This is a genomic window from Acinetobacter sp. YH12151, assembly GCF_013418355.1.
In the GTDB taxonomy this organism is placed as follows: Bacteria; Pseudomonadota; Gammaproteobacteria; order Pseudomonadales; family Moraxellaceae; genus Acinetobacter; species Acinetobacter pseudolwoffii.
The window spans coordinates 1-109,350 of sequence record NZ_VPCG01000007.1; the positions used below are offsets into that span (position 1 = coordinate 1).

The 109,350-nt window shown below is 44.7% G+C and carries 100 protein-coding genes, 1 rRNA gene and 6 pseudogenes; 32 read left to right on the forward strand and 75 right to left on the reverse strand.

Annotation, left to right across the window (positions count from 1 at the left end):
• A pseudogene (locus FTU82_RS03905) lies at positions 1 to 111 on the forward strand (IS701 family transposase); the annotation flags it as partial.
• An 81-nt stretch (positions 112 to 192) separates the two neighbouring features.
• Here FTU82_RS03905 and FTU82_RS03910 read toward each other — a convergent pair.
• The 6 genes from FTU82_RS03910 to FTU82_RS03935 all read right to left on the reverse strand — a co-directional run bounded on the left by FTU82_RS03910 (position 193) and on the right by FTU82_RS03935 (position 7,222).
• Positions 193 to 1,041 (reverse strand): class II glutamine amidotransferase, encoded by an 849-nt coding sequence (locus FTU82_RS03910; protein ID WP_005096047.1) that lies wholly within the window; start codon positions 1,039 to 1,041, stop codon positions 193 to 195.
• Between the two features lie 132 nt (positions 1,042 to 1,173).
• Positions 1,174 to 2,082, reverse strand: a complete 909-nt coding sequence (gene argB / locus FTU82_RS03915) for an acetylglutamate kinase (protein WP_005096046.1) — start codon at positions 2,080 to 2,082, stop codon at positions 1,174 to 1,176.
• 10 nt (positions 2,083 to 2,092) lie between these two features.
• Positions 2,093 to 3,511 (reverse strand): phosphomannomutase/phosphoglucomutase, encoded by a 1,419-nt coding sequence (locus FTU82_RS03920; RefSeq protein ID WP_074384136.1) that lies wholly within the window; start codon positions 3,509 to 3,511, stop codon positions 2,093 to 2,095.
• Between the two features lie 380 nt (positions 3,512 to 3,891).
• The gene (dut, locus tag FTU82_RS03925; protein ID WP_005172331.1) at positions 3,892 to 4,344 is read right to left on the reverse strand and encodes a dUTP diphosphatase; all 453 of its coding nucleotides are present in this window, start codon (positions 4,342 to 4,344) and stop codon (positions 3,892 to 3,894) included.
• A gap of 47 nt (positions 4,345 to 4,391) precedes the next feature.
• The gene (locus tag FTU82_RS03930) at positions 4,392 to 6,431 is read right to left on the reverse strand and encodes a UvrD-helicase domain-containing protein (protein ID WP_005096042.1); all 2,040 of its coding nucleotides are present in this window, start codon (positions 6,429 to 6,431) and stop codon (positions 4,392 to 4,394) included.
• 137 nt (positions 6,432 to 6,568) lie between these two features.
• Complete coding sequence (locus FTU82_RS03935) at positions 6,569 to 7,222, reverse strand: OmpA family protein (protein ID WP_005096041.1); 654 nt, start codon at positions 7,220 to 7,222, stop codon at positions 6,569 to 6,571.
• A gap of 253 nt (positions 7,223 to 7,475) precedes the next feature.
• On the opposite strand from FTU82_RS03935, the gene FTU82_RS03940 reads away from it, so the two are divergent.
• From FTU82_RS03940 to FTU82_RS03965, 6 genes are all read left to right on the forward strand, one after another.
• A complete protein-coding gene (locus tag FTU82_RS03940; RefSeq protein ID WP_005172334.1) occupies positions 7,476 to 8,402 on the forward strand; it encodes an acyltransferase in 927 nt (308 codons plus the stop codon).
• 18 nt (positions 8,403 to 8,420) lie between these two features.
• Positions 8,421 to 9,485 (forward strand): preprotein translocase subunit SecA, encoded by a 1,065-nt coding sequence (locus tag FTU82_RS03945; RefSeq protein ID WP_180001728.1) that lies wholly within the window; start codon positions 8,421 to 8,423, stop codon positions 9,483 to 9,485.
• Between the two features lie 159 nt (positions 9,486 to 9,644).
• A complete protein-coding gene (gene minC / locus FTU82_RS03950) occupies positions 9,645 to 10,355 on the forward strand; it encodes a septum site-determining protein MinC (protein WP_005096035.1) in 711 nt (236 codons plus the stop codon).
• Positions 10,356 to 10,421: 66 nt separating this feature from the next.
• Positions 10,422 to 11,234 carry a septum site-determining protein MinD gene (gene minD, locus FTU82_RS03955; protein WP_005096033.1) on the forward strand — a complete coding sequence of 271 codons (813 nt, stop codon included), beginning with the start codon at positions 10,422 to 10,424 and terminating at the stop codon, positions 11,232 to 11,234.
• A 2-nt stretch (positions 11,235 to 11,236) separates the two neighbouring features.
• Positions 11,237 to 11,509, forward strand: coding sequence for a cell division topological specificity factor MinE (minE, locus tag FTU82_RS03960; RefSeq protein ID WP_005096032.1), 273 nt, complete (start codon positions 11,237 to 11,239; stop codon positions 11,507 to 11,509).
• A gap of 443 nt (positions 11,510 to 11,952) precedes the next feature.
• Positions 11,953 to 12,240, forward strand: a complete 288-nt coding sequence (locus FTU82_RS03965) for a PA4642 family protein (protein WP_005096030.1) — start codon at positions 11,953 to 11,955, stop codon at positions 12,238 to 12,240.
• 64 nt (positions 12,241 to 12,304) lie between these two features.
• Here FTU82_RS03965 and FTU82_RS03970 read toward each other — a convergent pair whose 3' ends face one another.
• Positions 12,305 to 15,364, reverse strand: coding sequence for a DNA translocase FtsK (locus tag FTU82_RS03970; protein WP_180086349.1), 3,060 nt, complete (start codon positions 15,362 to 15,364; stop codon positions 12,305 to 12,307).
• A gap of 250 nt (positions 15,365 to 15,614) precedes the next feature.
• Between FTU82_RS03970 and trxB the strand changes: the two genes are divergently transcribed.
• The 3 genes from trxB (at position 15,615) to FTU82_RS03985 (ending at position 18,238) form a co-directional block, all read left to right on the forward strand.
• Positions 15,615 to 16,577 carry a thioredoxin-disulfide reductase gene (gene trxB, locus FTU82_RS03975; RefSeq protein ID WP_180086347.1) on the forward strand — a complete coding sequence of 321 codons (963 nt, stop codon included), beginning with the start codon at positions 15,615 to 15,617 and terminating at the stop codon, positions 16,575 to 16,577.
• 92 nt (positions 16,578 to 16,669) lie between these two features.
• Positions 16,670 to 17,401 carry a leucyl/phenylalanyl-tRNA--protein transferase gene (aat, locus tag FTU82_RS03980; RefSeq protein WP_180000118.1) on the forward strand — a complete coding sequence of 244 codons (732 nt, stop codon included), beginning with the start codon at positions 16,670 to 16,672 and terminating at the stop codon, positions 17,399 to 17,401.
• 21 nt (positions 17,402 to 17,422) lie between these two features.
• A complete protein-coding gene (locus FTU82_RS03985) occupies positions 17,423 to 18,238 on the forward strand; it encodes an arginyltransferase (RefSeq protein WP_005096022.1) in 816 nt (271 codons plus the stop codon).
• Positions 18,239 to 18,250: 12 nt separating this feature from the next.
• Here the strand turns inward: FTU82_RS03985 and rimI are convergent, their stop codons facing one another.
• From rimI to FTU82_RS04020, 7 genes are all read right to left on the reverse strand, one after another.
• Entirely contained in the window at positions 18,251 to 18,709 is a 459-nt protein-coding gene (rimI, locus tag FTU82_RS03990) for a ribosomal protein S18-alanine N-acetyltransferase (RefSeq protein WP_005096020.1), read from the reverse strand.
• A gap of 102 nt (positions 18,710 to 18,811) precedes the next feature.
• On the reverse strand, positions 18,812 to 19,696 hold the full coding sequence (locus tag FTU82_RS03995; protein ID WP_005096018.1) for a metal-dependent hydrolase: 885 nt from the start codon (positions 19,694 to 19,696) through the stop codon (positions 18,812 to 18,814).
• 196 nt (positions 19,697 to 19,892) lie between these two features.
• Complete coding sequence (gene tuf, locus FTU82_RS04000; protein WP_005095265.1) at positions 19,893 to 21,083, reverse strand: elongation factor Tu; 1,191 nt, start codon at positions 21,081 to 21,083, stop codon at positions 19,893 to 19,895.
• 92 nt (positions 21,084 to 21,175) lie between these two features.
• On the reverse strand, positions 21,176 to 23,311 hold the full coding sequence (gene fusA, locus FTU82_RS04005; RefSeq protein ID WP_005096016.1) for an elongation factor G: 2,136 nt from the start codon (positions 23,309 to 23,311) through the stop codon (positions 21,176 to 21,178).
• Between the two features lie 128 nt (positions 23,312 to 23,439).
• Complete coding sequence (rpsG, locus tag FTU82_RS04010; RefSeq protein ID WP_004279240.1) at positions 23,440 to 23,910, reverse strand: 30S ribosomal protein S7; 471 nt, start codon at positions 23,908 to 23,910, stop codon at positions 23,440 to 23,442.
• A gap of 178 nt (positions 23,911 to 24,088) precedes the next feature.
• Positions 24,089 to 24,463: a 30S ribosomal protein S12 gene (gene rpsL / locus FTU82_RS04015; protein ID WP_002050319.1), complete on the reverse strand. Its 375-nt coding sequence runs from the start codon at positions 24,461 to 24,463 to the stop codon at positions 24,089 to 24,091.
• Between the two features lie 154 nt (positions 24,464 to 24,617).
• Positions 24,618 to 26,120, reverse strand: coding sequence for an EcsC family protein (locus FTU82_RS04020; protein ID WP_180101039.1), 1,503 nt, complete (start codon positions 26,118 to 26,120; stop codon positions 24,618 to 24,620).
• A gap of 275 nt (positions 26,121 to 26,395) precedes the next feature.
• Between FTU82_RS04020 and FTU82_RS04025 the strand changes: the two genes are divergently transcribed.
• Positions 26,396 to 27,625, forward strand: a complete 1,230-nt coding sequence (locus FTU82_RS04025; protein ID WP_005096011.1) for a beta-ketoacyl synthase N-terminal-like domain-containing protein — start codon at positions 26,396 to 26,398, stop codon at positions 27,623 to 27,625.
• A 23-nt stretch (positions 27,626 to 27,648) separates the two neighbouring features.
• On the forward strand, positions 27,649 to 28,101 hold the full coding sequence (gene hemJ / locus FTU82_RS04030; RefSeq protein ID WP_100328923.1) for a protoporphyrinogen oxidase HemJ: 453 nt from the start codon (positions 27,649 to 27,651) through the stop codon (positions 28,099 to 28,101).
• Between the two features lie 57 nt (positions 28,102 to 28,158).
• Here the strand turns inward: hemJ and FTU82_RS04035 are convergent, their stop codons facing one another.
• The 5 genes from FTU82_RS04035 to FTU82_RS04055 all read right to left on the reverse strand — a co-directional run bounded on the left by FTU82_RS04035 (position 28,159) and on the right by FTU82_RS04055 (position 33,963).
• Positions 28,159 to 29,397 carry a hypothetical protein gene (locus FTU82_RS04035; RefSeq protein ID WP_263576574.1) on the reverse strand — a complete coding sequence of 413 codons (1,239 nt, stop codon included), beginning with the start codon at positions 29,395 to 29,397 and terminating at the stop codon, positions 28,159 to 28,161.
• A gap of 171 nt (positions 29,398 to 29,568) precedes the next feature.
• Positions 29,569 to 31,008, reverse strand: coding sequence for an amino acid permease (locus tag FTU82_RS04040; RefSeq protein WP_074384173.1), 1,440 nt, complete (start codon positions 31,006 to 31,008; stop codon positions 29,569 to 29,571).
• 151 nt (positions 31,009 to 31,159) lie between these two features.
• Positions 31,160 to 31,522, reverse strand: coding sequence for a RidA family protein (locus tag FTU82_RS04045; RefSeq protein ID WP_159138579.1), 363 nt, complete (start codon positions 31,520 to 31,522; stop codon positions 31,160 to 31,162).
• 45 nt (positions 31,523 to 31,567) lie between these two features.
• Complete coding sequence (gene alr / locus FTU82_RS04050) at positions 31,568 to 32,680, reverse strand: alanine racemase (protein ID WP_180101041.1); 1,113 nt, start codon at positions 32,678 to 32,680, stop codon at positions 31,568 to 31,570.
• Between the two features lie 23 nt (positions 32,681 to 32,703).
• Positions 32,704 to 33,963, reverse strand: a complete 1,260-nt coding sequence (locus FTU82_RS04055) for a D-amino acid dehydrogenase (protein ID WP_005095996.1) — start codon at positions 33,961 to 33,963, stop codon at positions 32,704 to 32,706.
• Between the two features lie 138 nt (positions 33,964 to 34,101).
• On the opposite strand from FTU82_RS04055, the gene FTU82_RS04060 reads away from it, so the two are divergent.
• A complete protein-coding gene (locus FTU82_RS04060; protein WP_005095994.1) occupies positions 34,102 to 34,569 on the forward strand; it encodes an Lrp/AsnC ligand binding domain-containing protein in 468 nt (155 codons plus the stop codon).
• 110 nt (positions 34,570 to 34,679) lie between these two features.
• Here FTU82_RS04060 and lysM read toward each other — a convergent pair whose 3' ends face one another.
• From lysM to FTU82_RS04090, 6 genes are all read right to left on the reverse strand, one after another.
• Entirely contained in the window at positions 34,680 to 35,177 is a 498-nt protein-coding gene (lysM, locus tag FTU82_RS04065) for a peptidoglycan-binding protein LysM (protein ID WP_005095992.1), read from the reverse strand.
• 185 nt (positions 35,178 to 35,362) lie between these two features.
• Positions 35,363 to 35,599 carry an acyl carrier protein gene (gene acpP, locus FTU82_RS04070; protein WP_004646101.1) on the reverse strand — a complete coding sequence of 79 codons (237 nt, stop codon included), beginning with the start codon at positions 35,597 to 35,599 and terminating at the stop codon, positions 35,363 to 35,365.
• 83 nt (positions 35,600 to 35,682) lie between these two features.
• Positions 35,683 to 36,417 carry a 3-oxoacyl-ACP reductase FabG gene (fabG, locus tag FTU82_RS04075; protein ID WP_005095990.1) on the reverse strand — a complete coding sequence of 245 codons (735 nt, stop codon included), beginning with the start codon at positions 36,415 to 36,417 and terminating at the stop codon, positions 35,683 to 35,685.
• Positions 36,414 to 37,400 carry an ACP S-malonyltransferase gene (gene fabD, locus FTU82_RS04080; RefSeq protein ID WP_005095987.1) on the reverse strand — a complete coding sequence of 329 codons (987 nt, stop codon included), beginning with the start codon at positions 37,398 to 37,400 and terminating at the stop codon, positions 36,414 to 36,416. Before fabD ends, fabG begins: the two co-directional genes overlap by 4 nt.
• A 222-nt stretch (positions 37,401 to 37,622) precedes the next feature.
• Entirely contained in the window at positions 37,623 to 37,805 is a 183-nt protein-coding gene (gene rpmF / locus FTU82_RS04085) for a 50S ribosomal protein L32 (RefSeq protein ID WP_004279227.1), read from the reverse strand.
• Between the two features lie 77 nt (positions 37,806 to 37,882).
• Complete coding sequence (locus FTU82_RS04090) at positions 37,883 to 38,440, reverse strand: DUF177 domain-containing protein (RefSeq protein WP_074384127.1); 558 nt, start codon at positions 38,438 to 38,440, stop codon at positions 37,883 to 37,885.
• A 97-nt stretch (positions 38,441 to 38,537) separates the two neighbouring features.
• Between FTU82_RS04090 and FTU82_RS04095 the strand changes: the two genes are divergently transcribed.
• The 6 genes from FTU82_RS04095 (at position 38,538) to rluB (ending at position 43,068) form a co-directional block, all read left to right on the forward strand.
• On the forward strand, positions 38,538 to 39,200 hold the full coding sequence (locus FTU82_RS04095) for an elongation factor P hydroxylase (RefSeq protein ID WP_005095983.1): 663 nt from the start codon (positions 38,538 to 38,540) through the stop codon (positions 39,198 to 39,200).
• A gap of 87 nt (positions 39,201 to 39,287) precedes the next feature.
• Complete coding sequence (locus tag FTU82_RS04100; protein ID WP_005095982.1) at positions 39,288 to 39,905, forward strand: L-threonylcarbamoyladenylate synthase; 618 nt, start codon at positions 39,288 to 39,290, stop codon at positions 39,903 to 39,905.
• Between the two features lie 41 nt (positions 39,906 to 39,946).
• The gene (locus FTU82_RS04105; RefSeq protein WP_005095980.1) at positions 39,947 to 40,231 is read left to right on the forward strand and encodes a hypothetical protein; all 285 of its coding nucleotides are present in this window, start codon (positions 39,947 to 39,949) and stop codon (positions 40,229 to 40,231) included.
• Between the two features lie 322 nt (positions 40,232 to 40,553).
• Positions 40,554 to 41,348, forward strand: a complete 795-nt coding sequence (locus FTU82_RS04110; protein WP_005172392.1) for a ScpA family protein — start codon at positions 40,554 to 40,556, stop codon at positions 41,346 to 41,348.
• Positions 41,345 to 41,935 carry an SMC-Scp complex subunit ScpB gene (scpB, locus tag FTU82_RS04115; RefSeq protein ID WP_180001052.1) on the forward strand — a complete coding sequence of 197 codons (591 nt, stop codon included), beginning with the start codon at positions 41,345 to 41,347 and terminating at the stop codon, positions 41,933 to 41,935. The genes FTU82_RS04110 and scpB overlap by 4 nt, the downstream gene beginning before the upstream one ends.
• A 41-nt stretch (positions 41,936 to 41,976) precedes the next feature.
• Positions 41,977 to 43,068: a 23S rRNA pseudouridine(2605) synthase RluB gene (gene rluB, locus FTU82_RS04120; RefSeq protein WP_074384125.1), complete on the forward strand. Its 1,092-nt coding sequence runs from the start codon at positions 41,977 to 41,979 to the stop codon at positions 43,066 to 43,068.
• A 54-nt stretch (positions 43,069 to 43,122) separates the two neighbouring features.
• On the opposite strand, the gene FTU82_RS04125 is transcribed toward rluB, so the two are convergent.
• From FTU82_RS04125 to bfr, 7 genes are all read right to left on the reverse strand, one after another.
• Positions 43,123 to 44,859 carry an ABC transporter ATP-binding protein gene (locus FTU82_RS04125; protein WP_100328930.1) on the reverse strand — a complete coding sequence of 579 codons (1,737 nt, stop codon included), beginning with the start codon at positions 44,857 to 44,859 and terminating at the stop codon, positions 43,123 to 43,125.
• A 10-nt stretch (positions 44,860 to 44,869) separates the two neighbouring features.
• Positions 44,870 to 46,021 carry an ABC transporter permease gene (locus tag FTU82_RS04130; protein WP_159138574.1) on the reverse strand — a complete coding sequence of 384 codons (1,152 nt, stop codon included), beginning with the start codon at positions 46,019 to 46,021 and terminating at the stop codon, positions 44,870 to 44,872.
• Between the two features lie 7 nt (positions 46,022 to 46,028).
• A complete protein-coding gene (locus FTU82_RS04135; RefSeq protein ID WP_005172401.1) occupies positions 46,029 to 46,967 on the reverse strand; it encodes an ABC transporter permease in 939 nt (312 codons plus the stop codon).
• 12 nt (positions 46,968 to 46,979) lie between these two features.
• On the reverse strand, positions 46,980 to 48,986 hold the full coding sequence (locus FTU82_RS04140; protein ID WP_180101042.1) for a M3 family metallopeptidase: 2,007 nt from the start codon (positions 48,984 to 48,986) through the stop codon (positions 46,980 to 46,982).
• A 19-nt stretch (positions 48,987 to 49,005) separates the two neighbouring features.
• Entirely contained in the window at positions 49,006 to 50,811 is a 1,806-nt protein-coding gene (locus FTU82_RS04145; RefSeq protein WP_180101056.1) for an ABC transporter substrate-binding protein, read from the reverse strand.
• Positions 50,812 to 50,833: 22 nt separating this feature from the next.
• Complete coding sequence (locus FTU82_RS04150) at positions 50,834 to 52,591, reverse strand: ABC transporter substrate-binding protein (RefSeq protein ID WP_180101043.1); 1,758 nt, start codon at positions 52,589 to 52,591, stop codon at positions 50,834 to 50,836.
• Between the two features lie 519 nt (positions 52,592 to 53,110).
• A complete protein-coding gene (bfr, locus tag FTU82_RS04155) occupies positions 53,111 to 53,575 on the reverse strand; it encodes a bacterioferritin (protein ID WP_005095949.1) in 465 nt (154 codons plus the stop codon).
• Positions 53,576 to 53,916: 341 nt separating this feature from the next.
• On the opposite strand from bfr, the gene FTU82_RS04160 reads away from it, so the two are divergent.
• Positions 53,917 to 54,984, forward strand: a complete 1,068-nt coding sequence (locus tag FTU82_RS04160) for an aldehyde reductase (RefSeq protein ID WP_005172411.1) — start codon at positions 53,917 to 53,919, stop codon at positions 54,982 to 54,984.
• A gap of 122 nt (positions 54,985 to 55,106) precedes the next feature.
• Here FTU82_RS04160 and rlmF read toward each other — a convergent pair whose 3' ends face one another.
• The 6 genes from rlmF to FTU82_RS04190 form a co-directional block, all read right to left on the reverse strand.
• A complete protein-coding gene (gene rlmF / locus FTU82_RS04165) occupies positions 55,107 to 56,081 on the reverse strand; it encodes a 23S rRNA (adenine(1618)-N(6))-methyltransferase RlmF (RefSeq protein WP_100357348.1) in 975 nt (324 codons plus the stop codon).
• Positions 56,082 to 56,307: 226 nt separating this feature from the next.
• On the reverse strand, positions 56,308 to 58,347 hold the full coding sequence (gene ligA / locus FTU82_RS04170; RefSeq protein WP_180101044.1) for an NAD-dependent DNA ligase LigA: 2,040 nt from the start codon (positions 58,345 to 58,347) through the stop codon (positions 56,308 to 56,310).
• 108 nt (positions 58,348 to 58,455) lie between these two features.
• Positions 58,456 to 59,448, reverse strand: coding sequence for a cell division protein ZipA C-terminal FtsZ-binding domain-containing protein (locus FTU82_RS04175; protein WP_180101045.1), 993 nt, complete (start codon positions 59,446 to 59,448; stop codon positions 58,456 to 58,458).
• Position 59,449: 1 nt separating this feature from the next.
• The gene (gene smc, locus FTU82_RS04180; protein ID WP_180101057.1) at positions 59,450 to 62,902 is read right to left on the reverse strand and encodes a chromosome segregation protein SMC; all 3,453 of its coding nucleotides are present in this window, start codon (positions 62,900 to 62,902) and stop codon (positions 59,450 to 59,452) included.
• Positions 62,903 to 62,913: 11 nt separating this feature from the next.
• Entirely contained in the window at positions 62,914 to 63,609 is a 696-nt protein-coding gene (locus FTU82_RS04185) for a GntR family transcriptional regulator (RefSeq protein WP_005095938.1), read from the reverse strand.
• A gap of 199 nt (positions 63,610 to 63,808) precedes the next feature.
• Positions 63,809 to 64,612, reverse strand: coding sequence for a sulfite exporter TauE/SafE family protein (locus FTU82_RS04190; RefSeq protein WP_100357359.1), 804 nt, complete (start codon positions 64,610 to 64,612; stop codon positions 63,809 to 63,811).
• A gap of 27 nt (positions 64,613 to 64,639) precedes the next feature.
• Here FTU82_RS04190 and FTU82_RS04195 point away from each other — a divergent pair, with 27 nt between their 5' ends.
• Both FTU82_RS04195 and FTU82_RS04200 read left to right on the forward strand, forming a co-directional pair.
• Positions 64,640 to 65,395, forward strand: a complete 756-nt coding sequence (locus FTU82_RS04195) for a biotin--[acetyl-CoA-carboxylase] ligase (RefSeq protein WP_074384114.1) — start codon at positions 64,640 to 64,642, stop codon at positions 65,393 to 65,395.
• A gap of 13 nt (positions 65,396 to 65,408) precedes the next feature.
• A complete protein-coding gene (locus FTU82_RS04200) occupies positions 65,409 to 66,152 on the forward strand; it encodes a type III pantothenate kinase (RefSeq protein WP_100355527.1) in 744 nt (247 codons plus the stop codon).
• Here the strand turns inward: FTU82_RS04200 and FTU82_RS04205 are convergent.
• The 3 genes from FTU82_RS04205 to ffh all read right to left on the reverse strand — a co-directional run bounded on the left by FTU82_RS04205 (position 66,103) and on the right by ffh (position 68,975).
• Positions 66,103 to 66,708 (reverse strand): alpha/beta hydrolase, encoded by a 606-nt coding sequence (locus tag FTU82_RS04205; RefSeq protein WP_005172434.1) that lies wholly within the window; start codon positions 66,706 to 66,708, stop codon positions 66,103 to 66,105. The genes FTU82_RS04200 and FTU82_RS04205 overlap by 50 nt on opposite strands.
• Before the next feature lie 137 nt (positions 66,709 to 66,845).
• Positions 66,846 to 67,418, reverse strand: a complete 573-nt coding sequence (locus FTU82_RS04210; RefSeq protein WP_005095930.1) for an alpha/beta hydrolase — start codon at positions 67,416 to 67,418, stop codon at positions 66,846 to 66,848.
• Between the two features lie 150 nt (positions 67,419 to 67,568).
• Positions 67,569 to 68,975: a signal recognition particle protein gene (gene ffh, locus FTU82_RS04215; protein ID WP_100355530.1), complete on the reverse strand. Its 1,407-nt coding sequence runs from the start codon at positions 68,973 to 68,975 to the stop codon at positions 67,569 to 67,571.
• A 138-nt stretch (positions 68,976 to 69,113) separates the two neighbouring features.
• On the opposite strand from ffh, the gene FTU82_RS04220 reads away from it, so the two are divergent.
• Positions 69,114 to 69,923 (forward strand): inner membrane protein YpjD, encoded by an 810-nt coding sequence (locus FTU82_RS04220; RefSeq protein ID WP_180085839.1) that lies wholly within the window; start codon positions 69,114 to 69,116, stop codon positions 69,921 to 69,923.
• A gap of 60 nt (positions 69,924 to 69,983) precedes the next feature.
• Here the strand turns inward: FTU82_RS04220 and FTU82_RS04225 are convergent.
• Positions 69,984 to 70,250: pseudogene (locus FTU82_RS04225) on the reverse strand (class I SAM-dependent methyltransferase); the annotation flags it as partial.
• On the opposite strand from FTU82_RS04225, the pseudogene FTU82_RS04230 reads away from it, so the two are divergent.
• Both FTU82_RS04230 and FTU82_RS04235 read left to right on the forward strand, forming a co-directional pair.
• Positions 70,239 to 70,631 (forward strand): annotated as a pseudogene (locus tag FTU82_RS04230) (inner membrane protein YpjD); the annotation flags it as partial. The pseudogenes FTU82_RS04225 and FTU82_RS04230 overlap by 12 nt on opposite strands.
• 102 nt (positions 70,632 to 70,733) lie before the next feature.
• Positions 70,734 to 71,210 carry a hypothetical protein gene (locus FTU82_RS04235; RefSeq protein ID WP_005095921.1) on the forward strand — a complete coding sequence of 159 codons (477 nt, stop codon included), beginning with the start codon at positions 70,734 to 70,736 and terminating at the stop codon, positions 71,208 to 71,210.
• A 55-nt stretch (positions 71,211 to 71,265) separates the two neighbouring features.
• Here FTU82_RS04235 and FTU82_RS04240 read toward each other — a convergent pair whose 3' ends face one another.
• From FTU82_RS04240 to paaA, 12 genes are all read right to left on the reverse strand, one after another.
• On the reverse strand, positions 71,266 to 71,865 hold the full coding sequence (locus FTU82_RS04240; RefSeq protein WP_180076402.1) for a DapH/DapD/GlmU-related protein: 600 nt from the start codon (positions 71,863 to 71,865) through the stop codon (positions 71,266 to 71,268).
• Between the two features lie 31 nt (positions 71,866 to 71,896).
• Positions 71,897 to 72,835, reverse strand: coding sequence for a PaaX family transcriptional regulator C-terminal domain-containing protein (locus tag FTU82_RS04245; protein ID WP_180101046.1), 939 nt, complete (start codon positions 72,833 to 72,835; stop codon positions 71,897 to 71,899).
• A 63-nt stretch (positions 72,836 to 72,898) separates the two neighbouring features.
• The gene (gene paaK, locus FTU82_RS04250) at positions 72,899 to 74,191 is read right to left on the reverse strand and encodes a phenylacetate--CoA ligase PaaK (RefSeq protein ID WP_180101047.1); all 1,293 of its coding nucleotides are present in this window, start codon (positions 74,189 to 74,191) and stop codon (positions 72,899 to 72,901) included.
• A 60-nt stretch (positions 74,192 to 74,251) separates the two neighbouring features.
• The gene (pcaF, locus tag FTU82_RS04255; RefSeq protein ID WP_100534719.1) at positions 74,252 to 75,463 is read right to left on the reverse strand and encodes a 3-oxoadipyl-CoA thiolase; all 1,212 of its coding nucleotides are present in this window, start codon (positions 75,461 to 75,463) and stop codon (positions 74,252 to 74,254) included.
• An 11-nt stretch (positions 75,464 to 75,474) separates the two neighbouring features.
• Positions 75,475 to 77,028 carry a 3-hydroxyacyl-CoA dehydrogenase gene (locus tag FTU82_RS04260; protein ID WP_180101048.1) on the reverse strand — a complete coding sequence of 518 codons (1,554 nt, stop codon included), beginning with the start codon at positions 77,026 to 77,028 and terminating at the stop codon, positions 75,475 to 75,477.
• A gap of 3 nt (positions 77,029 to 77,031) precedes the next feature.
• The gene (paaG, locus tag FTU82_RS04265) at positions 77,032 to 77,823 is read right to left on the reverse strand and encodes a 2-(1,2-epoxy-1,2-dihydrophenyl)acetyl-CoA isomerase PaaG (RefSeq protein ID WP_005247159.1); all 792 of its coding nucleotides are present in this window, start codon (positions 77,821 to 77,823) and stop codon (positions 77,032 to 77,034) included.
• The gene (locus FTU82_RS04270; RefSeq protein WP_180101049.1) at positions 77,823 to 78,593 is read right to left on the reverse strand and encodes an enoyl-CoA hydratase-related protein; all 771 of its coding nucleotides are present in this window, start codon (positions 78,591 to 78,593) and stop codon (positions 77,823 to 77,825) included. Before FTU82_RS04270 ends, paaG begins: the two co-directional genes overlap by 1 nt.
• Positions 78,594 to 78,633: 40 nt before the next feature.
• Entirely contained in the window at positions 78,634 to 79,692 is a 1,059-nt protein-coding gene (locus tag FTU82_RS04275; protein ID WP_180101050.1) for a 2Fe-2S iron-sulfur cluster-binding protein, read from the reverse strand.
• 75 nt (positions 79,693 to 79,767) lie between these two features.
• Positions 79,768 to 80,268, reverse strand: coding sequence for a 1,2-phenylacetyl-CoA epoxidase subunit PaaD (gene paaD / locus FTU82_RS04280; protein WP_004646058.1), 501 nt, complete (start codon positions 80,266 to 80,268; stop codon positions 79,768 to 79,770).
• A gap of 28 nt (positions 80,269 to 80,296) precedes the next feature.
• A complete protein-coding gene (gene paaC, locus FTU82_RS04285) occupies positions 80,297 to 81,052 on the reverse strand; it encodes a 1,2-phenylacetyl-CoA epoxidase subunit PaaC (RefSeq protein WP_180101051.1) in 756 nt (251 codons plus the stop codon).
• A 17-nt stretch (positions 81,053 to 81,069) separates the two neighbouring features.
• Positions 81,070 to 81,360 carry a 1,2-phenylacetyl-CoA epoxidase subunit PaaB gene (gene paaB / locus FTU82_RS04290; protein ID WP_004279183.1) on the reverse strand — a complete coding sequence of 97 codons (291 nt, stop codon included), beginning with the start codon at positions 81,358 to 81,360 and terminating at the stop codon, positions 81,070 to 81,072.
• A gap of 31 nt (positions 81,361 to 81,391) precedes the next feature.
• Positions 81,392 to 82,336 carry a 1,2-phenylacetyl-CoA epoxidase subunit PaaA gene (gene paaA / locus FTU82_RS04295; RefSeq protein ID WP_100328957.1) on the reverse strand — a complete coding sequence of 315 codons (945 nt, stop codon included), beginning with the start codon at positions 82,334 to 82,336 and terminating at the stop codon, positions 81,392 to 81,394.
• Between the two features lie 262 nt (positions 82,337 to 82,598).
• Here paaA and paaZ point away from each other — a divergent pair, with 262 nt between their 5' ends.
• From paaZ to FTU82_RS04310, 3 genes are all read left to right on the forward strand, one after another.
• Positions 82,599 to 84,710 carry a phenylacetic acid degradation bifunctional protein PaaZ gene (gene paaZ / locus FTU82_RS04300; RefSeq protein WP_180101052.1) on the forward strand — a complete coding sequence of 704 codons (2,112 nt, stop codon included), beginning with the start codon at positions 82,599 to 82,601 and terminating at the stop codon, positions 84,708 to 84,710.
• Positions 84,711 to 84,904: 194 nt separating this feature from the next.
• Complete coding sequence (locus FTU82_RS04305; RefSeq protein WP_180101053.1) at positions 84,905 to 86,344, forward strand: MFS transporter; 1,440 nt, start codon at positions 84,905 to 84,907, stop codon at positions 86,342 to 86,344.
• A gap of 187 nt (positions 86,345 to 86,531) precedes the next feature.
• Entirely contained in the window at positions 86,532 to 87,467 is a 936-nt protein-coding gene (locus tag FTU82_RS04310; protein WP_180001081.1) for a tRNA-dihydrouridine synthase, read from the forward strand.
• Between the two features lie 52 nt (positions 87,468 to 87,519).
• On the opposite strand, the gene FTU82_RS04315 is transcribed toward FTU82_RS04310, so the two are convergent.
• The 4 genes from FTU82_RS04315 to rpe all read right to left on the reverse strand — a co-directional run bounded on the left by FTU82_RS04315 (position 87,520) and on the right by rpe (position 90,406).
• Positions 87,520 to 88,182 (reverse strand): nuclease-related domain-containing protein, encoded by a 663-nt coding sequence (locus FTU82_RS04315; RefSeq protein ID WP_180001092.1) that lies wholly within the window; start codon positions 88,180 to 88,182, stop codon positions 87,520 to 87,522.
• Positions 88,183 to 88,215: 33 nt separating this feature from the next.
• Positions 88,216 to 88,698 (reverse strand): methylated-DNA--[protein]-cysteine S-methyltransferase, encoded by a 483-nt coding sequence (locus FTU82_RS04320; protein ID WP_005095887.1) that lies wholly within the window; start codon positions 88,696 to 88,698, stop codon positions 88,216 to 88,218.
• 74 nt (positions 88,699 to 88,772) lie between these two features.
• Positions 88,773 to 89,090 carry a quaternary ammonium compound efflux SMR transporter SugE gene (gene sugE, locus FTU82_RS04325; RefSeq protein ID WP_005095886.1) on the reverse strand — a complete coding sequence of 106 codons (318 nt, stop codon included), beginning with the start codon at positions 89,088 to 89,090 and terminating at the stop codon, positions 88,773 to 88,775.
• A 629-nt stretch (positions 89,091 to 89,719) separates the two neighbouring features.
• Complete coding sequence (rpe, locus tag FTU82_RS04330; protein ID WP_180101054.1) at positions 89,720 to 90,406, reverse strand: ribulose-phosphate 3-epimerase; 687 nt, start codon at positions 90,404 to 90,406, stop codon at positions 89,720 to 89,722.
• 171 nt (positions 90,407 to 90,577) lie between these two features.
• Here rpe and FTU82_RS04335 point away from each other — a divergent pair, with 171 nt between their 5' ends.
• Positions 90,578 to 90,856, forward strand: coding sequence for a DUF2218 domain-containing protein (locus tag FTU82_RS04335; protein WP_005095882.1), 279 nt, complete (start codon positions 90,578 to 90,580; stop codon positions 90,854 to 90,856).
• A 62-nt stretch (positions 90,857 to 90,918) separates the two neighbouring features.
• Here the strand turns inward: FTU82_RS04335 and fghA are convergent, their stop codons facing one another.
• The 7 genes from fghA to FTU82_RS04370 all read right to left on the reverse strand — a co-directional run bounded on the left by fghA (position 90,919) and on the right by FTU82_RS04370 (position 96,922).
• On the reverse strand, positions 90,919 to 91,755 hold the full coding sequence (fghA, locus tag FTU82_RS04340; protein WP_180101055.1) for an S-formylglutathione hydrolase: 837 nt from the start codon (positions 91,753 to 91,755) through the stop codon (positions 90,919 to 90,921).
• Positions 91,756 to 91,799: 44 nt separating this feature from the next.
• Positions 91,800 to 93,182, reverse strand: coding sequence for a C13 family peptidase (locus FTU82_RS04345; RefSeq protein ID WP_180001083.1), 1,383 nt, complete (start codon positions 93,180 to 93,182; stop codon positions 91,800 to 91,802).
• Between the two features lie 121 nt (positions 93,183 to 93,303).
• Complete coding sequence (locus FTU82_RS04350; RefSeq protein WP_074384092.1) at positions 93,304 to 94,125, reverse strand: class I SAM-dependent methyltransferase; 822 nt, start codon at positions 94,123 to 94,125, stop codon at positions 93,304 to 93,306.
• Positions 94,119 to 94,943, reverse strand: a complete 825-nt coding sequence (locus tag FTU82_RS04355; protein WP_005095875.1) for an undecaprenyl-diphosphate phosphatase — start codon at positions 94,941 to 94,943, stop codon at positions 94,119 to 94,121. The genes FTU82_RS04350 and FTU82_RS04355 overlap by 7 nt, the downstream gene beginning before the upstream one ends.
• A gap of 16 nt (positions 94,944 to 94,959) precedes the next feature.
• Complete coding sequence (gene tsaB, locus FTU82_RS04360; RefSeq protein ID WP_074384091.1) at positions 94,960 to 95,625, reverse strand: tRNA (adenosine(37)-N6)-threonylcarbamoyltransferase complex dimerization subunit type 1 TsaB; 666 nt, start codon at positions 95,623 to 95,625, stop codon at positions 94,960 to 94,962.
• Between the two features lie 136 nt (positions 95,626 to 95,761).
• Positions 95,762 to 96,289 carry a gamma carbonic anhydrase family protein gene (locus tag FTU82_RS04365; RefSeq protein ID WP_373683702.1) on the reverse strand — a complete coding sequence of 176 codons (528 nt, stop codon included), beginning with the start codon at positions 96,287 to 96,289 and terminating at the stop codon, positions 95,762 to 95,764.
• Positions 96,290 to 96,313: 24 nt separating this feature from the next.
• The gene (locus tag FTU82_RS04370; protein WP_005095870.1) at positions 96,314 to 96,922 is read right to left on the reverse strand and encodes a CoA pyrophosphatase; all 609 of its coding nucleotides are present in this window, start codon (positions 96,920 to 96,922) and stop codon (positions 96,314 to 96,316) included.
• 123 nt (positions 96,923 to 97,045) lie between these two features.
• Here FTU82_RS04370 and FTU82_RS04375 point away from each other — a divergent pair, with 123 nt between their 5' ends.
• On the forward strand, positions 97,046 to 97,594 hold the full coding sequence (locus tag FTU82_RS04375) for an NUDIX hydrolase (RefSeq protein WP_167381261.1): 549 nt from the start codon (positions 97,046 to 97,048) through the stop codon (positions 97,592 to 97,594).
• Positions 97,595 to 97,660: 66 nt separating this feature from the next.
• Here FTU82_RS04375 and FTU82_RS04380 read toward each other — a convergent pair.
• A pseudogene (locus FTU82_RS04380) lies at positions 97,661 to 98,353 on the reverse strand (hypothetical protein); the annotation flags it as partial.
• A gap of 58 nt (positions 98,354 to 98,411) precedes the next feature.
• On the opposite strand from FTU82_RS04380, the pseudogene FTU82_RS04385 reads away from it, so the two are divergent.
• Positions 98,412 to 99,352, forward strand: a pseudogene (locus FTU82_RS04385) (IS5 family transposase).
• 55 nt (positions 99,353 to 99,407) lie between these two features.
• On the opposite strand, the pseudogene FTU82_RS04390 reads toward FTU82_RS04385, so the two are convergent.
• Positions 99,408 to 100,183: pseudogene (locus tag FTU82_RS04390) on the reverse strand (DUF6160 family protein); the annotation flags it as partial.
• Positions 100,184 to 100,443: 260 nt separating this feature from the next.
• On the opposite strand from FTU82_RS04390, the gene FTU82_RS04395 reads away from it, so the two are divergent.
• The gene (locus FTU82_RS04395) at positions 100,444 to 101,775 is read left to right on the forward strand and encodes an anthranilate synthase component I family protein (protein ID WP_005095856.1); all 1,332 of its coding nucleotides are present in this window, start codon (positions 100,444 to 100,446) and stop codon (positions 101,773 to 101,775) included.
• Between the two features lie 119 nt (positions 101,776 to 101,894).
• On the opposite strand, the gene hisC is transcribed toward FTU82_RS04395, so the two are convergent.
• From hisC to rrf, 8 genes are all read right to left on the reverse strand, one after another.
• Positions 101,895 to 102,986, reverse strand: coding sequence for a histidinol-phosphate transaminase (hisC, locus tag FTU82_RS04400; protein WP_100357378.1), 1,092 nt, complete (start codon positions 102,984 to 102,986; stop codon positions 101,895 to 101,897).
• A gap of 151 nt (positions 102,987 to 103,137) precedes the next feature.
• On the reverse strand, positions 103,138 to 104,439 hold the full coding sequence (hisD, locus tag FTU82_RS04405) for a histidinol dehydrogenase (protein ID WP_081273097.1): 1,302 nt from the start codon (positions 104,437 to 104,439) through the stop codon (positions 103,138 to 103,140).
• A gap of 186 nt (positions 104,440 to 104,625) precedes the next feature.
• A complete protein-coding gene (gene hisG, locus FTU82_RS04410; RefSeq protein ID WP_004646025.1) occupies positions 104,626 to 105,327 on the reverse strand; it encodes an ATP phosphoribosyltransferase in 702 nt (233 codons plus the stop codon).
• The gene (gene murA, locus FTU82_RS04415) at positions 105,327 to 106,583 is read right to left on the reverse strand and encodes a UDP-N-acetylglucosamine 1-carboxyvinyltransferase (RefSeq protein WP_180001086.1); all 1,257 of its coding nucleotides are present in this window, start codon (positions 106,581 to 106,583) and stop codon (positions 105,327 to 105,329) included. Before murA ends, hisG begins: the two co-directional genes overlap by 1 nt.
• Before the next feature lie 7 nt (positions 106,584 to 106,590).
• Positions 106,591 to 106,842, reverse strand: a complete 252-nt coding sequence (gene ibaG / locus FTU82_RS04420; RefSeq protein ID WP_004730742.1) for a BolA family iron metabolism protein IbaG — start codon at positions 106,840 to 106,842, stop codon at positions 106,591 to 106,593.
• Positions 106,843 to 106,975: 133 nt separating this feature from the next.
• The gene (hpf, locus tag FTU82_RS04425; protein WP_180001087.1) at positions 106,976 to 107,308 is read right to left on the reverse strand and encodes a ribosome hibernation-promoting factor, HPF/YfiA family; all 333 of its coding nucleotides are present in this window, start codon (positions 107,306 to 107,308) and stop codon (positions 106,976 to 106,978) included.
• Between the two features lie 183 nt (positions 107,309 to 107,491).
• On the reverse strand, positions 107,492 to 108,943 hold the full coding sequence (locus FTU82_RS04430) for an RNA polymerase factor sigma-54 (RefSeq protein WP_180001088.1): 1,452 nt from the start codon (positions 108,941 to 108,943) through the stop codon (positions 107,492 to 107,494).
• A 288-nt stretch (positions 108,944 to 109,231) separates the two neighbouring features.
• A 5S ribosomal RNA gene (rrf, locus tag FTU82_RS04435) occupies positions 109,232 to 109,346 on the reverse strand.
• Positions 109,347 to 109,350 lie beyond the last annotated feature (4 nt).

Sequence of the window (109,350 nt, forward strand, 5' to 3'; positions counted from 1 at the left end):
GAAAATGTATATCGTTGGCAGAAGAAATTATTTAGACCAGTTATCAAAAACTTCATTGATGACTTTATTCTCGATAAAAATCATCTGCTACCACAGAGAATCTATAAATAATAGTGCGTAAGTCCTATTTAAATAAAAAAGATATTAAAAAATAGGAATTAAATCCCATCTTTAAAATAAAAAAATCTATTTTTAATATAAATCTGCTTTGGTCACACGTTTTAAGGACGGATCTAGACGTTCCCGTTCCAACCGATCTACCCGAGTCAGTTGCGAACGGAACTTGGCACCCTCTTTAAACAGAATCATTTCACCCGGCTGAAAAGCGGTCCATTCCTCATTTTGTGTCAATGGCTCGGTGGTAATAACCGCAACCCTGTCCTTAGGCGTAGTGACCTGACTAAAGTCCACCTCGACATCAATATCAATCAGCTGTGCCGGTCTAAACGGGTATTCACGCACCAGCCAGTGCAATTTGGTAATGGCATAGCTAAACAGCGCCTGCCCATTGGAAAGACAGAAATTAAAAGTGCCGTGTTCTGCAATCGCAGGTGAAACCTCAGCAAGTAGTTCAAAGACCTGATCCAGACTCGGTTCATCATAACCAAAGCGTTTGACCAGCTGATCGAGCAAATAGCAAAAAGCGCGCTCACTATCAGTATTGCCGACTGGGGTAAAACGGCCACTCAGCACCGGAAAATACTCATGCAAATCGCCATTATGGGCAAAAATCCACTGCCGGCCCCACAGTTCGCGGCTAAATGGATGCGAATTTTCCAGATTGATTTTGCCTTGGGTGGCTTTACGGATGTGCGCAATCACATTACGGGATTTGATCGGATAGTTACGCACCAGCTCGGCAATCGGAGATTCAACCGCAGACTGGTTATCGACAAATAGGCGACAGGCTTTATCCTCAAAAAAAGCAATTCCAAAACCGTCGGCATGATCCGAGGTAATTCCGGCCCGCTGGGAAAACCCACGAAATGAAAAGGTAATATCCGTCGGGGTGGCACAATTCATTCCGAGCAGTTGGCACATGGTCTGGTTTCAGCTTTCTATTTTCTTAGATGCTTATTGTGCATGACTACCCGAGTCATTTCAAATAGCTATCAGTTATAAATAGAGATAAAAAAGAGCCTCAATTGAGGCTCTTTTCCGCAAAAAAACAACTTATGGACGAGGTGGATGGGCACGGTTGGTAATCAGTGTACCAACGCCATGATCGGTAAAAATTTCCAATAAGCTGGCATGTGGCACACGACCATCTACAATATGCGCGCTCACTACGCCGCCTTTGACCGCATCCAGTGCACAGCCGACTTTAGGAATCATGCCACCATAGATCACGCCTGTTTCAATCAGACGGTCAACTTCCTGAGTGCTTAAACCCGTCAGCAGGTTTTTATTTTCATCCAGAACACCTGTAATATTGGTCAGCAGAATCAGCTTCTCTGCACCTAGGGCTTCTGCGACTTTACCTGCCACCAAGTCTGCATTGATGTTATAGGTATTGCCTTCTTCATCCACGCCCAGCGGTGCAATCACGGGAATGAAATCGCTGTTGGTGAACATTTCCAGCACATCGGTTTTTACGCCAACGACTTCACCGACCAGACCCAAATCAATTTGCTGAACCGAACCATCTTCAGCCACTTTTTCCATCAGCAGTTTTTGTGCACGAATCAGGTTGCCGTCTTTACCGGTCAAGCCAATGGCACGACCACCATGCTGGTTGATCAGGTTCACAATCGATTTATTGACACTACCGCCAAGTACCATTTCCACGACTTCCATCGTGGCAGGATCAGTCACGCGCATCCCGTCGATACGGTCTGATTCACGGCCCAACTGTTTCAGCATGGAATCGACTTGTGGCCCCCCACCATGCACCACAATCGGATTAATACCAACCGTTTTTAATAATACGATATCACGTGCAAATGAACTTTCCAGCTCAGGATCGGTCATCGCATTACCGCCGTATTTTACTACCAGGGTTTTACCCGCAAAGCGTTGAATATACGGCAAAGCTTCTGTCAAAATCTGTGCTTTGTCGATGCCTGTTTGTTGATTTGGCATTCGCCTCTCCTTATTGAGCATCTAAAATATCTTGAGCGATCTGTGGATAACGGTCACGCAACATGGCTACAAACAGCTGACGAATTTCATTCAGGCCCTGAGCATCATTGGCATCAAAGCGCACTGTGAAATACTCACCTGTATTGGATGCTCGAATGATGCCAAAACCATCCTCAAAATCAAGACGTATCCCATCAATTTTACTGATTTGCGCACGAATTCTTTCAGATTGCTGTTCAACAAAGTCTAAAAGTTCAACCGGATGCACATGATGCGTTGCAATATAAAGATCTTCGGTCCCATGCCGTTTCGGATAAGCCGCTAAAGCTTGTGCAAGACTTTGACCAGTTTGATCCAGATATTCCATGACTCTGAGCGCTGCATAGAGTCCATCATCATAGCCCCAGCCACGGCCATCATTAAAGACATAATGCCCGGCATATTCTCCACCAAAAATCGCCTGCTGCTGAGATTGTGCCAGATAAGTTCTCAGAAATGAGCTTCCGGTACGAATCATCACCGGCTCACCGCCCAAACGTTGCACGGTGTCTCGCACCAGGGTTGAACATTTGACATCATAAACAAACTTGCGTGGTGCTGAGTCAGTGAGGCAAATTTCGGCAAACAGGCACAGTAACTGATCCGCCGTGATAATCTGGCCCTGTGCATCAATCAAGACCACGCGATCGCCATCGCCATCCAGGGCAATGCCCAGATCAGCCTGCTGTTGCATGATGCTTTGGCGTAAAGTCTCCAGATGTTTGTCTTGCGAAGGATCTGGTGCATGGTCTGGAAAATGCCCATTGGCATCACAACGCAAAGCCATCACCGCACAACCCATTTTTTGAAGCACCAGATTGGCACAGCGCCCGGCTGAACCATTCAGACCATCCAGAACCACTTTAAATGAGCGCTTCAACTGGATATCTTTTAATATACCATGCTGATATTTTAGACAAAATTCTGGAATAACTTGATGAGTCTGTTCGTCTAGGCAAAGCTGCTGATTGCTATAATGTGGTTTGGCCAGATGAGCCACCTGCTGGATCATCTCTGGGCAAGGCGGCTCACCAGAGACAATCCATTTAATACCATTATCTTCTTTGGGATTGTGACTGGCCGTGACCATGATGCCATTGCCATCAAATTGCCGTGCGGTGAAATACAGCATCGGACTGGAACAACAACCGACAATGGTGGCTTCAATCGAATAAGCTTGAAAAATACGGCGAATGGTTTCTGCAAAAGCCGGACTGCTAAGCCGTGCATCATAGCCAATTGCGACACGTGTCTGTCGCGCAGCCTGATATTGCTGTGCTAAACCGTGAGCAATTGCATCGATAATCCCAGCACCCAGTACACTGACTTTACCGCGTATGTCATAGGCTCGAAAAATGTGCATAGGGAATAGATGATTCATAGATCCCATAAAACTGTTCTTTTCACTAAATATAAGGAGATATAAAATGACTTATTTCATCATCATGACTTTAAACATTTGTTTTTGTTTTAAGACCCGCTACTTTTAAACCATTTCAATGTAACAATCAATTATAAAAATATTACCGTTAACTGAATAATCAGAAAATTTCTGTGATGAAATAGTCCTTATTTAATTATATTTATTTTTAATTTCCCCGGCTAAAATTAAAATAAAGATATAAATTTCAATTTTGAATAACTCTATTTATATAGAAAATAAATTTTTATTTTTAACTCCATTTTAAGCGTCACATTATGTTTAGGATTTACTTTGTTGTATTTAAGAAATGACCTACATCCATTCATTGTTTGCAGGTCATCTTCTCTTTAGTTTTTACCGGTATGGCCAAAGCCACCAGCACCACGCTCAGTGGCTTCAAATTCACTGACCAGATCAAATTCAGCTTGTACTACCGGCACCAGCACATATTGCGCCAAACGTTCACCCGGCTCCAGACTGAAAGCAGTCTGACTCCGGTTCCAGACCGATACCATCAATTCACCCTGATAATCTGAATCGATAAGACCTACCAGATTACCCAGCACAATCCCGTGCTTATGACCTAAACCTGAACGTGGCAAGATCAGACCTGCAAAAGCAGGATCTTCGATATAAATCGCCAAGCCTGTTTTCACTAAAACGGTTTGACCCGGTTCAATCACTGTCGTTTCATGGACGCAGGCACGCAAGTCCAATCCTGCTGAACCTGTGGTGGCATAAGTCGGTAATGGCCATTCCTGACCGAGACGCGAGTCAAGGACTTTCACCTGAACTTTCATGTGTTCATTCCTGTTGTTGCATTTAAAATATGTATAAGCGTTGAAGTTTATCGTTTGATAAGATTGCGCAAATTATCCAGATAATGCTGCGCCTGTAATTTCGGATCGATATTACCCGCCAGCTTTTTCTTGCGACCTAACCATTCCAGTTCATCTTCCGGTAATTCATCCAGAAAACGGCTTGGAGTCATTTGCTTCATCTGTCCGCCAGCCTTGCGCTGTTCGGCCAAGGTAATGGTCAGACCCTGACGTGCACGGGTAATCCCGACATACATCAGGCGACGTTCCTCTTCAACCGTCTCCGCAGCAATCGAGTTCTTATGCGGCAGAATTTCTTCTTCCAGCCCGATCAGATAGACATAAGGGAACTCAAGCCCCTTAGAAGCATGTAAGGTTAACAAGTTGACTTTGTCAGTATCTTCTTCTTCCTGTTGCTGCTCCAGCATATCCAGCAGCACCATTTTACGAATCACGCTTTCAATATTTTTTTCATCGACATCTTCAGCGCGGTTAATCAGGCTTTGGATGCTGCTGTAAAGCACTTCAATATTGTCGAGCTTGGTTTTTTCCTGTGCCGGCGTGGCTGCAGTTTCCTTGATGTAATCGATATAACCGGCTTCAATCATCATCTGACGGATGATCGGTACCGGTTCATCATCATCAAGTAAATTGCGGGTAAAGCCCTCAATGAAGTCGGCAAACTCTGCCAACTGTGTGGTGGCCTTTTTCGGAATCGCCATGGTCAAACGCTGATCCGCTGCCGCAGCCAGCAGTGACAGGTTATTTTCCTGAGCAAAGAGACCCAGTTTTTCCAGTGTCACCGGCCCAATGGCACGTTTTGGCGTATTGATAATCCGTAGGAAAGCGCTGTCATCTTCAGGGTTAATGATCAGGCGTAAATAACTCATCATGTCCTTGATTTCGGCACGCGCGAAAAAAGATTGACCGCCAGACAATTTATACGGAATCTGCATCTGACGGAGATGGGTTTCTAAAATACGCGCCTGAAAATTGCCGCGATATAATACCGCATAATCTTTCCAGCTTTTCCCATTCATCAATTTATGCGTGATCAGGTCTTTGACCACGCGTTCTGCTTCATCATCATCATTACGGCAAGTAATCACCCGGATCACTTCACCATGGCCTTTGTCTGACCAGAGTTTTTTATCAAAAATATGCGGGTTATTGCCAATCACGGTGTTGGCTGCTTTAAGAATACGACTGGTCGAACGATAGTTCTGTTCCAGTTTAATCACTTTTAAATTCGGGAAATCTTGTTGCAGCAAGGCCATATTTTCCGGTTTGGCGCCACGCCAAGCATAGATGGACTGGTCATCGTCGCCTACGGCGGTGAACTGCCCCATTACGCCAACCAGCAATTTCACCAGAATATACTGTGCAGTGTTGGTGTCCTGATATTCATCGACCAGCAAATAACGCACCCGGTTTTGCCATTTATCCCGTACTTCGGCATTTTCCTGTAGCAGACGTGTCGGCATCACGATCAGGTCATCAAAATCTACGGCATTATAGGCACGCAGATTACGTTCATAAAGCTGATATAAATGCGCAAACTGGACATCTTCGGCAGTTTCACAAGTGGTATGCGCCTGCTCGGGTGGAATCAGATCATTTTTCCAGTCCGAGATCATTTTCATGGCTTTGGCAATCAGTTCTTTGCTTTCTGCACCGGATAAATTGTCACGATGCATCAAATCCATCAGAATACGTTTGCAGTCGTCAGCATCCAGAATCGAAAAATTATTTTTAAGGGGGGTATGTTTCAGCTCCAGACGCAGCATATTCAGGCCAAAGGTATGGAAAGTCGAAACTGAAACGCCTTTACTTTCTTCACGGGTTAACAATTTGCTGACACGCTCTTTCATCTCACGTGCCGCTTTGTTGGTAAAGGTCATTGCAGTAATACGATGCGCAGGAATCCCGCAATGCTTGACAAGATATGCGATTTTTCGCGTGATCACTGAAGTCTTGCCTGAACCCGCTCCTGCAAGTACTAACAAGGGTCCTTGAGTGTATTTCATGGCTTCAAGTTGCTTGTCATTTAACTGACTGGCGAGTGACATATGGCTTCCTCTTCTAGATTCGGCTCCGATTATAGTCATCTCTGCCTCAGTTGCCTAATTTAAAATACGATTAATCAGGTCAATGTTCAGATATAAAAAAACCACCCGAAGGTGGTTTTTTTATATGCGTTTAAAGATTATTGAACAGCATATACCGCGATTTCTACACGACGGTTTTGTTCTTTACCCGCCGCAGTTGTATTGTCTGCGATCGGGTTGGCTGAACCTAAACCTTGAGCATTAATACGTGTACGTGAAACACCTTGACCTGATAAATAAGTTGCTACAGAGTTAGCACGTGCTTGAGACAACGGGATGTTGATTGAGTCATTACCGGTACTGTCTGTATAGCCAGTGACCAAAATACCGCTGTTGTTATCTTCGGTTAATACTTGAGCCACTTTATTCAAAGTGCCATAGAAGTTTGGTTTGATGTTCGATTTGTTGGTATCAAATGTAATGCTACCTGGCATTACAAGGTTAATCGAACCATCTGCATTACGGTTAACATCTACGCCAGTTCCGGCTGTTGCTTGACGTAATTTTTTCTCTTTGTTATCAAGATAAACACCTGCTGCACCACCAACAACAGCACCAATCGCTGCTGCACGGTTGTTTTGACGGCTGGTATTCGCATTACTCTTAGAAACACCGTAACCTGCTGCAGCACCAATTAAAGTACCTAAAGCAGCTTTATCATATTCCACACCACCGAGGTTATTACCAGTTGATTGACAACCTGTAAGTGCTACGGCCCCTGCTACAGCTGCTGAAATTACTAGTGCACGCATCGCATGACTCCTTATTGTATGCTTTGTTGTATAAGCGAAATAATGATTTAAATTGAACGGGATAACCATTGAATTTTTGTTAATAATAAATCGTTTCGCAATATTTTGTAATGTTTATATGTAACTAAAACAATGGACTTCATCACAATATCTTCATAGTTAGGCCTTTAGGCTTTTTTATTTGCCTCACTCTCATTATATTATTCAAAATATGAAAAAATTTAAGCGACTAATCTCTGGGGACTGTTTTGATATGTCATCGAATAGCAATAAACAAGCAACTTTAAAAAAACTTACACGTGGCTTGGCTGTCACCTCAGTGATGACAGGCAGTACTTTTTTTCATGGCCCTCCGGTTCTGGCGCTGGGTTTTACCAAGTTTTTTAAAAAATCTGCAAAAGTTGATGAAACCAATATCAAGATTACCAACAGCTGGTTAGGCGTCAATAACTGGCTGATTGACAATGTGCTCAACAATACCGAATGGCAAATAACAGTAGATGAATCACTTGATTTAAATATGCAGGGCCGTTATTTGATGACCTGTAATCATCAAAGCTGGGTCGATACCACCGTCAATCAGTACTTCGGCTTGACCCGTATGCCGCTGACGCGTTTTTTTACAAAATGGGAACTTATTTTTATTCCTTTTGTCGGTCAAGCCTTTAAAATCTTAGGTTTTCCGATGATGAAACGGCATAGCAAGGAACAGATTGCTAAAAATCCTGCGCTAAAATACCGCGATATGGAAGAAGCACGTAAATCCTGTGAGCAGCTGATCAGTCAGCCCTTTACCCTGTTAAATTATCTGGAAGGCACGCGTTTTACCCAAGACAAACATGATCAGCAGCAGTCTCCTTACAAATACTTACTTAAACCTAAGGCCGGTGGTCTGGCTTTGGCGCTGAGTATTCTCGGCGATAAAATTGATGCGCTGGTCGATATGACCATCGTTTATCCGGACGGTATTCCGGGTTATGGTGAATTTTGGTTAGGTGAAGTGCCACGAATTGCGGTAAATTTAAGAAAAATTGAGATTCCTGACTGGGTACTCGGCGGCAATTATGAAGATGATGCTGAATACCGTGCACGTTTCCAGAAATGGATTGATCAAATCTGGACTGAAAAAGATCAACTAATAGCGCAAATGCAGCAGAACTTTGACCAAAGCGCTGTCTGATTTTTTGCCTGAGTAACTATGAAGAACGACAACCCCGACATCACCTCTAGCTCATTTAAGTTTATTCGTAAAGGCACCTGGGGCTGGAAAGTTGCGCTGATTTACGACATTTTTATGATGGTCTTAATCATCATTAATCTATTTTGTCTCAGTGCCAACGCCATTTTAATGAGCGATTTTGGTCAATGGTTGTTTGACTTCATTCGTTTACCGGAAATCTTGCAGTTTTATAAAAGTGATTTACGCCCTTGGGTGGTCATTACTGAGGGCTGGTTTACCACCTTCCTGATCTGTGAATTACTGGCACGTTGGGGCATTGCCATTGTTCAGCGCCATCATCGGCGCTGGTGGTTTTTTCCATTCGTACATTGGTATGAAATTCTCTCCATTATTCCACAACTGCGCTTTCTGCGTCTGTTACGTGCGGTCGCGATTGGCTATAACTTGCATAGTCACGGTTATAAAGTCATTCCCGAGCGCTGGTATCGTCAAGGCAATTTTTATTACAACATGCTCATGGAGGAGCTTTCCAGCCGTGTGGTGCTGACTGTACTGGACGGTATTAAGCGTGAACTCAGCACCAGTACATCACATAAAAAATTGATTGATGATTTGGTAGAACATCATCGTAAATTACTGGCAGTTGCCTTGGCAGACATCTTGCAGGAATCTTTGGGTAAAGAGTTGCAGGCACAACGTTCCATGATTGCTAAAAATGTCGGGCAAGTAGTCAATCAAGCCATTGAAGACACCCCGGAACTGACCCAGTTATTGCGATTAATTCCACTTGTCGGTAGCCGGATTGAACAACAAATTCAAAGTATTGGCCAACGTCTAGGGGAAAATATCACCCAAGGTCTGATTGATCCCTTTACTCATACCGGCCAAAAAGAAAATCCGACTTTTACCCTAATTTCAGATAAAATCAGCCAGATTCAGATTGAACATAATCCACATATTGATAAGTTGGTCGAATCGGCTGTTTTTGAAACACTTGAAGCGATCCAAAAACAGGTGAAAGTCAAACAGTGGCAACAGATTTTAGAAGAACATGAGCAAAATCAGCGCTTAATAGATAGATAACATTTAAAGTGCAGAACCAGATAAAATCATCCGGTTCTGTTGGCATAAAAAAATAACTGAGATCGCTAGAGAATTACGCCAATTTGTTCTAGGATTTGCACTATTTACAACATTGCTTCGACATAAAACCAGCAAGTCAGAAGTATTTAAGGAAGAATTATGGCTGATATACGGATAAAAGGCAGAATGGTCAATGCAATACGCATTAGCTTAGATACCAATGATCATGATGCCATCCGCCAGCAACTTAGCCCAAAATTACAAGCTGCATTCCCATCTGGCACTTTGGCCGTCATTGAGAGTTCAGTTGAACAGGAACTGATTGCCCTGATTCAGCTGTTAATCGACTTAGATGTACAGCCAATGGCCGTGACTGAGGGTTTACTGGGTGATCAGGCGCGTTCCATTCAGTTCCCGGTTCTGCCACCCGATCGCCAGTTAGAAGAAGTGAAAGCCACGAAAGAACAGGTGGTAGAAGTTAAGCCAGAAGCAGCGACAAGTGATGATCAGGCAGCTGCTGCCCCGATCGTTGCGCATGTGACCTCATATCATGATGAAATTCTGCGGACGGGCCAATGTATTGTGCAGCATAATGGCGACATTATTATCAATGCCGGCATCAACAGTGGTTCAGAACTGATTGCTTCAGGCAATATCCATGTGTATGGCAGCGCACGTGGTCGTGTCATTGCAGGTGTCGGGGGGAATACGGCAGCTCGTATTTTCTGTCACAGCCTTGAAGCAGAACTGATCTCGATTGCGGGAACCTATTGCGTAGCGGATGATATTCCCCCGCATGTCGTTAAGAAATCAGTGCATATTTACTTGAATGATCAACAAGAGCTTGTATTTGAAGCTCTACAATTTTAATGTATAAATAAATACCAAAAACCCCATTTTAAACAGGGGATTTGAACCATAACAGGAGTGGATTCGGTGGCGAAAATTGTTGTCGTAACGTCAGGCAAAGGTGGTGTAGGTAAAACTACAACAAGTGCATCTTTTGCAACAGGTTTAGCCCTACGCGGTCACAAAACTGTTGTGATCGATTTCGATGTAGGTTTACGTAACCTTGATTTGATTATGGGCTGTGAACGCCGTGTAGTTTATGATTTTGTGAATGTTTTAAATAACGAAGCACGATTACAGCAAGCACTGATTCGCGATAAAGATATTGAAAATTTATATATTTTACCTGCATCACAAACACGTGATAAAGATGCCTTAACAGATGAAGGTGTTGCTCGTGTAATGGATGAACTTTCGCAGGAATTTGATTACATTATCTGTGATTCACCTGCCGGTATTGAACGTGGTGCTATTTTGGCCATGTACCATGCTGATGAAGCCATCATTGTCACCAATCCTGAGATTTCATCAGTACGTGACTCTGACCGTATCATTGGCATGCTTGACAGTAAAACTAAAAAAGTAGAACAAAACGAAGGTCGCATTCGTAAGCATCTGTGTATTACCCGTTTCAACCCGGAACGTGCCGATAAACAGGAAATGCTGACGATTGACGATATTTCTAAAGATATTTTACGTGTACCGACCTTGGGCGTTATTCCTGAGTGTCCAAGTGTTTTACAGGCATCGAACGAAGGTAAGCCGGTGATTCTTTTTACTGAGGCTGCAGCAGGTCAGGCTTATGATGACCTCGTGGCACGTTTCCTTGGCGAAGAACGTCCTTACCGTCATATCGAGGTAAAACCTAAGGGCTGGTTAGCACGACTATTTGGAGCGTAGACATGGCAGGATTCTGGAGTAAACTTTTTAGTGGCGAGGATAAACCATCAAGCGCACGGACTGCTAAAGACCGTTTGAAGGTTATCGTTGCTTCCGAACAAGGCTTGGGTCGTCGCTTGAGCCAGGACAAAATTGATCAGATGAAGACAGAAATCATGCAAGTGGTCAATCGCTATGTACGTGGTGTCGATGAGCAGCATATTCAAATGTCGGTACGTTCTGAAGCCAATATTGAAATGCTTGAGATGAATATCAATTTACCTGAAGAACGATAATCTGATTTTTGATTGGTCAAGCAAATTGATTCAAGGCAAAATATGAGGCCGGATTAGTAAAGCACGGCTTTACCCGGCCGCAAGACGAGAAGCTAGGCTTCGAGTGGGCTGGTCGTAAATACTGCTTTACCCAGCCGCAAGACGAGAAGCTAAGCTTCGAGTGGGCTGGTCGTAAATACTGCTTTACCCGGCCGCAAGTCGAGAAGCTATGCTTCGAGTGGGCTGGTCGTAAATACTGCTTTACCCGGCCGCAAGTCGAGAAGCTAGGCTTTGAGTGGACTGGATCAGTAAATTAAAGCACGGCTTTTAAGGATTTACTCAATCCCAAGACTAGAAACAATGTTTCTAGTCGACAGAGTCAGCTCAAAAGACACTGTCTCTTGCTCATACAAATTTTGCCTTTTTTCATGCCGAAAAAACTACATTAGATTAAGGAAATTGCGATGGCATTATCTCAACCAGCGACCTTTAACGAAGAATGGTCAGATGAGCGTGTATTTGCCTACCTGAATCAGCTTCCTCCTGCAGGTGTAAATGCTGACTTTCATGTGCTTTATCATGCTTTCAAGCATATGCGTCCATTTGATTATGAACGCCTGTTGACGAAATTTGTCGCTGATGGCCGTGATGTCAATGCAACCAATCCTGAAGGGCAACGCATTCATGACGTGATTGCCACCTTCCCGCGTCAAAGTGCCGAGTTCTTGGCGGTATTGGCGAAGTTTGCCTGATTTTAGCTACCGTATTAAAAAAGCCTGCAATTGCAGGCTTTTTTATGGTTCAGCATAGAGAAACTTAAACCAGAATCTCGCGTTTACCATTGGCACCCATGCCACTGACAATACCGTTCTCTTCCATCTGGTCAATGATCCGCGCAGCACGGTTATACCCCAGACTAAATTTACGCTGTAGCGAAGACGTTGAAGCCTTACGGGTTTCGAGTACAAATGCTACGCACTGATCATACAGTGCATCTCGATCTGGGCCACCCTCTCCACCCTCTTCAAAACCGCGACTTGATGGTTCCTCATCATACGGCGTCAGGATTTCATCGACATAATTGGGCGCACCACGTTCACGCCATGCATCACAAATCCGGTTCACTTCATCATCGGCAATAAAGGCGCCATGCACACGCTCAGGCTCAATTTTACCAGGCCCCAGGAAGAGCATATCACCATGACCGAGCAAGTCTTCTGCACCGCCTGCATCCAGAATAGTACGTGAGTCAATTTTTGAGTTGACACGCAGTGCCACACGGGTCGGAATATTGGCTTTGATTAAACCGGTGATCACATCCACCGATGGACGCTGAGTGGCAAGCAGCAAGTGAATACCGGCCGCACGGGATTTTTGTGCCAGACGCGTAATCATTTCTTCAGCTTTTTTACCGACCTGCATGATCATGTCAGCAAATTCATCCGCGACAATCACAATCGAAGGCAACGGCGTTAAACGCGGTGCACGCTCACCCACCACTGAATCACTGGCCTTCCAGGTTGGATCGATCAGGTCTTCACCATTGGCAATCGCTTCTTCGACCTTGCGGTTATAGTCACTGAGTTTACGAATTTTCAGGAAAGACATCAGTTTATAGCGACGTTCCATTTCATTGACACACCAATTTAATGCGTTGACTGCATCTTTCATATCGGTGACGACAGGCGTCAATAAATGTGGAATATCATTATAGTTAGCCAGTTCCAGTTGCTTTGGATCGATCAGAATCAAACGCAACTGTTCAGGGCTGTATTTGAGCAACATCGATAGAATCATCGAGTTGACTGCCACCGATTTACCTGAACCCGTGGTACCCGCCACCAGCATATGCGGTGCCTTGCCCAAGTCAGCAATTACCGGATTACCGGAAATATCCTTACCCATTGCCATGGAAAGAATACTGTTCGGATCAGTGAAGGCTGGAATGGTCAGAAGCTCGATCAAACGTACCATTTCACGGCTGCTGTTCGGCACTTCAATCCCGATATACGGTTTACCAGGAATCACTTCAACCACACGTACCGATGCCATCGACATCGAGCGTGCCAAATCTCGGGAAATATTAGTGACTTTAGAGGCCTTCACACCCGGCGCCAGATCCAGTTCAAAACGTGTCACCACTGGGCCCGGCTGTGCTTCAACCACCTTGGCTTTGACATTGAATTCCTGCAGTTTGATTTCAAGCAGTTCAGATAAACGCGACAATTGTTCTTCAGTGAAATTCACTTTTTTATTCGGATCGACTTCATCCAGCAGGTCCAGACCCGGAAGAGGCGATAGATCTTTACGGCGCTCAGCCACCTGCATCGCACGTGACATCGGACGGCCTGAAGCATCAGTTAAAGGTGCATCAAAATCAAACTCGTCTTCATCTTGTGGTTTGCCAGCCGTTTCTTGCCAGGCTTCTACAAATTCTTCTTTAGATAAAGCCTCGCGTACTGCGGCATGAGTTGCAGAAGAATCAGATACCGGTTGTGCTATAACTTGATGCTGAATCGGGGCCTGTACAAAAGCAGAAGATTGCGCATAGCTAGAGCTGCGTACCGGTTGGCTTGGTCTTGGCTCATCTTCTTCAATCAGCAAATCACCCAGGTCATCCAGATCGGCTTGCAATGCACTATTTTTGACTACATGTGCTGTTGCGACAGATGCCAGAACCGGCGCCGCGCTTGTAACTTCTTCGGAAAAGCTCTGGGGGTTTGCAGCAGGCGCAGCATTAAATGGACTATGCACATCTGTCGCCGTTTTCCCTTGTGGAACGGCAGCCAGAAGTTCATCAAAGATTTCATCATCATCCCAGTCCAGCCCAGTATGCGTAGCAGGCGCTGTTCTGGCTTGAACATGTTGAGACGGCACAGCTTGAGAAACCGCCAAGTGTGAGGCTGGAGCACTATGCTGCTCTTCTTCCGCAGCTTTAAGTAATGCATCAATATCCTGTTTATGGCGCTGATCTTCACTGGAATGTAAGGCACGCCATACTTCGCCTGTTGCCACGACGCGGTCTGGCTGTTGCGGCACTTGCGGTGCTTGCTTCAATGTCTCGACTGGCTCAGGAGCCTGCTGTACAGCCTCAGGAATATCGTCATGTAACTGTGGCTGCTGCGATTCTTTATCAGCAAAATCATCAAATAAGCGTTCAGCAACCTGATCACGCACTACCGGATCGATGTCTACCAGTTCATGCTCAGGTGCAGGGGTTACTGCGACCATTTTCTTCGCAGCATTCACTGGCTCTTTTTTAACCACAGGCGCAGTCCGGTCAAAATCGGACATACCTTCAGGGATATTGCGATAGAACAGATCCTGTAAATAAGCCGGTGTTGCTTTGAGACTGCTCCAGGTCTTGTTCCACTTCACCCCAAAGGCCAGTGTAAATAACATCACCCAAAATACCAACAGGAAGAATGCAGCACCATATACCGTCAGCAACTGTTCTAAACTCTGGCCTAATTCATAGCCAATAATACCGCCGGAAGAGTTATCCAGCGTATCGGCAGGCACTTGCCAGAATAAAAACAGCAGTGCTGACGTGGTCAATAACAGGAAGAATTGCGCAGCATAGCGGAATGGCCGGTTCAGGAAGCTACGTGGCCACCAGACCTGAACCGCTTCCATAAACAGATAGACAGGAATCAGCAGGCTTGCCCAACCGAGAAAGCCAAACAAAAGGTCTGCAATCCAGGCACCCGCAACCCCACTGGCATTCGAAACGGTCTGCGTATCACTAGAGATATGCATCCATCCCGGATCAAATGGCGTATAGGTCACTGTTGCAAGAAACAGATAAATCCCAAATGAGACTAAAAATAATGTCATTACTAAGCGCTGTGCATAGGCACTCGACACCGCTGTCATATACTGTCCTGTAACCAATTCTTCATGAATATTCTTTTGCTTCAATGCTTGAAAAAAGCGACGCAATAAAAGGCATATTATGCACCTGTTCTGTGAAAAAAGATGCACTATTGTGCAAGCACACTGTGTACTTATTATATATAGCCCAAATCGATTTCAATGATCAATAATATCGACTTTAATCTCACCCCACTGTTATACAGTTTCACGTATAATTCAATAAATTTCTAAATAAAAAAGGATACAGCTGATGAGCGCACGTCACTCACGACTGATTATTTTAGGTTCTGGCCCCGCAGGCTACAGCGCAGCAGTCTATGCAGCGCGTGCAAACCTAAAACCAACCCTCATTGCCGGTTTGCAACTGGGCGGCCAATTGACCACGACCACGGACGTGGATAACTGGCCTGGTGATCCTGAAGGCTTAACCGGTCCAGCATTGATGGAGCGTATGCAGGCGCATGCAGAGCGCTTTGGCACTGAAATCGTGTATGACCATATCAATGAAGTAGATCTAAACCAGCGCCCTTTCGTATTGAAAGGCGATATGGACGAATTTACCTGTGATGCTTTAATCATCTGTACCGGTGCAACAGCTCAATATTTAGGTCTTGAATCTGAAGCTGCCTTTATGGGTCAAGGCGTCAGCGCTTGCGCCACTTGTGATGGTTTCTTCTACAAAAACCAGAAAGTCATGGTTGTGGGTGGTGGTAACACCGCTGTTGAAGAAGCCTTATACTTATCCAATATCGCTTCGCATGTGACTCTGGTTCATCGCCGTGATTCATTACGTTCTGAAAAAATCTTGCAAGATCATTTATTTGCTAAAGAAAAAGAAGGCAAGATCAGCATTATCTGGAACCATCAGGTCGATGAAGTTTTAGGGGATGCACAATCTGGTGTGACCTCAGTACGTATCAAGTCGACCCAGGATGACTCTACTCAAAACGTCGATGTAACGGGTATGTTTGTTGCCATTGGCCATAAGCCAAACAGTTCAATGTTTGACGGTCAGTTGCAGCTGCGCGACGGTTATATTCAGGTGCAAAGTGGTACTGCGGGTAATGCAACCCAAACTTCGGTACCGGGCGTATTTGCTGCGGGCGATATTGCTGACAGCATTTACCGTCAGGCCATTACTTCTGCGGGTTCAGGCTGTATGGCTGCACTCGATGCAGAAAAATATCTTGATGCGATAGGCAAACTAGACTAAGCAGCAAGAATAAAAATGCCGTCCATTATGGGCGGCTTTTTTATTGCTAGAATTAGCTTATGATTCATCTATAGTTTTATTTCAGGTTTGCCATGCATCTACTTTCTCCCTCACAATTTATCTTCCCTGACCCGATGCAGGTTGACCCTGAAGGCGAAGGACTGATTTGTATTGGTGCTGACCTCTCCCCTTCCACACTTTTTGAAGCCTATACCCATGGCTTATTTCCCTGGTTTTCTGAGGGAGAACCTATTTGCTGGTGGAGTCCGGAACCGCGCTGCATTATTCGGCCCCATGATTATCATCCAAGTAAATCCCTGATCCGCAATATGAAAAAATGGGATTATCAAATCACGGTCAATCATGCTTTTGAAAGGGTGATTCGTTCCTGCTCATTGCCGCGTGCTTATGCAGAAGATACCTGGATCAGTGAAGATATTATCGCAGGATACTGCGACATGTTCGATGCCGGATATGGCTATAGTATTGAGATCTGGGATGAAAATCGCATTGTAGGTGGGCTTTATGGTGTAACGATTGGACAGGGTTGTTTTGGTGAGTCCATGTTTAGTACGCAGACCGATGTTTCTAAAATGGCTTTTTATACTTTAATGCTGATTGGGCAGGAAAATAAGCTGCCCTGGATTGACTGCCAGTTGGTCAATGACCATCTTTTAAGCCTCGGCGCCTGTACACTTTCTCGCCAAGACTATCTTAATTCGTTACAAGATGTTGTAAAACAGCCTGCTATCGATTGGAAAAAGTATCAAGAGGGTGTATTTTCAAGTAAAACAATAGCGCAAAACGCGCGACTCAGTGAATGAAAATAACAGAGGGTACTTGTTATGAACTCTTATCAGCCAAAGTCCCTACTGAACGATTTACAGTATTATATTACGCCGCCGCACGATTGCAGCTACTTGCCCAATAAGTCGGCACGTATGGTTTTTCTGGATCCTGCGCATCGCATTGATGTACTGACCCTGTCAGAACTGTCGCGCACCGGTTTCCGGCGCAGTGGCGATTTTGTTTATCGTCCGGAATGTCATCTGTGTCGTCAATGCTTATCTTCACGCGTGCCAGTGGCTGAATTTTCCATGAACAGTTCACAAAAAAAAGCCTGGAAACGCAATCAGGATCTTCGGGTGAAAATTACCAGTCCAGAGCAGGCCGGTGATACGCATTATGCGCTGTATGAACGCTATATCAATGAACGCCACGCAGATGGGGACATGTTCCCCCCGAGTCGCGATCAGTTCGAAAAGTTTTTATTGCAAAGTTGTACGGATAGCTTCTTTTTAGAATTATGGCTGGATGATCGCTTGATCAGTGTTTCCACCTGCGACTTGCTAGATGATGGCATCTCGGCTGTATATACCTTCTTCGATCCGGATGAAAATCGCCGCTCTCTCGGTGCATTTGCAATCTTGAAGCAGATTGAACATGCGCAAAAACTTGGCTTGCAATTCATCTACCTCGGTTATTGGGTGCCACACTCCAACAAGATGAATTATAAATCTCAGTATCTGCCTCTAGAACTCTTGATTGATGGCCAATGGCGACGTTTAAACCGTGCGCTGAGTGAGCTGGAGATTCAGCACCTGGGAAACTCATTGATGACGACCTTACCCAGCGGATGGAATCACCAGATTATTAAATAAGGTCGTCAGTTTCTATTTGAACAGGCTAGCAAAGTCATCCGTACATGCCTTGACCATAATGATGGCATGTTCGCGTGTTCCGTTTGAACCCGGATAATAATTTTTGCGTAAATCAATCTGATGAAAGCCTGACTTCTCATAAAGCTTGATGGCAGCAATATTAGTTTCGCGCACTTCCAGGAAAATCTGCACCGGATTATTTTTCAGCATGGCGACTGAGGCATCCAATAATTGATAACCCAAGCCCTGACCTTGCTGGGCCGGATCAATTGCCATAAGCAGTAAATTGGCTTCATCCAGCACCGGTTGTAAAATACAAAATCCCAGCACCTGCCCTTGCTGCTCGATCACGGTACTTTGATAAGCAGTCACCGCATCTTCAAACTGTTTTAAAGTCCAGGGATGTGATTGAACAGATTTTTCAATCTTTGCAACGGCTGCTACATCCGCTGCTTGCATTAAACGAATCATCTTCGTTCATCTTATATAGAATTAACTTCCGCATTATAGAAACTTCATCCAAAAAATCGAGTAAAAAAAAGAGCAATTTCAATCGCTCTTTAATTTTCAGTCCTATTCAAGTCCGAGTTTGGCTTTCCAGACTGTTAACAGGCCATGTGTATCATGAGCATTTGGATGAAAGCCAGGTTTAAAGTACATTAACATTTCACGACCCATGCCCGTAATTACCCCTTTTGATGGGCTATACGCGTAGGTATATATCGATTTCAGCGATTCCAAATTCAATTGATTGTCCTGCTTGAGTAAACGTGCCAGAAAATAGCTTTGTACAACAGCTAAGGTTGCCATCGAAATGACCAAAGATGAGGTCCGTAGCGCATAGGCTTTTAAACCGTTACCAAAGACAGCTTCAAACACATCATAGGCCACCGCTTTATGTTCATTTTCTTCAATCGCATGCCACATCCACATATTTTTCATGGTTTTATCAGTCATCAGTTCCTGGATATGAGCGTTACTTAACAACTGCGTTGCGATGGTCGCGGTAAAATGTTCCAGTGCTGTGGTTGCAGTCAAATCCACCATTTCTTGGCTAATGCCAACTGGCTTCAGCAGTTTGGCCATGACTTTACGCGTGGTCTGAATCACCTGATCGGTATAATGATCCAGTGTCTCGACATCATGTCCATAGCGCTGTGCGGAGGCATTAAAACCGACATGTTCATGCGTGTGCATAGCTTCTTGACCAATAAAGGCAGAAATTTCTTTTTGCAATTCTGCATTATCTTTGATCGCTGGATGCTGACGCACGGCCCGAACGCTATCGATAAAGAACTTTTCACCTGCCGGAAACAGTGCAGATAAGGCGGTCATAAAATGCGTTAAACCGGCTGATCCATGCATCCAGTATTCCGGGACATGATCAAAATCAAAATTCATACGACGAACAGGAAAGCTTGCACCAGCACGCTCTGAAATTTTTACTTTTACGTTCATTGTAGGCTCCTTTCAAGCACAGCTGCCTGAATCTATTATTTGTTTTATTGAGCCTAGTTTTATTGATTTTTATCGTATAAATAAGTGCAGTTTAGGTCATCACACTATCAGTTAAGGACACTCATGAGTGATTGTCTGACAAAAATCCAGACAAAAAAAACGCCTCAAAGAGGCGCTTTTTTTACACAATCAGCGATTATGCAGTTACTTTAGCAACTACACCAGCACCCACTGTACGACCACCTTCACGGATCGCAAAACGTAGACCTGGGTCCATTGCGATTGGGTGGATTAGCTCTACTGACATCTCAACGTTGTCACCAGGCATAACCATTTCCACGCCTTCTTTAAGCGCGATCGCACCAGTTACGTCCGTAGTACGGAAGTAGAACTGTGGACGGTAACCGTTAAGGAATGGAGTGTGACGACCACCTTCTTCTTTAGAAAGTACGTATACTTCCGCATCGAATTTAGTGTGTGGCTTGATCGCACCTGGTTTAGTCAATACTTGACCACGTTGTACGTCTTCACGCTTAGTACCACGTAGAAGAACACCACAGTTCTCGCCTGCACGACCTTCGTCAAGCAATTTACGGAACATTTCAACACCAGTAACTGTAGTTACTTGAGTATCACGGATACCAACGATTTCAACTGATTCGCCTACTTTAACAATACCAGTCTCTACACGGCCAGTTACTACTGTACCACGACCAGAGATTGAGAATACGTCTTCAATTGGCATAAGGAATGGAAGGTCGATAGCACGTTCTGGCTCTGGAATGTAAGAGTCAAGTGCTTCAACCAGTGCAACAACAGCGTCTTCGCCATACTGACCAGCTTCACCGTTAAGTGCAGCAAGTGCAGAACCGCGGATCACTGGAGTGTCATCGCCCGGGAAGTCATAAGTAGAAAGAAGTTCACGAACTTCCATTTCAACCAGTTCAAGAAGCTCTTCGTCATCTACAAGGTCGCATTTGTTCAAGAATACAACGATGTAAGGTACACCTACCTGACGAGAAAGCAGGATGTGTTCACGAGTCTGTGGCATAGGACCATCAGTCGCAGCACATACAAGGATCGCGCCGTCCATCTGAGCAGCACCAGTAATCATGTTTTTAACATAATCGGCGTGGCCCGGGCAGTCTACGTGAGCGTAGTGACGAGTTGGAGAATCGTATTCTACGTGTGAAGTATTAATTGTAATACCACGTGCTTTTTCTTCTGGTGCAGAGTCGATTGCAGCGTAATCACGCGCTTCGCCACCGAATTTCTTCGCACATACAGTTGCAATCGCAGCTGTTAAAGTTGTTTTACCATGGTCGACGTGACCAATTGTGCCCACGTTAACGTGTGGCTTATTACGTTCAAACTTAGCCTTAGCCATGAGATCTTCCTTTTTAAACTACTCATGCAGGATCACTGCATGAGCACTTGGGTTTAACTATGAATTAGTTTGGGCTTATAGTAATCGAAAGATTACTCGTCGTCACCTTTTTTACCGCCAGACTGGAACTTAGAAATGATGCCTTCAGCCACGTTACGTGGAGTTTCAGCATATTTAGCAAATTCCATAGAGTAAGTCGCACGACCTTGAGACATAGAACGCATATGAGTTGCGTAACCAAACATCTCAGCCAATGGAACTTCAGCACGAATGGCTTTAGTACCACCAGGAAGATCGTCCATACCTTGAACCATACCACGACGACGGTTTAAGTCACCCATGATATCGCCCATGTAGTCTTCTGGAGTTTCTACTTCAACTTTCATGATTGGTTCAAGCAAAATTGGATCTGCTTTCATGAAACCATCACGGAATGCGTAAGAACCTGCCATTTTGAACGATAATTCGTCAGAATCGACATCATGGTAAGAACCGTCGAACAATGTCGCTTTGATGCCCACTACTGGATAACCAGCAAGTACACCATTCTTCATACGTTCTTGTATACCCTTGTCAACCGCGCCGAAGAATTCTTTAGGTACTACACCACCTACAACTTCTTCAACGAATTCGTAGTCTTTACCAGCGTCTTCAGCAAGCGGTTCTAGACGTACGTATACGTGACCGAACTTACCTTTACCACCAGTTTGACGTACGAATTTACCTTCTTGTTCAACTGACTTTTTGATCGTTTCACGGTAAGAAACCATTGGTTTACCAATGTTGGCTTCAACACCGAATTCACGCTTCATACGGTCAACAATGATGTCAAGGTGAAGTTCACCCATACCAGCAATAATGGTTTGACCTGATTCTTCATCAGTACGTACGCGGAATGATGGATCTTCTTTCGCCAAACGACCTAAAGCAACTGACATTTTTTCTTGGTCAGCTTTAGTTTTAGGCTCAACTGCAAGTGCAATTACTGGCTCAGGGAATTCCATACGCTCTAGTGTAATTACGTGGTTTTCATCACATAATGTATCACCAGTCGTTGTGTCTTTAAGACCTACACATGCCGCGATGTCGCCCGCACGAATTTCTTCGATATCTTTACGGTCATTCGCATGCATCTGTACGATACGGCCAACACGCTCACGCTTCATTTTTACTGGGTTATAACACGGGCTACCCGCTTTAAGAACACCTGAGTAAACACGAACGAAAGTCAAGTTACCTACGAATTTGTCATTCATAATTTTGAATGCAAGTGCAGAGAACGGAGCTTCGTCAGACGCTTCACGAGAACCTTCAGATTCGTCTTTGTCGTCAAGGATACCCTTGATCGCTTCAACGTCAGTCGGTGCTGGCAAGAATTCAATTACAGCATCCAACATACGTTGAACACCTTTGTTTTTGAATGCCGAACCACAAAGCATCGGTTGAATTTCGTTTGCCAATGTACGCTTACGGATACCAGCAACGATTTCTTCTTTAGTCAGCTCTTCGCCTTCTAGGTACTTGTCCATGAGTTCTTCTGATGCTTCCGCAGCAGCTTCAACCATATTAGTACGCCATTCTTCAGCAGTAGCAACTAAGTCAGCAGGGATGTCGCCATATTCGAATTGCATACCTTGAGATGCTTCATCCCAAATGATTGCTTTCATTTCGATTAGGTCAACAACACCCTGGAAGTTTTCTTCTGCACCGATTGGAACAACGATTGGTACTGGATTACCGCCAAGACGTGTTTTAACTTGTTCAACTGCACGGAAGAAGTTCGCGCCAGTACGGTCCATTTTGTTAACGAACGCAATACGTGGAACTTTATATTTATTTGCTTGACGCCATACCGTTTCTGACTGAGGCTGAACACCACCTACAGCACAGTAAACCATGCACGCACCGTCAAGAACACGCATAGAACGCTCAACTTCAATCGTGAAGTCAACGTGTCCCGGGGTGTCAATTACGTTAATACGGTGTTGTTCGAACTGGTTCGCCATACCTTTCCAGAAGCATGTTACAGCTGCTGAGGTAATGGTAATACCGCGTTCTTGCTCTTGTTCCATCCAGTCCGTAGTTGCCGAACCTTCGTGAGTTTCACCAAGTTTATGGCTCTCACCTGTGTAGAACAAAATACGTTCAGAAGTGGTTGTCTTACCTGCGTCAATGTGCGCAGAAATACCAATGTTACGGTAACGAGAAATTGGGGTTTGACGTGCCATGATTTCTAGCATTCCTAAATTTTGTTGTTTAAAACAGGACGCTTTAAGCTGCATAGCAACTTAAAGCGCTTTGGTGACAAAACCATGACGGTTTTAGCACTTTCCTGAATAGGGCCTGTTTTATCTGCTTAGAAACGGTAGTGAGAGAATGCTTTGTTGGCTTCAGCCATACGGTGCACATCTTCACGTTTCTTAACCGCAGCGCCTTTGCCTTCAGATGCATCAAGCAACTCGCCAGCAAGACGTAAAGCCATAGTTTTTTCAGAACGCTTAGCAGCAGCGTCTACTAACCAACGCATAGCTAGGGCAGTACGACGGGATGGGCGTACTTCCATAGGTACTTGGTATGTAGCACCACCAACACGGCGTGCTTTTACTTCGACCATAGGACGAACTTTTTCAAGAGTAGTCTCGAAAAATTCAACTGGGTCTACTTTAGATTTTTCTTGAACGCGGTCTAAAGCACCGTAAACGATACTTTCAGCAATAGATTTTTTACCATCCTGCATTACGTGGTTCATGAATTTAGCGATTGTTTGGCTGCTGAACTTAGGATCCGGAAGGATTTCACGAGCAGCGACTACGCGACGTCTTGGCATTTTAAACTACCTATAAAGATGACACTTCAGGTTTATCCAGCATGAGCACAAAGTGTCATGTGCATTCGCTGGCCTTACTACACGTCGCTTGAATTTCACAAAATTAAATGCAGAAATCAGACAAGCGAGACGATAAAGGATTGCGGTTCTACGTTCTTAAAATTTAATTCTCGACGAATTATTTCTTAGGACGTTTAGTACCGTATTTAGAACGAGACTGGTTACGATCTTTAACACCAGCACAGTCTAAAGAACCACGAACGGTATGGTAACGTACACCTGGTAAGTCTTTAACACGACCACCACGGATAAGAACAACACTGTGCTCTTGCAGGTTATGGCCTTCACCACCGATGTAGCTAGAAACTTCAAAACCTGAAGTTAAGCGAACACGGCAAACTTTACGCATTGCTGAGTTAGGTTTTTTAGGTGTAGTTGTGTAAACACGTGTACAAACACCACGGCGCTGTGGACAAGCCTTCAACGCAGGAACTTTAGATTTTTCAACTAAAGTCGTACGACCCTTACGGATCAACTGATTTGTTGTTGCCATTTGGCAATTCTCCCGTTAATAAAAAGCCCCAAAAACATACTGCTTTTTGAGGGCATGCAATTGTAATTCAAGATGTAAAATTGGTCAACCTGCTCAGGTCGACCAAATATAATAACAACTATACGCTATGCTGCTATTTTCTCTCAGAATTCATTTACTTTTTCGGATTCTTCGCAGTTTTTTTTGTAACATCTTGAACTTTAGATGTTGTTGAGGCTGTTTCAGATGCAGAATCAGCAGCATCCTGCCCCTCTAGCCCCTCATTTTCCACGGTCTCCGATTCATTTTCAGCAGTATTATCTGCTTGTATCTCTGCTTCCACGTCAGGATCAAAAGAAGTTTTGGTTAAAGCAGGCTGTTGCGATTGTTTATCTGCCACAGGTTCAACCAATTCATCACTGAGGGCATCTAGACCTTCACTGACTTTTTCATCTTTTTTCACTTCAGCTTCTTCAGAACTGAGATCATTCTTTTCTTTCTTAACCAGTTTGACCTGAGTAATTGTATCATTGCCTTCAATTGCAATATCCTGATCCAGAATTGGCTCGTCTTTTGGCGCCTCGATCGACTGAGATGAACTGTCTAATAATTTAGGTGCAGCCTGTTGCAATAAATTGACTGCTTTTTCATAGGCCGCATAGGGAGACAATTGCGAATCTTGATGCTGAATCAGATATTGTCGAGCATGTGAGAAAGCTTCTTGAGCTTTCTGATTTACATCATCAACAAAACGGTGACTATAAACTGCTCCGATTCCAGCACTTGCCAATGGTGTCAATTTCGTTAATTTTTCTAAAATAGAAATTTTTGGCAGATTGTTCACCCATTCCCATTTTGCCTCGCCCTCATGGTTGTTTAACCATTGCTTGATGGCATTCATATCATTATCAGAACCCAGCATGGCCTGAAGCTGGGAAATATCGTGGGTTTTAATTGTATTACTCAGCGCTTTTAAGCCCAATAATAAGGTTTGCTTTTCAGCAATCAGGCCGAGGTCCAGCTGTCTAAAGATATGTTGTACGATTTCCTGATCATCATCTTTGCTCAGGTCAAAACCATAAGAACGACCGACCTGATAAATGGTACGTAGCGCCATTAACAAAGAAGCCGGAATATCAATCGCTGTACCAAGCACCCCAGAAGCACCGCTGATTGCACCCTGTACCGTTGCAATCCATTTGTTTTGCTCACCCAAAGCCTGTGAAATTCGCTTGGAACGATCGACATCCTGAGTCAATTCTTCCAAGTCTTTTGCCCCTGCTTCATTCAGAATGGCATCGACCGAACTGCTCTGGTTACTAAACTGGTTAAGGCGGTCATAAAAATAGTCTGATACTTTCTCCGTCAGTTCAGGAGAAACAAAATGCGCCACGTTATTGACGGTATTAAAACGGTGTCCTAGAAGTTGGCGAGATACATTTGGCAGATGTTCACGAAGCATTTGCTGTGGATTATCATATTTTTTAGCCGAAAAAACGCTTTTTGTCTTCGCCGAACCGTCAATCACCTGACCGGAATTTGACGGCTTAAGTGCTTTCGTCACCGAGTCTGGTGCAACATGATTCAATAAATCCAATCCGGTTGAACTGAACTTTTTCGCCACTCCAAAGGCATTCGAAATCAGACCATTAGATTGTTTATTATTAGCATTTACCATTTTTTACCTCAGCATTCACGTGCTTGTATTTGATATAAATACTAGGTGTAGTCAGCATTTATCTCAACTTTATTCTGTGTCATTTAGTAAAATTCCTACATGCCGACTCACAAACCCAACCGACTGTCACACGGCATAACATTTGCCATAAGATTTCAAAAGTCTTTCTGCTATCATGTTCTCCATCATGAAATAAGGCTAGAGGCCGGATTTGGCGATTTTATATAGCCCATTTTCTGCCACTGGACGTAAAGCTAAACTATAAGGATCTGTAGATGAAACGTGTTGTCATCACTGGCATGGGTATTAACTCGTGTATTGGTAATACATTAGAGGATGTAAACCATTCTTTACAAAATGGGATTTCAGGAACACGTTTTAATCCGACTTATGCTGAACTCAATTTCAAAAGCCATGTGAGTGCTGCGGCCGAACAGGATTTCGACGGTATTGACCGTAAACTCAAACGCTTTATGGGCGTATGCGCAATGTATGCCTACAATTCGGCACTTGCTGCAGTTGAACATGCCGGTTTAAAACAAGAAGATCTGGCAAATAATCCACGCTATGGTATTGCCGGTGGTTCAGGTGGTGGTTCAACTGCCTCAGTGGTTGAAATGAAAGAACTTCTAGATACCAAAGGTGCGCGTAAAATTGGTCCTTTCTTTGTACCACGCAATATGACCAACACCATTACTGCAAACGTCGGTGTCGCTTTTAAACTACAAGGCGTAGCACATACCATTACCAGTGCATGTGCAACCTCTGCCGATGCCATTGGTTATGCTTATAACCTGATCCAACTGGGCAAACAAGATTTGATGCTGGCTGGTGGCGGTGAAGAGGATCACTGGTCACAAAGCTTATTGTTTGATGCGATGGGTGCGCTTTGCTCTAAATACAACGACACGCCTGAAACTGCATCTCGTCCGTACTCTGCTGACCGTGACGGCTTCGTGATTGCCGGTGGTGGCGGTTTTGTGGTGCTTGAGTCACTTGAGCATGCACAAGCACGTGGTGCAAACATCTTGGCTGAAGTGGTGGGCTATGCGGCCAACTCGGATGGTGCAGATATGGTTGCACCAAGTGGCGAAGGGGCTACACGCTGTATCCTGATGGCACTTGAAGAAGCCAAACAACATGGTGTTGAATCGATTGATTATGTGAATACTCATGGTACATCTACACCTGCTGGTGACGTGACCGAGCTTCAAGCAATGGCACGTGCATTTGGTGAAGATAAAGTTCCACCACTGAGCTCAACCAAGTCTATGACTGGTCACAGCCTGGGTGCTGCTGGCGTCCAGGAAGCAATTTACTCGATCCTGATGATGCAAAATGACTTTATTGCTCCAAACATTAACGTGACCGAGCTGGATGAAGGCGCAAAACCATTTGATATCGTGCTTGAAAAACGTGACGCAAAATTGAATACTGTGATGAGTAACAGTTTCGGTTTCGGCGGCGTAAATGCTTGTCTCATCTTTAAAAAATGGGAAGGCTAAGCCGCCCATTTTAGGGTGACTTGATGGATGCTCCTTCTGATGCTTTCCTTTGGGTAAAAGCATTACATATTATTGCTGTGGTGTGCTGGTTTGCTGCGTTGTTCTACTTGCCACGGCTGTATGTTTACCATGCCATGAGCGAAGATGCCGTAAGCCACGCGCGTTTTCAGGTGATGGAACGCAAGCTGTATCGTGGCATCATGTGGCCTGCCATGCTGGCCACCCTCATTACAGCGCACTTTCTGGTCGATTGGGGTGATGCAACACGTCACTATCATGAAGCTTTATGGTTTTACCTGAAAGTGGGTCTGGTGGGTTTATTGGTGATTTATCATCTGGTATGTGGCCATTACCGCAAAAAACTGATGGAAAATGCCCATTACAAGTCACACAAGTTCTGGCGTTATTTTAATGAAATGCCAACCCTGATCTTATTTGCTGTGGTAATTTTGGTCGTGGTAAAACCGACCTTCTAACGCATAGAGCAAAAATAAAAAATCCCTGATTCGTCGGGGATTTTTTATTTTGGCCTTCTAGATTTTTACACAGCTATCCTGCTTCAGATTCAGTTCAGACAATTTCTGTTGAGAAAATGGCAGTGCTATACATAACTTTCCATCTTGCTGAAAATAACGTCGCCCTGCTGCATTTTGATTCAATAGCTCTATCTCTATACTGCCTGAATTGACTGCATTAAAAGTCATAATTTTATTGCTTAAGACATGATTCATCACAATATATTTTTCAAAGTTGGGCTTACTGATCTGCGCTAGAACATGTCCAATCGCATTTTTTAGTCGCCATTTAGACAGTGAAGAAGGCTCACTTGTCGTAAACCGCTCTTGCAGTTCAACATACGGTGTTTCCGAAAGCATCCAGTACACCTCATATTGTGCTGCAATTGCATTAAAGGTGGTATTGGGTAAATACAGCCATTTTAGCTGTACAGGACTGATTTCAGAAGCATGCGCCAGATATTGGGTCAGCAAATAATGTCGCATTAATTCATTTTGCAGACTTGCTTTTAAACCCAATTGATCTGAATCCAGATTGTTAAGCATGACTGGATTGCTTTCATTTTTTTGCTCGATCCGAATCAGATCAATCATTTGACTGAGCCAATTCTGCAGCAGCATTTTTTCAACCAAAGACAAGCGGTTCCGGCTAAAGTCTAAAACCTGATGAAATTGCTGTGCATAATCCTGCACTTTAGAGCCTGAATTAAGCTGGATGTGAACCAGTTTCAGCAACTGTAAGTTTTGAATATAGCGATAATCAGGCCCGCCTGCCTGCGGCGGAATCACCAATGAAATATAATCCTGGTGTTCCAATAAATCTGAAAACCGTTGTAAAGGAATACGCTCACGCCCCAGTAAAGCGTATAGCAATTTTTTATGTTCTACCACCAATGCAGAAAACTGCTCAGCTGAATTAGCCAAACGCATTTGCAGATTTTCAAGAAGTTCTTTTTCCTGTTCAGAAAAACCAGCTCGGCTCAGCTGGCGGTTTAATCCTGAGTCAATCTGCAAATTTTCAGCAGCATTCTGATCTTGAATATAGTTTGCCCATTCCCGATGGTAACGATAACGACCCAGTGCCTGAGGGTGAACCTCATCTTTGGCAGCAATTCCCAATAAGTAAAAATATGAGTGTTGCTGAACATTCGCCCTATAGATTAAATCTGGCTGAATAAACTTTTTTGCCGTATCCGTTAAAGGCTGATCTGTACGCAGCCATTTTGCAGTGAATACCAACAGAATGGCTATTCCCACAAGAATGCCAAGCGACCATAACCCCAGCCTGTTTTTACTCCATCCCCTCATATAGATCCTTATTTTTAATTGTAAATTTTTCTTCAATTCTAAGGGCACAGGACGAAGTTCACAAATGATTCATCACACCATAAAAAAATCCCCGATCAGGCGGGGATTTTTTGAGCTATTTCATTGTGTTTCTAATGCAGCTTTTCTCGCGGCTGCGACACGCGGCCGATACAGTACATAATAAGTCACCGCCAAAATAATCAACCATAATGGACTGATTTTTAATGCATTGAATGTATCTGGCTCCAAACTTAAAATGACCAGAGCGAAAGCCAGAAAAGTTAGTACGATATAGCTCATCCATACCCCGCCCGGCATTTTAAAGGTGGAGTTGGCATGCTGTTCAGGGCGTAATTTACGGTAGCGTAAATAACACACCATAATTAAGCTCCAAATACTAATAAACAAAATCACGCACAGCGACGTCGCTAAAGTAAAAGCTTCCAAGGTATTGGGCACGAAGTACTGCAAAGCTGCACCAGCCATAATAAAGGCACATGAGAACATTAAACCTTTGGCTGGTACAGAACGTTTCGATAGATGCGCCAAAGCGGCAGGTGCCTGTTGGCCACGCGCCAATCCGAAAAGCATACGACTGGTGGAGAATACGCCACTATTCATGGAAGACATGACGGATGACAGGACCACCAGATTCATGATGATCGCCGCCGCACCAATACCGGCATGCATAAACAAGCTGACAAAAGGACTTTGATCCGCAGGAATTTTAGCCCATGGGGTCACTGACATCACTACAAACAATGACAACACATAGAACAAGATAATACGCGTCGGAATCGCATTGACGGCTTTGGGTAAATTTTTCTCAGGATCTTTGGTTTCAGCTGCCATCGTACCGAGCAATTCCACACCGACAAAGGCGAATAAGGCAATCTGGAAGCCTGCCAGGAAGCCATCCGCACCTTTGGGAAACATACCACCCGACCAGACATGGCTAAAGCTTGCAGTACTGCCATCTGGTGCCTGAAACTGGTTCAACACCATAAAGCCGCCAATAAAAATCAGGCCTAAAATGGCTAAAATCTTAATCAGGGCAAACCAGAATTCAATTTCACCAAACAGTTTGACCGTCAGCAAGTTCAAACCCAGAACCAGCAATACACAGCCGACACTGATCAATGCCTGCCCGATGGGGGTAAAGGCCACACCCTCAGGCAACCAGAAACTCAGATAATTAATAATCGCTGCTAAATCGGCAATCCCGACCAGAACCCAACCAAGCCAATAAGACCAGCCAATATAATAGGCCGCGCCCGGACCAATCAGGTCGCGCGCCATATCAATAAATGATTTGTAATGTAAATTAGCCAACAATATCTCACCCAATGCGCGCATCAGGAAGAAAAACATAAAGCCAATAATCATATAAATAAATAAAATTGAAGGGCCGGCCAAAGAGATAGTTTTACCCGATCCCATAAATAAACCGGTACCAATTGCACCACCAATGGCAATTAACTGCAGATGCCGATTGGATAGCTTGCGTTGTAGCTCATGTTGCGACGGCGCTGCGTCATCTTTAGCGGATGTTGTATTCATGTTTAGTTCCTTTTTCGCATCAGACCCTTGCCCATCTGATCGGATTTCTTCCTGAAATCCTGAATGCAGATGAAGTTCCATTTAAAAAGCTAAATGACCGGAGCTGATGTCCTTACAAAATTGAGTTGGGAGATATAAAAATCAAAACAACTCAAGCCTGTGCTGCAATCACTGCAATTTCAATCAGCCAGTCAGGATTGACCAGATCTGCCTGAATGGTGGCACGTGCCGGAGTTCCCTGTCCTTGCAACCAGTGAATCCAGATCTGGTTCACGGTTTGAAAATCTTCCAGATTTTTCACAAATAGTTGTGCCGACAGCAGTCGGCTTTTGTCTGTTCCTGCCAGCTTGAGCAGCTGATCAATTTTCGTCAACACTTCCTGCGTTTGACCGCTAATATCCTGACGGGTGCTATCCGGCACCTGCCCTGATAAATACACGGTCTGGTTGTGAATGGTGACAGCACTCATGACCTGATTGCTGTTAATACGCTGGATATCAGTGTGTTCCATCATCATATGTCCTCTCAATTTCTTCCGTTATTTGGTCAATATTTAGTTTTAGCTTTCGATCCGAACCGGTACACGAGCCGTAATCGCACACATCAATTCATAGCCTACGGTTCCTGAACCGGCCGCGACCTCATCAATTGATAAAATTTCACCTTGCGAAGATTTCCCCCAAAGCACCACTTCACTCCCCACAGTCGCCTGAGGGACAGCGGTCAGATCGACGGTAAGCATATCCATACTGACCCGACCAAGAACTTCAGTCCGCACTGAATCCACCAAAACTGGTGTACCTGTGGCTGAAATGCGCTGATACCCATCGGCATATCCGCACGCCACCACACCAATGCGCATCGCCTGCTCCGCAACGAAGTTAGAACCATAGCCCACACTTTCATCAGCCTGAATATACTGAATCGCAATGATTTCACTGCGCAGGCTCATGCCGGGCTGCAGATTCCAGTCATCAATAGTATGGTCAGGATAGTCAGGCGAACTGCCATACAGCATGATGCCACTACGCACAATGTCGGATTGAATGTGGTGATGATGGCGCAGGATGGCTGCACTATTACTGACAGAAGTTTTTCCGGCTAAAGACCCAGTGATTTGCGTGAACATTGAATATTGATAATCAATGCCGTTCTGGCCAAAGCGCTGACCATCTGCATCGGAAAAATGCGTCATATGGCTAACTGAGCGCACATTGCCCAGTGCCTGGACTTGCTTAAAAATATCCGTATATTCGTGGGCCTGAAAACCCAAACGGTTCATACCGCTGTTAAGTTTTAAGTACACATCAAATTTTGCGTCTGGATTGATCTGCTGAAACTGCGTTAACCAGGTGATTTGATGCTGGCTATGTAGACTAAAACTTAAATCTAATGCAGCACAGACGTCTAAATCGTCTACAGCAAAAATTCCTTCAAGCAGTAAAATTTTGCCCTGCCAACCGAGCGCACGCAGACGCTGCGCTTCAGCCAAATCCAGCAAGGCAAAACCATCGGCTGATTGAAATGCTGAATAGACTCGCTCAATACCATGACCATAGGCATTGGCTTTAACCACAGCATAGACTTCGGCATTTGGCGCTGCGGCTTTGGCGATCTTCAGGTTATGCTGCAATGCATCTAAGTGCACCACAGCTTGAATTGGGCGTGGCATAGCTTCTTCCTTGAAACAGCAATTTAGGCCGCGTGTGAATAACGTCCGAGTGAAAGTCCTTCAGTGCTGATTTCGGTTTTATGATTCAACACAATGTCACTGATTAACTTGCCCGAACCACAGGCCATGGTCCAACCCAGGGTGCCATGTCCAGTATTCAGGAACAGATTTTTAAAACGCGTTACACCAATAATCGGGGTACTGTCTGGGGTCATTGGACGTAAACCGGTCCAGAAACTCGCTTCTGCCAGATCCCCGCCTGGGAATAATTCCTGAGTGACCATTTCCAGAGTGGCACGGCGATTGTCTTTCAAATTGTGGTTAAATCCACTTAGTTCGGCCATACCGCCAACACGGATCCGCTGGTCAAAACGCGTGATGGCAATTTTATAGGTTTCATCCAGCACCGTAGATTGTGGTGCAAAGTTGGCATCAACAATTGGAATGGTCAGTGAATAGCCTTTGACTGGATAAACCGGCAAATCCAGATTCAAAGGTTTTAAGAAATCACGCGAATAACTACCGAATGCCAATACATATTTATCAGCCGTCAGCACTTCACCATTGACCACCACCCCCTTAATTTCATCGCCTTCAATCACCAAACGCTCAACATTTTGGTTAAATTTAAACTGCACGCCCAATTCTTTGGCAACATTGGCTAAGGCATTGGTAAATAAATAACAGTCGCCTGTCTCATCATTGGGTAAATGCAAGCCGCCCACCAGTTTATCCTGGGCATGCGCCAGGGCTGGCTCAACTTTGGCCAGATCAGCGCCCAACAACAATTCATGCGGTACGCCGCATTCTCGCAATACCGCAATATCACGTTGCACCATCTCTAATTGCGCCTCGTTACGAAAGACTTGCAAAGTACCTTTAGAACGGTGTTCATAACTGATCCCCGTTTCTTTACGCAACTCACGTAAACAGTCACGGCTATATTCAGCCACACGGGTCATACGTTCTTTGTTAATCGCATAGCTGGCTGGATTACAGTTTTTCAGCATTTGTGCCATCCAGTTCAACTGCCACATACTGCCATCTAAATTAATGGCTAAAGGTGCATGATGCTGGAACATCCATTTCACTGCTTTAAATGGAATGCCCGGTGCTGCCCATGGCGTCGAATAGCCCGGAGAAATTTGTCCGGCATTGCCAAAACTGGTTTCTTCAGCCGGCCCGGTTTGACGGTCGAGCACTGTAACTTCTACACCCTGCTGCGCCAGATAATAGGCACTCGCCACACCGATTACACCACTGCCTAAGACCAAAACGCGCATCTTACTACCCTCAAATTTTTCTAGTTGATTTAACTAGTATATTTTTGGATCAATAGTGAATTTAACTATATTGAGACGATATATTTAGTGAAATAAACATTTTTTTCGGGCAGAATTAAAAAAAAGAGGGAAATATTGATGCGTAAATTAGACCGCATTGATCGCATGATTCTGGATATCTTGCAACGCGATGGCCGGATTGCCATTAGTGAGCTGGCAGCACGTGTGAACCTGTCAACCACACCCTGTTCAGAACGGGTAAAACGGCTGGAGCGCGAAGGCATTATCATGGGTTATTACGCGCGCTTAAATCCGGAACTGCTAGAACGCAATTTGCTAGTCTTTCTGGAGATTAAGCTTTCTGCAAAATCGGGTGATGTATTTGATCAGGTGGCGCGTAATCTGACCGAAATTCCAGAAGTACTGGAGTGTCATTTGATTTCCGGTGACTTTGATTATCTGGTCAAGGCACGTCTCAAAGAGATGAGTGCCTATCGGCGTCTGTTAGGCGATTTGCTAAAAAAATTACCTGCTTCTGCCTCCTCACATAGTTATGTGGTCATGGAGGAAGTAAAAGAAAGTCTCTATCTGGATCTTGGCGGGTAATTATTTTTATCTTTCAACATTCAGCGCTCAAGCTGTTTCCAAAAAAATAATGCCCCAAATGGGGCATTATGGTGAACAAGATATTTAGATATTTATTTTCGACTTAAAAATCAGGCCGGAATACGCAATACCTGTCCCGGGAAAATATCATCAGCATCTTTGAGCAATGGGCGATTGGCCTCAAAAATCTTATTGTACTGATTGGCATCACCATAAAATTCTTTCGAGATTTTTGACAAGCTATCCCCCGATTTTACCGTATAGAATTTGCTTTCCGGTTCAGGGCTGCTGACCGTAAGCTGATCATCCACTTTGGCCACATGATCAATATTCCCCACCGCCAGAATAATTTTTTCACGATCGGCCTGACTTTGCACCTGACCTCTGACCGTGGCCAGATCCGAGGTTGAATTATAACTGATGGATAAACCAGTGATCGGAAGACCCAGACCTTTTACATGACCAAGTAATTTATTTGCGACTTCTTGGGCAGAAGGCTCTGCGGGCTGTGCTGCTGCGGCTGGAGTAGTATTTGCTGGTGCGGCCTGCGGCTCTGCGGCAGCTGTATTTTTCTTACCGATACCTTTTACAAAATCAAAAAGACCCATATGGAACTCCATTCTTGTCGTTAATGTCATATCACTCTTATTTTTATAATGAAAATAGCCAAGGCATAGTTAGTCATTGGTGACAGAAAGGTAATCGATTGTAAAATTTCCATTTAGGTGAAAAGCAGACACAAAAAAACCACCGAGAGGGTGGTCTTTATGCTCAGCAAAGCTGAAATCGGCGATTAACCCAGTTTCTTAGAAACATAGTCAATTGCAGATTGAACAGTTGTGATTTCGTTAGAATCTTCATCAGGAATCGTGATGTCGAAATCATTTTCGAAAGACATAACCAGTTCAACTAGATCTAGAGAATCTGCACCTAAGTCATCCATGAAAGACGCTTCGTTTTTAATCTCTTCGATTTTGATACCAAGTTGTTCTGCAACTGCTTGCTTAACACGTTGTTCGATATCGCTCACAGGAATTCTCCTCATTGCTTGTGGCGTTTTTAATGCCGTTAGTTTAATTGAATCTAAAAAATTTGGAAAGTTTATACTTGAGCTTAGCTCATGTATAAGCCCCCATTTACATGCATAACTGTACCAGTAATGTAACTGGCTTTGTCTGAAGCCAGGAAACTTACAGCATTTGCGATATCTTGTGGGTTACCCAAACGGTTTAACGCCACTTGCTCAGTCATTTTTTTACGAATTTCTTCGCTTAACTGTTCCGTCATTTCAGTTGCAATAAAGCCTGGTGCGACCGAGTTAACCGTAATCTGACGGCTACCCATTTCTTTGGCCAAACTACGACTGAAGGCTTCAATTCCGGCTTTGGCAGCAGAATAGTTGGCCTGCCCCGGGTTGGCAAAGTGTGCCACCACAGAGCTGATGTTGATGATGCGTCCGAAACGTGCCTTGGTCATGCCTTTCAGCACACGTTTAGACAGACGGTAAACGGCTTTCAGGTGAATATTTAAAATATCATCCCAGTCATCTTCAGACATGCGAAGCAATAAGTTGTCTTTGGTAATACCGGCATTATTAACCAACGCCAGCACTGGACCATAGTTCTGTTCGATCTCCGTCACCAGTGCATCAATCGCAGCACCATCACGTACATCTAAAACTTTGCCCGCACCATTTTCAGCAAACTGTGCAGATAATTTTTCAGCGCCCGCTTCAGAGGTCGCAGTACCCACGACAAAATAACCATCCTGAATCAACTGTTGTGCGATCGCAGCACCAATACCACGACTTGCACCTGTTACCAAGGCAACTTTCGGTTCCTGTGTCATGCAATTTTCCCTTCTGCCGTCAATACGGTGTTCAATGCATCTTCCAGACGAGATTTGCTATCCAGTGGAAGTGCTTTTTCGATATTCGGTAGGCGTTTCGCCAAGTTACTCAATACATTGCCCGGACCACATTCAACGATGTACTGAATGCCTTCATCTTGAAGGAATTGCAGGGTTTTGGTCCATTGTACTGATTCATAAAGTTGCGCTGTTAAAGCCTGACGCAATGCAGGGACATCAGCCGCAGCTTCAGCGCCTACATTTTGTAATACAGGAATGCATGGCAGCTCAATGGCGGTTTGTTCCAATGCAGGCGCAAACTGTTCTGCCGCAGGTTTCATCAGTGAACAATGCGATGGAACCGATACCGGCAATGCAATCGCCTTAGCGCTATTTTCTTTGGCCAGTGCCATCACTGCTTCAACGCGATCTTTATTGCCTGCAACCACAACCTGCCCTTGGGCATTGTAGTTTGCCGCTTCAACAGAACCTTCACCTGCTGCAGTTGCCTGTGCACACAGCTCAATCACTTTGGCATCATCCAGACCTAAAATAGCAGCCATTGCACCGACACCCTGAGGTACAGCCGTCTGCATCAGTTTACCGCGCAGGTTGACCAGTTTGACTGCATCACCCAGGCTTAGGCTACCCGCTGCCACCAGCGCGCTGTACTCACCCAGTGAATGGCCTGCCAGATATTTCGGTGCCACACCACCAGATTCCAGCCACACGCGCCACAAGGCAATACTTGCAGTCAGCAATACCGGCTGGGTAAATTCAGTTTGATTTAAGTTTTCGCCAGTTTGCGCAATCTGCCACAAATCGAAGCCGACAGCTTCAGAGGCTTCTGCAAATGTCTCGCGAATAGCAGAAAACTGCTCTGCAAGTTCAGCCAGCATGCCGGCTTTTTGTGAGCCTTGACCTGGAAATACAAATGCAGTTTTCGTTGCTTGTGCTGCTTGTTCGAGTTGTGTCGCAGACATAATAAAATCCTTTCATTCAAGAGGTGTCATCTTCAGTTGTAGCAAGAAGACTGGCCAATAAAGCCACCTAAATCATTGTGGAGCGCAATTTAGCATGTAATTTTGCTGGCGGTAATTGCCAAATACAACAAAAAACCGATGCAAGCAAAAATCAAGGACAAAAAAAAGGGAGCTAAATGCTCCCATTTTTTCTACTAAGCTTGACGCTTAATACATCATCAATTATTCAGCAGATGCTTTAGCGAATAATTGACGACCACGGTAGATACCATCTTTAGATACGTGGTGACGACGGTGAGTCTCGCCAGTAGCTTGGTCTACAGTTAATGCATTCTCGGTTAAAGCGTCATGTGAACGGCGCATGTCACGGCGAGAGCGACTTTTACGGTTTTGCTGAACGGCCATGATGGCTCCTTACAAAGATCGAAAAAATGGATCAGAACAAATTCGATTGTCTTATACACAAGAGTATAACACAAAAATTAGTTAAGTTTACCCTTCAGAGCTGCCAAAACATCAAACGGATTATCTCGTTTTTCTTCGACAACTTCTTCTATGGCAGGCTGATGCTTATGTTCGCAAAACTCATGTTTAGGCGACAACGGCACCAACAATAACAGTTCATCTTCTATCAGCGCGAGCAAATCAGCGGTCGCAGGTGCATCATAGTCACCTTTGGTCGTTGCTTCACTTTCACCTAGGACGATGAAATCAGCATCCTCATCCAAGCGCTCTATCAGTGACTCATCATCCACAAGTGCCAAATGGAACGATGAAACCAGTTCAATCTCTACAGTTTCCAGACAACGCTGGCATTCCATAGGAACTTTTGTTTCAACGTGACCATCTAGCCATGCAATACGATGATAGGCATCCATTGATAGCTTACAGTCTATGTTAATCAATTGATCATCAATTGATCCAACAGCTTCACGAGCGATACGAACAAAGCGGGATAAAGGCAGTTGACCTGACCATTTAAAGCCCTGTTCAGCCCATTTAAACGGCTCAATCTGTGCCGGAAAGGTATTTGCTGACATAATTAAGGCGGCAATTCTACAAATTCATCAGTACTCTGTCAAAGATTAAGATACAATTTTGTACTTATTTCGACAGACCATTTGGGTAACTCAAGTCATGCATCTGTTGCAGCCGCAAACAGAAGTGAATGTTTCATCACTCGTTAGCACAATTCCAAGCCTTGATTCTGACAGTTCAACACAACAAGTGCAACTCTCGCCATGGACGAATTTATCGTCAGAAGCGCAGCAGGTGGACTGGCTCATCTTACACTTTAATCACTGGTTTTCCCATTTAAATGTGACTTTAGTCCGTGGCGAATTTGAACCTGAATATTTTCCTGCCGATGCCGATACTCCTGCCCGGATTCAGTTTGCACATGGATTCTTTAATAGTGCCTTGCATGAAATCAGCCATTGGACAATTGCCGGGGATAAACGCCGGGAACTTCCGGATCTTGGTTACTGGTATGCCCCGGATGGGCGTACAGCCGAACAACAAGCGCTGTTTGAACAGGTAGAAATTAAACCGCAGGCAATCGAGTGGATGTTTGCCCAGGCCTTTGGGCGTAAATTTCGGGTGTCGCTGGATAACCTGACTGGTGACGGCGGTGACGGAACCCGCTTTAAAGATCATGTCTATGCACAAGTGCAGGCTTATTTTCGTGGTGAGGCAAAATTGCCACGGGATGCACAACGCTTTATTCAATGTATCTGTGCCTGTAGCAGAGGTGGCAAAAGTTTACAATCTGATGAATTTATACGTGAAATGCTTGATTAAATTACACAAATCTACCTTTTTGGTGATTGCCAGACGCTGCCTGAGCGCCACATAATAAGCCATCAGCCCAAGCTTGGAGTAGCCTCTATGCTGCATTTACGCGTACACCCCGATAACCCGCAACCGCGCTTAATCAGTCAGGCGGTAGAACGAATCCGTGCTGGCGATGTGGTGGTCTATCCCACGGATGCTGCCTATGCGATTGGTTGCCAGATTGGGAATAAAAGTGCCATGGAACGCATTGCGCAGATTCGCGGACTTGGCCCAAAACATCAATATGCAATTTTGTGCTGTGATTTATCCGATATTGCCACCTATGCCAAAGTGGACAATGCCATGTATCGCTTACTCAAAAACAATACACCAGCAGTCACCACTTTTATTTTACCGGCCACCAGTGAAGTGCCGAAACGCTTGATGCATCCCAAAAAGAAAACCATTGGCCTGCGCATTCCGAGCAATCCGGTGTGTCAGATGCTGCTCAAAGAACTGGGTGAGCCTCTCTTGACCTCTACCCTGATTTTGCCGGACCAGACCGATCCGCTGGATGATCCTTTTGAGATTGAAATGCAATTGGGCAAACGCATTGATGTGTTTATCGATAGCGGTTTAGGTACATTAAGCACCACCTCGATTATTGATTTATCTGGTGATCATCCAGAAATTATTCGTCGTGGCGTGGGTGATGTCAGCGCATTTGAATAAAGAATGCCATCTTATTTCCAGCCGACTGCAGGAGTCAGTCTATGGATTTATTTTATATCCTGCTGAATCAGCATGAATTCTCTGCCCAATATTGTATCTATGCAGAACTGCCTTGGACACTTCAATCCAGGGCCATCATGATCGAAGCATATCCTTCGCCCAGTCCCACTCTAAACATTGATGCTACTGAATATCAGTTTTTCATGAATTTGGCTTTGCTTCGACAGCTATTACAGATCTATTCAAGCCAGAACCTATGCCTGGCAGAGACTTGCCAACGTATGATTGAGTTTGCACTGAGTGAATATCCTTCCTCACCGCGCTGAAGTTCTTAGCACTCAGATAGGTATTAATCATATCGCAGGATACTAAAACAGATACTAAAACATGGATATGGTCATAGCTTCCACCCGTAACACATTGACTCTTTGCCCCGCTTATCTGGCTGTTTTTTTGGGGCCTTCTTTTAAATTGCAAATAAATTCCATTATTTTTTCAAGTTTTTATGCCTTTGACTCCTTATTTAATTTATTTAGAGTTACTTTTCCAGTACAATGACGGCACTTAATTCTATGCTTTTTCTTTCGATGAGATACCGAAGATCAAGCCTTTGCATGCCTTTGAAAATTCGCGTGGCCTATAATTGTAATGACTCAAATTATCCATAACACAATGGAATCTGCTCCGCACATTCGGGTTCTGGATGAATGGCAGGATACTATTCCAGAGGATCTGTATATTCCTCCCGCCGCATTTGAAATCTTGTTAGAACATTTTGAAGGCCCACTCGACTTTTTAATTTACCTGATTCAAAAAAATGGTTTTGACCTGTTGCAAGTCGATATCGCGCCGATTGCAGCGCAATATTTATCCTATATGGATGCAATGAAATCCCTGAATATTGAGCTGACCGCAGATTATATGGTGATGGCTGCTTTATTGGCAGATCTCAAATCGCGTCTGTTATTGCCTAAACCGAAAAGCCTGTCTGCGATTGAGCAAGATCCAAAACAAGAACTGATCGACCGTTTAGAAAATTATTTAAGAATTAAACGGGCAGCAGAACGTCTGGGGCAAATGCCTATTCTGGAGCGTGATACATTCCTGACCCATGTCAGTCTGGGCGACGTTCAGCAGAATAATGAAGGCTATTCGATCGATTTACTGCGTGATGCCTTGTTGTGTATTTTTAACCGTCCTGAACCGGTGATTCATCAGGTGCAACAGGAACCGGTACTGCTCGAAGAACGGATTGCCTATATTGAAAGCTGTCTGGAATCTGGCGAAGTCTTATCTTTTGCCGATTTACTCAAACCGAGTCAGGGACGCATGGGGATGGTGGTGACCTTTATGGCAGTGCTGGAGCTGACCCGGCAACAAAAAATTCAGATTATTGCTACAGGTATTGAAGCCCCGCTCGCAGTTCAAGGAGCCAGTCAATGACACTAGAGCTAAATACGCTGTTTTCTGCAGAAGATAATCTGCATGAGGTGTTGATGCAGCTTGAGGCGATTATTTTCGCCAGCGACTCTGCGGTTTCACTGGCGCGTCTGAAAGAGGCTTTTCAGGATCGCTATAGCAAACAGGAATTACGTCAGTATTTACAACAACTTTCCATGTTAATGCATGGCCGTTCGATTGAACTGATTGAAACAGCACAAGGTTATCGTTTTCAAGTGCGTGCAAAATATCGTAATATTATTGCACAGACCTGGCCTGAGCGACCAACTCGCTTGTCGCCGGCCTTACTTGAAACACTTGCAGTGATTGCTTATCACCAGCCGGTGACCCGAGCCGATATTGAACAAATTCGTGGTGTGACGAATAACAGTCAGATTTTGCGTACGCTGTTTGACTGGAACTGGATTAAAGAATCCGGATTTCGTGAACTCCCTGGAAGACCTGCGTTGTTAATGACAACGCCACAATTTTTAAATGCGTTTGGCTTGAATTCTTTAGGCCAATTGCCTCCCCTGCAGGATGCCAAGGAAGCTTTTATGGCCCTCGATGCAAATGCACCGAAGTCATAAATAGGTGAACTGTTGATAATTATTTCTAAGGTTATGCTGTCATGAGTGAAAAATTGCAAAAGGTGCTTGCACGCGTTGGTTTGGGTTCTCGCCGTTATATGGAAGAAGTCATTGCCGCGGGTCGTGTAAGCGTCAATGGGCAAATTGCCCAAGTGGGTGAACGAATCGAACCAGGTGATGAGCTTCGCATCGATGGTCGTAAAGTTGCATTTCAGATTGAAGACGAAATTCGTCGTCGTGTGATTATCTATTATAAGCCTGAAGGCGAGATCTGCTCACGTAGCGATCCTGAAAACCGCCCGACCGTGTTTGAACAGTTACCTGCGATTCCGGGCGATCGCTGGGTGATGGTCGGCCGTCTGGATATTAACTCGACCGGTCTGTTACTGTTCACCAATGATGGCGAACTTGCCAACCGCTTGATGCACCCATCCAATGAAATCGAACGTGAATACGCAGTTCGTGTCATGGGTGAGGTGACACCACAAATCAAAAACACCATGCTTAAAGGCGTGGTATTAGATGACGGCCCAGCGAAATTCGAATCGTTCTCTGAACTCGGCGGTGATGGTATTAACCGTTGGTTCCAGGTCGTAGTAAAAGAAGGTCGTAACCGCGAAGTACGTCGTATCTTTGAATCACAAGGTCTGAAAGTAAGCCGTCTGCTGCGTACCCGCTACGGTACTGTGATTCTGCCACGCGAACTGCGTACCGGTCGCTGGATTGAACTGGATAAAAACGATATCGACAACCTGACCAAAGCTGTGGAACTGAAACCACGTCAAGGTACAGGCCTGTTTGGTATGGCGAAACGTCGTAACGAGCGTATGCAGGATAAACCGATGGCTGCACGCCGTGGCGGTTTCTTGCGTCAGCAACGTCGTGACAGTGATGAACAACAACCACAGAATAACCCTGGCCGCGAGCGTCGTGATGACAATGCCTATGGTCGTCGTGACAGAAATGAAAACCAAAATGGTACGCAGTTCGTTCGTCGTGACAACCGTGATGGCAATACTCAATTTCCTCGCCGCGAAACTCGTCCAGATCAAGCTTTTGGTCGCCGTGAAGAGCGTGATGAAAATGCGCCGCGTCGTCCATACGGTGTCAATAAAGGCTTTAAAAAGTTTTAATTGATATAAACAAAAAAAGTCAGGCAATTGCCTGACTTTCTTATGCATTATGTATCAGGCACTTTGTGGAATCCCTTGTGGAATGGCACTGAGTAAACGCTTGGTATATTCATGCTGGGGTGACTGATACAATTCATCTGAATTGGCAATTTCCACCAGTTCCCCATGATTCATCACCATGATCTGATCTGAAATATACTTCACCACCGATAAATCATGTGAAATGAAAATATAACTGAGTCCAAATTCATCCTGCAAATCTTGCAGTAAATTCAAGACCTGCGCCTGTACTGAAACATCCAGTGCCGAGACCGATTCATCACAGATTAAAATTTCAGGCTTCAAAGTCAGGCAACGCGCGATCGCAATTCGCTGGCGCTGACCACCGGAAAATTCATGTGGATAGCGATAAAAAGCTTGGGCAGGCAAGCTGACCCGCTCCAACAGATCCAAAGCCATTTGCTTGCGCTCTGCATCATCCTGACCAATTTTATGAATCTGCATTGGCTCCATCAGGATTTGCCCCACGGTAAAACGCGGATTTAAAGAAGCATAAGGATTCTGGAAAATAATCTGGATTTTACGTTGATACTGGTTAAATTCCTTTTCAGACATGGCCAAAATGTCCCGCCCCTGAAACAGCGCTTTACCGCCTGTTGCCTGTTGCAAACGCATCAATAACAAGCCAATGGTGGTTTTGCCAGAACCGGATTCTCCGACCAGCCCCAAGGTTTTACCTTTGGCCAGCTGAAAAGAAACCCCTTTCACCGCCTGAAATTCATCTTTGCCAAACAGACCTTTGCGGCTATAAAAAGATTTTTTCAGATCACGTACATCCAGAATAATTTCTTCTCCACCCTTCAGTCCGCGTGAGCGTTGCGGAAGTTGAGTATTCAGGTGGATATCGTCCAGCCAGGTTGAACCATCCTGTTTCATAAAATCACTGATCATCGGCAAACGTAACGGACGTTGCGACAATTGTGGACGGCAATGCAATAAAGCCCGGGTATACATATCCTGAGGTCGATCCAATACGTCCTGAACCAAACCCTGTTCACGAATTTCCCCATGTCGCATCACAATCACCTGATCGGCAATTTCACCAACCAAAGCCAGATCATGGGTAATGAACAGCATCGACATCTGACGGCGCTGACGCAGAGATTCCAGCAAGTCCAGAATCTGCTTTTGAATGGTGACATCCAGGGCTGTGGTCGGTTCATCCGCAATTAACAGCTTGGGTTCACAGGCAATGGCCATGGCAATCATGACCCGCTGCTGCTGCCCCCCCGAAAGCTGCCCCGGATAAGCATCGATTTTAGTTTCTGGCGCAGGGATCCCTACTTCTTTGAGCAATTCCAGAGTACGTTGCCGCGCCTGCTTTTTATTCATACCCAAATGGAGTTGCAAAATTTCTGCAATCTGCATGCCTACCGTAAATACCGGATTGAGCGAGGACATCGGCTCCTGAAAAATCATGGCAATATCTTTACCACACATCTGGCGCATGTCACGGGTTTTGAGCTTAAGCAGATTTTTCCCTTCAAAGATAATCCGGCTGTCTTCGGAAATACGCGCGCTTTCCGTCGGGAGCAAGCCCATGGTCGCCAGTGAAGTAACCGACTTGCCACTTCCCGATTCTCCTACCAATGCCACCGTAGTATTGGCCGGAATTTCAAAAGAAACCCCTTTCACGGTTTCGATATATTGTTTATTTTCATCTTTAAAACTGACACGCAGATTTTCCACGCAAAGTAACGCAGGTGCTGTACTTGGATTGATTTCAGACATGGTTGCGCTCCTATTTCAGTTTCGGATCTAATGCATCACGGAGTGCATCGGTAAACATCGAGAAAGCCGTCACCAGTATTGCCATGGCAATCGAGGCTGCGGCCAGTTGCCACCATTTTCCTAAAATCAGCTCGCTTTGCGCTTCATTCAGCATGCTTCCCCAAGACACTACTCCGATTGGCACGCCAAAACCAAGGAAGCTGAGAATCACTTCAGATTTGATAAAAGCCACCACCAGAATGGACATTTGTACCAAGGCAATATGACTGACATTCGGAAAAATATGTACAAACATACGTCGTAAATTACTCACCCCAATTGCCTTGGCAGCCAGTACATATTCACGCGCCGTATGTTTCATGTACTCGGCACGAACCAGACGGAATACTCCCGTCCAGCCGGTCAGACCTAAAATCAGGATGATTGATAAAATCCCTTTCTGTTGTAACACCGCAGCAATTGCCAGAACCAGCAGTAAATAAGGAATTGAAGTAAAGACATTATAAAACCAGTTGAGGAGATCATCGACCCAGCCACCAAAATAACCGGCAAGTGCACCAAGTACGGTGCCAATGATCACAGCGACCAAAGCCGCAACCAGTCCGACCAGAATCGAGGTTTCCGCACCTTTAATGGTTTTCTGTAAAACATCCTGTCCCCATTTATCCGCACCAAAGATCAGACTCTGTTTTAATTCGCTGTCCTGATCCATCAGCTGACCACCGAGCTGCTGGTTAATGACGCGCATGTCTTCTGCCAGCGGATCTGTTACACCATAATAATCGATGCTGCCCCCCATCCTTTGCTCAGCAGCAATTTCGGCATTGAGTTCTGCAATCACCTCTTTTAAAGGATCGACTGGATTGACCGGTAAAACGACCAATTCTGCTTCCTGTTCTTCACCGGAAACAGCCGGCATAGGCGCTGCACTGATAAAACTTGGCGGTGCATAACTGACCGCCACTTCTTTATTCCAGTCCTTGGCAATAAAACCGCTCATGGAAAGCAAAAGTAGCAGCAAATAAAACAGCACCACCAACAAGGAGAACATGGCAATCCGGTCACGTTTCAAACGGCGCATGGCCAGTTGCCATAATCCTGTTGAAGTAGACTCAGGCACAGCTTGAGCGTGTTGCTCTTTTTTAAATATCGCACTCAGCATAATTCACCTACTTCAACTGTACGCGTGGATCGACCCATTTATAGATCAGATCGGCAATCAGGTTGAATATCATGGTCGCAGCGGCAACATAGACCGTAATCGCTTTAATCACCGGGAAATCCGAACGCTCTACGGCAATAATCACTTCACGGCCAATCCCCGGAATACCGAAAAAACGCTCAATCAGGAAAGCACCGATCAGCAGTGCTGGAAGCCCCGCCATCACATCGGTAATAATCGGAATCGAGGCATTGCGTAGCACATGCACGCCCAGAATCCGGCTCTCGCCCAGACCTTTGGCCCGTGCAGTACGCACATAGTCCTGATTGACTTCATCCAGTACGAAACTGCGGTACAGACGTAAGGTCGGGGCAATACTCACCACCAGCATAATCAGTACAGGCAATAAGGCGTATTTGAAAAGATTGTCAGCGAAATTATCACTCCAGCCCTGCACCGGAAACCAGCTCAGCTCATAAGCGAGGAAATACTGAAACACAATGATATAGACCAGAATACTGATCGACATGCCGATGGTGCACAGCATCATGATCATGCGATCGGTCAGACTGCCGCGAACTGACGCCACACCCAAGGCCAAAATGATGGAAATAATGGTTTGCAAAATGGTCAGTGGAATCAGAATGGTCAGTGAGGGTCCCAGACGCGTACTAATAATTTGCGCCACCGACTCGCCGGTACTCCAGCTCACCCCATAATCAAAGGTTAAAATCTGCTTGATGAAAATCCACAGTTGCACATAATACGGTTGATCCACCCCAAGCTGTTGCCGGATGTTTTCAATCTGTTCTGCATTGGCCATTTTACCGGCGAGGATATAGGCAGGATCGCCCCCCACCCAGTTAAACAGCAGGAAGATCAGCAAAATCACCCCGAGCATGGTGGGGATCATTTGCCAGAGCCGTCGAATAATATATGCCAGCATCGCTTGCCTTCCTTAATTTTTTCCAGAGATTTCATTAAAGAAAGCTTTGCTGTCTGGATCACGACCCAGAAAGTCTTTCACCATCTGCTCGCCATGTTTTTGTCCGCCTTGCGCCAAGACCGTATTGCGATAATGCGCACCGACTTTTTTATCCATCAACTGATCGCCAAAGGCAGAGAGCATATCTAGCGCAATCACCTCGGACCACATATAGCTGTAATAACCTGCCTGATAGCCGCCCATCACATGCCCGAACTGTCCCGGGAACTGCTGACCGGGTACATAACCCAAGGCAGTTTTGCTTTCCATCTCTTGCCATAATTTTAATGGGTCGGTCTTGAGGGCATCTTTACTGTGTAAGGCCATATCGTACTGCGCATATAAAGTCTGACGCGCATAATGCAGACCGCGACCATAGTTTTTTACGTCTTTGAGACGCTCAGTCATGGCAGCATCGACACGTGGACAAGCCGGTTCACAATAATCGGCCACTTTTGATAAGGTTTCCAGACGGCGTGCCCACTCTTCATACATCTGTGAAGGTGCTTCCACCAAGTCACGCTCTACCGATGTACCAGACTGTTCGGAATAGCGGGTTTTCGATAAAATCCCGTGTAAGGCATGCCCCATTTCATGCACAAAGGTTTCCAGCTCGTTGCTGTTCAAACCTTTGCGGTTGAAGTTGGTGACCAGTACCGACACCGGACGACGCTGATTCAGGGTACTGCCACCATAGGCGCCCCAGACGGCCGCGTGTCCATATTTACCTTCACGCGGGTATTTATCGACATATAATCCGCCCAAGAATTCACCTGAGGCAGTGTCATGTACCGCATAATATTCCACTTCATTGTGCCAGGCCTTGACTTTCATCGGCCTGAAATCAATCCCGTACAGTTCTGATGACACAGCAAATAACCATTTTTGTGCCGCTTCGGTCGGGAAGTAATCGCGCAGTTTTTCCTGATCGACCTTATATTTGGCCTGACGCAGTTTTTCACTCCAATAGCCCTGATTCCAGCGAGTAATATCTGCTTTCTCTCGTGGAACTTTTAAGGCCTCGGCTTTGAACTGGCGTAACTCCTCTACATCTTGCTTCTCTAAAGGTGCGACTTTGCTATATACATCCTCTAGAAAAGAATTCACCGCTTCAGGTGTTTTTGCCATACGAAATTTAAGGGCTGAATGTGCATAGCTTTCTTTATCAAAAAGTTGGGCCATCTCATAACGCAGATCAATGGCTTTTTTCATAAATTGCAGGTTTTGCTCTGTCCCACGGCGGGTATAAGCCATCTGATAGCGTTTGTGTGCTTCATCACTTTCTGCCAGCTCCATAAATGGCTGGTATTCCGGATAGTCAAAGCCAAGCAGATAATTGCCTTTTTCATTTTTCTTTAACCCCGCCATATAGCTGTCTGGCAGACCTTTCATTTCTGCTGGGGTAAATTCGACTTTATGCGGATTATCACGTACATTTTTGGCGAAATCCTGAGACAGCTTGGTCGATTCTTCGATGATATCTTTCAGGCGCTTTTGTTTTTCTGCACTGAGTTGTACCCCTGTTTTTTCAAACTGCTCCAGAATATCTTGCAAGAATTTTTGATCAATCGGATCGCTGGCCTTCAGTTTCTTGAACTGGGCATACAGTTTCGGATTCTGGTACAGCGTGGTCTGGTACTTGCTGATTTTCAGCTCACAGTCATCTGCTGCCTGACGCAATGCAGGATCTGGATCGACATTACTATACAATCCGACTGCTGCACCAAAATCCCGGGCTTTGGCATGCAATTCATCCCATTCAGCCAGATAAGGCCCTGCCTTGGCCTTATTTTTAATTTTCTGATTTTCAAATATCTGAATATCTTTTTGCATGCTGGCCAGATTGGCATCACATAAAGATGGAATCTCTGCTGCCTTAAATAATGGCAGCAGCTGCGCTTGAGTCTGTGCCGCTACCCCCTGATATCCCCCCATTATGACTAAACATAAACTACTTAATTTTAAAGACTTCGATTTCATATTTATCTCCAGATTTTTCTTACTTTTTGCTATCAATATCGATGTACATCCACTCTGAAGACAGAATCGGATGGTTTTTATAACCAATGACCCGAGGTTGCGACAAGACATTACGATAGGTGCTATATAGCATCAGTACCGGCATATTCACTTCCAGAATCCGGGACATTTTGCGATAGATTGCATTACGTTCAGGACTGGCTGGCATGCTTTGGGTTTGCTCATACAGGCGGTCAAATTCAGGATGTTTGAAGCAGGCATTGTTGGTGACATTGACATTTTTGCCATAAAAAAGCTGCATGAAGTTGTCGGCATCCGGATAGTCAGCAATCCAGGCCGAGCTTTTAAACATGGTCTTACACTGTTTTTCCAGCTTGATCGCCTCGGCAAATGGCATGGCTTTGCTGACCATCTTGATCTGAATATTGTCCAGGGCTTTTTTCCAGAATTCTGCCTGTTGCTGACCACGACTGGTATTACCGACAATCAGTTCAATCTCTAAAGGCTTACCATCGGGTTGTCTGCGCCAGCCATCGGCCCCGACTTTGTATTGATAACGGTCAAGCAGCATATTGGCCGCCTTGACCGAATAGGGAATACTGCTTTTATAATCCGGTGAATAACCAACCACCCCGGGTGGTACCGGCATCTGTAACTTATTGGCATCGCCCTTGAGCAAGACACTGATCATATTGTCGGTAGAGTAAGCCATGGCCATGGCACGACGTAGCGCAATTTTTTCCTTGCTGAACCCACCGACCACAGGATTCTGCATATTCCAGTAATGGTAGCCAATCAGCGGATCGGTAATCCTAGATAACTGAACCCCTTTTTGTTTTAAGGAAGGTTTGAGTAGCCCATTTTCAAGCGCCTGAACCACCATATCGCCGTCGATTTCAGTCATGTCCAGTTCATTTTTATTAAAGGCCAACCAGCGTGACTGGGCTTCTTCAATGACCCGGATATCAATCGTGCCAATTTGCGGCATTTTTTTGCCTTGCAATGCATCCACAATAGGCTGGTCTTCGCTGCTACTGGCTTTAAAATTCCAGACAAAACTCCGGTAGTTCGGACTGGCTTTTAAAATAATGCGTGAACCCGGAGTCCAGCGTGACAATAAATAAGGGCCTGTACCGACTGGTTTGTCCATCGCAAAGCCTGCTTTATTACGGTACTTTTCAATAACTTCACGGGCAACTGCAGCCGCCGGGCCATGTGCCAGTAACATCGGAAAGTTTTGATCCGGTTGGGTCAGTTTCAGAATCAGGGTATAACGGTCTGGCGTTTGAATGCCTTCAAAGGGGTTTTCATAGACTTTGCCATTCTTTTTGCCTAAGGCGACCCATGCTTCCAGCCCTTTAATCCGGCCATCCAGCAACCAGCTATTTGGTGAATGCAAGTTGGGATCGATCAGACGTTTTAATGAATAGGCATAATCATAAGCCGTCAGTTCACGTTTCTGACCTTTAAAAACGGGATCATCGGCGAAGTAAATGCCTTTTTTGATTTTGATGGTATAGGTGAGACCATCTGCACTGACTTCTGGCATGGCAACCGCGGTATTAGGAATCAGCTTGGCTGGGGTTGCCAGATAGTCATAGCTAAACAGGTTTTCAAAAATCGCGCTATTAACCCGGGCTGAATAGGCATCGTGCGTTGCGGCGGGATCAAATCCGGTTTCTGCCACCGGAAAAACATCCCGAATCACCTTGTTAGGATCTGCAGGATTAATGGCCCATGCAGAAACGATCCCCGAGCAGAGCAAACTTCCCAGCAGAACACTACCCGTCAGTTGCTTGAATTGCTTTGATAAATTTCCCTTCATCATACTCTTCATCTAAATAGGTTTATTTTTTGACTGGTTCAATATCGAGATATTGCCAAACGGAGTTCATGATTGGATGTGCTTTAAAGCCTTGAACCTGAGGGTGAATCAGCCAGTTACGCACCCGGGTATTGTGTAAAATCCAGGGATTATCGGCTTCGATTTGCCGGTTCATTTTTTCATAATAGGGCGTACGCTGATCTGGTGGCAGTTTCATAGCAGCCTGATACAGGGCATCATAGGCTTTTGAGGTATAGCAGCTCAGGTTGCCCTGCTGTGCATTTGGGCCATATAAGAGTTGAGCAAAATTTTCACCCTCCGGATAATCTGCAATCCAGGCACCGCCCCACAGCATATGTTTACATTGCGTGGCTTCTTTCAGGTTGTCGGCGAAATTGCTGATTTTAAATTCAATACGTAGACCAACTGCATCCAGATTTTTTTTCCATAATTCCGCTGCAATCACTGAAGAGCTGGAACTGGTCGAGTTCATTTTCAGTGTCAAAGGTTTGCCATCAGGCAAAGTCCGATAGCCATCTGCACCTTTTTTATAACCGAAACGGTCGAGCAGCTTGTTGGCCAAGAGCGGATTATAGGCAATACTATTTTTATAAGCTGGATTATGCCCATTCACGCCTTCGGGAATGGTCATTTCAGCTTTATCTGCATGTCCCTTATACAGCTGTTTAATGGCTTCATTCTGGTTATAAGACAAGGCGATTGCCCGACGCAGAGCGATTTTTTCTAGTGAATTTCCACCGACCACAGGATCGCGCATATTCATGATGGTATAAGTGATTTCTGCATCTTTATTTGGATAATGCAAAATGCCTTTTTGCTTGTATTCGTTTTTGAGCTGTTTATTGACCAGGGCCTGTTCGGCACCGCTTGCAGTGAGCCGGTCATAATCCAGCTGACTAGATTTCAGCGCCAGCCAGCGCGATTGTTCTTCTTCAATAATACTGACCTTGACCCTCCCAATTTGCGGCATTTTTTTGCCACTCATTTCTTTCACCAGACGTTGATCCCAGGCCGTATTTTCACCCTTAAAATTCCAGCTAAATCCCCGGTAATCTGGATTGGCCTTTAATTCAATCCGGCTACGCGGCACATATTTATGCAATTGATAGGGCCCTGTCCCGACTGGATGCTGACCTGCACGCGCGCCATAATGCTCAATGACTTCTCTGGCGATACCGCTAAAAGTGACATAGGCCGTGATATAAGGGAAATTAAAGTCGGAACGCGTGAGCGTGATTTGCAAGGTATGTTTGTCCAGTGCCTTTAGTCCTGCAATTGGCGCATCGTAATTAAATTGACCAGAACTTTTGGCTTGCTGAATGGCAGCATCTGCACCGAGAATTTTGCCCTCAATAAACGAAAAGGTCGGCGAATGATTTTTAGGATCCATCACCCGCTTCATGGAGTAAATATAGTCCTCAGCAACCAGTTCACGTTTTTTACCCTTAAATGCCGGATCAGCACTAAAGTAAATTCCAGGCTTAATCTTGAAGGTATAGACCTTGCCCTCCTGCTCGATCTTGGGCAAGGCTTCAGCAGTATTCGGGGTTAAAGTGGCGGGTCGTGCCAGATAGTCGTAGCGTAATAAGGGTTCAAAAATCGCTTCGGCAATACTGCCACTATAAAAATTATAGGTCTTGACCATATCAAAACCGTCATCAGGTGCTTCAAATGCAATATTTAAAACTTTATCTGACTGCGCAGGCGATTTTGCCAAGACCGCCTCCCCCGATCCGATGGTCAGTGCTAAAACGGTCATCTTTAACATTGCTGATTTCAAAGTCATACCTATTTTTATCTTAATGTTTTATTGATCTAGGAAGTTCTTAACCTAACGCCCTATATTGGTTGCAATTTATGAATCAAAGCTGAATAGAGGGATTAAATTGGACAAAGCAAATCTCATATCCTCAAAAAACAACTATTTTTTCAACTTCTGCCGAGAAAATTTATTTTTATGCATTTACCCTTATTTTGCCTAACCAAATATTTTTAATGAACCTTTTATGTCATTTTTATCTTTAAAACGCCGATTCGTCTTCTCTTCACACAAAGATAAATAAGCTTTTTTTTAGAGAATTCACATGGCCTTGATCTTAGAACCCAGAAATTCATAATAACCAACTGCTCACTAAATGTCTCTTTATGCAATCATCCTATTCTTTGTGCAATGCTTATCTACTCCACATTGTCCCAACTGAAACCAGAATAGTATTACCCTCAATTTCTACCCCATAAAAAAAACCCAGCATATGCTGGGTTTTTTCTCAATCCGATTTTACATCTGTGATTGAATATAATTTTGCAAGCCAATCAGTTCAATTAAACGCAACTGTTTTTCTAACCAGTAGGTATGGTCTTCTTCAGTATCTGACATTTGCTGGCGCAGCATATCACGGGTGATATAGTCACCTTTTTCTTCGCACAGCTTGATGCCTTGTGCCAGTTTTTCCCGCACATGGTATTCAAGTTTCAGATCGGCTTTCAGGCAGCTTACGACATCTTCACCAATCTCAACGTCATCGCGTTGCATGTTCGGTGTACCTTCAAGGAACAATACACGGCGGATAATCGCATCCGCATGCTGGGCTTCTTCCTGCATTTCGTGATCGATACGTTCAAAGATTTTGGTTAAACCCCAATCTTCATACATACGAGAGTGAATCAAGTATTGGTCACGAGCAGCCAGTTCGCCACCGATCAACATATTTAAATAATCTACGACTTCTGGATTACCGCGCATTTGAATTACTCCCTACCTTTATGCTGCTATTATGGAGAAAAGCATTCAGATTTGCAAAGCTTAACCAGGTTAAATATTTGATTTTTATATAATTAAAATGAGAAGTACTTGCATTTACACTTCGTTCTGAATCAAATCCCATTTATAAAACAATACTTTGCATTTTTACGGCGCTCGGCTCTACAGCTAAATACACCAAAGAATGTTCAGGTTAAATTTTGTAAATATTCATGAAGATCAGTCAGATTAATAGTTTTTGTATAAACATCACCGCATTGGCGTACTTCATGCTTAAATTTCGCTTATGATGCAGACAAATTTAAAACAACAATGGTTCAACTATGACACATCTACACACTACAGCGCCGGTTCTGGTCACCGGTGCATCGGGTTATATTGCCAGCTGGGTCATCCAGAAATTACTCACGCAAGGCTATACCGTACATGCCACGGTACGCGATCTGAATAAAACTAAAAGCTTTACTCACCTAGAAAAAATTGCTGACAGTAGTGCGGGAACTCTCAAGTTATTTCAGGCCAATCTATTAAGTCCAGGCTCTTTTGATCAGGCCATGCAAGGTTGTGAAATTGTTTTTCATATGGCCTCGCCTTTTGTGGTGACCAATTATAAAGATGCGGTCAAAGACATTATTGAACCTGCGGTTTTAGGCACTGAAAATGTCCTGAATAGTGTCAACCATACCGAATCCGTAAAACGCGTGATCGTCACGTCGAGTATTGCTTCCACTTATGGCGATGCGGTTGATATTCTGCAAACTGAAAATAACAGTTTTGATGAATCACACTGGAATAGCACCAGTTCGGCCACACATCAGCCTTATCCTTATTCCAAAGTCATGGCAGAGCGCAAAGCCTGGGAGATGGCAGAAGCACAGGATCGCTGGAAGCTGGTCTGTATTAATCCAGCGCTGGTCTTTGGTCAATCCTTAACCCCCAACACCCAGTCTGGCAGTGTCGAGGTCTTGCAGCAATTCGCCAATGGCATGACGCTACTCGGTGTTCCACCCATGTGGAATGGTGTGGTCGATGTGCAGGATGTCGCTGAAGCACATCTCCGTGCTGCATTTAAACCGGAAGCACATGGGCGTTATATTATTTGTAGTGAAAGCCTGAGCCTGCTGGAAATGGGTCAGATTTTACGAGAAAATTTTGGCAATAAGTTCCCCTTCCCGCGCAATCAGTTGCCAAAAGCGGCCTTTAAACTGTTTGGGCCATTGGCAGGCTTTAGCTCTAAGTTTGTGGAACTGAATATGGGTTATCCAATTTTCTTTAATGCCCAGAAAAGTAAAGATGAGCTCGGCATTGAGTATCGTCCGGTACAAGAAAGTCTGGTCGAACATTTCCAGCAATTACTCGATGATGGCGTAGTCAAAAAATATATTCCTTAATCGTACTAGCTCAAACCTGATCTGACAGTTACCGATTTTTTTTATTGTATCTGTCAGATTAAATTTGAGCGACTACACCGACTTATGCGCCCACAAGCTCACTATTCCTGCCTAAAAACAAGCTAAGCAGAAGTCCAACGCGCATTTTTCCACGCTTGCTGTTGCTTTGCATCTAGGAAAGTCCAAGCCACAAAACGACTCTCTTTTTGCCCCTGCGTCATTTTAATGGTTTTTAAATCCACTGCACCGCACTTACGCAAGGTATTTAACAGCATAGGCAATGTGGTTTTCTTAGAAACCAGTGTACTAAACCAAAGACATTGCTCAGCAAATTGTGTGCTCTCTTGTACCATCTGGCAAACAAAGCGTTCTTCTCCACCGTCACACCACAGCTCGTTCTTTTGTCCGCCAAAGTTTAACACCACTTTAGACCGATCAACCGGTTTGCCAAGTTTGCGTAATTTTTGCGTTGCTGTGGCATTTGCTTCATCTTGCGAAGCATGAAATGGTGGGTTACACAGGGTCAAATCAAAACGATCTGAAGGTTTAATCACGCCTTTGAAAATATTGCTCGGTGTCTTTTGCAATCGAATCTGAATCCCCTTTTTGAGATTTGGATTTGCCTCCACAATAAATTGAGCACTTTTAACCGATGCAGGATGAATGTCTGAGCCAACAAATTTCCAACCATAACTACGATGACCAATAATCGGATAAATACAGTTCGCGCCCACCCCAATATCTAATACGTGAACGGCGTGTCCTATTGGAATCTGACCTTTATTGCTATCACTCAACAAGTCCGCCAAATAGTGAATATAGTCGGCTCTACCCGGAATAGGTGGACAAAGATAATCTTGAGGAATATCCCAATATTGAATACTATAAAAATGCTTGAGCAATGCTTTATTGAGCATTTTCACAGCTTGAGGATCAGAAAAGTTGACTGAAAGATCGTTATATTGATTCGGGCTGACAAAAGGCGCAAGTTCCGGACAACTCTTGATTAACTGAGGAAAATCGTAACGACTGCGATGCAGATTTCGTGCATGTAATTGCGATTTTTGTTGCAGAAAAGATTTCTTTGCTTGAGCCATGTGTATGTCAATCATCAACGGGAGAACAGAATCAATAAGGCAGGATCTATACCTGCGAATGAATCGATATTGTACGTGAATTCAACTCACATTGCCGAACCCGTCCTTGTATTTGTCTATCCTCCCCCCTCTCATTCACCTATAGTTTTGAACTAGCAATAAAAAAGACACCTCAAGACTCATCATCCTTAGTGTCTTTTTTATTTAAGTCATTGTTTAGAACTGATTAGTCTTCGATTTGCCCATGCTCTTTCATCAGGGCAATGAACTGTTCCTCATTGATGACCGTTACACCCAGCTTTTCTGCCTTGTCCAGTTTAGAACCGGCTTTTTCACCGGCTACCACGCATTTGGTTTTACTGGATACACTGCCGCTGACTCGCGCACCCAGTGCCTGAAGTAATTGAGTCGCTTCATCGCGCCCCATACTGCTTAAGGTTCCGGTCACGACCCAACTTTCGCCATTGAGTGGCTGACGGGTCGGTGCAACTGGCGCATCCCAGTGAATGCCTGCTGCCAGTAAACGATCCAGAACTTCCAGATTATGCGGCGCCTGAAAGAAATCAATAATCCATTCTGCGGTAATATCCCCTACATCTGGCGTTTTTTTGAGTGCTTCGATATCCGCGATACGTAATGCATCCAAGGTCTGGAAATTATTGGCCAGCATGCGCGCTGTAGTTTCACCCACGCCACGAATACCGAGGGCATAAATAAAAGCGGCCAGTGTGGTTTTCTTACTGTTCTCAATAGAATCTATTAAATTCTGAACAGATTTTTCACCCATTTTTTCAATCTGTAGTAGCTGCTCACGATGTTCATGCAGGTGATAAATATCCGAGACATCTTTCAGCAGATTTAGATGCAGCAAAGATTCTGCCCAGCGATCACCCAGACCCTCAATATCCATGGCTTTACGTGAAACAAAGTGACGAATCGCCTCAATACGCTGCGCTGCACAATACAGCCCACCCGAACAACGTGCCAAGGCTTCGCCTTCCGGCATCACCACCGGTGAATCACAGACTGGACATTGCTCAGGTAAATGCACTTCAACGGCATCCACCGGGCGGAATTCCGGCCAGACTTTTTCCACTTTAGGAATTACATCGCCACTACGATAGACACTGACGGTATCACCAATCCGTACATCGAGACGGTGAATTTCGCCAATATTATGCAAGGTCACATTAGAAACAGTTACGCCGCCGACCGCGACCGGATTCAAACGTGCTACCGGCGTTAATGTACCAGTACGTCCCACCTGCCAGTTAATATTTTCAACCGTGGTCAAGGCTGCAACTGCCGGAAATTTATAGGCGGTGGCCCAGCGCGGCTCCCGACTCAGAAAACCAAGTTGCTGCTGCTGTTTCAGGTCATTGACTTTAATCACCATGCCATCAATTTCTACACTGAGGCTGGCACGTTCCTGAATAATCTGTTCATAGACTTTTTGCACGTCCTGGATACTGTCACAGATAAAGTGACGCTCGCCAACCGCAAAACCGAACTGATGTAACCATTCCAGACTGGCAGACATTGTGCCTTGCCCATGATGCGGTACGCATTGTGCAATTCCATAAGCATAAAAAGCCAGTGGCCGTAATGCGGCAATATTCGGATCCAGCTGACGCAAACTGCCTGCCGCCGCATTACGTGGATTGGCAAAGGTCTTTTCACCTTTAACTGCATTGGCTGCATTCAGTTTTTCAAAGCCGGATTTCGGCATCAACACTTCGCCGCGTACTTCTAACAAATCGGGAATGATGCCATTCACTGGTGATAAAAGTTTCGGCAGATTGCGAATGGTTCGGACATTCTGGGTAATGTCTTCACCGGTTTCCCCATCACCACGGGTCACACCACGGGTCAAGACACCATGCTCATACCACAGGGAAATGGCCAGCCCGTCAAATTTCAGTTCAACATCATATTCAATTTTTTGATTCGGCAAACGCTCTTCAATACGGCGGGCAAAAGCAAACAGGTCGTCCTGATGAAAGACATTGCCTAATGACAGCATCGGAACAGCATGCGTAACGGTGACAAATTTTGAAAGTGCTTGCCCACCGACTTTATCGGTCGGGCTATCGGACTGGATCAGATCGGGATATTGTTGTTCTAGGGCTTTAAGCTGATGAAAGAGCTGATCATATTCACTGTCTTCAATGCTCGGTTGATCCATCACATAATAAGCATGGTTATGCTTGGCAAGCAGTTGAATCAGTTGACGCATTTGCGCAATGACAGTGGCATCTTGGGTCATAATTTCACCATAAAAAAGGGCGGAAAATCCGCCCTGTAGAATATTCAGCTTTTGGCTATTATAAAAATTGCAGTCTCCAGATTCAACTTGGAGATTAAACAAAACCGCTTAAACTTCTGTCGGTTGACCGGCACGATAATCAATGGCTTGATGGCGCCAGAATTCACGTAATTGTGGGGTAAGTTCCTGCTGGTTCTGATCATAGACCAGACCATCGACTTCACGGGCAATCAGACGTGAAATACTGTCCATGGTATCAAAGGCATTTTGTACATCGCTATGCGGTAAAGCCAGGAAGAAAGCCAGACCTTTGACTTCCTGAGTCGACAATGTTTCCAGATCAAAGCCTTCCATACCCGTATCGGTCATTTGCAGTACCGAAAATAGCAGTTTTGAATCATCTTCACTATAACGGTGGAAACAGGCCAGTTCGCCATAACGCAGACCATATTTGAGTAAAACTTTCAGGGTCTTATCGCCTGAAAGTACACGGCCTTGCGGATAGATATGCAGAGAAATAATGGTTTCAGCACTGGATAACGCACTTTCTTCATCCACTATTTTTTGCTCATGCAAATGGGCATCCAGAATACTGCTTTCATCATTAAATTCAGAAATTTCTGCTTTTTCAATGTTGCTGTTCAGACTAAATTCGGTAGCTGTATCTTTATTTTCAGGCTGGTTATTTTCCGGTTCTACTTCGGCCGGTTTTTGCTCCAGTGATGTTTCGGCTGGTTCTGTAGTTGCAGAGCTTGCCACCACTTCAGCTTCGGTCATTGGACTCGGCTCGACTGCTGCAGCTGTCTCAAGCACTGCTGGCTCAACCAAGGTCGGTTCAGGCTTGCGAAATGCCGAAGGTTTTTCAGGAGCCTTTTCTTCTACGCTCAGGCTCGGCTCTATACGTTGTGCCGGATCTGCGTTCTGCTTTGCCAGTTGCGATCGTACATGCCGAGGAATGACAGGGGTCTGGCTATCCGGATCGATATGCAGGTTAGCATCCAGTGAAGGGACTGCCTCTACAGGTTTTTTGAGCAGCATTCTGATGCCCAACAGCATGATGATAATTGCAATAACAATCCCGATAATGGTGGTGATTTCCATATTATACCTCCGCAGCTAAGCCGTATTCTTTTGCCTGTTCCAAATTTACTGTCACTAATTTTGAGGTTCCCGGTTCAGGCATGGTTACACCTAAAAGATCAGTCGCCATCATCATTGCAAGTTTGTTATGGGTAATATAAATAAATTGCACGTGTTCAGAAAGCTCTTTGACTAAATTACAAAAACGTCCCACATTGGCATCATCTAGCGGTGCATCGACTTCATCGAGTACACAAAAAGGTGCCGGATTTAAGCGAAAAATCGCGAATACCAGTGCCAATGCAGTTAAAGCCTTCTCCCCACCGGAGAGTAATGCCAAGGAGCTATTACGTTTACCCGGTGGTCGGGCCATCAGTTTTACACCCGATTGCCATCCATCTTCAAGACTTAAACTCGCCTCGCCCCCTTCAAATACTTTCGGGAACAGGTTTTGCAGTTCGGCATTGACTTGATCAAAAGTGTGCATAAACAGTTTGCGGGTTTCCTGATCAATACTTTTCATCGCAGCTTGTAGCTGTTCCACAGTATTTTCCAGATCCTGCATCTGGTGGCTCAGTTCCTCATAGCGTTTCGAGACTTCTTCATATTCTTCAGAAGCCGCCAGATTCACTGCACCGAGCTTATCGAACTGCGCCTGAGCTTTTTCCAGTTTCGCCTGATGGGTTTTGACATCAATAGTTAAACCGCTGATGACTTCATGATTCAGTTCTTTTAATTGTTCTGAATAATGCTGCAAATCAGATTTGGCTGCCTGCCAGGCCAGACGTTTGGCTTCCAGTGCTGTACGCAGTTTTTCATCCTGCTGCTGGAAACTGTGACGCTGTTCAGTTAATTGCTGCTGTTTGCTCTGCACCTGATTTAATTCGATCTGCCAGTCGGCCCAGGTTTTTTGCAGCTTTTCAGTGATCTGCGCCTGTTCATTAAACTGGCTCTGTAAAGCAGGCAATTCTAGCTGTACCGGATCGACAAATTTCTTGGCTTGCTCGATTTGTAGATTAATTTGTTGATACTGTTCTATTAAAAATACCTGATCTTTTTCCAGCAATTCAATCTGCTGCTGACTCTGTACGCTTTGACGGCGCAGCAGTTCCAGTTCCTGCTGCGCTTGCTGGCTAAGCTGCTGCGAGTCATCTAACTGAGTGCTCAATGCTTCCAGCTGGAATTGCAGGGTTTTATAATTTGGTAGCGCTTGTTCCAGCTTAATATTCAGAGCATGCAGATCAATTTCCAGATCGTCTTTCTGCATGGCATCTTCTTCTAGCTGCTCATCGAGTTGTTGCAGCTGATGCTGTAATTGCTGCTTATGTAATGCGAAAGCCTGAGCACTACTTTGAACTTTGGCAATATTGACATCGAGTTGTTGCAGTTGCTTTTGTGTGTGCTTGTACTGCTCACTGATCGTTTGAATCTGGGTTTTTAACTCCTTCATCCGAAGATTCAGTTCAGGCAGTTGCTCTTCAGCCTGACTAAGTTGGGTATTCAGTGCTGATAACTGAAGCTCGATTTCCTCCAGACGGATACGATGACTCAATGCGCCCTGAGCGGCTTGGCTCGATTCATCATAATCCAGCGCAATCACCCAATCAGGCCCAACCTGATAGCCATCCAGACTGAGTAGGGTCTGACCTTGCAAAAGCCCAGTTTGAAGTTTCAAGGCTTGCGCTAATGAATCTACAACTGCAACCTGCTGCCACAGTGAATACTGTGGAGATTCAATCCAGTCGGCCAGACACACCGTATTGGCAATCTGAATTTCATCTTGCACAGTATATGGCTTTAACTGACGCGCCCGATCTTCAAGAAAGTTTTCACCCTCTGCCAGAATCTGGGCAGACAGCCATTTTGCCAGAAACTTTTCGATCAGCTTTGCATGGTCTTTGCCTGCATCGTTGAGCTTAAGTACATGCATTAGCTGTAGTGCATCGGCCTTGGCATGTGGATTGGCTTTGGTCAGCAATTGACTGAGGTTTTTCTGTTCTGAATGCAGCACCTGAATTTCAGATTTTAACTGCATCAAGCACTGCTGCTGTTCTGCCTGCTCGGTCTGAACTTGAGCCAATTGATCTTGCAATACAGTGCGTTGCGCTTCACATGTGAATAGCTGCTGTTCGATCTCAGTCTTGTCTTGTTGATATTGCTCTAGCTCATCTTGTTGCGCTTGATGCTGAATCTGTATGCTCTGTTGCTGTACGGTCTGTTTTTGCTGTTCAATCCGCTCAATATTCTTGGCTAGTTGTTCACTTTGAGCCAACATTTGTAATTTACGCTGCTGCTGCTGTTCGACCTGAGTTTTGATTTGGGCAAATTGTGCCGCGACTGTTGTATGTTGTGATTTGAGATCAGCCAGATTTTGGCTCTGCGCCTGATTCTGGCCATCTTGCTGCTGCAATTGTGCTTGCTGATCTTCAGCTTGCTGCTGCAAGGTATCGAGTTGCAGTTCAATCAATTGCAAACGCTCTTTGGTCTGAGCTTTTTGCTGTTCCAGCTTGACCAGACTGGTGGAATTTTGCTCGAGCAAAGACTGTTTTTGCTGCAAGGTCATTTCCAGTTCGGCCAGTTTTTTCTCGGCCTGTTGCCATTCACTTTGCAAAGGTGTCGATTGCTGAATCAGACGCTGAAACAGTTCACTGGTACGACCTAAATCATGTTCAACCGTAGTCAGCTCGGAACGCACCAGCTTAAAATTATCTCCGAGAGTATTCATCTCCACGGTATATTCTTCTTGCAAGCGCTGGCTTTGTTCACACTGGAAAGACAGGATTTCAATCTTGATGCTGCGAATCTGTGCTTCCAGTTGCTTATATTGAATCGCGCTTTCAGCCTGACGTTTCAGGGTTTTTAACTGAGATTTCAGTTCAGAGGCAATATCTTCCAGACGCGACAGGTTTTGCGTGGTGTGATCCAGATGCAGCATGGTTTCACGGCGCCGTGCCTGATAACGCGAAACCCCGGCAGCTTCTTCAATATAGACCCGCATTTCATCCGGTTTGGCATCGACCAGACGGTTAATCATGCCCTGTTCAATAATCGCGTAAGAACGTGGCCCCAGACCGGTGCCCAGAAAAATATCGGTAATGTCACGACGCCGGCATTTACTGCCATTCAAGAAATATTCAGACTTGCCATCGCGGTTGACCTGACGGCGGACTGCCAGTTCATTATAGGCATTATAAGCGCCGCCCAGTTTGCCATAGGTATTGTCAAAGCGCAGTTCCACACTGGCCATGCCCACCGGTTTACGCTTGGCAGTTCCGGTAAAAATCACGTCCTGCATGCTGCCACCACGCAGCTGGCGCGCACTGGACTCACCCATGACCCAGCGTATGGCATCAATGACGTTAGATTTACCACACCCGTTCGGTCCCACGACTGCAGTACGATTATCTTTAAAATGTAAAGTGGTACTGTCGGCAAAAGATTTAAAGCCTGAAAGTTTTAAACTGCTTAAACGCATAATGTCCTGATTTAACGTCGTGAGCGTCTGGCCCACGCGAGTTCAATTTGTTTCATCCGTGTCAGAGATTCCAACACAAGGTTGCGTAAGTGTCGACAAAAATCTTCCATAAATAAAGCGGCCTGATGGGTTTTTCGTATCAGAATTGCTTCAGTGACCAGTTTAAATAAGTCGAAAGATTCCTGTAACTCGCGTCTGGAAATATTCAGGGTCAGGAAATAGCTACGCCGCAAGCAAGGTAACAGTTCCTGATAGTAGCGCATCAGATAGGGATTTCCGACCATCTCATGTTGCTGGGCCATGCCCTGAAAGATCAGATCATAAAACTTTTCTGTATGTCCTTGGCGAGTTTCTGCTTCTAATTGTTCTAATAATAGCTGAATGCGCTCGGCTTCATGACTCCGCCAGGTTTCAGCCATACGATGCACCATCTGCCCCAGCAATAAAGAGGTAATATCAAATAAGGCCCGCACCTGCAAGGCTGACATTTCCGAGACAATGGCACCGCGACGCGGATAAATTTCAATCAGCTGGGTGCGTTCCAGCAACAGCAGGGCTTCACGAACTGACCCTCGACTGACATCCAGCTCCGAGGCAATCCTGAGTTCCTGTATACGTTCGCCTTCGACCAATTCGCCGCGAATAATCTGTTCGCTAATGTGTTTGGCAATCTGCTCAGACAAACTGTGTGCTTGTTCTAATGGCATACCGTTCCTGTCTTTATTTTTATGGATACTGGTTCAGCCCATGATTTGGGCTATATTGCTATTAGACAGAATTTTTTCGATGAATACTGTGACATTGTCAGACAATCTTGTGTCTCTACAGCCAACTCAAGTTCATAAAAAAGGAGAATAGTGAACCATTCTCCTTAGGTGATACATCAGTTCAACCTAAAAAATTAAATCAGGCCATAAAACCTTGATAAATAAAATACAGGCCGACGGTGGTCAGTAAAGCCGCAAAACATTTTTTCAGTACCGCAGGTGAAAGTAAATGTGCCACTTTTGCACCGAGTTTGGCGGTAAAAAAACTCATCATACTGATGCCAATAAAGGCATAAATATGGATATAGCCAATCGTATTTGGTACTGTGATCTGGGCCTGTTGACCAAACCAGATAAAGCCTAGTGCGCCTGCCACGGCAATCGGCAATCCACAAGCCGCAGAGGTCGCCACGGCTTTTTGCATCACGATGCCACAGCGATTCAAAAACGGGACTGTCAGACTACCGCCACCAATCCCAAAGATCGCCGATGCCACACCAATCCCACCGCCCGCAGCGAGTTGTACCGGGGTTGAAGGCAATTTTTTATTCGGATCGACCTGAACATTGGCGCCTTTAAACATTCTAAACGCCACCCAGACTGCAAAGAACCCGATCAACAGCTGCAAGCCTTGACCAGATAAATAGTCAGCAATCCCTGCGCCCAGGAAGGAACCAATAATCAAGCCGGGTGCCAGATTACGAAATACCGACCACAACACGGCACCTCTTTGATGATGCGCCATGACAGAACTGATCGAGGTGACAATAATGGTAGCCAGAGAAGTCCCCACCGCCATGTGCATAATCACGCTGGGATCGTACTGGAGCTGGGTAAAAACAATGTACAGAATCGGCACAATAATCAAACCACCACCAACCCCAAACAGGCCAGCGGTAAATCCTGCAATTGCACCAATCAATAAATATATGATTAACTCCATAACGATATTTACCACGTTTAGATTCAAATGGATGTAGAAACTCGTGAACTGCAACAACGATTAAGCGATGCAGGCCAGCTTCCGGAAGTATTGCTCATCAAACCGATTACCACATCGACCAATGACGATGTGCGGGAATTGGCAACCAAGGGGGTACAGCAGGTTCTGGTCTGCAGCCATGTGCAGACCCAAGGCCGTGGACAGCGCCAGCGTCAGTGGATTTCACCTGAAGGGAATATCTATTTAAGCACATTGCTGCATACACAAAAACCCATCGATGGCCGTTTGGCTCTGGAAATTGCGTTAAATATCCTGCAAATGCCCAGTCTACAAGGGCTGGACTTGCAAGTAAAATGGCCGAATGACCTGTATAGCGTCAAAGGCAAATGGGGCGGCATTCTGGTGGAACCGATTTCACCTACGCAGGTGGTGGTCGGGGTCGGGATCAACCTCAGCCCAATGTCTGCTGAGGTTCCCGAGCAGCAAGTGACCTCATTGAATGAGTTGGGCCTGCATCCGGGTTCACGCATTCAGCTGATTGCAGAACTGTATCTGGCGATTCAGCAAGCCGGACAATGGTTTAGTTATGGCAGCCAGAATCTGTCTGGTCGTTTCAATCGACATGCCGCTTTTATCCAAGAGAGGGTTGAATTTACCGATCTGCAAGGGCAATATTCAGGAAAATTTCTGGGTATTCAGGATGATGGCGCGGTTAAAATCGTGACTGAAACAGGTGTCCACATCTTTTACCAAGGTCAATTACGGCTCAAAAATAATCCTTGAACAGGCATAATCCATGAAGAAACTATGGCTAGATATTGGAAATACCCGACTCAAATACTGGATTACCGAACAAGATCAGATCATTGAACATGCAGCGGAATTACATTTACAATCCCCTGCCGATTTGTTACTTGGCCTGATCCAGCACTTTAAAACGCTGGATCTGGATCAGGTCGGATTGTCTTCGGTTCAGGACAAAACCAATAATGAGCGCATTCTCAGTATATTAGATGGTCTGCATATTCCAGTGATTTTTGCTCAGGTGCAGGCCCAATATGCTGGCCTGATTTGTGGCTATGATGAACCGGCACAACTGGGGATTGACCGCTGGCTACAGGTACTTGCTGTCGCGACCCAGCCTCATGAGAATTATTGTGTGATTAGTTGTGGTACAGCGCTGACCATTGACCTGATTCAAGGACAACAACATTTAGGCGGTTTTATTCTGCCAAATTTATATTTACAACGTGATGCACTGATTCAGAATACCAAAGGTATTAAAATTCCGGATGCCGCATTTTCTGAGCTCAATCCCGGACGCAATACCATCGATGCAGTACATCATGGCATTCTGCTCGGTCTGCTCAGCACCATTGAAAAAGTGCTGCATGATTTTCCGGCACAGCTGGTACTAACCGGTGGAGATGCTCCACTGTTTGCCCAACATCTTGAGCCGTATCAGCCGAGGATTGAACCTGATCTTCTGCTTAAAGGTTTGCAGCATTTTGCGGCTCATTTGCCAGACACAGTTTCATGATTTCGAGCAATTGAGGAAATTCGGTAAATCCATCACATTTGTTAAAATGTCCGGCTTTTTTAATCTCAAAAATTTGAGCATTTAAGCTGTGGGCCAGGCGCAGGGAAACCGGTGCAGGTACAAAAGGATCATTACTGGAGATCAGCATGACCGCGCGTTTATAGCTATACGGCAGGTTGTTCAGATCCAGTCGTGTCGCCTGCAGCATTTTATTCAGTTCCGACCAGGCCACCAGCGGTGTATCGAAAGCTGAAACCAGAATGACCCCGCCGGTCTTGCGGTGCTGCTGGAGATAATGTTGCTGTAAAAAACTTAAAACACTGAGTCCACTCAGGCCATGGGCAACTAAAAACGTATGCTCATCCAGATGTGGAATATGCAGTTTCAGATTTTGCTGCCATTCTTCTAGGTCAGGCTGAAAAGGATTGGCCAGCATAATCCGTTTTGAATCAACACCGACATTTTTGAGTTGGCGACTCAGCCACGGATACCAATGGTCATTTGAGGTGGCCTGATAATCAGGCACGATATAGACTTTGTTGATTATATTTTTCATCGTGTTTTACTTATTATAATTGAGCACAAAGTGCTTTGACAAAAACTACTATTAAACAGTCTGAAGATGAAATTCAAGTAACTTTTTGCATCCCATCTCAGACTCAATTTACAAATTGAACGAATCCAACAACCTGCTTAAGATTCAGCTTTAATCAGATAAGGCTCAATCACTTTCCAGAGTTCTGGCAGATCGGTACAGCCTTCTGAATCGATAAAATGTCCCTGATGCTTGGCACTCACCACAATCGCATCCAGACTGTCTGCCTGTTCCAGGCTAAATTCAGGCTCCACCCGATCATCGCCTTCAGAATAAATCACCACCCGTTCTGCCACCTGCTGTTTAAGCAGATCAAAATCGATCTCAGCGGCATCAATAAATGGGTTTACTTCATCTAAACGACCCAAGCGGCCATTAAATCCTGCGATCAATACCAATTGCTGAATCTTTTGCTGTTTTAATTCTCTGGATAAGTAATGCAATACAGCCACAGTTCCCAGGCTATGCCCGATAAAAATACTGTCTTCATCAATCCCCTCAATCTGCTCACGCATTTGCTGGTCCCACACCTCCAGCTTGGGTGTGGTCGATGGGTCAAGTCGCAGTACTTTTAAGCTGACATTTTCCTGTTGGGCTTTTTCCTGAATCCATGGAAACCAGTTTTCTTCAGGGCTTGCAGTATAACCATGGACGATGATCACTTGAGCCATTTTAAATTTCTCTTTGTTTTGTGCTGATGTTCCTGAGTCTGCCTGATTGGATTTTTATTTTGGGTAAGTAAATGTTGTTTTGTTTAAACCGGTTTTCTGATTGATACATAATAAAAAAGGCGCATTTCGCGCCTTTTTTAAATCAGAATCTTATTTCTTGTCATTGCCGCCGAACAGTGGACCCATGCCACCGCCGCCGCCAAACTGTTTCTGCAAACCACCGAGTGATTTCATCATTTTTGCCATACCTGACGGATTGGCAAATTTCTTCATCATCTTGGCCATTTGCGCATGTTGTTTAATCAACTTGTTGACTTCCGCCACTTCCATACCACAACCTGCTGCGATACGTTTTTTACGGCTTGGGTTCATCAAGTCTGGATTACGGCGCTCTTTGATGGTCATCGACTGGATAATCGCTTCCATTTTCTTGACCTGCTTTTCAGGATTGGCCTGGGCCAACGCATCTTGCAGACCGGCATTGCTCATGCCAGGAAGTTTGTCCAAGAAGCCCATCATGCCGCCCATCTTGTTCATCTGCTCAAACTGCATCAGCATATCTTCAAAGTTGAAGCTGCCGCCTTTTTGCAGTTTTTTCGCCATTTTTTCGGCTTTTTCTTTGTCGACCTTGCGCTCAAGTTCTTCGACCAAAGAAAGGACGTCACCCATACCCAAAATACGCTGCGCGATACGTTCAGGATGGAATGGCTCCAAGGCATCAAGCTTTTCGCCCATACCCAAGAATTTGATTGGCTTACCGGTAATGGCACGCACAGACAGTGCCGCACCACCGCGTGCATCACCATCGGTTTTGGTCAGGATCACACCGGTTAAAGGCAAGGCATCGTTGAATGCTTTGGCAGTATTTGCTGCATCCTGACCGGTCATGGCATCGACCACGAACAGGGTTTCAGTCGGGTTAATCGCTGCATGCAGCTCTTTGATTTCACCCATCATGTCATCATCGATATGCAAACGACCTGCCGTATCGACAATCAGCACATCAGCAAACTGGATTTTTGCCTGTTCAATTGCACGTTTTGCAATATCAATTGGGCGTTCATCTGCGTGAGATTCTAAGAAAATCGCACCTACTTCGCCTGCAACCGTTTGTAGCTGTTTGATCGCTGCTGGACGGTATACGTCAGCAGATACCATCGCGACTTTTTTCTTTTGACGTTCTTGTAAGAAGCGTGCAAGTTTCGCTGCGGTTGTTGTTTTACCCGCACCTTGTAGACCTGCCAGCAGGACAACAACAGGTGGTTTTGCAGCGAGGTCGAGGCTTTCATTGGCCTCGCCCATCATTTTGGTCAATTCGTCATGAACGATTTTGACAAAAGCCTGCCCAGGAGATAACTGAGTCATCACTTCCTGGCCCAATGCTTCTTCCTTAACTTTCGCGATGAATTCACGAGTTACAGGTAACGCAACATCGGCCTCAAGAAGCGCCATACGCACTTCACGTAACGTATCTTTAATATTGTCTTCGGTTAGCTGCCCTGAGCCAGTAACATTTCTTAAACTCTGCGTGAGTCGTTCTGTTAAGGTATCAAACATTGCAAAATCCGCTTAAAATAGCCATGAGCAAAAAATTGTTTCTTAAAATAGAAAATTTATGCATAGAATGCTATAGGATACTGTAGTTCGCAGCGAATTTATATAAATGAATATTCATCACCCTTAAAAAGGTTTGACATGGTTAGCCTCCCCTTGGTTTATACGATCTTAGCATTAGTCGCTTATACCGCTTCCTTCTGGTATCTGTTCATTCATTTAATGTCTAAACGTGCTCCTAATCAATGGTTTGTCTCGCTAACTGCACTGCTTGGACTGGGCCTGCATGCGCTGGTCTTATATGGTGATATGCACACCCCGCTGGGCATCAATTATGATGTCTTTGCCCTGTTTTCCTTTACTTCGGGCTTGATGCTGTTACTCAGTATTATTTACAGTACATATCGTCCAATTATCGCCTTGAATCTGATTGGTATTCCGGTGGCTGCCACGGGTCTAATTCTCGGCTTTGTCTTTACCCAGCCGGCTAAAATCATTAGCCAAAATTCTCTGGGCCTGGACATTCATATTATTTTGTCTTTGTCTGCCTATGCCGTATTGCTGATGGCGACCATTCAGGCCGTGATCTTGCGACTTCAGGATCGCGAGCTGAAAAAGAAGCAAAAACGCCGGGTTTGGGTCAGTTTATTACCCTCTTATCAGGACATGGAATCACTGCTGTTTGACATGCTGATGACCGGTTTTGTTTTACTTACCCTCGCTCTGGGCTTTGGCTTTTTTACCATCGACAATTTCTTTGCTCAGCATCTGGCACATAAAACTGCATTCAGTATTATTTCCTGGCTGGTTTACGGTTCACTATTAATCGGACACTGGAAGTTTGGCTGGCGTGGCCAGAAAGCCGTGCGCTTTACCCTGCTCGGTTTTGGCTTGCTGGCACTGGGTTTTATTGGATCTAAATTTGTGCTGGAAATGATTCTAGGGCGATAATTCTGAGCCTTGAAATATTCAATTCATTGTTCAATAAACAGGCTTTAGCTTGAATATTCTTTAAACGGTGATACGCCCCGCACGCACCGACAATGGCCAGCGAATCACTCTAGGCAATTCTGGATCTTCCCATTCTGGCAATAAGGCATCTGCCAGTACATTCAGTGGATTATGTCCGAGTGCTTGAGTTGCTGCTTTCACGGCTGACCAGGTACTCATATAAACAATCAGCTGATAAAAATTCCACTCCACCTCAAGCATAAGTGGTGAAATTGAAATTTCCTGAAATGGAAATGGTAGATTTTTATATCCTTCATCTACATGGCGACCATTCAGGCCGTGATCTTGCGGCTTCAGGATCGTGAGCTCAAAAAGAAGCAAAAACGCCGGGTCTGGGTCAGTTTATTACCTTCTTATCAGGACATGGAATCATTGCTCTTTGATATGCTGATGACCGGTTTTGTTTTACTTACGCTCGCTTTAAGCTTTGGCTTTTTCACCATCGATAATTTCTTCGCCCAACATCTGGCACATAAAACTGCGTTCAGTATTATTTCCTGGCTGGTTTACGGTTCACTATTAATCGGACACTGGAAGTTTGGCTGGCGTGGCCAGAAAGCCGTGCGCTTTACACTTTTAGGTTTTGGTCTGCTGGCACTGGGTTTTATTGGTTCTAAATTCGTGCTGGAAATGATTTTGGTACGTTAACATACGCTAACCTAAAGCCCACACTACGTTTGAGTGCCGTCATCAAAATGTCATATTCAAAAATTATGGTTAAAGTGCATTAAAAATACACCAAGGATCATGATGATAAAATTACTTTCAGGTTTAGCACTACTTTGTTTATCCAGCGCAAGTTTCGCAGATTATCACTGTCACGGTAGCATTAAAGATCGCACGATTGATGACAATGTCAGTATCAGCCAAAACTGTCAGATTGATAATGCCACCATTAAAGGCAATGTCATGTTGTATCAGGGTGCTCAAGCAGTAATTTCAAATACTGCGATTGATGGCAATCTGGAATCGAAAGGACGTTTTAGCTCGGTTCTGGCACAACATAATCGGATTGACGGCAATATCCAGCTAGAAGGCGGTCAGACGATTCAGCTCACTGCCAATCAGGTAGAGGGTGACATCCAGCTGAAAAAGAATACCCAAAAAATTACTGTAAATGACAATGTGGTTGACGGTAATTTGCAATGCGAATCCAACCGCATTCAACCGATCGGTGGCAATAACCGGGTCAATGGTGACAAAGAAGGTCAATGTCGCCGTTTATAATTTTTATAAATGAAATAAAAAACTTGGCTGATACAATCATCAGCCAAGTGCTAAATTAATGATTCTTTTTAATTTGATATTCCGCATCAAAGGCCTGATAGTTCAGGCGATCTGCTGAATCTTCAGACAACGGTTCAACTTCCTGCATCGAGGACAAGCAGCGCTCTGTCAGCTGAATATATTCCTGCGTCCCTTTGCTTTTCCAGGAAATTTCTTTGGCATCCAGAGGACGAATGACCCGCGCCGGACTACCGAGCACCAGTGAATTTTCCGGAATTTGAGCTTTGGCTTTAACCGTGCTATTAGCACCGATAATGGTATTTTCACCAATTTCGGCTTCATCCAGAATCACGCTGTTCATGCCGACCAGTACATTTTTTCGAATGATACAACCATGTAAAATCGCGCCATGTCCGATATGGCCATATTCTTCGACTAGCGTGACGCTACCGGGAAAGCCATGAATGGTACAGGAATCCTGAACATTGGCATTTTTCTGGATATGAATCCCGCCAAAGTCGGCTCTTAAAGTAGCAAAAGGCCCGATATATACACCTTCTTCAATCACCACATCCCCGATCAGAACGGCTTGCGGATGCACATAAGCACGAGGGCTGACCACAGGAATCACACCATCGATAGCATAACACGGCATTATTTTATTCCTTTAAAAATGCAGAATTAGATTAGCTGACGGCTTCCAATCGCAAACCGCCAAAGCGTTTATAAAATTGTGGATGTACCGGCGGCATCGAACCTTCCGAAGTTCGGGCGATCTCCATAAAGAACTCATCACCTGCCGCAACCACGGTTTGATATAAATTACTGCTCAGATTACGGGCATTCAGGGAAAGCCAGTTGGATGGCAATAATTCAAAAGGCAGATTCGGATCTTTTAATAAAATCCGGCGGAATTGATGAATCAGCAAAATTCGCAACTGAAAAGCCTGAACCGAATCCAGTTCATCTTCCTGTTCCACCAGATGAAAGAATTCCCGGAAATCCGCAATGAATTTTTCATAACGCTGATGCAGTTCCTGCACCGGCCAATTGGTGGCCACCATGCGTTTCACGGTTGGATAGGATTCCTGCCAAAGTTGCAAGGTTTCAGCTTTGAACACCACCACCTGATCGGTCATTTTCAGATTCAGCAGCAGGTTTTGCAGTTTCTGATGATCACAGCCCGGATAGGCCATGACATTGGTGGCGATATTGGCAAAGCCCAGCCATTCCAGTTCTTTTTTCAGAATCAGTTTATTGTCCAGTTCCACTGAACTGAGCAGCACCAGATCCCATTTCTGATCCCATTCCTGATGGCTAAAACTGTAAATCTTTTGGTCAGCCATAATAAAACGCTGGCGGCTGCTTTCGGTGACACGGTAATAACTGGTGCGGCCAATTTTCTCCGAGAACAGCCAGCCATTTTGTACCAGACGAAATACAGCAGTTCTTACTGAACGTTCATTAAAGCCGAAGACATCCATGAGCTGGATCAGGCTGGCCAGACTGATAATGCCACCGCGATGAAAAATACAGTCACCGAAGATGGTCATGATTAATGAGGTTCCGCTGAGTGCTTCATTTTGAATAAAGTCATCAATGATTTGTTTTAATTTCGGATTCATTACGCTTAACTTTACCTTGTAGAAACTGGATGATAGACCATTTAGTCATCATCCAGTAGGACTTCATGCAGACTTGCGGATATCGAAAACGCGCTGTGCCTTGCCTTCAGAACGTGGCAGACTGCCTTCTGGCAAAACTTCGACACTGACACTGATACCAACCATGGTTTTAATCTGGCTTTTTAGCTGAGTTGCCAGCTGGTGCGCCATAATATCACTGCTATCTTTACGCATTTCGGTACGGATATGCAATGTATCCAGATGTCCCTGTTTGCAAATCTGGATTTGGTAGTTCGGAATCAGTTGCTGGATCTGTAAAATCTGCTCTTCAATCTGCGATGGGAAGACATTGACACCACGGATAATCATCATGTCATCACTACGGCCCACAATCTTGTCCATACGGCGCATGGTACGTGCCGTGCCTGGCAATAAACGGGTCAGATCGCGGGTACGGTAACGGATTACCGGCATGCCTTCTTTGGTAATAGTGGTAAATACCAGTTCACCTAGCTCACCGTCTGCCAGCACTTCGCCAGTTTCAGGATGAATGATTTCAGGATAAAAATGATCTTCCCAAATGGTTGGGCCATCTTTGGATTCGAGACATTCCATTGCAACACCTGGCCCCATCACTTCAGACAGACCATAAATATCCAGCGCATCAATGCCTAGACGCTCTTCAATTTCCTTACGCATTTCATTGGTCCATGGTTCTGCACCAAATACACCGGTTTTAATCGAACAGTTTTTGGCTGTGCCAAATTTCTTCTCAAGCGCTTCAATAATATTCAGGCAGTAAGATGGTGTAACCATCAATGCTGTCGGTTTAAAGTCATGGATTAGTTGCGCCTGTTTATCGGTTTGTCCGCCAGACATTGGGATCACGGTTGCACCCAAACGCTCAACGCCATAATGCGCACCTAGACCACCAGTAAACAGGCCATAACCATAAGACACCTGAATGATATCTTTACTGCTCAAGCCGGCTGCGCGTAATGAACGTGCCACCACGTCTGACCAGACATTAATATCATTCTGGGTATAACCGACCACGGTCGGCTGACCGGTGGTGCCAGAAGAGGCGTGCACACGTACAATCTGTTCCTGTGGTACAGCGAACATGCCAAACGGATAGTTATCGCGTAAATCCTGTTTGGTGGTAAACGGGAATTTGGCCAGGTCTTCCAGAGAATTAAAATCATCCGGATGCACACCCGCATCATCAAATTTCTTTTTATAAACAGGGCTATTCTGATAGGCATGCTGCAGGGTCTTTTTCATCCGCTGTAGCTGGACACTGCGTAACTCATCAACCGATACTTTTTCAATTTTTTCCATTGCATTGTTATTCATATTCTTACTCCTGACGCAGTCTTCCTGACCACGGTTTAATTCATTGATTGAATGATGTGTTTAATCCATATTTTCTAAAACCAGTGCAACACCTTGACCGACACCGACACACATGGTGCACAGTGCATATTTTCCTTGACGGCGTTTCAGTTCATGCATAGCGGTAATCACCAGACGGGTACCACTCATACCCAGTGGATGACCCAAAGCGATAGCACCGCCATTCGGGTTGATTCTGGAATCATCGTCTTGCAAGCCAAGTTCACGAATCACGGCCAGCGACTGTGCTGCGAATGCTTCATTCAGCTCAATCACATCCATCTGTTCCAGACTCAGGCCAGTCTGTTTCAGCACTTTATGTACTGCTGGCACCGGGCCAATACCCATATATTTAGCTTCAACACCGGCGCTGGCCATCCCGATCACTTTGGCTTTCGGGCTCAAACCATACTGCTCGGCAAACTGCTGATTGCCCAGCAATACGCAAGCTGCACCGTCATTGACACCCGAAGCATTGCCGGCAGTGACTGAACCGCCTTCTTTACGAAATGGGGTTTTTAAGGCTGCCAGATTGTCCAGCGTCGTCTCTACACGCGGGTGCTCATCTTGGGAAATAGTGAGGGTGGTTTTCTTCGGACCTTTGACCTCTACCGGCAGAATTTCTTCGGCAAAAATACCCTTCTGCTGCGCTACTGCAGTTTTCTGCTGGCTGTGATAGGCAAACAGATCCTGGTCTGCACGGCTGATCTGATATTTTTCAGCGACGTTTTCGGCCGTTTCCGGCATGCTGTCGACGCCAAACTGCGCTTTAAATTTTGGGTTGATAAAACGCCAGCCAATCGTCGTGTCATAAATTTCAGGGGTCCGGCTAAAGGCAGTCGTAGGTTTGGATTGCACAAAAGGCGCACGGCTCATGGATTCTACACCACCGGCCAGAATAAACTGTGCTTCACCCGATTTGATGGCACGTGCGGCAAGTCCAATCGCATCCAGACCTGAGGCACATAAACGGTTTACGGTGAGTGCTGGAACAGATTCAGGCAACCCTGCGAGTAAAGCAGCCATACGCGCCACGTTACGGTTATCTTCACCGGCCTGATTGGCACAGCCCAAGATCACTTCATCCAGTTCTGCCCATGGCAAGGTAGGATGCTGATCTTTCAAATATTGAATCGGTAGCGCTGCCAGATCATCGGCACGAATGCTGCTCAGTCCACCAGCATAGCGTCCGATCGGGGTGCGAATTCCATCAAAAATATAAACCTGTTCCATGATTCTTCCTTTTAGCCAGCCACGCGTAATGGGTGCTGCTGAGTTTCCTGTGCATGTCCCTGCACCGCTTTCTTTGCTAAATATATACTAGTTCTATAGCGATCTTCACCATAAATACGATACATATTTTCTAAAATTTGTAAAATTGTGTAATATCCGATTCTGTCTGCCCACTCAAATGGACCACAAGGATAATTCACACCATATTTCATAGCAGAATCAATATCTTGCTCTGATGCAATAGCATGCAATACTGCTTCACAGGCTTCATTCACCAACATGGCAATACTACGTATAACATAAAGACCTGGATGATCCTTAGACCAAATAGGTATCATATCCATACCTATAAGGAATAGCTCCACTGCCTGGCGCTGTTCTTCACTACAAGCGGGTGATGCAACTACCGGAATCGCTTGAGCATTGGCCCAATCTGCATGCCAGTCCATCAACACCACAGGCTCATGCTGATAAGCCAGTTCAACCGACTCGCCGAGCGATAATCGCAGGGAAAGATCACCAATCAGGATTTCATTCTGTTCTGCCGCCTGAAAACTCAGCTCTACATGAGAGGCCTGTTTTAAACGTTCAATCAGGGCTAAGGAATGTAGCCATTCACCTTTTACCGTGACTTTGAGCTTATTCAGCGACTTGGCATAACACACTGGCAATTCATATACAGGCGCAGGCTTGGACTGCGTGTAATCATAAAAACCCTGACCGGACTTGCGGCCATAACAGCCCGCATCGACCAGCTCTTTTTGAATCAAGGATGGGCGGTAGCGTGGCTCATAGAAAAACTCCTGATAGACACTTTGCGTGACCGAGAAATTTACATCCTGTCCAATCAGGTCTGTGAGTTCACACGGTCCCATGGCAAAATGGCCACATTCGCGCATGATGTAATCGAGCTGTTCCGGTGTGCTGGCATTTTCCTGTAAGGCGCGAAAGGCTTCGGCATAATACGGTCGTGCAACACGATTGACGATAAAACCGGGAGTCGATTTGGCCCGTACCGGAACTTTGTTCCAAGATGCCATCAGGGCAAATACTGCATCGGCCAGGACTGCTGAAGTTTTCAGTCCGCGGATAATCTCGACCAGCTTCATGACTGGTGCCGGATTAAAGAAATGCAGCCCAATCACCCGTTCCGGATTCGGAATCGCCGAGGCAATTGCAGTAATGGAAATCGAGGAAGTATTGGAAGCAAAAATTGTCTGTTCCGGGCAAATGGCAGCCAGTTGTTGAAACAGGTTTTGTTTCACTTCTTTCTTCTCGACAATGGCTTCAATAATCAAGCCCGCATCAGCAAGCTGCTGAATATCCTCTGCCACGATTAGATTGGCGAAGGTACTCTCCAGCAATTGCTGGGTCATTTTGCCATTCTGTACCCGCTTGCCAAGCTGCGCCTTTAAAGCAGTCAAGGCACTCTGAACTTTGCTGCGATCGAGGTCAAACACATAGGTCGGATGCCCGTGCATGGCGGCCAGTTGCGCAATGCCAATCCCCATGGTTCCAGCACCGACCACAGCAACTTTGACTTGCTCTAAATTGATCTGTTGCATGATTTAGCATCCTTTATATTCAGGGGTACGCTTCTGCATAAAGGCTTGTACACCTTCTTTATAATCGCTTGAACGTCCAGCCAAACGTTGCAGGTCACGTTCCAGAATGAGCTGCTCATCCAGATTATTGTCGGCTGCGGCATGAATGGCTTTTTTGATCAGGGACAGACCATAGGTCGGTTGCTGAGCCAGATGCTCCGCCAATTTTTTCGCTTCTGCTTGCAGTTGCTCATCTTCAACCACCTGCCAGATCATGCCCAGTTGTACTGCACGCTCAGCCGGAATTTTATCGCCGAGCATCGCTAGGCCCATCGCCTGAGCACGGCCGACCAGACGCGGTAGGAACCAGGTACCGCCTGAATCTGGCACCAAGCCAAGACGGCAAAAAGCCTGAATAAAGGAAGCCGATTTTGCTGCCACCACAATGTCACAAGCTAGGGCAATATTGGCACCTGCCCCTGCTGCCACGCCATTCACCGCACAAATCACCGGTTTTGGCATTTCAGTAATTAGCTTAATCAAAGGGTTGTAGTATTTTTCAATCGACAGGCCTAAGTCCGGTGCATCGGCATTCGGATCGACCACACGGTCATTCAGATCCTGACCGGCACAGAAACCACGGCCTTCAGCTGAAATCACCACGGCACGAATCTGGCTGTCTTTGGCCCAAGCCTTGATGACCTTCGAAACTTCCTGATGCATGGTTTCATTAAAGCTGTTGAGCTGTTTTGGACGGTTAAAGGTCAGGTAGCCCACTGCATTTTTTTCTTCGACAATAATTGTTTGATAATCCATTACACACCTCTAAATTCTGGTTTTCTTTTTTCTAAAAATGCATTGATGCCTTCCTGGCGATCTTGGGTCGCCGCCAGCCAGACAAAATGTTGACGCTCGAGCTTCAATCCCTGACTTAAAGTCACTTCATAGATCGACTTTAAAGATTGCTTGATGGCACGAATAGCCAGCGGTGCCTGCTTGGCAATTTTTTCTGCCAGTTCCAGTGCGTATTGCACGGTCAGTCCTGCCGGACAAACCTGACTGCTAATGCCATGTTGCAATGCGGTCTGTGCCGAAATCATTTCGCCGGTCATGGCCCAGCGCATTGTTAATTGCTGACCGACCAAACGGGCCAGACGCTGTGTTCCACCGGCACCCGGCAACATGCCCAAACTGATTTCAGGCAAGGCAAACTGGGCATTTTCTCCAGTCAGCACCATGTCACCATGCAAGGCCAACTCGAAACCTGCACCAAGAGCATAACCATTCACCGCCATGATTAAAGGTTTGGAAAATTCATCAATTTTTTTCCACAGCAGTGGCCGCTGATCCTGCTGGATGCTGACCACATCTAACTGCGCCAATTCATTTAAATCAGCACCGGCAGCAAAGCATTGCGTATTTCCGGTAATGACCACGGCTTTCACAGCAGCATCTGTTTCCAGGTTCTGCAAACAGGCTGCAATACCTTGCAAGGTCGCATTATTTAGGGCATTGCGCTTTTCCGGGCGATTCAGCTCAATCAGGACTACGCCGGGTTTTGGTGAGCTGGTTTTAATGTAAGTCATCCTTGAACTCCTGCTGTGCTCAGTGCTGTAAATTCAGCTGTTATTCATCAAAACTGAGTCGGACATTGGCTGTGGTTGGACGTGCCTGACAACTGAGCACATAGCCTTTCTGGATTTCATCTTCTTCCAGACTGTAATTCACCGCCATTTCAACCTGGCCCTCTAACACCTTACATTTACAGGTGGCACAAACACCGCCCTTACAGGCATAAGGCAGATCGGCTCCGGCACGTAGCGCAGCATCTAAAATACTGTCATCCTGTTTGGAGACTTCAACAATCAGCTCGCGACCATCGAGGATAATATTGACACGTTCTTCACTGCGGCTTTCCATCTGCTGGGCGGTTGCTTTCGGTGCAGTACCCGTATTGAAGCGTTCAGTATGAATCTTGCTGCGCTGAATGCCCCAAGTCGGTAATACCTTTTCGACCGCTGCCATCATTTCTTCCGGACCACAGGCAAAACAGTGATCGGTGTCTGCTGAAATCAGATTGGCCTGAAACAGCTGCTGCAATTTGTCCGCATTGATACGACCGTTAAAGATGTCACTATCATTCAGTTCACGTGAAAAAATATTCACCAGTTGCAGACGTTCCTTAAAACGGTCTTTCAGGTCCATGATCTGTTCAGAGAACATGGTCTGTTTCCAGGAACGGTTGCCATACACCAGGGTGAATGTTGCGTCCGCTTGACGGTTTAGCACCGACTTTACAATCGATAAAATTGGCGTAATGCCACTGCCTGCTGCAAACCCTAGATAATTCTGGCCACCGGCCTTGGCTGCTTTCTGAAAGAACACCCCTTGCGGTGGCATGACTTCCAGTACATCGCCCGCTTTGAGATGCGCATTGGCCCAGGTTGAAAACTGACCCTGATCAATTTTTTTAATCGCAATACTCATGTCTTCCTGAGTATCACTACAAATCGAATAGCAACGGCGCAGCTCGCCGTCATCGGTTAAATGACGAATGGTGAGGTGCTGACCCGGCTGATATTGGAAAGCATCCAACTGCTCAGGTGCGAGATCAAAGGCAATGCAGATCGCCTGCTCGGTTTGTGGCTGAATCGATTTAATGGTTAATGGTATAAATTGGCTCATGGCAAAATCCTTCTTTTAGGTGGCGGTGTTCAGGCTTGTTATTGGTTTACCCTGCCCACCGCGCAATCGTTACAATTAAATACATTTGAAATAGTCAAAAGTTTCTAAGCAGTCCCGACATTGATATAAAGCTTTACAGGCGGTCGAACCAAATTCACTTAATAATTTGCTGTTATGACTTAAGCACTGTGGACAGGTAATGCCATCTGTTAAAGCGACATGCGTGCCGCAGCTATGTGACTGGCCTTGCGGCGGGGCAATACCATACTGCTGTAATTTGTGTTTGCCCGATTCACTCATCCAGTCCGTGGTCCAAGCTTCAGACAGATCGACAATCACTTTGACTGGCGTCAAACCGTTCGCCTCGAAAGCCTGGGTAATTTCTGCTTTTAATAAATCCGTGGCCGGACAGCCGCTATAGGTCGGCGTGAGTCGCACCACAATTTCATCCTGCTGATTCAGCTCGACGCCACGAATCATGCCCAGATCAATCACCGATAATACTGGAATCTCTGGATCAGAAACCTGCTGCAAAACGTCCCAACATTGATCTTCTACGTGTCGAATCAGATTCATGCGACTCACTCCCTGTGATTGTGCCGAATTACCAGTTCATGTTTGGATATGAGCGCTGCATATATTGCAGTTCGGCCAAAACAAAACCGAGATGCTCTGTATGTAAACCCTGTTTAGCCCCACTCCGATAAGCACCCAGCTCTGGTAGGGTGAGTTCAAATCGAGTTAACTCGGCTGTAATTGTTTCCAGCCACTGGACTTTTAAGTTTTCAATATTCGGAATTACACCGGTATCGACTAGTTGTTTTTCAGCTGCCGTCAGGACAAAAAGCTCTTCGGTAAAACGCCATAACTGGTTTAAACCTTGCTGGGTTTTCTCGTGGGCTTCTGCTGTACCTAAACTTAGGCGCTCCATCCAGGTGGTTGAAAAACGCTGGTGATATTTCACTTCTTTCAGCGACTTCACTGCAAAGGCAGCCAACTCCGGATGCTGACTTTGACTTAAGGCGCTAAACAATAAAGCATGATAGTGATCCATCAACCACTGGCGTACCAAGGTCTGGGCAAAGTCACCATTTGGCTGTTCGCACAGCAGCAAATTACGGTATTCACGTTCGGTGCGGAAATATGCCAGTTTGTCTTCATCACGGCCCTGTCCTTCCACTTCACCGGCCAGACTGAGGGCAGTACGTGCCTGACCCAATAAATCCAGTCCGATATTGGCCAAGGCAATATCCAGTTCCAGTTCAGGGGCATGGCCACACCATTCTGCCAAACGATGCGACAACACCAGTTGACTGTCGCCCACATGTAAAAGAAATTCTGCCAATACTTGATTTGTCATAATCTTCACCTTTCCCTTTACATGTGCTCGATGCCAGCTGGAATGTTATAAAAGGTTGGATGGCGATAGACCTTGTCCAAAGCCGGTTCAAAAAATTCTGCTTTTTCATCTGGCTGGGAAGAGGTAATCAATTCAGATTTCACCACCCAGATACTGATCCCTTCATTGCGGCGGGTATACACATCGCGGGCATTTTGTAGTGCGACCTCCTCATCTGGCGCACGCAGGCTGCCAACATGACGGTGACTCAGACCCTGTTTACTACGCACAAACACTTCATAAAGTGACCAGTTGTTTTTGTTATTCATGAGCAAATTTCCCTATATTGATCAAACTGTTTTAAGCAACTTTTTGTGCTGCTGACTGTTGCTGCTGTTTTTGCGCATAGACTGCTGCTGAATCACGTACCCACTTACCGCCTTCCCAAGCTTTGCGGCGTGCTTCAATACGCTCATGGTTACACGGTCCCTTGCCTGCAAGAATCGCAAAGAACTCATCCCAATTGATTTCACCAAATTCATAATGTCCGGTTGCTTCATTGAATTTAAGGTCTGGATCGGGAACGGTTAAACCCAGCTGCAAGACTTGCGATACAGTGTTATCGACAAATTTCTGACGTAAATCATCGTTGCTGAATAATTTAATTTTCCACTGCATGCTTTGTGCACTATTCGGTGAATTATCATCACTTGGACCAAACATCATCAGTGCCGGCCACCAGAAACGGTTCACCGCATCCTGTGCCATCTGCTTTTGTTCCGGCGTACCATTGGCCAATTCCATCATGGCTTCAAAGCCCTGACGCTGATGAAAACTCTCTTCCTTACAAACGCGCACCATGGCACGGGCATAAGGACCGTAAGACGTACGGCACAGCGCAACCTGATTGACAATAGCCGCACCATCCACCAGCCAGCCAATCGCTGCAACATCGGCCCAGCTCAGGGTTGGATAGTTAAAAATTGAAGAATATTTCATGCGACCGGCAATCAGTTTATCCATCATGTCGTCACGATCCGCACCCAGGGTTTCTGCAGCACTGTACAGATACAAAGCATGACCGGCTTCATCCTGGACTTTCGCCATCAGCACGGCTTTACGTTTCAAGGTCGGTGCACGGGTAATCCAGTTGCCTTCCGGCAACATGCCCACCACTTCAGAGTGCGCGTGCTGACCGATCTGACGAATCAAAGTCTTACGATAAGCATCTGGCATCCAGTCCTTCGGCTCTATGGAAATATCCTTTTCAATCTTTTGATCAAAGATTTGTTGTTGATTATTCATTGTTCCCTCACTTATCCCAAGTGTTGATACATTCAAATTAAAACGATACGTAATTAAAATCAATATATATTTATTTGTATCATTTAATTTTTATGGCTTATTTTAAATAAATAATTGTTTTATATGATTAATTACTTTTAATTTTATTGTTAACTATTTTTAAACACAGATTTATGATTGACTTTTTTGCTTTTTAACGACAAATTATGAAACATCAAAATTAAAATACATCTCAAAACGTATCATAAATGGAGTTTTTACCATGTTAGAGTTAGACAGCAACTCAAGCACAATGGATTATCAAGATACTGAATCAACTCATAATCCTATTGCCATCAAAAGCTTAGCTTCACTGGTGTACGGCCAGGAATACACAGCGCAAGCCGATTTACGTACGGTTTATCATGCCATTAGCGGTGAAGCGGTTTATCAGGTCGGCAGTCAGGGCATCGATACCCAAGCTGTAGTCAAGTATGCCAAACAAAAAGGCGCGACTATCGCCACATGGACCTTCCATCAACGTGCCAATGCACTGAAGCAAGTGGCACAGTATTTGATGGAGCGCAAAGAAGACTTTTATGAACTTGCCAAGGCAACCGGCTGTACCCGTAAAGATGCCTGGATTGATATTGAAGGCGGGATTGGCACCTTATATGCCTATTCGAGTTTGGTGCGTCGTGAACTGAGTGATGAAACAGCATGGGTCGAAGATGCCTGGATTCCTCTTTCTAAGCAAGGTAGCTTTGGCGCGAAACATATTCTGACGCCGAAAGCCGGTGTTGCCGTGCATATCAATGCCTTTAACTTTCCAATCTGGGGCATGCTGGAGAAAATCGCTCCTACGCTACTGGCAGGCGTACCCTGTATTGTCAAACCGGCGACCGAAGGTGCCGAGCTGACCCATGCCGTGGTCAAAGCCATTCATGAAAGCGGTTTCTTGCCAGAAGGTTCATTGCAGCTCATTTGCGGACAGGTTTATGATTTGTTTGATTATTTAAATCCTCAGGATACGGTCACCTTTACCGGTTCTGCATCAACCGGGCAAAAACTGCGTTCGCATCCACACTTAAATGCCTACTCGATTCCATTCACTATGGAAGCAGATTCGGTCAATAGTGCGATTTTGACGGCGCAAGCCAATGATGAAACGATTGATTTATTTGTTCGTGAAGTTTTCCGTGAAATGACCACTAAAGCCGGACAAAAATGCACCGCCATTCGTCGTGCCTTTGTTCCAGCCGAGCTGCTGGATACAGTACAAGACCGTCTGATTGAAAAACTGAAAAAAGTGGTTGTCGGTGATCCGGCTCAGGAAGGCGTGACAATGGGTGCTTTGGCCAGCGTCAAACAGAAACATGATGTCGCGGCAAAAGTTGAACAGCTGAGTCAAGATGCAGAAATTGTGCTCGGTAGTCACTTGCGTCAGGACTTTAAGATTCAAGTACAAAATACTGAGAAGTCTGCATGTTATCCACCAACAGTCTTGGTCTGCAAAGCACCGGCTCAGGCAAAAAATATTCATAAAATTGAAGCCTTTGGACCTGTAGTCACTTTAATGCCATATACTGACCTGGCTCAGCTGGCTGACTTGGTGGCACGTGGCGAAGGTAGTCTGGTAGCATCCATCGTACGCAATACCGATGAAAATATTGAACAACTGCTCAGCAAAATTGCGCCATGGCATGGCCGTGTCCATATTCTGGATGCTGAAAGTGCCAAAGAAAGTACCGGACATGGCTCGCCACTACCTTTGCTGGTGCATGGCGGACCGGGACGTGCCGGTGGCGGTGAGGAGCTCGGTGGCTTACGTGCAGTGAAACATTATATGCAACGGACTGCAATTCAAGGTTCCCCGAATGCCATGACCCAAGTCGGTCATAGCTGGACGGCTGGTGCTCAGGTCTTTGAAGACCGTGTGCATCCATTCAAAAAATCATTTGATGAATTGCGTATCGGTGAGCGTTTACTGACTGCACGACGTAGCGTGACCGAAGCCGATCTGGTGAATTTCGGCTGCCTGAGCGGTGATCACTTTTATGCGCATATGGACAAAATTGCTGCGGCAGAATCACTGTTTGGTGAGCGCGTGGCCCATGGTTACTTTGTGGTATCTGCCGCGGCCGGTTTATTCGTCGAGGCTGCTCCAGGCCCGGTCATTGCCAACTATGGCATGGACAACTTGCGCTTTGTAGAGCCGGTGAAAATTGGCGATACCATTCAGGTAGAACTGACCTGTAAGCAGAAAACTCCAAAAGCACTGCGCGATCCGGCACAGAAACCACATGGTGTGGTGGTCTGGGATATTAAAGTCAAAAATCAGCGCAATGAACTGGTCGCAACCTATGATATTTTGACCCTGGTTGAGCGCGGCTAAACATTTAAACTCAAAAAAGGAATCATTATGATTCCTTTTTTTTTGATTCAAATATTATTTGTATCTATTCTTAAAAAACAGATTGACGTCAATCCAATTAAACTTTAGATTGATCAAACACGATACAAAATAAAAATAATATATAAATTAAAAGTATCAAATAAATATCTCAAACGATCAGCACAGGATGTTGCATGATGAATGATAAATCGCTAGACATAGACATGGTTGAAAGGACGATTCAACCGCCCAATCAAAGTTTTGAGCCTACACCGACAGAAACGGCCGTGCCGCTGTCTGAACAGATTGAACCACCACCGGAAAGCAGCACCTATCAATGGTATGTGGTGGTCATTTGTATGGTGGCTTACATTCTGTCATTTGTAGACCGTCAAATTTTATCCTTAATGATTGAACCGATTAAAGCCGATTTAATGCTAAGCGATACCCAGTTCAGCCTGTTACAGGGTCTAGCCTTCTCCTTGTTTTATGCCATTATGGGTCTGCCCATTGCCGCGCTGGCGGATCAAAAGTCCCGGATTAAAATTATTGCGACCGGGATTGCATTCTGGAGCCTCGCTACAGCGGCCTGTGGTCTCAGTAAAAACTTTATTCAAATGTTTATTGCACGTTTGAGTGTGGGTGCCGGTGAAGCTGCGCTTTCCCCTGCCTTTTATTCAATCGTTGCCGATTTATTTCCCAAAGATAAATTAGGCCGTGCACTCGGGGTATATGCGATTGGTGCCTTTATTGGTTCGGGTTTAGCTTTCCTGATTGGCGGCTATGTGATTGGCCTGCTAAAAGATGTCAGCTTCGTGGCTTTACCGCTCATTGGTGAAGTAAAAACCTGGCAACTTACCTTTATGATTGTGGGTCTACCAGGCGTATTGCTGGCCCTGCTGATGGTTTTGACGGTGCGTGAGCCTGCACGTAAGGGCATGAAAGTCGGTCAGGATGGTCAGGTCATTAAAGCCTCTTTCAAAAATTCGATCGGTTTTATCAAGACACATAAAAAGACCTTTTTCTGTCATTTTATCGGCTTTTCTTTTTACACCATGATGCTGTATTCGCTGCTGGGCTGGGCACCTGCCTATTACATGCGTAATTTCGGTCTGGATGCGAGTCAAACCGGTTATATCCTTGGGACGATTATTTTAGTGGCAAATACCTCTGGTGCCCTGTTCTGTGGCTGGCTGATCGACTTCTTTTCAAAGCGTGGCTATAGCGATGCTGCAATTCGTACCGGTGCCATTGGCTGTGCGGCGCTGATTATTCCGAGTGTGCTGTTTACTCAAGTCGATAATATGCAGCTTTCATTTGCGCTGATTTTTGTGGCGATGTTCTTCTCTACTTTCCCGATTCCTGCATCCGCTGCTGCTACGCAAATGCTGACACCAAACCAGTTACGAGCCCAGGTCTCTGCCAAGTTCCTACTGGTTTCAAACCTGATTGCCTTAGGCATCGGAACCACCGCAGTGGCGTTGATCACGGATAAATATTTTCAGAACACGATGATGGTTGGTAATTCTATTTCGATCGTCAATGCCATTGCCGGAGTGATTGGCTTCTTCTTGTTGTATAAGGGCTGTCAGTATTATCGTGAGAGTATGAAAGTCGAAAAACTGGCTGACTAAAATAGCTGGATATGAATCAGCCATCTTAAGCTTCACTGTGAAAGGCCTTTAATCCACATTAAAGGCCTTTTTTATATCCATTCCACAAGCTCAATTTTCAAGTTCTCAAATTTCAATTCTCCCTCCAACCTAGACAGGCTGGCTAAAAAAACGTATAACACCGTTTTAAATTTACAGGTGTGCACCGTTGAAACTTGTGCTTGCTCCCATGGAAGGCTTAACCGATCCGATTATGCGTGATGTGCTGACATCCGTAGGTAGCTTTGACTGGTGCGTGACCGAGTTTATCCGTGTCACCGACTCTATCCTGCCCGATCATGTTTATCACAGTTACTGCCCGGAACTGTTAAATGATGGCAAGACGGCGGCGGGTACGCCGGTACATGTGCAGTTTCTGGGAAATAATCCGGAAATGCTGGCAGCAAATGCAGCCAAAGTTGCCGCAATGGGCGCACCGGCGATTGACCTGAATTTTGGTTGTCCTGCGAAAACCGTGAACCGTCATCGCGGCGGTTCCGTTTTACTGGATGAACCCGAAGTGGTACATGAGTTAGTCAAAGCCGTGCGAGATGCAGTACCGGCGCATATTCCGGTGTCTGCGAAAATGCGTTTGGGTTATATGGATCGCAACTTTATGCTGGACAATGCCCATGCTATTGAAGATGCGGGAGCGTCTTGGGTCACCGTTCATGCGCGCACCAAAGCCGATGGCTATACCCCACCTGCTTTTTGGGACCAGTTACAACCGATCCGTGAAGCATTGAAAATTAATGTGATTGCCAATGGTGAAATCTGGAACAATACCGATGCCAAACAGTGTCGTCTGGAATCTGGCTGCGAAGACCTGATGATTGGCCGTGGTGCAGTGACCACACCCGACCTGACCCAATGTATCCGCCAAAATTCAGATGCACCTTTGATGAACTGGAATGAACTGCTGGAACTGCAAATTCGCTTTATCAATGGTTCCGCCAAAACTGAAATTGGCATGGTCGGTCGTTACAAGCAATGGCTGGGCATGATGTCGAAACATTATCCTGAAGCCAAAGCCTTATGGAATGAAGTAAAGCGGATTAAAGTTCTGGCCGAGATTACCGAAAAACTGAAAGCTTCAACTATGTAAATGCAAAAGCCTTTGAATGATTCAAAGGCTTTTTTTGATTCTATAAATCATTTTAAGGCTGCTTATGCTGTTTTAAGCTTTCTACATGTTCCCGATTGGTTTTCCAGGATTTTTCTAAAAGCTCTTTTTCTAAAGGCAGTTGTATCCGTTTTAATTTTGTTTCAGAAATCATCTGTTGATCAAAACTTTTCACATAATCGGTCCAGCCTGCACCGCGAAATACCTCATTCGGCATTGGTGTTTTAAATACCGCATCCGGCATAAATACAATCACGGAATGCAAAAGATCTGGCTCCACAATATCAGTCAGTAATTGTTCCAGAACTTTGATGTGTTTATAGTTTTGATGAATCGGATTTTGAAATGTATAACTGTTTTTATAAATTTTCTGAGTCCATTGTTTCTGACGCGCGCTTGCAAAAATCCAGCCCTTATAGTTTTTGGTTTCAATCACAAAGATGCCATAAGGACTTAATAGCAGATGATCGATTTGTGTGGTGGCACCTGCTCCATCTGGAAGGGTCAAATCATTCAGCAGAATGTATTCAGGGTCTTTTAAATACAGTTTGACATGGGCAGCAACCGCAAATTCTCCTAATTTCCCTTTTAAAAATGGCTTAAATAATTTAAAAACAATCACGCCAAAGAACAGCAGAAAAATCCACCATACACTGGACCAGAGCGAACTTAATATCTGTAATGTGGAATGTTCAATATTCTAATTTTCATTTATTTTAAGACTTCGATCTTAATGCGTTCGCTCAATATTTAACAGAATTTCTTTTTTATCCAAACCACCGGCGAAGCCCACCAGCTTACCACTGCTGCCAATCACCCGATGACAGGGTGCAATAATCGAAATCGGGTTTTTCCCGTTGGCTGCACCCACGGCACGCACTGCTTTAACATTACCCACCTGCTCGGCAATATCGCGATAGCTTCGGGTCTGGCCATAAGGAATATTCAGCAGAGCCTGCCAGACTTTTTTCTGAAAATCGGTTCCGGCAAAGTCCAAAGGCAAGTCAAAAACATTGCGCTGACCAGCAAAATACTCCTGAAGCTGGCGTCTGGTTTCAATCAATACCGGATGCTGCGGATCTTCCACCAAGGTCGCCAGTTTCACCCGATTCGGCTGTTCACAATCCCAAAGCACAGCTACCAGTGCGGTGTCATTCGCGACCAGTCGTAACTGACCGACTGGAGAATCCATATAGAGATAACTTAAGTTCATGCTTACACCCTGTCCCGGATCAGCGGAGTTTATTTTCTATTTTAACTCAGTTCACCGAGACAGGCTGAAACAAATTATGAAGAAGATACTTTCATCAGCACCAGACCGGAAATAATCAATACTGCAGCCAGCATACGCATGGCCGATGTCGGCTCACCCAGAACTAAAATCCCGATCAGAAATGAACCCACAGCCCCGATTCCGGTCCAGATCACGTAAGCTGTGCCTAATGGCAAAGTACGCATGGCATAGGCCAGTAAGGCAAAGCTGAGAATCATAAAGAAAATGGTGATGATACTTGGCGTTAATCGGGTAAATCCTTCGGACAATTTCATGGAATATGCCCAAACGATTTCAAAAACACCTGCGAATATAAGTGCAATCCAGGCCATGCAGCCCTCCTCTTTTATCTAAGAATCAGGCCGTCCTGACGATTTTTCCTGTGCATTTCAGCATGAAATAGACAAGGGAGGTCGTTCCTCCTACCTATAAAAAATTTTATAAAACCAGATTACGCACACCTGATTATTTTTACAAAACATGACTCTTAGAGATGCAACCTAACCTGATCTTACTCAAATCTTCAAGACATTTGTCGCTGCTGTTATTATGGTAGATATTCAAAATGATCATTCAGAAATACCCCCTATGATCAGGCAAATTCAGCAACAACAATTTCACAAAAATAAGTGCAGCATATCAAGTTATACACATCCATTAAATTTAAATAACGAGCAAAGAGATTACACAATGAAATACAATTTTAAGACCTATTGATCACTTTTTATTTAACATGATTATGAACCTGTGATGAATAAACGCCCCCTAAACAAGAGGGGTTGTAAGGTATAAAAAGAACCAGATTTGAGCTCTTTTTATACAAATTTCGTCTAAGGCATAATCAATCTGGCTACAAATGATTACATTTTACACAACATATCCATATGGTTACCCACATGGATATCTACAAACTTATCCATAAAGTTATCCACATATTTATGTGCATACTACTTTTTAGCGATTAGAGTTGAACCTGACCGACTTTGGCTAATTCTGCACGCATTTCATCAATTACAGCTTTATAATCCGGCTTGCCAAAAATAGCAGATCCAGCGACAAACATATCCGCCCCCGCTTCGGCAATTGCACGAATATTGCTTGGGGTAACACCGCCATCGACTTCCAGCTGAATATCACGCCCTGAAGCATTGATCAGTTTACGGGCCTGATGCAGTTTATCCAAAGTCATCGGAATGAATTTCTGTCCACCAAAACCCGGGTTTACACTCATCAACAGAATTTGATCTACTTTATCTAATACATAATCCAGATAATGCAGCGGTGTGGCCGGGTTAAAGACTAAACCGGCTTTGGCACCACCCGATTTGATCAACTGTAAAGAACGGTCAATATGGTCAGATGCTTCCGGGTGGAAGGTAATGATATCGGCACCTGCTTCAAGGAAATCCCCGATCATACGATCTACCGGTTTCACCATCAAATGCACATCAATCGGGGCTTTGATCCCATAGTTTTTCAATGCCTTACAAACGCCTGCACCAAAAGTCAGATTCGGTACATAATGATTATCCATCACATCAAAATGAACAACATCTGCCCCTGCTGCCAAGACGTTCTCGACTTCTTCACCTAATCGGGCGAAATCGGCAGATAAAATTGAAGGTGCAATTAAATATGGCTTGGACATGGGAGAACCTGGCTAGCTAAAATTGGATTTTTCTCATTATAACAAATCCAGTCCGGCTACTGTGACCTTGATGTTGCAAGAATAAAACGCTGTGTAACGCTTTAAGGCTTATGAATGCCTTTCAATTTGGTTTAAAGTCCTGACAAGGATAAAAAGTTTAGAGGAGTAAGAATGCAAAGTACCGCCCAGATCCAGACTCAACAGGCGCAGCGCCTTGCCAAACGCCTGGCCAATCACTGGAAGCATAAGTTTACCATCGAAGAAACAGACCAGCAGTTCCTGATTCATTTTCCGAGTGCAGAGCTGATGTTAATTCCTCAGACTGAGCACTTGCTGGTGACCATCCAAAGTAGCGATGAATCTACCGATTTCGATAAACTGGAAAATGTGGTTCTGGATCATCTCATTCGCATGGGACAGGAAGATTTAACAGCAGACTGGCAAAGATAAGCGATAAAAAGCCCTGATGATCTTATATCTAGTAGGGCTTTTTTATATGAATAATGTTAAATTTAAGGCTGAAGCTGTACCGCATGAAACTGTAGATGGTCATCCATAAAACTTTGAATAAAGTAATAGCCATGATCATAACCCTGATGTTCACGCAAGGTCAGCGGCTGGTTCACGGCATCACAGGCCTGCTGGAACAGCGCCGGATTCAGCTGGCTATAGAACTTGTCTGAAAAACCCTGATCAATCAGGATGTCAGCGAATAAAGCCCCTTTCTCTTTAACCAGTGCAGTCGCATCATGCTTGAGCCATTCTTCACGGTTTTCACCCAGATAATTCGAGAAAGCTTTGTCTCCCCAAGGACATTGGCTTGGTGCACAGATCGGTGCAAAAGCCGAAACTGAACTAAATTTTTCTGGATATTTAAAAGCCAGAGTCAATGCACCATGTCCGCCCATACTGTGACCGAATATGCCGATCTTGCCCGGCTGAATCACAAACTCTTCTGTGACCAGTGCATAGAGTTCATCGACGATGAAGCTTTCCATCTGATAATGTTCAGCCCACGGCGCTTCGGTGGCATTGATATAAAAACCTGCTCCCTGACCGATATCCCAGTGATCGCCTTCTGCCACAGCTTCACCGCGTGGCGATGTATCCGGTGTGATTAAAATCAGGCCCAATTGTGCTGCCAGACGCTGCGCATGTGCCTTAATCGCAAAGGTTTCCTCGGTACAGGTCAAGCCTGCCAGATAAAACAATGCCGGACAGCTATGACCTTCTAGGGCTTGAGGCGGCAGATAAATGCCAAATTTGGTCGATGTTTTCAGTGCTTTCGAATCAAAGCGATAAATCCGCTGTTCACCTTCAAAGCTCCTATTGTTCTGTACGAGTTCCATGGCATATTCCTTATGATTGCAGCATATCTGCTGATGACATTGATCTAAGGTGATTGTGTCATTGTACTGGTTTGCGGAAATAAACGTTGTTCCAGCTGTGGCAACATCAATTGCATATTCTTGCCAATCACCCATTGCGGTTCTGAAGGCTCGAAGCCTTGCGCTGATTCCCATTTTGCTACGGTATCTCTGGCCTGTTCGAACGCGGCTTGCAGACTGCTATTTTCACGCATCGCTTCATCAAAGAATGCACGGCCAAAATAGGTATAATCCGCTTCATTGGAGCAGCCAAAAGACTGACGGTCAGCTGCCGAAGCCGTAACCACCAGGGTATTGTCATTCTGCAGGGCCGAAGCAAAGCTGCCGGAAAAACAGGCCGAGATCACAATCACACGCCAGCGAATGCCTGCTGCATCCAGTGTTTCACGTAACCATTTTGGATCGACCTGGGCCAAATCCAGCGGCGCATTTTCCATTTCAAACACATTTGGCAGACCATGAGAGGTCATATATAAAAATAACACATCACTTTCACGGTTCATCTGCTGGCCCATACGGCGCAATGCCAGTTCTATACTGGTTTTGGAGGCAATCGGCAGGGTGGTACGTGTCGCCGGATGATTGACCAAAGCAATAGAACGGCCATAAGTGCCAAAACGGGTATCAAACTGCTCTTTAATCCGCTCGATTTCAGAATGAAATACATCCTGATAACTTGCGCCAGCCACGCCCATAAAATACCAGTGCGATTGGGCAAATTCACCGTATTCGATATTTTCCAGGGCTTTATTCAGCAAAATTGGCTGCGCATAAAATGCATCTTCGGCAAAGCTCGGTGGAATTTCTTCGACTTTCCAGATCGGTTGATCTTTGACTGAAATTTGCCAGACCACCAGCGTAAACAAGGTCGCCAGCATAATCAGCGCACGTTCCCACCACGGCCATTTTAATTCACGTGAAATTACCCAGACCACAGCCAGACTTTGCCAGACAAATAACATGACAAACAGGGTCGGAATATAGTCATAGAGGATATAAGGCAGATAGTCCAGATCGCCCAGATATTGAATCAGGCACTGGAACAGCATGATATGAGTATCTAAAACCAGCCATAACAATGCCGGCACCAGCATCAAACGCAGGTTATTGATCCGTTGCGACAGAAAGATACCCACAATCAGCGCAATAAAAGGCCAAAGTGCATAACTAATCAGACCTTGAGAGTTAAAATCTCCTATACGGCCTGAACTGAGCCAGCTAAATAGGCTGTTGGCACAACCACCCAGAATCCCCCAGAACACCAATTGCATGATCGATGGACGAACCAGTTGCAATGAACGCCGAGATCCCAGAAATAACCACATCCCGGCAATTTGGTTGCTCTTAAAATCGTGCCAAAAATTAATGGAGGGTTTAAAGTCGATCATAGAATTTCAAGGAGATCAGTGGCTCGCTAAGGTGCTGAATAAGTTTATGCTTGATAACGGTTTTATCAATGCCAATTGTTAAATATACAACAAATCCTTGCTTAATATTGAAACAATTATCTTATTCAGCCACAAGTTCATGCTGAAAATATGCATCAAAACGGCAGGCATCACCCTGCCATTGATGATGAGGTTCTTTTTCTGCCAAAAACACCGCCAGACGTGGACGTTTGACCACCACACGTTTGGCAATTTTTTGCGCCAATTCCAACAGGTTATCTCCCAGATCCATTTCGCCATCTTCAGGCAAAAGCATGTGCAAGAGCTGCATCTGTTTTTTGACTTGCGCCTGTTTCTTAACCGCCTGCTGGTTCTGATCCCGCTGCGGGAACATCGGATCCAGATAGACCACATCTACAGTTCGATGCTGCTCGGCTTGCTGCTTCAGATAATCGGCTGAATCAGAAAAGACCAGTTGAATCCGTGATACGACTTGACTCAGAAATACATCAGATTGTGCACGGGTATGGGTATCTTCAAGTAAAGTAAATAATATGGGATGTCGTTCGACCAGCGTGACTTGGGCACCTAAATGCGCCATCAATAAACTGTCATGTCCCAGACCCGCGGTGGCATCGATCAAGCTCGGTTTCTCGGCTAAATGACAGGCACGTGCAATCATTTCAGATTTTAAAGATGCACGTTTTAAACGTCCGGTCTCGGCTTGCCAGTCCGGTTGCATTTTCATGCCATGGGCACAAAGCCAAAGTCCATTCTCATCCACACATAAGGCCAGTTCAGGATTCAGACGAAAGAAACGTGCATTGAGTTTTTCAACCGTTTCAATTTCGACCTGCACCCCACGAGAAGAAAGCACAGCCCCGAAGTGCTGTGCTTTCTGTTGATCGTCAGATTCGGCATATAAGCGAATCGCGCTTACCATAATTTCCAACCTGTATAGGCAAATAATAAAATCAGCAGACCCGAAGCAATACGATACCAGGCAAAGATCATAAAGTCGCGTTTAGCGACATAAGCCACCAGCGCGCGGATGAGTAACAGTGCCGAAATAAAAGAAACCAGAAGCCCGACCCCGATCACGGCCCAGTCTTCAGTAGTATTTAGCACATCATAACTTTGATAAAGATCCAGCAGGCCGGCACCAATAATGACCGGAATACCCAGAAAGAATGAAAATTCAGTCGCGGCCTTACGTGATACACCTAAAAACATCGCACCGATAATGGTCGCACCTGAACGAGAGGTTCCCGGAATCAAGGACAAGACCTGAATCAGACCAATCCAGATGGCATCTTTAATACTGAGATCTTCAACTTCATGTGCACGAACTTGAGGCGGATGTTTTTCAATCCAGATAATGATCAGGCCACCCACAATCAAACCAATGGCAATGGCAATATCATTAAACAGAAACTGTTTGACCGTTTGCCCCAAGGTCAGTCCAATCAATATAATTGGAATCGAGGCCAAAATCAGGCCGATCCCTAAGCGACGACCCTGTGGCTCACCGCTGACAATTCCGGTTGCTGCTCCCCAAAGACGGGCCCAATATTCATAAATTACCGCTGCAATGGCACCCATTTGAATGGCAATGACGAATACATCACTCTTTTCCTTGGTCCAGAAATTCATTAATTCTGATGCCAAAATTAAATGGCCAGTACTGGAAATCGGCAAAAATTCGGTAATACCTTCGATAATACCCATGATTGCCGCTTTGAGTAGCAGTAAAAGATCCATGCTTTATCCTAATTAATTATGCTTTGCCTTGTTCAGGAATTTTTTTCCACGCGTTATCACGTAAATACACCGGCAGCGCCAATTCTGCACTGACCCAGTTTTCTGTGTGTGCTGCTGCACGTGCGATGCTGGCAATATCCTGTGCGGTCGCATGCACATTTTTATACATTGAAGCTTCAGTTTGTACCAGCTCAGCACCAGAGCCCACCGGCGTAAACCGAACAGCTTGACTGCCTTCGGCATAACTTAATAATTGTTCTTCATCGACCGGCTGCATGATCCCCTCTGCATCCAGTTGATAGCTCGCGATATAAACTTCGCTCATGCGTGCATCTAACACGGCAGAAACTTCAGTCAGACCATGTACACGGTAAGCTGCCTGCGCCAAGGCCTGTAAAGTCGACACCGGAATCACCGGCACATCATTTGACCAGGCCAGCGCCTGCGTGACTGCGGCATTAATCCGCACGCCGCTAAAAGAACCCGGACCACGACTAAAAGCAATCGCGGTTAAATCACCAATCGCCAGCCCAAGATCTTGCAGACCTTGTTCAATCATTGGGAGAATCGTTTGCGTTTGTGCCTTGGCGCGCGCATCAAGCTGAAAAAATAGTTCTTGAGTATCATCGATCACAGAGACGGAACACTGCTCATTGGCAGTCTCCAATGCCAGCACTTTCATGCACAACCTTAATTCAGAGAATATAAAAAACGCGGATATAATACTCCACTCATATCCGCTACGCGAGATTTTCCCGAAACAGATACAAAAATGCCTAGAAAATTCTAGGCTTATCATGATTTTCTAGAACATCGTATTAAAGCTGAACTTGTTCCAGATCCTGAAATTTCTGAAAATGCCCGGCATAGTGCAGGGCACTCATTTTCAGCTTTTGAATACTGTCTTGATCCAGCGTTTTTACCACTTTGCCCGGTGAACCCATCACCACCGAATTATCCGGAATGATCTTGCCTTCAGGAATCAGGGCATTGGCACCAATAATACAATTCTTGCCAATCACCGCATGATTCAGAATCACCGCCTGAATCCCGATCAGGCTGTTATCACCAATGGTACAGCCATGTAACATGGCCTGATGTCCGATGGTGACATAATTTCCAATTTGCATCTCAATACCGGCATCGGTATGCAGCACGGCATTTTCCTGCACATTGCTGAAATCACCCAGTTTGATTTTACTGTTATCTGCCCGTACCACGGCACCAAACCAGATGCTGACCTGCTGCCCGAGTTCGACTTGTCCAATTACTGTTGCCGTTGGTGCGACCCAGCCATCCCATGGCTGCTGTGTAGCAGTCGGTGTGTGTCCCTGAAATTTATACAACATTGATAAAATCCTGTTCAATGGTTAAAAAAATTTGGAGCGTTTAAAACTTGGTGAATTGAGCAGGAATGGCCAGTCTTTTTTATAATCCAATCCATACTGGAACAAAGAAATCAGCATACGTGCCGTCAATCCCCAGACCACTTCATTTTCTACCCGCATACTTGGAAAATATAAAGATTGCTGGGCAAAGCGGACTTCATAAGGTGTGGGCGTGGCTTCAAGCAAATGTTGCAATGAGGCAAAGAAAATCCGGTCGATTTCCGTTGGTTGCGGAATCAGCTGCACTTGCGGCGGAATCAGCCCCACAATCGGCTTAACCAGCATGCCATTACGGGCTTTCTGCATGGGCAAGTCCCCCATCAGCTGCACATCAAAGGGATTTAATGCCGTTTCCTCATAGGCTTCTCTTAAAGCCACGACAATATTGCTGGTATCTTGTGGATCGCGCTTGCCACCCGGAAACGAAACCTCTCCGGCATGATTATTCAAATAGGCCGAACGGCGGGTCAGCAATACTTTGGGATCAGCTTCATCGGTGATCGCAATCAACACGGCAGCATGCGCAGATCGAATACGCCTGGAAAAGCGTAATCGTTGCTGCAACTTTTGTGTCAACTCACGCGCATCCATTCTTTCAGCCCTAGCCATGATCATAATTTCATCATAGCTGATTTTTGATTCAGCGGGATAGAAATGATGCCAAATTTTGATTTTTCAGTTATCCTGAGCTTACTTTTATCATTGATGATGAATATGAACTTCTGTGTGAATTGTGGACATAAAACGACCGAAAAAATTCCTTTGGGCGACCAACAAATCCGCAGCGTGTGTAATTCATGTGGCTCTATTCATTATATTAATCCAAAAGTCATTTGTGGCGCGCTGGTACTCTGGGACAATAAAGTCCTGCTGTGCCGCCGCGCCATTGAACCGCGTTACGGTTTATGGACTTTACCTGCCGGCTATATGGAACTGTTTGAAACCATGGAGCAAGGTGCTGCACGGGAAACCCGTGAAGAAGCTGAAGCCGAAGTGGAGATTGAGCAGTTGTACTGTATGTATAACATTCCGCGTATTGGCCAGATTTATGTGCTGTTCAAAGCCAATCTGATTGATGGAAAATTTGGTGCTGGTGAGGAAACCATCGAAGCACGTTTATTCGATGAAGCAGATATTCCGTGGACCGAGCTGGCTTTCCCAAGTGTAGAACATACACTAAGACATTATTTTGCAGACCGTAAAAATAATATTTTCCCGATGCATTTAGAAACCTTAGGTTCGCGTCTGGATCATACCGGTTAAATCCAATAGATTGAGCGCGCATAAAAAAATCCCATACGCAGATGGGATTTTTTTATTTATGGGACATTACGCTTTAGCTTTGACGCGATAACAATCTGCAAGTTTAAACTCAACAGACCCACCGCTTCGTTTGGCCAGACCAATATCGTCAGGCGTTTCATCCTCATTATTATTGTTATAAATTTTCTGGAAACTGGCATAGGTATTGGCCCATTGCACGCCGTCTCCGACCGAATTCAGGAAGGTGACCCGCCCATTCTGACCGGCAGCAGTATCCAGTACATTGGACAAATTCAGCAAAGCACCGCCAATCACAATCGAATCATTTGAATTTGGTGAAGACTGGATGCATGAGTCGACCCCAACCAATGCACCATTCAAATCCCCTAATTTTACATTGGCCAAAATCAGACGCATCGAAACCGATTTATCACGAACAAATGCACGGCCTAAAGTTCCAAGCCGGTATTGCTGTACGCCATTCAATAATAAATTGTTATCAAGCACATCGCCCTCACAGCCTGTTATTGGGTCGGTCGCAAGATTATTCTCAGATTGCATATTGGTTCGCACATCACCATTACTATCAATCACAATCCCCAAAGTGACTGGACTGACCGTTGTGTCACTAAACTTAAACTCCAGATTGGCATACATCGGGAAGATATACTTCTCCCCACTAGCTACATTCTGCTCTGTTTTAAATACCGCGCGATCCAGATAGCGGATTGAGAAAATTTTATATAAATCAATACTTCCATTAGGCTTTGTTGCACAAACCTATCTGTAAAGGCTTTTTTAGCGATATAATTTTCAAATGAAGAAGCCTACACAGAAAATCTACCGCACAACCAATTGGTCCTCGTATAACCAAGCTTTAATCAAGCGAGGAAATATTTCAATCTGGTTTGATCCTAAGACCCAATGGTATGCACAACCACAAGGCAAGCACGGACGAAATCAAACTTATTCCGATACAGCGATTCAATGCTGTTTAATGATCAAATCTCTATTCCGTCTTTCTTTACGTATGGTCACTGGCTTTGCTCAAAGCCTGATTAAACTCTGTGGCTGAGCAGCCCCGAATATCAGTGATATTCGTACTCCACCCTCTGTAGACGACAAAAGCATATTGATATTGCGATAAGCTATCAGAAAAGTCGTGATGGGTTACACCTACTCATGGACTCTACAGGCATGAAGTTTCTAGGTGAGGGCGAATGGAAACGCAAGAAACATGGATCTGAATATCGTCGCCAATGGCGTAAACTTCATATTGGTATAGATGCCAAAACCCTACAAATACGAGCAGTTCAGCTTACAACCAATAATGTCAGTGATTCACAGGTGCTTGGTGATTTACTTGATCAGATTCCACAAGATGAGCGGATTGACTCTGTTTATACCGATGGAGCTTATGACACCAAGCAATGCCGTCAGGTCATTGCAGATCGGCAAGCGCATGCGGTGATTCCACCTAGAAAAAATGCGAAACCATGGAAAGATACAAAGAGCAGCTCGCTAGAACGAAATGAATTACTTCGAACAGTTAAACGTTTAGGCAGGACACTATGGAAAAAATGGTCAGGCTATCATCGGCGAAGTTTGGTTGAAACTAAGATGCATTGCATCAAATTATTAGGAGATAAACTCAGTGCAAGGAGTTTTGATAGCCAAGTGAATGAGATCCATGTACGTGTAGCAGTCCTTAACAGATTTACGGAATTAGGTCGACCACTTACCCAAGTTACGCCTTAAATTTGGCTCAATTAGGGGCGCTTTGCATTTCAAATCTTTGTGCAACAAAGCCCTTCGAATCTGCAATTTTAATACTTTCAATGAAGATCTCACCAGATTCACGTGTAGTTACTGGAGTTGTACCTGAAAGTCCCACAGTTACACCTTTAGTTGAATTATCCAGAATACCTAGATTTTTAATTTCTAGGCCAGCAACCATTTTAGTATTCAGTTTGATCATCGCACCTTGAGGTGCGGCACCTAATTGGATATTTGCATCCATCACACCTGTTTTAACTTCTAAACCACTGAGGATATCATTTATAACCGCACCTCCACCTCGACGAATTGTATCTACATTATCACCTACACCTTTTACGCCAGATGCAGTTACACCAATTCGACCGATCTTGATATCAAGACCTGATACTTGTGCTGCAATATTAATGAAAGGATTAGCCCCCCTGCACCAGCATCTGAATCAATCACCAAGTCAGCAAGATTACGAGATTGAAGTAAGTAAGCACCACCATCATCATAGTTAGCACCAATTACTACACCATGAGTTGCAGTAGTCGGATTAGCAAGAGCAGCGGCATCAGGAGCTACATCAGTCGTACCGCGAATAACGATTGCACCTGCCGTACCTGTCCCACCTTTATCAACAGCTAAACCGTCATTATCATGAATAAATAACTTTTCAATAGCGATTTTTGAAATACCGATCCCGATAGTAATACCGCTTTGACCCGTTGTTTCGCTTAGAGATGCTTCATCCATAGCTTGCATCGCCATCGCATTGGCACTAAATGCAACTGAAGTCGCCAGAACTAATTTTGTGAATTTTTTCATTGTTTACTCTCCCAAGAGTAGTATTTTTTTTGGTTGTGAATCACTCAATGTTCACGCTGTATTTTTTATTTTCTGACAACGCAAAACATCTTTCCTTGAGTAATTTGCTTGCAGAACTAAGTTATCTCCGAGCAATCATTTGATCAACTGTTGTTGGTCGCAATCCAATGCTTACCGATAAACGGTATTTGATGATTTAAAAATATTTTCCTGTCTTCTTGATATAAAATAGCGAGTCATATTGAACTCTGCTTAACTGAATGACCGAAGCTCTCTATCATCGCCCCTTAAAATTTAAATCACCTCTGGTTGCAGATGTATTATCCGCATTAAAGACATTGGGGCATCTGGTGTATTTAAATAATAATGGTCAGCCTTTTATTGCCTGCTGTGCTCAAGAATATTTTATTGTGCAGCAATCACATATTCAGTCGTTTCAAAGAGTGGAAATTGAACAATATCAACCCAGATCATCTGAGTTTAGTTTGGAAATTGATGCATTAAGAAATCCTCACAAGAATGGATTTCATGGAGGTTATGTCGGTTTTATTGGCTATGATTATGCGGCTCAGCAATATATTCAGTATCCGGACCGCTCTCAACCTGGTTTATTTATCGGTCAATTTTCTTCCTATATTAAACTAAGCTCTGAGGGATGGATGTTCTATAGTGATGATCCACAAGCAGAGCAGATCTTCGATTATATTCAGAACTTACTTAATCAAAATAAAATTCGTCCGACGTTTCAGTTAATAAGCCCTTGTACTTCACGCTGGACCAAAACGGTCTACAGCAAGGCATTTCAGAAAATTCAGGATTATATTATTGCAGGTGACTGCTATCAGATTAATCTGACACAAGAATTTAATGGTCGCGCACAAGGTTCCCTCTTAGCAACCGCCCAAGCCTTCTGGACATTAACCGAAGCGCCTTATGCGGGTTATTTGCGTATTGGTGATTTTGAATTATTAAGCTGCTCACCCGAGTTGTTCATTGATTTTGAAACGAAGCGAAAAATTATTACCAAACCGATTAAAGGCACAATGCCCCGTTTTACTGATCCAGTGCTCGATGAACAATCCAGACAGACCCTAAAAGCCTCAGAAAAAGATCAGGCAGAAAATGTCATGATTGTGGATTTATTACGTAATGATTTAAGTGTTTATGCCGAAACAGGCTCGGTCAAAACACCGAAATTATTTAGTATTGAAAGCTTCAATCAAGTTCATCATATGGTCAGTGAAGTTGAAGCGACTTTAAAAGCAGATATCAATCCTTTTGAAGTACTCATGTCTGCTCTTCCAGGTGGCTCGATTACAGGCGCACCCAAAATTCGGGCCATGCAGATTATTGAAGAACTTGAGGGTGCACCACGTGGTGCTTACTGTGGTTCTATGGGCTATTTCAATTTCGATGGCACTGGCTCCTGGAATATTCTGATTCGCTCGATTCAAAAGTATCAGGAAGATATTTCTTTATGGGCCGGTGGTGGTATTACCATTTCTTCAGATTGTGATGCGGAATATCAAGAATGCTTTGATAAGGTTTCAGCGATGCTTGATCTGTTAAATACCTGGTATCAGCCTGAATAAATAAAAAGTGAATTTTAAGATTCGCTTTTTACTACAAATCTCCCCCTTGCGCAGCAATGCTTCTCACCTTTAATAAAGGTGAGAATGCCTCCCTTTAAAACGGGAGGCTAGAAAGGATTTTAATTACACAAAATCTCATTTTTTAGCGTATCTACTAAACGCTGATTTTGCTCATCTGTACCAATCGTAATACGCAAGAATTGATTAATACGAGGTTTGTTGAAATAACGCACGATAATACCACGCTCACGTAACTCACTCGCGAGCTCACCTGCATCTTTAGATACGAATGTGGCAAAAATAAAGTTTGCACTCGAAGGTAATACCTTAAAACCAAGTTCATTCAGCTGAGCTACCAACTTTTCACGACTGGCAATGACTTTATGATTTTGTGCTTCAAAGTATTCCTGATCTTCAAAAGAAGCCACCGCTGCCGCAATGGCAAAACGATCCATCGGATAAGAGTTGAAACTATTTTTGACTGCTTCAAGTGCTGCAATTAAATGTGGCTGAGCAATGGCAAAACCCACACGTAATCCTGCAAGAGAACGCGACTTCGATGTAGTTTGACATACCACTAAGTTTTCGTATTTCTCAACCAGCTTGACTGCCGATTCAGCGCCAAAGTCGACATAGGCTTCATCAATCACCACCACTGAATCTGGATTGGCTTGCAGAATTTCTTCAATCGCACCCAAGCCAAGATCAATACTGGTTGGCGCATTCGGATTGGTGATAATGATACCGCCATTGGCCTGTTTATAATCATCTACCACAATTTCAAAGTCATCATTGAGTGGTAAAATTTTGGTTTTTACCCCAAAGAACTGACTATATACCGGATAGAAACTATAGGTGATGTCTGGATAAAGCAATGGCTGTTCTTGAACAAAGAATGCTTTGAAAATGTGCGCTAAAACTTCATCCGAACCATTCCCGACAAAAACCGTCTCTACAGGCACATGTTGCTGTTTCGCAATCGCCTGTTTAAGTTCAGATGCGTCTGGATCTGGATAAAGGCGCAAAACGTCAGCTGAATTGGCCAATACCTGCTGCACTGCCGCAACCACTTTAGGCGATGGCGGATACGGATTTTCATTGGTATTCAGTTTTAAAATATTCTGGATTTTTGGCTGTTCACCCGGCGTATACGGTTCTAATTCACGTACGTCAGGACTCCAAAAACGCATTTGTTCTGTGGTGATATTCATTTTTAAATTCTCAAAGTTCCCTCTCCTAACCTCTCTTACATTCACTTTAAAACAATGCTTAAAGCTCATTCAGAGAGAGGAATATTCATTCTTTATAATATTTCCCCTCTCCTTAGTAGGAGAGAGTTAGGGAGAGGTTTTATATTTTTAATTACTGGTAACGATAACGCGCCGATCTCGCATGCGCATCCAGATTTTCCTGCTGTGCCAAAATATCTGCTGTTTTCGCCAAGGTTTTAACACCCTCTTGTGAACACATGATCAGGCTTGATCGCTTCTGGAAATCATAAACCCCCAGCGGTGATGAAAAACGTGCTGTACCTGAAGTTGGCAAGACATGGTTTGGCCCGGCACAATAATCACCAATCGCTTCAGGGGTGTAACGACCCATGAAAATCGCGCCTGCATGGCGAATATCTTCTGCCATCTCTTGTGCTTCATCTAAACATAGCATGAGATGTTCTGGCGCCACTTGGTTAATCAGCTCAGCACCTTCAGCACGGTCTTTTACCAATACCAAAGCACCGCGGTTCTCAATTGAAGTACGTGCAATATCTGCTTTCGGTAATGCTTCTAAGTGTTTTTCAATCCACTTTTCAACAGCATCTAAAAGTGCTTCATCAGGTGTAATGAAAACGGCTTGTGCCACAGTGTCATGTTCAGCCTGTGACAATAAGTCCATCGCCAACCATTCAGCGTTATTCTCGCCTTCGGCATAGACCAGAATCTCAGAAGGGCCTGCAATCATATCGATACCGACCTGACCAAACACCGCACGTTTTGCTGCAGCCACAAACCGGTTACCTGGACCAGTAATTTTATCGACAGGTGGTACGGTTTCTGTACCATATGCGAGTGCTGCAACGGCTTGTGCACCACCAATCGTAAAGACACGTGTTACGCCAGCCAAATATGCAGCAGCCAATACCAATGGATTGAGTTCACCATTCGGGGCAGGCACCACCATAATAATTTCAGGGACACCCGCCACATGTGCAGGCACTGCATTCATCAGTACTGAGGATGGATAAGATGCCAGACCACCCGGCACATAAATCCCGACACGATCCAGTGGAGTCACTTTCTGACCGAGCGTATTCCCCAAAGCATCGACATAAGTCCAGCCATCTTGTTTTTGGGCCTGGTGAAACTCACGCACACGCGCTGCAGCTAATTCCAGTGCTTCACGAACTTCAGTCGTTAAACCTTCAAAGGCAGCTTTGAGCTGCTCTTGTGTCAGTTCTAGCTCTGAAAATTGATGCGCCGGATGTCGATCGAACTGTTGAGTGAGTTTAAGAACATGTGCATCACCATGCTGACGAACATCAGCAATAATTTGATCTACAGTTTTTAAAAGTTCAGGATCATTCACAGTCTCAAAAGCCAACAAGTCAGCAAATGCTTGCTTGAAGTTTTGATCTTGGGTCGATAAACGTCGCATCAATTTACCCATCAGGTTTGAATTCGAAGGCTTTAGTTTACCTGTTTTCTAGGCTTTTGTCGGCAGACATAGTGCTCTAGCTCTATGAGTTTTATTGAAAATAGCTTTGGGTAAAATTGATGAAAGGATTTAAATAGAATCTGATATATAGAGAAATAAGAAACCGCCCGGATTGGGCGGTTTCTTAAGCAATCAATTTTAAGCCTGTTTTGCCTTTTCGCGTTCTTCGACTGCTTTTTCAAGCTGAGCCAGAATCGGATTTAACAAGGCTTGCTTACGTTTGAAGCTGGCTTTATTGACGATTAAACGTGAAGAGACTTTACAGATTTCTTCAAGTGGCTCTAAACCATTGGCACGTAAGGTATTACCAGTATCGACCACATCGACAATGTAATCGCCCAGACCGACCAATGGTGCAAGTTCCATTGAACCATACAACTTGATCACATCGACTTGCTCACCCAAGCTGGCATAGTATTGCCGGGTTAAATTCACGTACTTGGTCGCAATTTTCAAACGACCTTTAGGACGCTGCATCCCGACTTTACCAGCTGTCATCAATTTACAAACCGCAATTTTCAGGTCTAATGGTTCATAGACATTTTGCGCACCATGTTCCATCAATACATCTTTACCCGCTACACCAATATCGGCTGCACCATTTTCTACATAAGTCGGCACATCAGAAGCACGTAAAATTAAAATACGAACCTGTTTATGCGTAGTGGGGAAAATCAGTTTACGTGATTTATCCGGATCTTCCAGTAAATTAATCCCTGCTGTTTCAAGCAGTGGCAATGTTTCTTTTAAGATACGACCCTTACTTAATGCCAAAGTTAAACCATGATCAAAATTGCCCATTACGTCAAAGTTTGGATCATCGTTTCTCATATCGCTCATTAATTTACTCGCTTAATTTGGGCACCTAAATTTTGTAACTTTGCTTCTACATTTTCATAACCGCGGTCAATGTGATAAATACGGTCAATCAGTGTTTCACCTTCAGCGGCAAGTGCTGCCAGTACCAAAGAGAAAGAAGCACGTAAATCTGTTGCCATTACGGGTGCGGCAGAAAGTTTTTCTACCCCAGTTACGACAGCATCATTACCTTCGACCTGAATGTTTGCCCCCATACGGGCCAACTCAGGAACATGCATAAAACGGTTTTCAAAAATCGTTTCTGAAATTGTCGCAAAGCCTGCAGCAATGGCATTTACAGCCATGATCTGGGCTTGCATATCAGTTGGAAATTCTGGATGTGGCAAGGTCTGGAAGCTTACGGCTTTCGGACGTTTACCCAGCATATCTAACTCAATCCAGTCGTCGCCACGAGTGACTTCTGCGCCCATTTCTTCAAATTTATCCAGCACAGCTTCCATGAGGGATGGATCTGTGTGTGTGGTTTTGATACGACCACCTGTGATTGCAGCCGCCGCCAGATATGAACCCGTTTCAATCCGGTCAGCCACCACTGCATATTCACAGCCATGCAGACTTTCAACACCAGTCACGATTAACGTATCGGTATCCAAACCTTCAATTTTGGCCCCCATCTTGATCAGCATTTGCGCAAGATCAGTGATTTCAGGCTCACGTGCTGCATTGCGAATTGTGGTCACACCATCGGCCAAGACTGCAGCCATCAGAATATTTTCTGTACCACCGACAGTCACCATATCGAAAACGACTTCGCCACCTTTAAGACGGCCATCGACTTTGGCATGCACATAGCCTGCTTCAACTTCAATCTCTGCACCCAAAGCTTCCAACGCTTTTAAATGCTGATCAACAGGACGTGAACCAATTGCACAACCACCCGGCAAAGACACTTTTGCACTGCCATAGCGCGCCAATAAAGGGCCAAGCACTAAAATAGAAGCACGCATGGTTTTCACGAGCTCATATGGTGCAAACTGGTTATGTAATGTCGAGGTATCCGCAGTAACGGTATCACCTTCATAAGTCATGGTGATCCCAAGACCGGCAATTAGCTTCACCAATGTATTCACATCTTTCAGATCAGGAACATTTTTGAGCGTAATTGGCGTATCGGCAAGAATCATTGCTGCTAATAATGGAAGCGCGGCATTCTTAGCACCAGAAATACGCACTTCACCTTCGAGCTTGATACCGCCCTGAATTAAAAATTTATCCATTAATTTATTAAGCTCCAAATAAGCTTGCTTTGCGCCATTCTTCTTTTGTCATTGCTCGAATTGTCACTGCGTGAACTGCACCACTGGCAATATGGGCATTGAGAGGAGCATAAACAGCTTGTTGACGTGCAACTGGACGCTTACCTTCAAATTGATCATCCACAATACGGAGATCAAATTTTCCGCCCTGACCACTCACAGCAACATCCGCCTCGGGAAAAGCGGCTTCTAAAATTTCAGCGAGCTGTTCATTATTCATCACAAGACCTCTTATAGGACTAAGGGTGTAAAACGAGCCATTTTACTATAAATAGCAAAAATAATTCATGGATCCATACATTATATATATAAAAAAAAGAGGCTTTTAAAACCTCTTTTTCATCATTTGTCCTTTACAAAGCCAAAGCATGCTGCTGTAAATGTATTTCCCGATATCGATCGATCTGGCGTTTTAATTTTTCTGTCAGAAGTTTAATGGAAGTATACATATCATCTGCTGTGGCATGGGCAAAAAACTCGATGCCCGGCAATCGGATAATCGCTTCTGCGATATGATTACTACTGCCTTTTCTGGAGCGTTTATCAATTTGATGATCTTTAGAGAGTTTCACTTGCATACTATTCACCTGATCAAGATGCTTGGTCATTTGTGAAAATTTGGTTTTTATACGTTCTTCAATTGCTGGCGTAATAGATAAATGATGTCCACGAATTATTATTTGCATAGTTCTATCCCTCACCTTCGTTAGGATTAGAAGAGTCACAATATAAAATAATTTAAATACAGCAACTTATAACTCAAAAATCGTATTTTAAGCACTGATTCAAATCATTTTCACTGTTCCTCAAAAGAAAAAAGATTCATTATGCTGTCATAATGAATCTTTAGAATAGCCAGATTTTAAATTTTAGATCAAGACCTTTCGCTCAGAAGATGAAGGAATATGTAACGATTCACGATATTTCGCCACCGTCCGTCTTGCCACATCAATCCCTTCATTTTTCAATATATTGGCGATTGCATTATCAGACAAAGGCTTACGGGCATTTTCTTCAGAAACCAGTTTTTTGATCTTGGCACGAATGGCAGTAGATGAAGCCTCTCCACCTGAAGTCGTGCCCACATGACTCGAGAAGAAATATTTTAATTCAAATAAACCACGCGGTGTCAGCATATATTTATTGGTGGTCACACGCGATACGGTCGATTCATGCAATTCTACTTCTTCGGCAATATCTCTTAAAACCAAAGGTTTCATCCCTTCAGCGCCAATTTCCAAGAACATTTTCTGATGTTCGACAATACAGGTTGCCACTTTTAATAATGTTTTATGCCGCTCATCAACGCTTTTAATGAAATTTTTTGCTTCTAGCATCTGGTTACGTAAATATTGATTATCGTCACTTTGATCTGCACGACGAATCATTTTGGCATAGAAAGGATTGACGCGTAATTTTGGCAATACATCCGGATTTAAATTGACATGCCAAGCGTTATTCTTTTTCATGACCACAACATCTGGCACCTGATAATCCGATTCTTTATTTTCAAATTCCAAGCCCGGGTGAGGTTTCAGAGTTTTTAATAAATCTACCGCACAGCGTAACTGCTCTGGATTTAGCCCAGTTTGTTTAATCAGTTTAGGAAGTTCATTACTAATCAGTAATTCATAATGTTGTAGAAGCTTGATTGCATCATTTCGGTAAGGCGTTGAGGCAGGTAAATGATCAAGCTGAACCAACAGACATTCTGCCAAACTTCTAGACCCTACACCCACCGGATCTAAACGCTGAATATGCTTTAATACGACCGCAACTTCATCATCTTCAATTTCCTCCTCACTCCCCATCGAAGATAGAAGATGTTGTACCGATGCAGTAATTTCAGTCAGCTCAGCATCTAAAAAGCCTTTGTCATCCAGGGAATCGACAATGCAATAAGCGATCAATTTATCAAGCTGTGAAAAATTTAACAGGTTAATTTGCTCAAGCATATATTCCTGTAAGCTCTGATGCCCTTGACGATTGTCTTCGCGCTCTTCGAATTCAGCCGCACCTAAGCTGGTAGGTTGATGAGTATAGACATCATCCCAATCGGTATCTACAGGTAGGTCATCGGGAAGGTGATCCGCATTGAGCTCATTAGTTAGGTCTTTGTGTTCATTATTTGATTCAAGTGTCGATAAGCGTTCAAGAGTAATCTGTTCTTCAACTTTTTCTAATAGAGGGTTACTATCAAGTTGCAGTTGAACTTCTTGTTCCAGTTCCAGACTCGATAATTGTAATAGCCGAATTGCTTGCTGCAATTGTGGAGTTAATGACAGCGAGTTCGCAATTTTTAAGCCCACTGATAGTCTCATTATTACCCCCTTAATTAAAAATCTTGTTCTATAAGCAATTTTTATGCCGTTTTAATTTTTATAACACAGTTTTACCAAAAAACATACGAATTGGCTTTCAAATTCTTATATTTCCCAAATTAATAATTCTCAAATATTTGATTTACAAGAACAAAAAACACCCATTAACGATTTCGCTAAGGGGTGTTTTGAGTAAATTCAGAATATTATTTTTACTTTTTAATTTTGCTATAAATCCCGCACATAAAAAAACACCCCCTGCTGATGCAGGGGGTGTTTTGAATAATGAGCTGGCGATGACTTACTCTCACATGGGTAACCCCACACTACCATCAGCGCAAAGAGGTTTCACTTCTGAGTTCGGGAAGGGATCAGGTGGTTCACTCTTGCTATTGTCGCCAGCACAA

Coding starts and splice junctions, on each gene's coding strand:
- FTU82_RS03910 (WP_005096047.1), bottom strand. CDS start 1,041: ATGTGCCAACTGCTCGGAATGAATTGTGCCACCCCGACGGATATTACC.
- argB (WP_005096046.1), bottom strand. CDS start 2,082: ATGCCAAATCAACAAACAGGCATCGACAAAGCACAGATTTTGACAGAA.
- FTU82_RS03920 (WP_074384136.1), bottom strand. CDS start 3,511: ATGGGATCTATGAATCATCTATTCCCTATGCACATTTTTCGAGCCTAT.
- dut (WP_005172331.1), bottom strand. CDS start 4,344: ATGAAAGTTCAGGTGAAAGTCCTTGACTCGCGTCTCGGTCAGGAATGG.
- FTU82_RS03930 (WP_005096042.1), bottom strand. CDS start 6,431: ATGTCACTCGCCAGTCAGTTAAATGACAAGCAACTTGAAGCCATGAAA.
- FTU82_RS03935 (WP_005096041.1), bottom strand. CDS start 7,222: ATGCGTGCACTAGTAATTTCAGCAGCTGTAGCAGGGGCCGTAGCACTT.
- FTU82_RS03940 (WP_005172334.1), top strand. CDS start 7,476: ATGTCATCGAATAGCAATAAACAAGCAACTTTAAAAAAACTTACACGT.
- FTU82_RS03945 (WP_180001728.1), top strand. CDS start 8,421: ATGAAGAACGACAACCCCGACATCACCTCTAGCTCATTTAAGTTTATT.
- minC (WP_005096035.1), top strand. CDS start 9,645: ATGGCTGATATACGGATAAAAGGCAGAATGGTCAATGCAATACGCATT.
- minE (WP_005096032.1), top strand. CDS start 11,237: ATGGCAGGATTCTGGAGTAAACTTTTTAGTGGCGAGGATAAACCATCA.
- FTU82_RS03965 (WP_005096030.1), top strand. CDS start 11,953: ATGGCATTATCTCAACCAGCGACCTTTAACGAAGAATGGTCAGATGAG.
- FTU82_RS03970 (WP_180086349.1), bottom strand. CDS start 15,364: ATGACAGCGGTGTCGAGTGCCTATGCACAGCGCTTAGTAATGACATTA.
- trxB (WP_180086347.1), top strand. CDS start 15,615: ATGAGCGCACGTCACTCACGACTGATTATTTTAGGTTCTGGCCCCGCA.
- aat (WP_180000118.1), top strand. CDS start 16,670: ATGCATCTACTTTCTCCCTCACAATTTATCTTCCCTGACCCGATGCAG.
- FTU82_RS03985 (WP_005096022.1), top strand. CDS start 17,423: ATGAACTCTTATCAGCCAAAGTCCCTACTGAACGATTTACAGTATTAT.
- rimI (WP_005096020.1), bottom strand. CDS start 18,709: ATGATTCGTTTAATGCAAGCAGCGGATGTAGCAGCCGTTGCAAAGATT.
- FTU82_RS03995 (WP_005096018.1), bottom strand. CDS start 19,696: ATGAACGTAAAAGTAAAAATTTCAGAGCGTGCTGGTGCAAGCTTTCCT.
- tuf (WP_005095265.1), bottom strand. CDS start 21,083: ATGGCTAAGGCTAAGTTTGAACGTAATAAGCCACACGTTAACGTGGGC.
- fusA (WP_005096016.1), bottom strand. CDS start 23,311: ATGGCACGTCAAACCCCAATTTCTCGTTACCGTAACATTGGTATTTCT.
- rpsG (WP_004279240.1), bottom strand. CDS start 23,910: ATGCCAAGACGTCGCGTAGTCGCTGCTCGTGAAATCCTTCCGGATCCT.
- rpsL (WP_002050319.1), bottom strand. CDS start 24,463: ATGGCAACAACAAATCAGTTGATCCGTAAGGGTCGTACGACTTTAGTT.
- FTU82_RS04020 (WP_180101039.1), bottom strand. CDS start 26,120: ATGGTAAATGCTAATAATAAACAATCTAATGGTCTGATTTCGAATGCC.
- FTU82_RS04025 (WP_005096011.1), top strand. CDS start 26,396: ATGAAACGTGTTGTCATCACTGGCATGGGTATTAACTCGTGTATTGGT.
- hemJ (WP_100328923.1), top strand. CDS start 27,649: ATGGATGCTCCTTCTGATGCTTTCCTTTGGGTAAAAGCATTACATATT.
- FTU82_RS04040 (WP_074384173.1), bottom strand. CDS start 31,008: ATGAATACAACATCCGCTAAAGATGACGCAGCGCCGTCGCAACATGAG.
- FTU82_RS04045 (WP_159138579.1), bottom strand. CDS start 31,522: ATGATGGAACACACTGATATCCAGCGTATTAACAGCAATCAGGTCATG.
- alr (WP_180101041.1), bottom strand. CDS start 32,680: ATGCCACGCCCAATTCAAGCTGTGGTGCACTTAGATGCATTGCAGCAT.
- FTU82_RS04055 (WP_005095996.1), bottom strand. CDS start 33,963: ATGCGCGTTTTGGTCTTAGGCAGTGGTGTAATCGGTGTGGCGAGTGCC.
- FTU82_RS04060 (WP_005095994.1), top strand. CDS start 34,102: ATGCGTAAATTAGACCGCATTGATCGCATGATTCTGGATATCTTGCAA.
- lysM (WP_005095992.1), bottom strand. CDS start 35,177: ATGGGTCTTTTTGATTTTGTAAAAGGTATCGGTAAGAAAAATACAGCT.
- fabG (WP_005095990.1), bottom strand. CDS start 36,417: ATGACACAGGAACCGAAAGTTGCCTTGGTAACAGGTGCAAGTCGTGGT.
- fabD (WP_005095987.1), bottom strand. CDS start 37,400: ATGTCTGCGACACAACTCGAACAAGCAGCACAAGCAACGAAAACTGCA.
- rpmF (WP_004279227.1), bottom strand. CDS start 37,805: ATGGCCGTTCAGCAAAACCGTAAAAGTCGCTCTCGCCGTGACATGCGC.
- FTU82_RS04090 (WP_074384127.1), bottom strand. CDS start 38,440: ATGTCAGCAAATACCTTTCCGGCACAGATTGAGCCGTTTAAATGGGCT.
- FTU82_RS04095 (WP_005095983.1), top strand. CDS start 38,538: ATGCATCTGTTGCAGCCGCAAACAGAAGTGAATGTTTCATCACTCGTT.
- FTU82_RS04100 (WP_005095982.1), top strand. CDS start 39,288: ATGCTGCATTTACGCGTACACCCCGATAACCCGCAACCGCGCTTAATC.
- FTU82_RS04105 (WP_005095980.1), top strand. CDS start 39,947: ATGGATTTATTTTATATCCTGCTGAATCAGCATGAATTCTCTGCCCAA.
- FTU82_RS04110 (WP_005172392.1), top strand. CDS start 40,554: ATGACTCAAATTATCCATAACACAATGGAATCTGCTCCGCACATTCGG.
- scpB (WP_180001052.1), top strand. CDS start 41,345: ATGACACTAGAGCTAAATACGCTGTTTTCTGCAGAAGATAATCTGCAT.
- rluB (WP_074384125.1), top strand. CDS start 41,977: ATGAGTGAAAAATTGCAAAAGGTGCTTGCACGCGTTGGTTTGGGTTCT.
- FTU82_RS04125 (WP_100328930.1), bottom strand. CDS start 44,859: ATGTCTGAAATCAATCCAAGTACAGCACCTGCGTTACTTTGCGTGGAA.
- FTU82_RS04130 (WP_159138574.1), bottom strand. CDS start 46,021: ATGCTGAGTGCGATATTTAAAAAAGAGCAACACGCTCAAGCTGTGCCT.
- FTU82_RS04135 (WP_005172401.1), bottom strand. CDS start 46,967: ATGCTGGCATATATTATTCGACGGCTCTGGCAAATGATCCCCACCATG.
- FTU82_RS04140 (WP_180101042.1), bottom strand. CDS start 48,986: ATGAAATCGAAGTCTTTAAAATTAAGTAGTTTATGTTTAGTCATAATG.
- FTU82_RS04145 (WP_180101056.1), bottom strand. CDS start 50,811: ATGAAGGGAAATTTATCAAAGCAATTCAAGCAACTGACGGGTAGTGTT.
- FTU82_RS04150 (WP_180101043.1), bottom strand. CDS start 52,591: ATGACCGTTTTAGCACTGACCATCGGATCGGGGGAGGCGGTCTTGGCA.
- bfr (WP_005095949.1), bottom strand. CDS start 53,575: ATGCGCGGTAATCCAGAAGTCGTAGATTATTTAAATATGTTGATCGGT.
- FTU82_RS04160 (WP_005172411.1), top strand. CDS start 53,917: ATGACACATCTACACACTACAGCGCCGGTTCTGGTCACCGGTGCATCG.
- rlmF (WP_100357348.1), bottom strand. CDS start 56,081: ATGGCTCAAGCAAAGAAATCTTTTCTGCAACAAAAATCGCAATTACAT.
- ligA (WP_180101044.1), bottom strand. CDS start 58,347: ATGACCCAAGATGCCACTGTCATTGCGCAAATGCGTCAACTGATTCAA.
- FTU82_RS04175 (WP_180101045.1), bottom strand. CDS start 59,448: ATGGAAATCACCACCATTATCGGGATTGTTATTGCAATTATCATCATG.
- smc (WP_180101057.1), bottom strand. CDS start 62,902: ATGCGTTTAAGCAGTTTAAAACTTTCAGGCTTTAAATCTTTTGCCGAC.
- FTU82_RS04185 (WP_005095938.1), bottom strand. CDS start 63,609: ATGCCATTAGAACAAGCACACAGTTTGTCTGAGCAGATTGCCAAACAC.
- FTU82_RS04190 (WP_100357359.1), bottom strand. CDS start 64,612: ATGGAGTTAATCATATATTTATTGATTGGTGCAATTGCAGGATTTACC.
- FTU82_RS04195 (WP_074384114.1), top strand. CDS start 64,640: ATGGATGTAGAAACTCGTGAACTGCAACAACGATTAAGCGATGCAGGC.
- FTU82_RS04200 (WP_100355527.1), top strand. CDS start 65,409: ATGAAGAAACTATGGCTAGATATTGGAAATACCCGACTCAAATACTGG.
- FTU82_RS04205 (WP_005172434.1), bottom strand. CDS start 66,708: ATGAAAAATATAATCAACAAAGTCTATATCGTGCCTGATTATCAGGCC.
- FTU82_RS04210 (WP_005095930.1), bottom strand. CDS start 67,418: ATGGCTCAAGTGATCATCGTCCATGGTTATACTGCAAGCCCTGAAGAA.
- ffh (WP_100355530.1), bottom strand. CDS start 68,975: ATGTTTGATACCTTAACAGAACGACTCACGCAGAGTTTAAGAAATGTT.
- FTU82_RS04220 (WP_180085839.1), top strand. CDS start 69,114: ATGGTTAGCCTCCCCTTGGTTTATACGATCTTAGCATTAGTCGCTTAT.
- FTU82_RS04235 (WP_005095921.1), top strand. CDS start 70,734: ATGATAAAATTACTTTCAGGTTTAGCACTACTTTGTTTATCCAGCGCA.
- FTU82_RS04240 (WP_180076402.1), bottom strand. CDS start 71,865: ATGCCGTGTTATGCTATCGATGGTGTGATTCCTGTGGTCAGCCCTCGT.
- FTU82_RS04245 (WP_180101046.1), bottom strand. CDS start 72,835: ATGAATCCGAAATTAAAACAAATCATTGATGACTTTATTCAAAATGAA.
- paaK (WP_180101047.1), bottom strand. CDS start 74,191: ATGAATAACAATGCAATGGAAAAAATTGAAAAAGTATCGGTTGATGAG.
- pcaF (WP_100534719.1), bottom strand. CDS start 75,463: ATGGAACAGGTTTATATTTTTGATGGAATTCGCACCCCGATCGGACGC.
- FTU82_RS04260 (WP_180101048.1), bottom strand. CDS start 77,028: ATGCAACAGATCAATTTAGAGCAAGTCAAAGTTGCTGTGGTCGGTGCT.
- paaG (WP_005247159.1), bottom strand. CDS start 77,823: ATGGATTATCAAACAATTATTGTCGAAGAAAAAAATGCAGTGGGCTAC.
- FTU82_RS04270 (WP_180101049.1), bottom strand. CDS start 78,593: ATGACTTACATTAAAACCAGCTCACCAAAACCCGGCGTAGTCCTGATT.
- FTU82_RS04275 (WP_180101050.1), bottom strand. CDS start 79,692: ATGAGCCAATTTATACCATTAACCATTAAATCGATTCAGCCACAAACC.
- paaD (WP_004646058.1), bottom strand. CDS start 80,268: ATGAATCTGATTCGACACGTAGAAGATCAATGTTGGGACGTTTTGCAG.
- paaC (WP_180101051.1), bottom strand. CDS start 81,052: ATGACAAATCAAGTATTGGCAGAATTTCTTTTACATGTGGGCGACAGT.
- paaB (WP_004279183.1), bottom strand. CDS start 81,360: ATGAATAACAAAAACAACTGGTCACTTTATGAAGTGTTTGTGCGTAGT.
- paaA (WP_100328957.1), bottom strand. CDS start 82,336: ATGAATAATCAACAACAAATCTTTGATCAAAAGATTGAAAAGGATATT.
- paaZ (WP_180101052.1), top strand. CDS start 82,599: ATGTTAGAGTTAGACAGCAACTCAAGCACAATGGATTATCAAGATACT.
- FTU82_RS04305 (WP_180101053.1), top strand. CDS start 84,905: ATGATGAATGATAAATCGCTAGACATAGACATGGTTGAAAGGACGATT.
- FTU82_RS04320 (WP_005095887.1), bottom strand. CDS start 88,698: ATGAACTTAAGTTATCTCTATATGGATTCTCCAGTCGGTCAGTTACGA.
- sugE (WP_005095886.1), bottom strand. CDS start 89,090: ATGGCCTGGATTGCACTTATATTCGCAGGTGTTTTTGAAATCGTTTGG.
- rpe (WP_180101054.1), bottom strand. CDS start 90,406: ATGTCCAAGCCATATTTAATTGCACCTTCAATTTTATCTGCCGATTTC.
- FTU82_RS04335 (WP_005095882.1), top strand. CDS start 90,578: ATGCAAAGTACCGCCCAGATCCAGACTCAACAGGCGCAGCGCCTTGCC.
- fghA (WP_180101055.1), bottom strand. CDS start 91,755: ATGGAACTCGTACAGAACAATAGGAGCTTTGAAGGTGAACAGCGGATT.
- FTU82_RS04345 (WP_180001083.1), bottom strand. CDS start 93,182: ATGATCGACTTTAAACCCTCCATTAATTTTTGGCACGATTTTAAGAGC.
- FTU82_RS04350 (WP_074384092.1), bottom strand. CDS start 94,125: ATGGTAAGCGCGATTCGCTTATATGCCGAATCTGACGATCAACAGAAA.
- FTU82_RS04355 (WP_005095875.1), bottom strand. CDS start 94,943: ATGGATCTTTTACTGCTACTCAAAGCGGCAATCATGGGTATTATCGAA.
- tsaB (WP_074384091.1), bottom strand. CDS start 95,625: ATGAAAGTGCTGGCATTGGAGACTGCCAATGAGCAGTGTTCCGTCTCT.
- FTU82_RS04370 (WP_005095870.1), bottom strand. CDS start 96,922: ATGGATGCGCGTGAGTTGACACAAAAGTTGCAGCAACGATTACGCTTT.
- FTU82_RS04375 (WP_167381261.1), top strand. CDS start 97,046: ATGAACTTCTGTGTGAATTGTGGACATAAAACGACCGAAAAAATTCCT.
- FTU82_RS04395 (WP_005095856.1), top strand. CDS start 100,444: ATGACCGAAGCTCTCTATCATCGCCCCTTAAAATTTAAATCACCTCTG.
- hisC (WP_100357378.1), bottom strand. CDS start 102,986: ATGAATATCACCACAGAACAAATGCGTTTTTGGAGTCCTGACGTACGT.
- hisD (WP_081273097.1), bottom strand. CDS start 104,439: ATGGGTAAATTGATGCGACGTTTATCGACCCAAGATCAAAACTTCAAG.
- hisG (WP_004646025.1), bottom strand. CDS start 105,327: ATGAGCGATATGAGAAACGATGATCCAAACTTTGACGTAATGGGCAAT.
- murA (WP_180001086.1), bottom strand. CDS start 106,583: ATGGATAAATTTTTAATTCAGGGCGGTATCAAGCTCGAAGGTGAAGTG.
- ibaG (WP_004730742.1), bottom strand. CDS start 106,842: ATGAATAATGAACAGCTCGCTGAAATTTTAGAAGCCGCTTTTCCCGAG.
- hpf (WP_180001087.1), bottom strand. CDS start 107,308: ATGCAAATAATAATTCGTGGACATCATTTATCTATTACGCCAGCAATT.
- FTU82_RS04430 (WP_180001088.1), bottom strand. CDS start 108,943: ATGAGACTATCAGTGGGCTTAAAAATTGCGAACTCGCTGTCATTAACT.